Consider the following 89,388-nt stretch of genomic DNA (forward strand, 5'->3'; position numbering starts at 1 on the left):
ATCAAGACGGATACTCACTTCATCTTGCCCCAAATACTCTCACTGAGTGGCCACGGGCCGCGAGGCCCGTCCCCCCGTGGGCAGCGCCTGCGGCGCAGCGGTCGAAATGCCCTCCAGCGCGCTCAGAACCCGAACATCGCCTCCGGCGAAATCGCCCGCGCAACAAAACGCGCTTTATCCGCCTCGGGCTGCCAGCCCAGCCCCTCGCAGGCCGCGCGGTTGGAAAACTGCGCCAGATGCGCCCGCGACCGCCAGTCGCGCAGCGAGCCGCGCGTGGCCCCCTTGCGCCCCATCACATAGCGTTTCAGCGCGTATTTCACCTGATCCCCGGCCCAGAACACGGTCAGATTGCCCCCCGCAACTTCAATCCGCGTCCCGGTCTGCGCCGCGATCGCGTCAAACCAGCCCCGCGCGCTCAAGAGCGGCGGCCCGACCAGATTGAAGGAGCGCCCCTCAACCCCCTCCGCCCCCGCCATCAGCACGAGCGCGCGCGCCACATCCTCGTTCAGCACGAAAGGCAGCATATTCTGCCCATTGCCCCAGATCCGCACCGCGCCCGCCCCATGCCAGCGCCCGATCCCCCAATGCTGCAACGGCCCGCCGGGACCAACCACAATACCGGGCCGCGCGATCACCAGCGGCAGCCCCTCAGACCGATGCAACGCCAGCAGCCGCTCCTCACAGAGCGCTTTTGACCGCGCATAAAGATTGCGCGCCGCCATATCGCCAAAGGGCGTCTCCTCGGTGATCACCTGCGCCGGGTTCGAGGCATCATAGGAGGCAATCGTTCCCGAATAGATGAACCGCCCCACGCCCGCGCCCAGCGCCGCCCGCGCCAGCCGCTCGGTCACGGCAACATCGTTTTTCAGATAGCCGTCCCAACTCGATTCCTCGGCCTTGGCCAGATGATAGACGCAGCCCATCCCCGCCATGGCATCACGCAGCGCCGCCTCATCCTGCAAGCCCGCTGTCACCAGCGTGACGCGATCTTCCAGCCCGGCAAAGGGATTGCTCTTGGCGCGGCTCAACACGCCCACGCGCTGCCCTTCCGCCACCAGTTGCCGCACCAGTTCGCGGCCCAGAAACCCGGTGCCGCCGATCACCAGACAATCGGGCTTGCCACTGGCCATGGCAGGCGCTGCCGGTTGCGGGCGATAGCGCTCAGGAATACGCAAGCGCAGCCCCTCGATCCCGCGCATCACCGCGCAGGCCGCCGCCCCCGAACAGGCATCCGGCAGTTCGCCCCCCTCGCGCAGCGCCCCGTAAAACCCGCCAAACAGCCCCTCGAACCCCAGCGCATAGGGCTGACGACGGTTGAGCGAGCGCGCCTGCACCAACGCATTGCGCAGCCCCTCGCGCAGATGCGCGCCCGCTGCCGCCAGTTCCACCCGCAGCGGGTTGACGATGATATCCGAGGCATTGCCGCGCGCGATGATCAATCGGTCCTTGGCGAAATCCAGCTCCGCCGACCCGGCCACCCCGCGCAGCCGCAGCGCGCGATCATCCGCGCCTTCGGTCAGCGACACCGAGAGCGTGACCTCGGTCACCCCCGCGCGGCCCTGAACCCGCCAGCCCTGCGGCAGCACCCGCCCGGTGGGGAGCGTCACAGGCCGCATCAGCCGCAGATCGACATCCTCCATCGGGCCGAACAGATCATGGGCGAAAGCATGCAGATGCGGCCCAAGCTCCAGCATCAGGTTTTCGGCACTTTGCAGCATCCACATCCCGAACGGCCCGGTGCGCAAGGGCTGCAGCGGGTAATGCCAATGGACGGATGCCTGATCCACCCGCCCGATCAGCCCCGCCTGCAGTGCCTGCCGCAGCCGCTGATAGGCAGGCAGGCCCAGAAAATTATGGTTCACCCCGACCCTGCGCCCGGCCTTGTCCGCCGCCGCGCAAATCGCCTCGGCCTCGGCCAGCGTGGTGGCAAAGGGCTTTTCGACCAGCACATGCGCGCCCGCTTCCAGCGCCTCGATCGCCAGCAGCGCATGCAGATGCGGCGGCGTCAGGATATGCACCGCGTCGCATTGCACCGCCGCCATCATCTCGGACAGGCTGCTGAACGCGCGCGCGCCATGGCTGGCGGCCAGCGCCTCGGCCCCGCTCAGCGCCGGGTCGCAAATCCCCACCAGACGCACCCCCGGCACCCGGTGCAGGCTGCTTGCATGCCAATCCGCAATATAGCCCGCGCCGACCAGCCCGACGCGCAATTCCTTATCTGTCATGAAAACACTTGTCCCTGATTCGCCGATTTTGCGGCTATTTGTATTCAATGATCTGGGCATCACTGCGGCGCAGCCGCCGCAGCCAATACCAGCCCATGCCGTAAAGATTGGCAAATTTGCTCAGCATGACCAGCCCCGCCGCCGCACCCGCCCGCGCAGGCGCAGCCCCCATACGCGCGAATCGCAAACCCTGCCGCGCCATCGCCGCCAGGTAAAGCGCTACGACCCCCACGACCAAAGGCCACCACAGCACCGCCCCCGCAAGCCCCGCAAGCGGCAGCAGCCCCCCCCAGAGCAGCGCCCGCCTCTGCGCCGCCGCCGCTGTGCCGGGATGCAAAGCCCCCAGTTCCGCGAAACTATGGCCCGCGCGGATCATCCGCCGCCACCACGGACGGAACCTGTGCAGCCCCGCATCATGGCTGCACATCGGCGCGGCAATGCTCCAGGTCTGCCAGCCAAGCCCGCGCATCCGCAGGAACATCTCGTCATCTTCCGCCGCGATCATGCTGTCACGAAACCCGCCAGTCTGCGCGAAAGCCCCGGCGCGGGCCATGAAGGTGCCGATCCCGGCGGCCTCCGGCCCCTCGGGCTTGTCCCATTCCCAATCGGTCAGCCAGTTATAGACGGATGCTTCGGGCGCTTCCTCGCGGTAGCGCCCGATCACCAGCCCGGCCTGCGGATGGGCCTCAAGGAAGCCAAGCGCGCGCTCCAGCCAGCCCGGCACCAGCAGGCAATCAGCATCAATGAATTGCACGAAGGCGGCGCGATCTTCGCCCAGCGCCGCGAACCCCTCATTGCGCGCCCGCGCCGCAGAAAAAGGCCGCGCCGGGTCCAGTTCCAGCACCTCGACGCCGTTCGCCCGCGCCAAACCCACCGACCCGTCGCGCGATCCGCTATCGACATAGATCACCCGCCGCGCCAGCCCGAGAACCGCGCCCAGCGCAGCCCCCAGCCGCGCCGCCTCATTCCGGCCGATCACCACCGCATCATATTCCACACGCACTCAGACCGGCCCCTCGTGAAAACACTCTTTCACAAGGCCATAGCAGATTTTGCGCCCGGCGACAGGCTCAGGTGGTCCGCCCGCGCGCGATCCTTGCATAGGCGGCCAGCCGGTCACCGGCCCGTTTCTGCATCCGCGCCACCAGCGCCTTGGTGCTCTGATGCGGGCGCATCGCCCGCTCGATCTGCACGAAGCGCGGCAAGGCCTGCGGTGCAGCCGGTTTCGACTGGTCGATGACATGTTTCGCCATTCTGCGCTCCTCCGTTTTCCCAATGCGCCCAGTCTATCACAGAACCCCGCAACCGCCAAAGCGCGACCTCATGACCTTGACGGGATTTCGCCCAGCGTCTAGCGAATGGCGCGACCCAAACCAGAGGACATGCCATGACCAACCCTTCCCTGCTCATCCTGCCCGGCGACGGTATCGGCCCCGAAGTCATGGCCGAGGTCCGCAAGATCATCGACTGGTACGGCGCCAAACGCGGGCTGGTCTTTGATGTCAGCGAAGATCTGGTCGGCGGCTGCGCCTATGACAAGCACGGCACGCCGCTGCATGATGACACGATGGCCAAGGCGCAGGAAGTGGACGCGGTGCTGCTGGGCGCGGTCGGCGGCCCGCAATATGACAATCTCGACTTCTCGGTAAAGCCCGAGCGCGGGTTGCTGCGCCTGCGCAAGGAAATGGATCTCTTCTCCAACCTGCGCCCGGCGCAATGTTTCGACGCGCTCGCGGATTTCTCCTCGCTCAAGAAAGATGTGGTCGCCGGGCTCGATATCATGATCGTGCGCGAACTGACCTCGGGCGTCTATTTCGGCGAGCCGCGCGGCATCTTCAAGGAAGGCAATGAGCGCGTCGGCATCAACACCCAGCGCTATACCGAATCGGAAATCGCCCGCGTCGCGCGCTCGGCCTTTGATCTGGCCATGAAACGCGGCAAGAAACTGTGTTCGATGGAAAAGGCCAATGTCATGGAATCGGGCATTCTCTGGCGCGAGGTCGTGACCGAAGTGTCCAAAGAATACCCCGAGGTCGAACTCAGCCATATGTATGCCGATGCGGGCGCGATGCAGCTGACCCGCTGGCCCAAGCAATTCGACGTCATCGTGACCGACAACCTCTTTGGCGATCTGCTCTCGGATCTCGCCGCCATGCTGACCGGCTCGCTGGGCATGCTGCCCTCGGCCAGCCTTGGTGCGCCCATGGCCAATGGCCGCCCGAAAGCGCTCTATGAGCCTGTCCATGGCTCCGCGCCCGATATCGCGGGTCAAGGCAAGGCCAATCCCATCGCCTGTATCCTCAGCTTCGCCATGGCGCTGCGCTACAGCTTCGATCAGGGCGATGAGGCCGCACGTCTGGAAGCGGCGATTGAAAAAGTACTGGCCGACGGGCTGCGCACCGCCGATCTGATGGGGCCGGAAGGCGGCACGCCGGTTTCGACCTCGGGCATGGGCGACGCGATCATCGCCGCACTGGACGCGAGCCTCTGAGGCTTGTCGCGCGGCGTCCGCAGGCGCCGCGCGAATGCAGGTTGCGACAGCGGCATTCGCGGCCTATCCTCCGCGAATGCCCGCCAGTATCTCGCCAAGGATTGCCGCCTTCGTGAACGCCCTTCCCCTGCAAGAGGGGTTTCGTGTGCTGGAAATCGGCTGCGGTCCGGGCGTTGCCGCGAGAGAGGTCAGCCGACGCATCGGAACCGGCTTCGTGCTCGCCATAGACCGGTCCGAAAAGGCGATAGCTCTGGCCCGCGCAGGATCGGCTTCCGAGATTGCATCGGGTCGTCTTGCATTCCTGCAGGCGTCAATCGAACAGTTCCAGCTTCCCGAAGGCCTTGACCGCTTTGACTGCGCCTTCGCAATGCGCGTCGGGGCGCTGGATGGTCGTTATCCTGATGCGGAAAAACTTGCGATCACAAGGATCATGGCGGCGCTGAAACCGACGGGCCGCCTTTTCATCGACGGGGGCAATCCGCTGCGGGAAATCGCCCTGCATGGCGCCTGATCGACGTTGAACATTCAGTTGGTCGCAAGACCATGCTATATCTGTCCCCATGAAACCGACCACGATCGCTGAATTTCACGACGCCCAGACCCCGCAGGACAGGGCCATCTGCGAGCTTTTGCGCCATGCCATTGACCAAGCCCTGCCGGAGGCGCAAAGCAAGCTGTGGCACGCCCACCCGGTCTGGTTCCTCGACGAGAATCCCATCGTCGGCTACAGCAAACTCAAGCACTGTATCCGCCTGATGTTCTGGAGCGGCGCCGATTTCGACGAACCAGCCCTCACGCCCGGAACCGACAAGTTCAAGGATGCCTCGATCCGCTACACCGATGCCGCCCAGATCGACCTGGACAATCTGCAGCGCTGGCTGAGCAAGAGCCGCGCCATCCAATGGGATTACAAGACTGTCGTCAAACGCAAGGGACGGCTGGAGCGCTTGACCTGAGACAACGCCCCCGTCACATCTGACCCCGCACCGCCACCCCTCACTCACCAATAATTTTTCATTGTATACCATTGTGCACTGTTTACGCGGGCGCAGAATCCCCCTATGGTGCGCCCAAATTCACCAAGGGGTCTTGCGCCATGACAGACAAAACCATTCCCGATATCATCTATACCAAGGTTGACGAGGCCCCCGAGCTGGCCTCGGCCTCGCTCCTGCCGATCATCCGCAGCTTCGCGCAGGCCGCCGGGATCAGCATCGGCACCCGTGATATCTCGCTTGCAGGCCGCATCATCTCGGCCTTCCCCGAATATCTGTCGGAAGATCAGCGCATCAGCGACGATCTCGCGGAACTGGGCGAATTGGTGAAAACGCCTCAGGCCAATGTCATCAAACTGCCGAATATCTCGGCCTCGGTCCCGCAGCTTGTGGCGGCGGTGAAGGAATTGCAGGCCCAAGGCTACAATCTGCCCGATTACCCGGAGACCCCCAATACCGAGGAAGAAAAGAAAGTCCGCGCGCGTTATGACGCGATCAAGGGCTCTGCCGTGAACCCGGTGCTGCGCGAAGGCAATTCCGACCGCCGCGCCGCCACGGCGGTGAAGAAATTCGCGCAATCCAACCCGCATCGCATGGGCAAATGGACCGCCGACAGCCAGACCGAAGTCTCTTCCATGTCCGGCGGCGATTTCTTCTCGAATGAGAAATCGGTGACGCTGACGGACGCGGCCAAGGCGAAAATCCTGCTCATCAGCGAGGCAGGCAATGAGACCGTGCTGAAAGACGGCCTCAGCTACCCAGCAGGCACAGTGGTCGATGCCACTTTCATGTCGGCGCGCGCGCTGTCCGAGTTTCTGGACGCGGAAATCGCCCGCACCAAGGAGAAAGGCACGCTGTTTTCGCTGCATATGAAAGCCACGATGATGAAGGTCTCGGACCCGATCATCTTCGGCCATGCGGTCAAGGCCTGGCTCAAACCCGTTTTCGAGAAACATGCCGATGAACTGGCCGCGATGGGGGTGAACCCCAATTCCGGCCTTGGCGACCTTCTGGCCCGCGCCAAGGGGGATGCCGAGATCATGGCCGAGATCGAGGCCGTGACCGCAAGCCGTCCGCCGATGTATATGGTGAATTCGGACAAGGGCATCACCAACCTGCATGTGCCCTCGGATGTGATCATCGACGCCTCCATGCCCGCGCTGATCCGCGCCGGCGGCAAGGGCTGGGGACCGGACGGTCAGGAACATGACACCAATTGCGTCATCCCCGACAATTCCTATGCGCCGGTCTATGACGAGGCGATCCGTTTCTTCAAAGCCAATGGCGCGCTTGATCCCGCAACCGCCGGGACGGTGCAGAATATCGGCCTGATGGCGCAGAAAGCCGAAGAATATGGCAGCCACCCGACCACATTCGAAATTCCCCATGACGGCACTGTGCGCATGGTGCTCGAAGATGGCACGGTGATCCACGAGCACAAGGTGGAAGCGGGCGATATCTGGCGCTCCGCCTCGGCCCGCAAGGCCCCGATTGAAGACTGGGTGCAACTCGCCATCGACCGTCAGGCCGCGACCGGCTACCGCGCGATCTTCTGGCTGGATGCGAACCGCGCCCATGACGCGGAACTCATCGCCTATGTGACGCCCATTCTCGAAGCCAAGGGCGTGGCGGACCGTTTCGAGATCATGGCCCCGCGCGAGGCTACCCGCGCCAGCCTTGAGACGATCACCAAGGGCGAGAACACGATTGCGATCACCGGCAATGTGCTGCGCGACTACCTGACGGATCTGTTCCCGATTCTGGAACTCGCGACCTCGGCCAAGATGCTCTCCATCGTCAAGCTGATGAATGGCGGTGGACTGTTCGAGACCGGCGCGGGCGGCTCTGCGCCCAAACATGTGCAGGCGCTGATGGAAGAAAACCACCTGCGCTGGGATTCCTTGGGCGAATTCTGCGCGCTGGGCGAAAGCTTCCGCTTCCTCGCCGATACGCGCGACAACCCCAAGGCGCGCCTGCTCGGTGCCGCCATCGATGCGGCAACGCAAGGCTATCTCGACAATGACCGCTCCCCCCAGCGCAAGCCGGGCCAGCCCGACAACCGCGACAGCCATTACTGGTTCGCCCGCTACTGGGCCGAAGCGCTGGCCGCACAGAGCGAAGACGCGGATCTGGCCGCCCATTTCGCGCCCATCGCGCAGGCCCTGGCTGAGAAGGAAGGTGAGATCCTCGCGGAACTGCACGCGGATCGTGGCAAACCCGTCGATCTGGGCGGCTATTACCACGGCGATGCGGCAAAAACCGCCGCTGTCATGCGCCCGTCCGCCACGCTGAACGCAATCATCGGCTGAGGCGCCACAGTTCCCGTAGGGTGCGTGCTACAGCACGCACCCTACAGCAGGTCACGCTTCCGACAGCGCGACTTTCATATCCTTGACGATATAGATCACCTCGCCATCGGCCTCGACGATCCCGTCAGCCACCCCCATGGTCAGCCGCCGCGTCTGCACCGCCTTGGTGAAATCCACCTTATAGGTCAGCATCTTGCGGTCCGGCCGCACCATCCCCGTCAGCTTCACCTCGCCCACGCCCAGCGCATAGCCGCGCCCTTTCCAGCCGCGCCAGCCCAGATTGAACCCGGTCAGCTGCCACAGACCATCGAGCCCCAGACAGCCCGGCATGATCGGATTGCCCGGAAAATGGCACTCGAAAAACCACAGATCCGGCGTGATATCAAACTCGGCCACCACATGCCCCTTGCCATGCAGCCCCCCATCCCCCGAGATATCGGTGATCCGGTCCATCATCAGCATCGGCGGCGCGGGCAGTTGCGCATTGCCGGGGCCAAAGAGTTCGCCGCGCGCACAGGCCAGAAGGCCCTCTTTGTCAAAGGATGTGGGAAAGTCAGTCATGCCATGCTCCATCAGGGGTTTTCCCCCTCTAGCACTGTGACAAACTTGCTGACAAGCCGCACGCGCCCCCGGCCCGCAACCGCAGTTGCAAGCAATTCTCATTGAAAACTGTTACAATCGCGCTTTATATATGCCCTATGGACCAGTTTTTCGCCTCAGTTGATGATACCGCCCAGAGCCGGGCCGCCGCCTGGCTCGCCCGCGCCCAGTTGCGCCCGACCCGGCAGCGCCTCTCGCTCGCCTCGCTTCTCGTGGGCGACGGGCAGAACCGCCATGTCACTGCCGAAGGGCTGTTCATGGCCGCGAAAGCCAGCGGCGAATCCGTCTCGCTCGCAACCGTCTACAACACGCTGCGCGCCTTTTGCGATGCCGGGCTGATGAACGAGATCACAGTGGACGCGACGCGCTCCTATTTCGACACCTGTGTCGAGGATCACCCGCATTACTTCTGGGAAGACACGCAGGATCTGACCGATGCGCCTGCCGGGGCCGTCGCCTTCTCGCGCCTGCCCGACCCGCCTGCCGGGGCCGAGATCAGCCGTGTCGATGTGGTCATCCGCCTGCGCCGGACCTGACCCGCCTGCGCCGCAGCGCCACGATATTCGACACCACCAGCGCGGAAATCATGATCGCACCGCCCAGCAGCGTCCAGCGGCCGGGATCTTCCCCCATCACCGCCCAGACCAGCAGCGGCGCGAGTGTGGTTTCCAACAGCAAGAGCAGCGCCACTTCCGCCGAACTCAGATAGCGCGGCCCCAGCACCAGCAGGCCAGAGGCGAAGGCAATGAAAAACCCGTGCCCCAGAAACAGCGGCCAGAATTCCGCAAACGGGGCCAGCACATCGACAAAGGGCAGGATCACCACTGCCCCCCCGATCAGCGCCACCGGCACCGCAGGCAGCATCGAGCGCGCCCGCACCTGCCGCACACAGGTCAGGGCGGCGGCGAAGAAAAACGCCACCATCAGCGCCACCAGATCGCCGGTCCAATGCGCGCCCGCCTGCTCTTTCGACCCCGACAGGATCACCCCCAGCCCGAGAAACACCCCCGCCATGGTCCAGACCATGCGCGGCGCAATCGGCTCGCCCAGCCAGATTCGGCTGAAAATCGTCGCGAAAACCGGCATCGCGGCCAAAATGAACACCACATTGGCGACACTGGTCAGCGACACGGCGAGCACGAAACCCGGCGCCGACATGCCATAGAGCAGCATATAGCCCCAGGCAGGCGGTCCCGCGCGCAGCACCTCTGGCACCGCGCCGCGCCCGATCTGCCAGGTCACGAAGCCAAGGATCATCAGCCCTGCAAACAGCCCCCGCCAAAAGGCGATCACCAGCGCATCGGCCTCGATCAGCCGCACGAACAGGGCATCGGGCACGATGAACAGAACGCCCAGCGCCGTGATCATCAACCCTTTGAGATGGTCATTCATGCGCAACTCCTGAGCGCAGCCGCGCGCCCTGTCAAGCGCCCGCAACATGGTTGCGGGGAAATCACCAACACCCCTGCCCCGCCACAGTTTTCCAAGGGGGGCGAAGCCAGCGTCGCGCCGTCAGCTTCAGCCCGGAAAACCGCCACCGCAGCGATATTGCCCGCCCGGCAACGCCGGGCAGCGCCCGCGAATGGCAAGGGCGGGCGGGAGGGCCATGAGCGGGCGCTCCTGACCTTGCGGAAACGCCCGGCGCTGCGGAACATCCCCACCGCCCCGGACGGGCAGCGGTCCTCGCCGGATGCAATTCCCCTGTTCCCTTTCCCGCGCCAATCTGGGCCTATGGGACGGAATGAACCGAGGGGAGACACATGATCCACGCCCTGACCCTGATCCTGGCCTGCCAGCTTGCTGGCGAAACCCTGACCCGCCTCATGGGCTGGCCCGTTCCCGGCCCGGTGCTTGGCATGGCGCTTCTCTTCGCGCTGATGCTCGCCAGCCCGCGCATCGCGGCACTGGTCATTCCCACAGGCGAAGGCATCCTGCGCCATCTGTCGCTTCTGTTTGTCCCCGCAGGTGTGGGCGTGGTCGGCCATGTCCAGATGCTCGGCGCGCAGGGCGCGGTACTGATGCTGGCGCTGGTCCTCTCCACTATTCTCGCGCTCGCGGTCGGCGCAGGCGTCTTTGTGGCGGTCGCCCGCCTGACGAAAGGGCGCAAAGATGCGTGATTTCACCGAAATCTGGTCCTATCTTGCGGGCGATCCGCTGATCTGGCTCGCGGCCACGCTCCTCGCCTATGTGATCGGCGATGCGGCGTCCTCCCGCATGGGGCGCGCGCCCTGGGTCAATCCGGTGCTGATCGCCGTGGTGCTGCTCGGCGCGCTGCTCTATCTCTCGGATACCCGCTACGACACTTATTTCGAGGGCGCGCAATTCGTCCATTTCCTGCTTGGCCCGGCCACGGTCGCGCTTGCGATCCCGCTCTGGCACCAGCGCGCCGCCTTTCGCCGCGCGCTCCTGCCGGTGCTGGCCGCGCTGATCGCCGGATCGCTCACCGCTGTGCTGTCAGCACTGGCCATCGGCCATGCGCTCGGCCTCTCGCCGCAGCTTCTCGCGACCCTCGCCCCCAAAGGCACCACGGCGCCCGTCGCCATCGGCATCTCTCAGGCGCTCGGCGGTTCGCCCACCCTCACCGCCGTTCTGGTCCTGCTGACCGGGATCGTCGGCGCAATCGTCGTCACGCCGCTGATGAATCTCTTGCGCATTCGTGACTGGCGCGCACGCGGCCTCGCGGTGGGGGTCGCGGCGCATGGCATCGGCACGGCCCGCGCGCTGCAGGTCAACCCGCAGGCCGGGGCCTTCGCGGGCATCGGCATGGCGCTGAACGCGCTTCTGACTGCGCTGCTCGCCCCCTGGGCGCTGGGGCTGTATTTCTGAAAGCGTTTTTCGTCTGGTGAAAAAAGCGGGGGCGAGTCAGGCCAAAAACATGAAATGGTTTTTCATGCTTGAAGATCCTATCCCATCTCTTTGAGAAGCCTGCGTTTTTGCTTGTCCCAATCGCGTTTGGCCTCTGTCGCGCGTTTGTCGGCCAGTTTCTTGCCTTTGGCGACCCCGATCTTCAGCTTCACCAATCCACGATGGTTAAAATACATCACCATGGGCACCAGAGTCATGCCGTCCTTGGCCGTTGCCGCCCAGAGCCGGGCCATTTCCCGCTTGGAAACCAACAGTTTGCGGCGGCGGCGCTCGTCATGGCCAAAGGTCTTGGCCTGCGCATAGGGAGCGATATAGCTGTTAACCAGCCACAATTCGCCATCCTCGACCGTGGCATAGCTTTCCGCGATCTGTGACTGCCCCGCCCGCAGCGACTTAACCTCTGATCCCATAAGCATAATTCCGCATTCGAGATCACTCTCGATTGCATAATCATACCGCGCCCGGCGGTTCTCGGCGATGATACGGTAATTGGGGTCAGATTTCTGTGCCATCGCAACCAGATAAGGGCCCTTTCGCCCTCTGTCTAGGGTTTCAGCCGCACCTGCATCGCATTGCCCGAGGATTTGCGCAGCTCGAACACCCCGGCTTTGGCGATCAGTTCGCTCAGTTTCGCGCAGCCATAATTGCGCGCGTCGAAATCCGGGTTGGCCGCGACGATGAACTGCCCAAGCTGCCCCAGCGAGAACCATTCTTCATCTTTATCAATGGCTTGCATGGCCGCCTTGACCAGAGGCACCGCCTTGGACGCGGGCGCTTTGCGCCCCTTGGCGGCGGTTTCGGGCTCGGTTTCGGGCAGGATATTCTCGACGAAGATGAATCGTTTGCAGGCCTTGCGAAACGCCTCGGGCGTCTTTTGCTGGCCGATTCCATAGACATCCAGCCCCTGTTCGCGGATCCGCGACGCCAGCCGGGTGAAATCGCTGTCGGAACTGATCAGCACAAACCCGTCGAACCGGCCCGAATGCAGCAGGTCCATCGCGTCGATCACAAGGGCTATGTCACTGGAATTCTTGCCAATTGTGTTCGCGGGTTGGTGATGCGGGACCAGTGCCAGCGTCGGCAATTTGTCCTGCCAGCCCGACATCTGGGACCGCGAGAAATCCCCGTAAATGCGGCGCACGCTGGCTTCACCAAGCGACGCAATCTCCTCGAAAATCGCCTCGGCCCATTTCGGCGAGGAATTATCCGCATCAATCAGGACAGCCAGCAGCGGTATCCCTGCGCGCGCCATGGTAACTCTCCGTTTTTCAAGAGCTTGTCACAGATGGCGGTACATGACCAGAGCATCGACAAAGCCTTGATCCGGATGACGAAATGCGCCGGGCAGTCGCCCGACGATGTCGAACCCATTGGCCTGCCAGAGCGCCACAGCACGGGTATTGGTCGCGACCACGAAATTGAACTGCATCGCCCGAAACCCCCGGCTGCGGGCTTCAGTCAAGGCATGATCCAGCAACAAACGCGCCACCCCCCGCCCCCGCGCATCGGGCGCGGTGACAAAACCGCAATTGCAGACATGCGCGCCGCCGCCCTGCTGGTTGGGGCAGATATAGTAGCTGCCCAGGGATTGCACCCCATCATCCAGCATAAACGCGCGATGCGTGCCGCCCCGCCACCAGTTCAGCGCATCCGCGCGGCTGATGGCAGGGTCCAGCGCATAACTGTCGCCCGCGCGAAAAACCGGCTCCAGCATCGCCCAGAGCCGGTCGTCATCCGCCGCTGTCACAGGGCGGATCAGCAGGTTCGGGTCGTTCAAAATTCGACCACCGCCCGGATCGATTTACCTTCATGCATCAGGTCAAACCCCTCGTTGATCTGATCGAGGCTCAGTTTATGCGTGATCATCGAATCGATCTCGATCTTGCCATTCATGTACCAGTCCACGAATTTCGGCACATCCGTCCGCCCCTTCGCGCCGCCGAACGCCGTGCCTTTCCAGACCCGGCCGGTCACAAGCTGGAACGGCCGCGTCGAGATTTCAGCCCCGGCAGGCGCCACACCGATGATCACCGAAACGCCCCAGCCGCGATGCGAACATTCCAGCGCGTCACGCATGACTTTCACATTCCCGGTGGCGTCAAAGGAATAATCCACGCCCCCGATCTGATCATCGCCGCGCTTGGTCAGATTGACGATTTCCTGCACCGTATTCTCGACCTTCGAGGGGTTCACGAAATGCGTCATCCCGAATTTGCGCGCCATTTCGGCCTTCGAGTCATTCAGATCGACCCCGATGATCATATCCGCCCCGGCCATGCGCAGGCCCTGAATGACATTGAGGCCAATCCCGCCGAGGCCAAAGACCGCCGCAGTCGATCCGATCTCGACGCCTGCGGTATTGATGACCGCACCGATCCCCGTGGTAACACCGCAGCCGATATAGCAGATCTTGTCGAAAGGCGCGTCCTCGCGCACCTTGGCCAGCGCGATCTCGGGCATGACCGTGTGATTGGCGAAGGTCGAGCAACCCATATAGTGATAGATCGGCGTCCCATCGAGCATGGAAAACCGCGTGGTGCCATCGGGCATCAGCCCCTGGCCTTGGGTGTTGCGGATCGCGGTGCAGAGATTGGTTTTCCCTGACCGGCAGGAATAGCATTCGCGGCATTCGGGCGTATAGAGCGGGATCACATGATCGCCGGGTTTCAGGGTGGTCACGCCTTCGCCCACCTCGATCACCACGCCCGCGCCTTCATGCCCGAGGATGCAGGGAAACAGCCCCTCCGGGTCCGCACCCGAGCGGGTGAATTCATCCGTATGGCAGATGCCGGTGGCCTTGATCTCGACCAGAACCTCGCCCGCTTTCGGGCCTTCAAGGTTCACTTCCATGATCTCAAGGGGTTTTCCAGCCTCTAAGGCGACGGCGGCACGGGTGCGCATGAGTTTGTCCTTCCTGTTATGCTTTGGCCCAAGATTGCGCAGCGCCCTAGGAATGTGCAAGTGCAACTGCGACCTGCCAGACCAGAAAAGCGCCCCGGCGTCGCGGCTTGATTTTCTGCGCGAAGCATCTCACACTTGGCCGATGAACATGCAAAGCCCTCCGCGCAGCATCGAGAGCCGGATCAGTTTCGACCGGCGCGAGCTGGGTGTGATCCTGTCGCTTTACGGGCGCATGGTGGCCGCAGGCGAGTGGCGCGATTACGGAATTTCCTGTCTGCGCGATGCCGCCATCTTCTCGGTCTTCCGGCGCACGGCGGAGAACCCGCTTTACCGCATCGAGAAGCACCCGCATCTGCGGAACCGGCAGGGCATGTATGTGGTGATCGGCATGGACGGGCAGATCCTCAAGCGCGGCCATGATCTGGCACAGGTGCTGAAAGTCCTCGAACGCAGGCTTTTGCGCGTCATCACACCATAAGGGATTTACAGGCGCCTGCAGAGTTGCTACGCGGCGCGCATGACTGGTCTGAGCACCCTTTTCTCTGCCCTGCGACGCCGCACCCGACGCGGCTGATCGCGCCTGCGCGCCAGTCCTGCCTGCCCCCTCACACAGCAATCTTGCGTTGACTTGGCCGCATCGCTTTGGCAGGTCAGTGCTTTCCGCAAACGGGATGATCCTGATGACAGTGCCTTTTCCTGCCCTTCTGCCCACCTATAACCGCACGCCCCTGCGTTTCGCACGCGGCGAAGGGTCATGGCTGATCGAAGAGAACGGCACGCGCTATCTCGACCTGACTTCGGGGATCGCGGTGAATGCGCTGGGCCATGCTCATCCCGCGCTGATCGAGACCCTGACCGAACAGGCGCAGGCGCTGTGGCATGTCTCGAACCTTTATCAGATCCCCGCGCAGGAGAAGCTGGCCGAGGCGCTGGTCGCCGAGACCTTTGCCGATACGGCGTTTTTCACCAATTCCGGGACGGAAGCGGCGGAACTCGCGCTCAAGATGGTGCGCAAGTACTGGTATGAGAAGGGCGCGGACCGCCCCACCATCCTGAGTTTCGAGGGCGCGTTTCATGGCCGCTCGACCGGCGCGATTGCCGCCGCCGGGTCCGAGAAGATGACCAAGGGCTTCGGCCCGCTGATGCCGGGCTTCAAGCTGCTGCCCTGGGGCGATCACGACGCGCTGCGCGCGGCGCTGGATGAAACGGTCGCGGCAGTGATGATCGAACCCATACAGGGCGAGGGCGGGATCCGGCCCGTGCCGGATCAGTGCCTGAAGGGGCTGCGCGATCTCTGCGATCAGACCGGCGCGCTCCTGGTCCTTGATGAAGTGCAATGCGGCATGGGGCGCACGGGGCGGCTGTTCGCGCATGAATGGGCGGGGATCACGCCCGATATCATGATGGTCGCCAAGGGCATCGGCGGGGGCTTTCCGCTGGGGGCTGTGCTGGCGACCGCCGCTGCCGCCTCGGCCATGACCCTGGGCACGCATGGCTCGACCTATGGCGGCAACCCGCTGGGCTGCGCGATCGGGGCCAAGGTGCTGGAGATCGTCACGGCGGACGGCTTCCTCGATGAGGTCAACCGCAAATCCGCTTTCCTACGCCAGAAGCTGGAAGGGCTGGTCGCCAGCCATCCCGATATTCTGGAAGAGGTGCGCGGCGCGGGCCTGCTGATGGGGCTGAAATGCCGCGTGACCAATACCGATCTGGTGCGGGCCGCGCAGGAGGCGCATCTGCTGACCGTGCCTGCAGCCGATAATGTCATCCGCCTGTTGCCGCCCCTGACCATCTCGGAAGACGAGATCGCCGAGGCCGTCGACCGCCTCGACCGGGCAGCCAAAACCCTCTCCTGATTTTCTTGCTCCAAATACTCCGGGAGCGCGAGGGCAGCGCCCTCGCACCCCTCGCCAAAGAAAGCCACCAGCCATGCCGCATTTTCTGGATATCCACACCACTGACAAGCCTGCGCTGCGCGGGATGATCGATCAGGCCCGCGCCATGAAAGAGGCGCGCAATGGTCTGCCCAAGGCCACGCCGGATGCCGACCAGCCCTTGCGCAACCACATGGTCGCGCTGATCTTCGAGAAACCCTCGACCCGCACCCGCGTCAGTTTCGATGTCGGCGTGCGCCAGATGGGCGGGCAGACCATGGTGCTCTCGGGCAAGGAAATGCAGCTTGGCCATGGCGAGACCATTGCCGACACCGCCCGCGTGCTGTCGCGCTATGTCGATCTGATCATGATCCGCACATTCGAGGAAACCGTGCTGCAGGAACTGGCCGAATATGCATCCGTGCCGGTCATCAACGGGCTGACGAACCGCACCCATCCCTGTCAGATCATGGCCGATATCCTGACCTATGAGGAGCATCGCGGCCCGATCAAAGGGCGCAAGGTGGTCTGGTCGGGCGATGGCAATAATGTCTGCGCCTCTTTCCTGCATGCGGCGGGGCAGTTCGGGTTCGATCTGACCTTCACCGGCCCCGAGGCTTTGGACCCTGACCCGGAATTCGTGGCGCTGGCCCGCGCCGAGGGGGCGAAGATCGAGATCATCCGCGACCCGGTCGAGGCGGTCGCGGGGGCTGATCTGGTGGTGACCGATACCTGGGTCAGCATGCATGACAGCCAGTCCAATCGCGAGCGCCGCCACAACCTGTTGCGCGCCTATCAGGTCAATGACGCGCTGATGGCGCAGGCCAAGCCTGACGCGCTGTTCATGCATTGCCTGCCCGCGCATCGCGAGGAGGAAGTCACCAATGCAGTGATGGACGGCCCGCAATCGGTGGTGTTCGACGAGGCCGAGAACCGGCTTCACGCGCAGAAAGCGGTGATGCGCTACTGTCTGGGGCTGTAAGACAGCAAAGGCCGCGCGGATTGCGCGGCCTTTGTGCTCTTTTGTGGCGGGGTTACTCTGCCGGAACCGCCTCGGGGGTTTTGGCAGCGCCGAAATGGCGGCGGTTCAGCTGCCAGACCAGCCAGATCATTGCGGCCTGTGACAGGAGCGCCACGGCCGTCAGCGCCCAGTAGGTAGCGCCGAATTTCGCGATCAGACCGGCATCGACCAGCCCCTTGTTGACGAAGAAATGCATCAGCACCGCGAAACCGACACCGGGGCAGACCAGCGCGTAGGAGCCGGGCGAGGTCTCGCGACCGAAGATGAAGCGTCTGGCATAGCCCTGACGGATCAGCACCAGCCCGGCGAAGATCAGGAAGATCACCTGCACCGACAGGAATTTGGTCAGCAAGACCAGCGTTTCCCCGGCGACGGCGCTGCCGCCGAAATGCTCGTGCAGACCATGGTTCTGGCGCAGGCTCAGGATGCCCAGAACCGCGAGCAGCGGCACGATGATCGAGAGCGTCGGCGCGGTTTCGGGGTTGGCGCCGTTTTCCATCATCGAGCGGATGCCGAGGATCATGGCGACGACCGCGATCAGGCTCGATACCATCAGGAAGAAGGTCGAGAAGACCAGCCCGAGGCCCGAAAGCGCGGGCATAGTACTGAGGGCTGCAGGGGCAGCGAGGCCGACCCCCACCATGGCGAAGGCGAAGGCGGGCAGGATCTGGCCGAAATTGTTATTGGCCGCGCAGTTGAAACCGCCCTCCGTCAGCACCCGGCCCAGAAAGCCACCATAGAGCCTGAAACCATAGGCGCCGATCGCAAGGAAGGTGATCATGGCCAGCGGGAACAGGTATTCGACGATGGACCACAGCCCCGGCACAAAGACCATGCCAAGGATGAAAAGCACATTCACCGACATGGCCAGCGCCAGCGGCATGGCCATGACCTGACTCTGGGCATTGGTTTTCGAGAAGGCGGCGAAGCTTTCGGTTTTCGCCCAGACTGAGAAGCGGCGCAGGTTCCAGACCAGAAGTTTCAGGTTCAGGAAGGAGAAGATGGCAATCCCCGCCATCGCGACGAGAATCATGCCCTGGGTGAGTGTGCCGCCGGTGGCGAAGGCGGCGGTGATATCCTCGAAAACCGGGACGGTCTTGCCGGGATGCGGGATCCAGTGCATCAGCCACATGAAGAATGTAACCGCAAGCCCCCCTGCCCCGAGCGAGGCGAGGAAGTAGAGCGGCGAATAGCTGTCCGATGGGCGCTTAACGTGATCTGTCATGGCGCGGGCTCCTTTCATATTTATGTTTTTGAATATGTCTATGTGAGTTCACATTACACTGTGGCAGGGTGTCGCATGGCGCGAGGCGCAATGCTAAATCTGGTAGGATACCGCGCACAGCCCGCAATATGGGCCAAATGCGCTTGACTTGGCCCCGGAATGCACAGACACTCCTGCCCCAGTATCCACTCGGGTTTTCTCGCGCGTGCAATTCAATCGTCTGCGTCTCAATGGCTTCAAGAGCTTCACGGACCCCACGGATCTGGTGATCCATGCGGGTCTGACCGGCGTTGTCGGCCCCAATGGCTGCGGCAAGTCCAACCTGCTGGAAGCGCTGCGCTGGGTGATGGGCGAGAATCGCCCGACCGCGATGCGCGGCGACGGCATGGAAGATGTGATCTTCGCGGGCACCGATTCGCGTGGGGCGCGGCATTTTGCCGAAGTCAGCCTGCAGATCGACAATCGCGAGCGGCTGGCCCCAGCGGGTTTCAACGATGCCGATACGCTGGATATCACCCGCCGCATCACCCGCGACGCGGGCAGCGCCTATAAGATCAATGGCAAGGAAGTCCGCGCGCGGGATGTGCAGATGCTGTTTGCCGACGCCTCGACCGGCGCGCATAGTCCGGCGCTGGTGCGGCAGGGACAAATCTCGGAGCTGATCAACGCCAAGCCCAAGGCGCGGCGGCGGATTCTGGAGGAAGCGGCGGGAATCTCGGGCCTCTATCAGCGCCGCCATGAGGCGGAATTGCGGCTGCGCGCGACCGAGACCAATCTGGAGCGCATCAGCGATGTGATCGAGCAGATGGCGGCGCAACTGGCGCAGCTTGCCCGGCAGGCGCGGCAGGCGGCGCGCTACCGCGAGATCGGCGAGAAGCTGCGCCGGATCGAGGGGCTGTTATTCTATCGCCGCTGGCGCGAAGCGGATCTGGCCCGCGCAGAGGCCGAAGAGGCGCTGCAGGCCGCGCTTCGCGACAATGCGGCGCTGGAACGTGCGGCGCGCGACGCGAGTGCGGCGCGTCTGGCGGCGGAGGATCAACTGCCCGGCCTGCGCGAGGAAGAAGCGGTCGCGGGCGCGGTAATGCAGCGGCTGGAAGTGCAGCGCGACACGCTGGCCAATGAGGAAGCCCGCGCCGCCGAGATCTTGCGCAACCTGCAGGCCCGCATTGTGCAGCTTGGCCGCGATATCGAGCGCGAGACCAGCCTGAACACCGATGCGCAGGAGATGATCACGCAACTGGGCTGGGAGCAGGAGCAGATCGCCAAGGCCAGCGAAGGTCAGGATGCGCTTGTGGCGGAAGCGGCGGCGCTGGCCTCGGACGCGGCGCATGCCTTGCAGGAGCATGAATCGGCGCTGGGGACGGCGACGGAAGATGTGGCGCGGCTGGCGGCGCAGCACCAGTCGCTTGAGCGCCAGATCCGTGATCTGCAAGCTGCGCTGACCAAGGCAGAGGACGCGCGCGGCGCGGCGCAGCGCGCGAAATCCGAGGCCGAGGCGGCCTTGGCGGCGCTGGATGGGGATGTGTCGCAGGCCGTGGCGGAACTGGAGGCGATACGCGATCTGACCGAGGATGCCGAGGCCACGCTGGGCACGCTGGAACAGACCCGCAGCGCCGCGCAGAGCGAAGAGGCCGAGGCGCGCAGCGCGCTGGCCGAGGCCGAAGGCGCGGCGAGCACTCTGCGCGCCGAACTTGCGGCGCTGACCCGGCTGCTGGAGCGTGACCGCAGCGATGGCGCGCGGTTGCTGGACCAGTTGCGGGTGGCGCCGGGGTTTGAGCAGGCTTTGGGCGCGGCGCTGGGCGATGATCTGCAGGCGCCGCTGGCCAAGGGCGGATCGGGCTGGGTCGCGCTGGAGCCCTACCCCGAGCCACAACCCCTGCCCGAGGGGATTGCGCCCCTCGCCCCGCATGTGACCGGCCCGGAGGCGCTGCTGCGGCGGCTGAGCCAGATCGGGATTGTCGAGGGGCCGGAGGGGGCTGCGCATCAGGCGGCGTTGCGCCCCGGTCAGCGTCTGGTCTCGCGCACGGGCGATCTGTGGCGCTGGGACGGGCTACATCTGGCCGCCAAGGACGCGCCCAGTGCCGCCGCCCTGCGCCTGCAGCAGATGAACCGGCGCGATGCGCTGCGCCGCGACATGGACGCGCAAGAGGCGCGGCTTGACGCGCTGCGCGGCGCGCATCAGGCGCAGAAAGCGCGGCTGGAGGAATTGAACCATGCCGAGCAGCAGGCGCGCGATGCGCGGCGGGCAGCGGATCAGCGGCTGATGGAGGCCACGCGCGCGCTGTCGCGGGCGGAATCCTCGCAATCCAGCGCGCAAAGCCGGGTCGAGACGGCGACGGCGCAGATGGAGCGGCTGGCGCTGGAGACGACCGAACTGCGCCAGACCGAGCAGGGCTTGCAGGCACAGATGGCCGATCTGGACGATCTGGAGGTCGCGCGCCGCGAGATCGAGATGCTGCGTATGGCGGTGGAAAGCGCGCGGATCGCGATGATGTCGCGGCGCGCGCAGGCCGATGAGGCGCGGCGCGAGGCCACTGCCCGCGTGAGCCGCGCGCAGGAGATCACGAAATCTCTGAGCGGCTGGCGGCACCGGCTGGAAACGGCGGATGGCCGGATCGCGGACCTTTCTGCGCGCAAGGCCGGGGCCGAGGCTGAGTTGAAAGAGGCCAGCGCCGCGCCGGAAGAGATGGCATTGCGCCGCGCGGCCCTTGGCGATGAGCTTGCCCGCGCCGCGACGCGGCTGGCGGCTGCGCGCGACGCGCTCTCTGCCGGGGACAGCGCCTTGCGGGCGGCGACCGAGGCGGAACGGGCGGCGGAACGCGCGGCCTCTGACGGGCGCGAGGGGCGCGCGCGGGCTGAGGCCCGGCGCGACGCGGCGCGCGAAAGCGTGGCGGTGGCTGCGGCCCGGATCGAGGAAGAACTTGACTGCACGCCCGAGGTGCTGCTGGCGCAATTGCAGGCCGACCCCGAAGAGATGCCCGAAGCGCGCGTCATGGAGGAAGAACTGAGCCGGTTGCGCCGGGCGCGCGATGCGCTGGGGGCGGTGAATCTGCGCGCCGAGGAAGATGCGCGCGAAGTGCAGGGCGAGCATGATCTTCTGGTGCAGGAAAAGGCCGATCTGGAAGCGGCGATCAGCAAGCTGCGCGCAGGCATTACCGCGCTGAACCGGGAAGGGCGCGAGCGGTTGCTGGCGGCCTTCGACAAGGTGAATGCAAATTTCACCACGCTTTTCACCCATCTTTTTGCAGGCGGTGAGGCGCGGCTGGTGCTGGTGGAAAGCGATGATCCGCTGGAAGCCGGGCTTGAGATCATGTGCCAGCCACCGGGCAAGAAACTCTCGACGCTCTCGCTGCTGTCGGGGGGCGAGCAGACGCTGACGGCACTGGCGCTGATCTTCGGGGTGTTTCTGGCCAATCCCGCGCCGATCTGCGTGCTCGACGAGGTGGATGCACCGCTGGATGATGCCAATGTGGCGCGGTTCTGTGATCTCTTGGACGAGATGACGCGCCGGGCCGACACGCGCTATCTGATCATCACCCATAACGCGCTGACCATGGCGCGGATGGACCGGCTGTTCGGTGTGACCATGGCCGAGCGCGGGGTCAGCCAGCTGGTCAGTGTCGATCTGAAAGCCGCAGAGACATTGGTGGCGTGATTTCCGCTCGACAAGGGCAGTGCTTCGCGGTTAGCTGAACGTGTGAAGCAAATTTGCGGTCCTGCCATGTCCCCTGCTGCGCGCGCGCCCCTGATGACACCTGTTCTGATCGGGGGCTGTATCATCATCATGATCAGCTTCGCGATCCGCGCGAGTTTCGGGGTGTTCCAGATCCCGATTGCCGAGGAATTCGGCTGGCTGCGGGCCGAATTCTCGCTTGCAATCGCGATCCAGAATCTGGCCTGGGGGATCGGCCAGCCGATTTTCGGTGCGATTGCGGAACGTTTCGGGGACCGGCGGGCGATCATCCTTGGCGCGCTGGTCTATGCGGCGGGGCTGGTGCTGTCATCCTTCGCAGTCACGCCCGGCGCGCATCAGGTGTTGGAAATCCTTGTGGGCTTCGGGGTCGCGGGCACCGGCTTCGGGGTGATCCTCGCGGTGGTCGGGCGGGCGGCATCCGATGAAAACCGATCGCTGGCGCTGGGTATTGCGACAGCGGCAGGCAGTGCGGGGCAGGTTTTCGGCGCACCGGTCGCGGAGATCCTGCTGAGTTTCTATTCGTGGCAGATGGTGTTTGTGATCTTTGCCGCTGCCGTCCTGCTGACGCTGCTGGCGCTGCCGATGATGCGCAGCCCGGCCCCGGCCAGCCGGGGCGAGCTGGAACAGAGCATGGGGCAGGCGCTGACGCAGGCCTTTCGTGACCCGAGCTTCACGCTGATTTTCCTTGGCTTCTTTTCCTGCGGCTATCAGCTGGCCTTTGTCACCGCGCATTTCCCGGCGATGGTGACCGAGATGTGCGGACCGATTGCCCCGGACGGGATGCTGGCAGCATTCGGGATCACGACCACATCGGCGCTGGGGGCTGTGGCGATTTCGCTGATCGGTCTGGCCAATATCGGCGGCACGATTGCGGCGGCCTGGCTCGGCAAGCGCTATTCCAAGAAATACCTGCTGGCCTCGATCTATATGGCGCGGACCGTGGTGGCGGCGGCCTTCATCCTGTCGCCGATCACACCGGGATCGGTGCTGCTGTTTTCTCTGCTGATGGGGGGATTGTGGCTGGCCACGGTGCCGCTGACCTCGGGGCTGATCGCGCATATCTACGGGCTGCGCTATATGGGCACGCTCTATGGCATCGTGTTTTTCAGCCATCAGCTGGGCAGTTTTCTGGGGGTCTGGCTGGGGGGCAGGCTCTATGATCTGCATGGCGATTACACGCTGGTCTGGTGGGTGGGGGTCGCGGTCGGGCTGTTTTCGGCGATTGTGCATCTGCCGGTGAAGGAACGGGCGCTGAACCTGCGGCCTGCCTGAACGCCGCTGTTCTATTTGAGTATTTTTGGCAAGAAAATGTCAGAACCGGGCGGCATGGGAGCCGGCCCAATGGCCCGTGGCAAGGCAGGCGGTCAAGAGATAGCCGCCGGTGGGCGCTTCCCAGTCGAGCATTTCGCCTGCGGCGAAGGTGCCGGGCCAGCCCTGCAGCATCAGCCCATCGGTGAGCGCCGCGCGGGGGATGCCGCCTGCGGTCGAGATCGCCTCGTCCAGCGGGCGGGGGCCGCGAAGCGGGAGCGCGAGCGTCTTGAGTTGCGCGGGGGCGGCGGGGATATCGCGGGCCAGTTCGAGCGCGAGGGCGAGCCGCGCGCCATCGAGCTTCAGCGCGCGGCGCAGCCGGTTCTTGGTGGAAAGTCTGGCGGGCTGGCGCGCGAGGCGCTCTGTGATCTGCCCTTGGGTCAGGTCGGGGAAAAGGTCGATGCTGAGCGGCGCCCCTTCGCGCAGCTTGCGCGACAGGGCATAGATCGCGCCGCCCTCGACCCCCTTGGCAGAGAGGACAAATTCGGCGCGGATGGACTGGTTACCCGCGCTGAGCCGCGCACCCTTGATCGGCTGGCCGAAATGCGCGGTCATATGCGACGACCATGTGACGCAAAAGCCCATATTGGCGGGCTGGAACGGCGCCAGCGGGATGCCACGCGCCGCAAGATAGCCGGTCCATGCCCCGTCAGAGCCCAGCCGCGCCCAGCTTGCGCCGCCAAGCGCAAGCACTGTGACCTGCGGCACGAGACTGCGGGGGCCGTCGGGGGTGGCGAAATCGAACGCGCCGCCCTGCCAGGACCAGCCGCGCCGCAACTCCACGCCGATCCGGTCGAGCCGCGCCAGCCAGGTCCGCAGCAGTGGCGAGGCCTTCATCGCCCTGGGAAAGACGCGGCCGGATGAGCCGGTGAAGAGATCTTGGCCGAGCGCTTCGGCCCAGGCGCGGATCTGATCGGGGCCGAACTGGCGCAGCATGGGGGCGAGCCAGTCGCGGGCTTCGGCATATTGCGCGATCTGGGCGTCGAGCGGGGCTGCGTTCATCAGGTTCAGCCCGGATTTTCCGGCCATCAGGAACTTGCGCGCGGGCGAGGGTTTTGCCTCGCAGATCACGACCCGCCGCCCGGCCTGCGCCATGCGCTCCGCCGCCATCAGCCCGGCAGGACCGGCGCCGATTACAAGGGCATCTATGGGTTCGGACAGGGGCATGGCGGGCTTTAACAGAGTTTTGAGGAATGAGTCTTATTGTGAAATAGCGCGCGAGACCACATAGTTGTGAGGAGCAGATATAGACAAAGTCCGCAAATGTCCGAACTGATCGTAAGTTCCTATAACATCCACAAGGCGGTTGGCACCGACATGCGCCGTGACCCGGCACGCACGGTACAGGTGATCCGGGAGATCGGCGCGGATATCGTCGCCTTGCAGGAGGTTGACCGGCGTTTCGGCGACCGCAGGGGCGTGCTGGACCCGGACCTCTTGCAAAGCGAAACCGGCCTGACACCGCTTGCGCTGACCGACCGGCTGGGGACGCGCGCGCATGGCTGGCATGGCAATCTGCTGCTGCTGCGCGGCGCGGAAGTCGAGCAGGCGCAGGCTGTGACCCTGCCCGGACTGGAGCCGCGTGGGGCGATCATCGCGGATATCCGGATGAACGGTCAGCCCTTGCGGGTGATCGCGGCGCATCTGGGGCTGCTGCATCAGTCGCGCCTGTTGCAGGCGCAGTTCCTGACCAAGGAGATTGACAGCGGGGATGGGCGGCCGACATTGGTAATGGGGGATTTCAACGAGTGGCGGCTCGGAGCGGGTTGCTCGCTGATGCCCTTGCGCCGGGGCTTGCGGGCGGTGAAGCGTTCGGCGGATACGATCGCGAGTTTTCCCGCGCAGATGCCCATGCTGCCCCTGGACCGGATCATCGGCTGCAGGCGCGCGGAGGTTTTTGATCTGCGCGTACATGACAGTGCCCTGGCGCGCAGGGCGTCGGATCACCTGCCGATCCGCGCGGCGCTGAGGCTGTCAGAGGCGCAGAGCGCGGTGGTTTGACTGGGCGCGCTGCAGGCCAGTGCTGCGGTTGCGGGAGAACCAGTGTGCGGTGACTGGTCCGGAGAGGCGCCGCGACCGTGGGCCGGGGTTGCCGGGGTTGCCGGGAGAGGCTGATGTCCCTGCGCCGGAGGTGCAAGCAGTGACGTGCTCGGTGGATGTAATCGCGCGTTTCCCCTCCCGCCGCAGATGGCCATGCGGCCGCTGGATCAGTTCATCGGCTGCGGGCCTGCGGAGGTCATGGGGTGGTGCGCTCGTTGTGGTGCACAGGCAGATGGGCGGCATGACGGCACCGTAGTGGTACTGCGCGTCTGACGGTATTCTGGCGCGCAGGGCGTCGGATCACCTGCCGATCCGCGCGGCGCTGAGGCTGTCAGAGGCGCAGAGCGCCGTGGTCTGACTGGGCGCGCTGCGGGCCGGAGTTGCGGTTGCGGGAGAAGCGGTGTGCGGTGATTTGCCGGAAAGGCGCCCTGGCGAGGTTGCCGGGTTGCCGGGACGGGGTGATGCGCTTGCGCCGGAGGCGCAAGCAGTGACGCGCTCGGCGAATGCGATCGCGCATGTGCTGCCGCAGATGCCCGTGCTGCCCTTGGGCCGGATCATCGGCTGGAGGCGCGCGGAGGTCATGGGGTGCTGGGCCATCTGCGGCGCAGTAGCCGATCTGCGCGGGCATGACGGCGCCTTCGCGGTGCGTCGCGAATGACGGCATTCTGGCGCGAAAGGCGTCGGACCATCTGCCGATCCGTGCGGCGAAACCCGGCGCGGGTAAAACGCGCAGTGCGGAATCTGTCTCGGGCATGGAATGCGGCAGTCGGTGCCGCATTCGGCAAAAAGCGGATCAGGCCGCAGCACATGCGTGACCGGCAAGGCGGGGTGACTCCGCCCCGGAGGCCCGGGATGACCATCTGTTGCACAGGTTTCAGGGCGCACTGCTTGCTCAATCGCCCTTGCAGGGCTATGTGTGCGCGGTCCGACACGAAGCGCAAGAGAGCCCCGATGGCCGATCCGAAGAAGCTGTTCATCAAGACCTATGGCTGCCAGATGAATGTCTATGACAGCGAACGCATGGCCGAAGCGCTGGGCGCGTCGGGCTATGTCACGACGGAACGGGTGGAAGACGCGGATATGATCCTGCTCAATACCTGCCATATCCGCGAGAAGGCCGCCGAGAAGGTCTATTCGGAACTGGGGCGGTTCAAGCCGCTGAAAACCGCCAATCCTGATCTGAAAATCGGGGTTGCGGGCTGTGTGGCGCAGGCCGAGGGCGAGGAGATCATGCGCCGCCAGCCGCTGGTCGATCTGGTGGTCGGGCCGCAGACCTATCACCGGCTGCCTGCGATGGAAGCGGCAGTGCGGGCGGGCGCGCGCGCGGTGGATACGGATTTCCCTGAAGAGGACAAGTTCGAGCATCTGCCCAAAGCCCCGCGCGCCAAACGCGCCCCGGCGGCCTTTCTGACCGTGCAGGAGGGCTGCGACAAGTTCTGCGCCTTTTGCGTGGTGCCCTATACGCGCGGCGCCGAGGTCTCGCGACCCGTGGAGCGCGTGCTGCGCGAGGCGCGGGATCTGGTGGAACGCGGGGTGCGCGAGATCACATTGCTGGGCCAGAATGTGAACGCCTATCACGGCGAGGGGGCGGGCGGCACCTGGGGGCTGGCGCGGCTGATTCGGGAGCTTGCGAAGATCGAGGGACTGGCGCGGATCCGGTTCACGACCTCGCACCCCAATGACATGGAGGATGACCTGATCGCCGCGCATGGGGATGAGCCGAAGCTGATGCCCTATCTGCATCTGCCGGTGCAATCGGGCAGCGACCGGATATTGAAAGCTATGGCGCGCAAGCACACGGCGGAACAATACCTGCGGTTGATCGACCGGCTGCGCGCGGCGCGGCCTGACCTGCTGCTCTCGGGCGATTTCATCGTGGGTTTTCCCGGCGAGACTGATCAGGATTTCGAGGACACGCTCGCGCTGGTGCGCGAGGTGGGATATGGACAGGCTTATAGTTTCAAATACTCCGCCCGGCCCGGCACCCCGGCGGCTGAAAAGACGCCGGTGCCCGATGATGTGGCCAGCGACCGGCTCCATCGCCTGCAGGCGCTGCTGAGCGACCAGCAACGCGCGGCGCAGGAGGCGATGGTGGGGCGCGAGGTCTCGGTGCTGTTCGAGAAACCGGGGCGTATGGCCGGGCAGATGGTGGGCAAGTCGGATTATCTGCATGCGGTCCATGTCACCGATCCGTGCGCGCAAACGGGGCAGATCGCGCGGGTGCGCATTACCCGATCGGGGCCGAATTCGCTGGCGGGGGAACTGGTCTGATCCGGCCTGACCCGCAATATATTGTGTCACTTTAGCGAAATTTCTCCGAATCTGCGCTGCGGCGCAAATGAATGCTTGCGCGAGTCCGGGTCCGTTGGCAGCATGAAACTATCGACTCGCGGTCCATCCAACCACCACCTGAGGGAGATCTGCTTGGGCATCAGCGCACTGACCCCGCCCACCGCCGCGACCGCCGCCATGCCGTCGCATGTTGAATTCGCCGATAACCGCCTGCTGGTGGAACTCTGTGGTGAATATGACCGGAATCTGACCCATCTGGAAAGCCATCTGGGCGTTCAGATCATCCGGCGCGGCAACCAACTGGATGTTCTGGGGCCCGAGGATGCACGCGCGCATACCGTCAAGATCCTTGAGACGCTGTATCAGCGGCTGGAAGAAGGGCGCAGTGTCGAGCCGGGCGATGTGGCGGCCCTGATCCGCATTTCCCGCGCGCCCGAGACCGAGGAGGGCCCGGAAGAACAGCTGGAGATGTTCCGCACCGGGCGGCTGGAGATTCGCACGCGCAAGAAGATCATCTCGCCGCGCACCAAGGCGCAGCAGGATTATACCCGCGCGCTGATGGCTGATGTGCTGAATTTCGGGATTGGCCCTGCGGGAACCGGCAAGACCTATCTGGCGGTCGCGGTGGGCGTGCAGATGATCTCGGACGGGTTGGTGGAAAAGATCATCCTGTCGCGCCCGGCGGTCGAGGCGGGCGAGCGGCTGGGCTTTCTGCCCGGCGACATGAAGGAGAAGGTCGATCCCTATATGCAGCCGCTCTATGATGCGCTGAATGATTTTCTGCCGTCGAAACAGCTGCAAAAGCTGATGGAGGAGCGCAAGATCGAGATCGCGCCGCTGGCCTTCATGCGCGGGCGCACGCTCTCGAATGCCTTTGTGGTGCTGGACGAGGCGCAGAATGCGACCGAGATGCAGATGAAGATGTTTCTGACCCGTCTGGGCGAAGGCTCGCGCATGGTGATCACCGGCGACCGGTCGCAGGTCGATCTGCCGCGCGGGGTGCAGTCGGGGTTGCGGGCGGCGGAGCGGATTCTGGACGGGGTCGAGGGGATCAGCTTCAGCTATTTCACCTCTGCCGATGTGGTGCGTCACCCGCTGGTGGCGCGGATCATCCAGGCCTATGAGCGCGACGAGGAACAGGGTGGCTGAGGCGGCGCTAGTCGATGTGGTGATCGAGGATGCGCGCTGGGACGAGGATCATCTGACCGGACTGGCCGAGCGGGCGGCGCGGGCCACACTGGCGCATCTGGGCCTGCCCGCAGAAGGTTTTGAGATTGCGTGTCTGGCCTGCGATGACACGCGGATCGCGGCGCTGAATACCGAGTTTCGCGGCAAGGCGCAGGCGACCAATGTTCTCAGCTGGCCGACATGGGATCTCAGCGCGGAAGAAGATGGCGGCGCCCCTGATCTGCCCGAGCAGGGCGATGCGGATGACCCGGAAGCCTTGGGCGATATTGCGCTGTCCTATGACACCTGTGCGCGAGAGGCCGCCGAGCAGGGCAAGGCGTTTGACGCGCATCTGACGCATCTGATTGTCCATTCGGTGCTGCATCTGCTAGGATATGACCATATCCGTGACAAAGATGCCGCGTTGATGGAAGAAACCGAAGTGGCGATACTTGCGCGACTCGGGGTGGCGGACCCATATGAAACCGGGGCCGAGATGCCCTTGTAACACCGGAAAGGACCGATGGGCGATACGACAGACGGATCTAGAGCAGCGCAGCGCGCGCTGGAGGATCCAAGAGAGAGTGAAACGCGTGGCCTGTTTGGCCGGTTGTTTGATGCCCTGACCCCCGATGACGAGGACGCCCGCGAAAAGGCGGATGCGCTGGGACAGACCCTGCCGGGCCTGCCCAATCTGCAGCGTCTGCGTGTGGCGGATGTGGCGATTCCCAAAGCCGAGATCATCGCAGTGGAACAGGGCGCATCGCTGAGCGATATCGTCGCGAGTTTCCGCGAATCCGGCTATTCGCGTATTCCGGTCTATGAGGATACGCTCGACAAGCCGCTGGGCCTGCTGCTGCTGAAAGACCTTGCCCTGCGCTACGGGTTCAACGGCCATCACGAGATTGATCTGCGCGCCTTGTTGCGCCCGATCCTCTATGTGCCACCCTCGATGCCGCTCTCGGTGCTGTTGCGCAAGATGCAGGCGGAGCGGACGCATTTTGCGCTGGTGATCGACGAATATGGCGGCGTGGACGGGCTGGTGACGATCGAGGATCTGCTGGAGCAGGTCGTGGGCGAGATCGAGGATGAGCACGACACGGATGAAGACGCGATGATCATGCAGGAAAGCGCGGCCAGTCTGCTGGTGGATGCCCGCGCGGCACTGGATGAGCTGGAGGAAGAGCTGGGCTTTGCCCTGACCGGCGAGGATGACGAAGAAGAGATCGACACGCTGGGCGGGCTTCTGTTCCTGCTGGCGGGGCGCGTGCCGGTGCGGGGCGAGGTGATCGCGCATCCCTCGGGGGTCGAGTTCGAGGTGATCGAGGCCGATCTGCGCCGCATCAAGCGTTTGCGCGTGCATCTGCCACAGGCGCTGCGCGACGCGGCGCAGTGAGGGGTTTTCCGGTTTGACACGCTGGGCCAGAGCACGGCCACGGCTGCAACTGGCGGTGGGCTATGGCGCGCTTGGCGCGCTGGCGGTGGCCGGGCAGGCGCCGCTGGGCTGGTGGCCGGTCTCGATACTGGCGCTGGCGGTGCTGTTTCATGCGCTGCCGCTGGCGCGGGGCTGGCGGGCGCTGTCGGGCCGGATGTGGCTGGCGGGGACAGGCTATTTCGGCGCGGCGCTGTTCTGGATCGTCGAGCCGTTTTTCATTGAACCCGAAGTGCATGGCTGGATGGCCCCTTTCGCGCTGGTGGCGATGGCGGGCGGCATGGCGCTGTTCTGGGCCGGTGCGGGGGCTTTGGCGGGGCTCGCACAGGGCCGGGCGCGGCTGGTTGTGCTGGGCGCAGGGCTGGTCGTGCTGGAACTGCTGCGCGGCTGGGTCTTCACGGGGTTTCCCTGGGCGATGCTGGGGCATGGGGTGATCGGCACGCCCCTGATGCACCTGGCGGCGATCACAGGCGCGGGCGGGTTGTCGCTGCTGATCGTCGGCGCGGCGGTGCTGCCGGTGCTGGGCAGGGGCTGGATTGCGCGGGGTTTCGGGGCCGCTTCTGCGCTCGCGCTGCTAGCGCTGATCTGGCTCTGGGGGGCGGGGCAGACGGCGCTGCCGCCGGATCGCGCGGGGGTGATCCGGCTCGCGCAACCCAATGCGCCGCAGGATGAGAAATGGCTGCAGGGCAATATGTATCTGTTCTTCAGCCGCTTGCTGGATCAGACCGCCGCCCCGGCTGTTCCTGCGCCTGATCTGGTGCTCTGGCCGGAAACCTCGGTCCCGTTCCTGCTGGAATATCCGGGCGACGCGCTGGAGATGATGGCCGATGCGGCCGCCCTGCACGGGCCGGGCACAGGGATCGGTTTTGGCGTGCAGCGGGTCGAGGGGGAGCGGTATTTCAACTCGCTGGCGGTGCTGACCACCGATGCCGCGATCACCCATATCTATGACAAACATCATCTGGTCCCCTTTGGTGAATATATCCCGTTTTCGGAATGGCTGATGGGCACGCCGCTCGGCGGCCTCGCCGGTCAGGCTTTGATGGGCTACAGCCCCGGCCCCGGCCCTGAACTGCTGGATCTGGGGCCCTTGGGCGTGGCGCTGCCGCTGATCTGCTACGAGTCGATCTTTCCCCGCCATTTGCGGACGGAAACCCGGCCTGACTGGATTTTGCAGGTTACGAATGATGCGTGGTTCGGCGAAGTGACCGGGCCGTTTCAGCATCTGGCGCAGGCGCGGCTGCGCGCGGTCGAGCAGGGGCTGCCGGTGCTGCGGGTCGCCAATACCGGCGTGTCGGCCTTTATCGACGCGCGGGGCGGGATCGCGGCAGAGTTGGGGCTGGGGGTGACCGGGTTCATCGATGGCCCCCTGCCCGGTGCGCTGCCGCACACATTCTACAGCCGTCACGGCGATTGGCCGGTCTGGCTGGCGCTGGCGCTGCTGATGGCAGGCGCTTGCGCGGGCCGGGTTATCCGGCGCTGATCCGGTCGAGGATCAGAGGGCGGTCCGGGGCCGCGTCGCCGATCTGACAGGTGGCGAGGAAGGCCGCGGTCGCGCGCTCGGCCTGTGCCTCATCTGCGGCATGCACGAAGGCGAGCGGGTCGCCTTGGTTGACGGACGCGCCCTCGGGGGCGATCTGCGCGAAGCCCACGCGCGGGTCGATCCGGTCGCTGGGTTGCCTGCGCCCGCCGCCCATCTCGATCACGGCAAGCCCGATTTCGCGGGTGGTGTAGCCTGTGACAATCCCTGCACGCGGCGCGGGGATGGGGCGGATGACCGGGGCTTGGGGAAGATGGGTTTGCGCCTGTTCGATGAAATCCGCTGGCCCGCCCAAGGCGGCGACCATCTGGCCGAAGCGTTCCGCCGCGCGGCCCGAATGGAACGCCTCTTCCATCATCGCGCGGCCCTGATCCGTGTCGGGGGCAAGCCCGGCGATCACCAGCGCCTCTGCCCCCAAGGCGCAGGTCACATCCCACAGGCGCGGGAAGCGGCGCGCGCCGGTCAGGAAATCAACGGCATCCAGCACCTCGATGGCATTGCCCGCACTGGGCGCAAGCGGGGCGTTCATATCGGTGATCAGCGCCACAGTGCGACAGCCCGCACCATTCGCGACCTCGACCAGCGCGCGCGCCAACCCTTCCGCCTCGGTCCGCGTGGCCATGAAGGCGCCATTGCCGCATTTGACGTCCAGCACCAGCCCTTCCAGCCCGGAGGCGAGTTTCTTGGACAGGATCGAGGCGGTGATCAGATCCATCGATTCCACCGTCCCTGTCACATCGCGCACCGCATAGAAGCGCTTGTCGGCGGGCGCGAGGCTGCCGGTCTGGCCGATGATCGCGCAGCCGATCCTGCGCGTGACATCTTGCAGGGTCGCACCATCGGGGGCGGTGTTATAGCCGGGGATCGCGTCGAGCTTGTCGAGCGTGCCGCCGGTATGGCCCAGACCCCGGCCAGAGATCATCGGCACCACCGCCCCGCAGGCGGCGAGCGCAGGCGCGAGCATCAGCGAGACGTTATCGCCAATGCCGCCGGTCGAGTGCTTGTCGATCACCGGGCCACGGTCCCAGTCCAGCACCTCGCCCGAATCGCGCATGGATGTGGTCAGGGCGACGCGCTCGGGCAGGGACATGCCCTTGAGCAGCACGGCCATGGCGAAAGCGCCAAGCTGTGCATCACCCAGATCGCCGGTGGTGATGCCGGAGACCAATGCGCGGATCTCCGGTGCGGTCAGCGTTCCGCCATCGCGTTTGCGGCGGATGAGTTCCTGATAGAGCATGTTGCGGCCTCCGGGTCTTTGGCATGAGCCTTGCCTTTTGTGCGGGCAAAGGCAAGGTTCGGATGCAAGGGGGAGTGACGATGATCGACGCGCGCGTGGCCGCAAGTTTCGGCAAGCAGAGCATGATGGCAAGCCTTGGCGCGGAACTCATGGCGGCGGGGGATGGGCGCTGCGTGATCCGCGCGCCGCGACTGGCGCAATTCGGCCAGCAGCATGGCGCGGCGCATGCGGCGGTGGCCTTTGCGCTGGGCGATTCGGCGGCGGGCTATGCGGCCCTGACCCGGATGCCCGAGGGGCAGGAGGTGATGACCGCCGAAATGAAGATCAACCTGCTTGCGCCCGCGATGGGCGAGGCGTTCGAGGCCGTGGGCGAAGTGGTCCGCGCGGGGCGCAGGCTGACCGTGGTGCGCGCCGAGGTCTTTGCGCTGAGTGGCGGGACACGCAAATCCGTCGCGCTGTTGCAGGGCACGATGATCGGGGTCTGAGGGCGGGGCTGGACAGGGGCGTTGCGCGGGTATAGTGCACAAGTTCACTACTCTCACGAGCCGGACCATGCCCAAGCAACCGACATTCGGAAACTGGATCGGCCTGATCGCGCTCGGGCTGATCTGGGGCGCGTCCTTTCTGGGGGTGGCGGTGGCGCTGGAAGGGGTCTCGCCGGTCTGGATCGCCACGGCGCGGATCGTCATCGGGGCGCTTACCCTGAGCGTGATCGCATGGGCGATGGGGGTGCGGCTGACGCTCTCGCGGCCCGTGCTGGCCTTCGCGGCGGGGATGGCGCTTCTGTCCAATGCCCTGCCCTTCTACATGCTCAGTTGGTCGCAGCAGCATGTCACCTCGGGCTTTGCGGGCATCACCATGGCGGCGATTCCGCTCTTCGTGCTGGGTCTGGCGCATGTTTTTGTGCCGGGAGAAGGGCTGACGCGGCCCAAGGCGCTGGGCTTTGCCCTGGGGCTCCTCGGCGTCGCGGTCCTGATCGGTCCGGGGGTGCTGGCGCGCAGCGGGTCGGAGTTTGAGACGCTGGCGCGATTCGGCTGTCTGGCGGCGGCGCTGTGCTATGCGCTGGGCAGTATTGTCACACGCCGCTGCCCGGAAGTGCATCCGGTGGCCTTTGGCATGATGGCGCTCTGGATCGCGGGCGCGGTCATGATACCTGTCGCACTGCTGAGCGACGGCGTGCCGACCCTGCCCGAATTGCGCCCGCTGCTGGCGGTGCTCTATCTGGGGCTGTTGCCCACGGGCTACGCGACGTTTCTGCTGGTCGGCATTATTCGTTCGGCAGGGCCAAGTTTCCTGTCACAGGTGAATTACCATGTGCCGGTCTGGTCGGTCCTGCTGGGGGCGGTGGTTCTGGGCGAGGAGGTACCGGGCCGCTTCGTGCTGGCGCTGGCGATCATCCTTGCGGGGCTGATGCTGGCGCGGCGCAAGGGGCTGCGCGCGGAACCTGCGGTCTGAGCGGCTTTCGCCCGCGCCCGGCCATGGGCTGATGCGTTCGCCGCGACAGGCTGTTCCATCCGCCACGCCTGACATTTTCTTGCCCCAAATACTCAAAGCGGGCGGGCGCCCCCCTTGCCGTAGGGTGCGTGCTGCAGCACGCACCTTACATCAGCGCGCGCCAGCCGATATCGCGGCGGCAGAACCCTTCCGGCCAGTCGATCTGATCGACCATCTGATAGGCGCGCGCCTGTGCCTCTGTCAGGCTCGCCCCCCGCGCCGTGACATTCAGCACGCGCCCGCCACTCGCCAGAATGCGGCCCGCTTCTGCCTTAGTGCCCGCGTGAAAGACCATATGCGCGCTGTCCTCGGGGCAGGTTTCCAGCCCTTTGATCTCGCTGCCCTTGGCATAGTCGCCCGGATAGCCCTGCGCCGCCATCACCACGGTCATGGCATGGTCATCCGCCCAGTTCACCGCGACCCGATCCAGCCGCCCTTCGGCGCAGGCCAGCATCAGATCCAGCGTCTGCGCGCCCAGCCGCATCATCAGCACCTGACATTCCGGATCGCCAAAGCGGACATTATATTCCACCAGTCGCGGCTGGCCGTCCCGGATCATCAGCCCGGCATAGAGCACGCCCTGATAGGGCATTCCGCGCCGCGCCATCTCGGCCATTGTCGGCCGCACGATCTGATCCAGCGCGATCTGCGCGATGGCATCGGTCAGCACAGGTGCGGGCGAATAGGCCCCCATGCCGCCGGTATTCGGGCCGGTATCGCCATCGCCCACGCGCTTGTGGTCCTGCGCCGTACCGATGGGCAGGCAGGTCTCGCCGTCGACCAGCACGAAAAAGGACGCTTCTTCGCCCTCCATGAATTCCTCGATCACCACTTCGGCCCCGGCAGCACCGAATTCGCCGCCGAACATGGTGTCGATGGCCGCAAGCGCCTCGGCCTCGGTCATGGCCACGATCACGCCCTTGCCTGCGGCCAGACCATCCGCCTTGACCACAATCGGCGCGCCTTGCGCACGGATATAGGCGCGGGCGGCTTCTGCATCGGTGAAATGAGCGTAGCCTGCGGTCGGGGCATCGACGGCGGCACAGATTTCCTTGGTAAAGGCTTTCGACGCCTCCAGCCGCGCCGCCGCCGCCGAGGGGCCGAAGCAGGAAATTCCGAGATCGCGCAGCCGGTCCGCGACACCTGCGGCCAGGGGGGCTTCCGGGCCGATCACCACGAAATCAATGGCATTCTCCTCGCAGAACCGCGCCACGGCCCCGCCATTGCAGATATCGAACGCGGCGCATTCCGCGATTGCGGCCATGCCCGCATTTCCGGGCGCGCAGATCAGCCGGTCGCATTTGGGGTTCTGCAGAATCGCCCAGGCCAGCGCATGTTCGCGCCCGCCGCTGCCCAGCACCAGAATATTCATCATCCGCCCTCTCTTGGCCTTCTTGCCCGCGCGTTCTAGGGTGCGCGCGCGCCCATGACAAGCCGGAGCACTGCCTTGGACCTGATCGACGAGCCCGCCAGCAACACGCCCGAATTTTCGGTCTCGGAGATCTCGGGCGCGGTGAAACGCGTGCTGGAAGGCGAGTTTGGCCGTGTGCGGGTGCGCGGCGAGGTCGGGCGCGTGGTGTTGGCGCGCACGGGTCATATGTATTTCGACCTGAAGGATGACCGCGCAGTGATCGCCTCGGTCAGCTGGAAAGGTCAGGTCGCGAAAATGGCGGTCAGGCCCGAAGAGGGGATGGAGGTCATCGCCACGGGCCGCCTGACCACATTCGCGCCGCAGTCGAAATACCAGTTGCAGGTCGAGAGCGTGGAGCCTGCGGGCGCGGGCGCGCTGATGGCGATGCTGGAGCGGCGCAAGGCGGCACTCGCCGCCGAAGGGCTGTTCGCGGCAGAGCGCAAGCGCCCGCTGCCCTATCTGCCGCGCGTGATCGGGGTCGTGACCTCGCCGCAAGGCGCGGTGATCCGCGATATCCTGCACCGCCTTCAGGACCGGTTCGGGGTGCATGTGCTGCTCTGGCCGGTGGCGGTGCAGGGGCAGTCCTGCGCGGCGGAGGTGGCGCGCGCCATAGCGGGTTTCAATGCTTTGCCTGCAGGCGGTGCGATCCCCCGGCCCGATGTGCTGATCGTCGCGCGCGGCGGCGGGTCGATCGAGGATCTCTGGGGGTTCAATGAGGAAATCGTGGTGCGGGCAGCGGCGGCCAGCGTGATCCCGCTGATTTCCGCTGTGGGGCATGAGACGGATACCACGCTGATCGATTTCGCCTCTGACCGGCGCGCGCCCACCCCCACGGCGGCGGCGGAAATCGCGGTGCCGGTCCATGCCGATCTGATGGCCCATGTCACGACGCTTGACGCGCGCCTGACCCGTGCTGCGGCGGTTTCGGTCAGCCAGCGCCGCCAGCGCCTGTCGGATCTCTCGCGCGCCCTGCCGCGCGCCGAGAGCCTGCTCGCGCCTGCGATGCAGCGGCTGGACCAATGGGCCGAACGCTTCCCCGGCAGTCTGCGTGCGCTGCTGGTGGCGAAGCGGCAGGATTTGCGCTCGACCGCTGCGGGGCTGCGCCCCGCGACCATCACCAGCGAAATCGCCAAGGCCCGCGAACGCCTGAGCGAGCGCGGCACACGCGCCGCGCGGGCCATGGCCAGCCAGATCGACCGCCACCAGACGCGGCTTGCGGCGCTGGAGCGGCTGCGCCAGTCGCTGGGCTATCCGGCAACATTGGCGCGCGGCTATGCGGTGGTGCGGGATGGCGAGGGCACGCCCCTGACCAGCGCGAAATCCGCAGGCGCGGCACCGGCTCTGAGTATCGAATTTGCCGATGGCGAGATCCGCGCAGTGCCGCAAAAGTCACCCAGGCCCGCGAAACCAAAGCCGCAAAAACCCGATCAGGGCAGCCTGTTCTGACCTCTACCTCATTTTCTTGCGGCAAATACTCCGGGGTCCGGGGCAGCGCCCCGGCGCTCTCGTCTATCGCGTCACGCTGGCAATCGCGCGCGCGCAGGCCGCGATGTTGCGCGCCGACAGCCCCGCCATATTCGCCCGCCCATCATCCAGCACATAAACCCCATGCTCGGCGCGCAGGCGCTGCACCTCGTCATGCGAGAGCGGCAGCAGCGAGAACATGCCCTGTTCGGCCGCGACCCCGGCGAAGCGGTCCGATCCGGTCTCGGCGCGCAGGGCCTCGGCCAGCGCGCGGCGATTGGCCTGCACACGCGCGCGCATCGCGTCCAGCTCGGTCAGCCATTGGTGACGCAGCGCCACATCGCCCAGGATCGTGCTGACCACCCGCGCGCCGTGATCGGGCGGGAAGGCGAAATTCTGGCGGTTGAGCCCGGCCAGAACCGCCGCCAGCGTGTCGCGCTGCGCCGCGCTGACAATCGCCATCGCGATCCCCACCCGCTCGCGATAGAGGCCGAAATTCTTCGAGCAACTCGCGGCGACCAGCACTTCGGGCAGGCGCGCGGCCAGATGGCGCAGCCCGCCTGCATCGGCGTCAAGCCCCGCGCCAAAACCCTGATAGGCCATATCGACGAAAGGCACCGCGCCGCGCCGTGCGAGAAGCGCGCCAAGCTCGGCCCAGTCCTGCGGGGCCAGATCCACGCCGCTCGGGTTGTGGCAGCAGCCATGCAACAGCACCACATCGCCCGCCGCCGCCTGTTCGAGATCGGCAAACAGCCCCGGCTGGTCCAGCCCGCCCTCGGGCGCCAGATAGCGATAGGGCCGTGCCTGCAGCCCCGCCGCCGTGATCAGCGGCAGATGGTTGGGCCAGGTCTGGGCGCTGACCCAGATCACACTCTCGGGCCGGGTCTTGCGGATCAGCTCGCAAATCTGGCGCACCGCCGCAGAGCCGCCCGGAGTGCCGACCGCGGCCACCCGCGCAGAGGGCGCCGCGCCGCCCAGAAGCAGGGTTTCCATCGCTTGCAGGAAACCTGCATCGCCCGCCAGCGAGAGGTAGCTCTTGCTGTCCTGCTCGGCCAGGATCCGCGCCTCGGCGGCCTTGACGGCGGCCATGACCGGAGTACGCCCCTCCTCATCGCGGTAGACACCCACACCGAGGTCGATCTTCCCGGCGCGGGTATCTGCGGCAAAAGCCTGCATCAATGCGATGATCGCGTCGGGTTTCGGCGCGGTGAGGGTCTCGAACATCTGCGGGATCAGCTTTCTGCAAGGGTCCAGTCGCGGGACAGAAGGCGCTTGCGCGCCTCTTGCCGGACGGGGGTGAAACCCTGTTTCTGATACTGGATCAGCGCGCGCGGGTGATCGAGCGTGCAGGTATTCACGCTCAGACAACTCACGCCCTCGCGCGCCCAGCCGGTCAGGATCGCAGTGCGCAGCATCCATGTGCCAAGCCCGCGCCCGACCGCTTGCGGGACCAGCCCGAAATAGGCCAGATCACAGGTCGCGCCCGCGCGCCAGTCCAGCAGGAAAAACCCCTGCGGCCAGCCGTGATCGATCAGCGTGTAAAGCGCCACATCGGGACTTGCGAGCCAATCCGCGATTTCCGCATCCTCGGAGGCATGCAGATCGGTCCAGGCATAATCGCGCCCGACCGCATCATAGAGCGCGCGGAAATACCACACCGGCGGGGTTTCGGCCCTAAGCAGCGCGCCGGTCATGCCTGCAGGTGTCGCGGGCCAGTCATAGCCTGGCCGCGCGGCCATTTCGAGATATGTCACCGTGTAATCGACGGTTTCGCCTGCGCGGTAGGTGGTCATCCGATCTCGACCTTCAAATCGGGGAACTGGCCCCATTCCGACCATGATCCGTCATAAAGCGCATGCGCCCGGTGGCCGAGGATTTCCAACCCGAGGCTGAGCACAGCGGCGGTGATGCCCGACCCGCAGGTGGTTATGATCTGGCGCTCCAGATCGACGCCCGCAGCCTCGAAAGCCGCGCGCAGATCATCGCCGCGCTTCATCGTGCCATCCGCGTTCAGAAGCTGGGTGAAGGGCAGGTTCAGCGCGCCGGGCATATGGCCTGCGCGCAATCCCTCGCGCGGCTCTGGCGCATCGCCGCGAAAGCGCTCGGCGGAGCGCGCATCGAGGATCTGCCAGTCGCGCAGTTTCACCGCGGCGGCGACCTGGCTTACATCCTTGACCAGATGATTCTGGCGCTGGACCGTGATATGGCGCTCGCGCAGGACCGGGGGCATATCCTCGACCGCGCGCCCCTCGGCCTGCCATTTCGGGAAGCCGCCATCGAGTACCGCCACATCCGTCTTGCCCATCAGCCGGAACAGCCACCAGACGCGGGCGGCGGAAAACAGGCCCATCCCGTCATAGACCACCACCTGATGCCCGTCGCCCACGCCCATGGCGCGCATGCGGGACATGAATTTCTCGACCGGCGGCGCCATATGCGGCAGGTTCGAGCGCGTGTCGCTGATCTCGTCGATATCGAAGAAGCGCGCGCCCGGAATATGGGCGTTCTGATATTCAGCCCGACCGTCGCGGCCCATTTGCGGCAGGTAATAGCTTGCATCAAGGACACGCAGATCCGGGTCGTGCAGATGCTTTTCCAGCCAGTCTGTCGACACAAGTGTTTTCGGATCGTCCATCAGACACCCCCAGTCCTGAATCCTGTCCCTACCCCTAAAGGTGCGAAAGCGGGCTGACAAGACGACAGCGGGGCTTTCGCGCCTGCGCGCTTTGGCCTAGTCAGGGGGCCATGAGTCTGATTGCGCAATATGATGCCCTTGTCGAGGCGGGCAAGCTACGCCCCGATGCCGCCCAGCGCGGAGCCATGGCGCTGTTCGACCCGATCCTTGACTATCTGGCGAAGCCCGCCGCGAAAGCCAGTGGGCTGCGCGGGCTTTGGGGGCGCAGGGCGGTCGAGCCGCCGCCGGGCCTGTATCTGTGGGGCGGTGTCGGGCGCGGAAAATCCATGCTGATGGATCTGTTTGTGGCCCATGCGGGCGATGTGCCAAAGCGCCGGGTGCATTTTCACGCCTTCATGCAGGAAATCCATGCCGGGCTGCACGAGGCGCGCCAACGCGGCGTCGAGGATGCGCTGGCCCCGGTGGCCGACAAGGTGGCGGGCGAAGTGCGGCTGCTGGCCTTTGACGAAATGCAGATCACCGATATCACTGATGCGATGCTGGTGGGGCGGCTTTTCGAGCGGCTGATCGCGGCGGGCGTGGCGATTGTCACCACCTCGAACCGGGTGCCGGATGATCTGTACAAGAACGGGCTGAACCGCGCCTTGTTCCTGCCCTTCATCGAGATGATCAAGTCCCGGATGGTGGTGCATGAGCTGGTTGCGGAAACCGATTACCGCCAGCAACGTCTGGCGGGCGCGCAGGTGTTTTTCACGCCTGCGGGCGCTGCTGCGCGTGCAGAGATGGCGCGGATCTGGGATGAACTGACGGGGCATGATCCGGGCACACCCCTGCGTCTGCAGATGAAAGGGCGCGAGATCGTGGTGCCGAAGGTGCATAACGGGGTCGGGCGGGCCACATTCTGGGATCTGTGCGGGCAGCCGCTGGGACCGGGGGATTATCTGGCCATCGCACAGGCGCTGCGGGTGCTGATGCTGGATGACATCCCCTATCTCTCGGCCTCGAATTACAACGAGGCCAAACGTTTCGTGACCATGATCGATGCGCTTTACGAGGGCCGGGTGCGGCTGATCGCCTCTGCGGCGGCGGAACCGGAGCGGCTCTATACCGAGGGCGAAGGCACCTTTGAATTCGAGCGCACGGCCAGCCGGTTGCGCGAGATGCAGGGCGCCGACTGGGCCGAGGGCTGAGGGGCTGCCGCGCGGTTGCTGCGTTGCGAGGGTTCGGGTGCGTCCCGCAGGCGGGTCTGCACGGGTTGCCGGGTCAGGGCGCGCGTCTTTGCGCGATGCCGTGCAACGCTTCACGCAGGCCCGAGACCGGCATGGGGGCTTCGGACAGGCGCAGCGCGGTTTCCAGATGCTCCAGATGATGGGTCATCTCATGGCTGGCGCGCGATTCGTCGCGCGCCTCGATTGCGGCGAGAATACGGTCATGTTCATCCGGGCCACAGGTCTGGGTGGCCTGTGTCTGATACATCGCCGTGATCAGCGATGTGCGGATTGTCAGCGTTCGCAGGATTTTCAGAAGCAACTCGGCTTCGGCCAGCCGCGCGATCAGCATGTGAAATTCGCCGGACAGGCGAATCACGGCTTCGCTGTCGCCGCGCGCATGGGCGGCGCGTTCCTGTGCGATATGGTCGCGCAGGATGGCGATATCTTCCGGTTTGGCACTGCGACACAGGCGCGTGACCAGTCGCTGCTCGATCGCCAGTCGGGCAGAAAAGGCGTCCTGCGCGTCATCGACGCTGGGTTCGGCAATGCAGGCCCCGCGATTGGGATAGATCGTCACCAGCCCGTCCTGTTCCAGAATCGCAAGTGCCTGACGCACGCGCGCGCGGGTGGTGCCGAAAATCTCGGTCAGTTCCTCTTCCTTCAGCCGCGCGCCGGGGCGCAGCGTGCGCTGCACGACAGCAAGCCAGATCCGGTCACAGATCTGGTTGATGACCTCATTCGTCGTGCTGTGCGAAATCCAAGGCATATCGGATCCTCATTCGACAAACGTCATATCGGTATAACGTGCGGATGACAAAGGCTTTGCACTGGCACCCAAGGTCATATAATATTGTTGACAATATCGTTGACAATATTGCCTCGTGGGATTTGCCACGCTACACTGATAGGATGCTCACTTCTGACTGAAGGGACAGTCATGCAGCTTTTTGTTTATAATCCGAATTCCAGTCGTGAAATGACCGCCCTGATCGCGCGGTCGGCCGAAGCTGCTGCGAGCCCCGGTAGCCATATCGTAACCGACTGTGCCCGCCCACCGGTGCCGCCCAGCATCGAAGGGTATCATGACGAAGCCGTCGCGGTTCCGGCGATGCTGGATGCGCTGCGCCGGGCCGAGGCAGAGGGCGCGCAGGCTCATGTCATCGCCTGTTTCGACGATCCCGGCATTGGCGCTGCGCGCGAGGTGGTGGCCGGGCCGGTCATCGGCATCGCACAGGCGGCGATGCAGGTGGCGAGCGTTCTGGCGGCGCGGTTTTCGGTCGTCACCACCCTGCCCCGCGCCATTCCCATCATCGAGGATCTGGCCCTGCGCTATGGCGTGTCGCATGGATTGCGGCGCGTGCGGTCGGTCGATCTGCCTGTTCTGGGGATTGAGGCCGACCCGGAGCGCGCGAAATCCCTGCTGCGCGGCCAGATCATTGCGGCGCGCGATGAGGATGGGGCCGAGGCGGTGATCCTGGGTTGTGCGGGCATGTCGGATATGTGCCATGCACTCTCTGCCGAAACCGGCCTGCCGGTCATCGACGGGGTGCATGCCGCCGTCCGGCTGGCCGAGGCGATGGCGGGGGGCGGCTACCGGACCTCGAAGGTAGGCGCCTATAGCTGGCCGCGTGACAAGTCGGGGGATCTTGTGCACACAACGCCCCTGCGCCGCCCTGCCGAGTGACAGGGCGGCACCGGAAGCACTAACCGGCATCTTGCAAGGCAGTCTGATCGAGCCTGCGGCAGCGCGCATGATGGCCTGCGGTGATCTGCTCCATCCCGATCTGACCGGCGCGACAGCCCGCATCCGCGAGAAAGCAGCGCGGCGCGAAGGGGCAGCCATCGGGCAGATTGGCCAGATCCGGCGGCGCACCGGGGATGGCGTCGAGTTTCGTACCCTTCACCATCGCATCATGGGCGCGGCTTTTCAGCAGACCCAGCGTATAGGGGTGGCGCGGGTTGCGGATCAGGTCGCGGGCCGTGGCCTGCTCGACGATCTGGCCTGCATACATCACCGCGATCCGGTCCGCGACCTCGACCGCCGCGCCGATATCATGGGTGACGAAGATGATCGACAGGCCCAGATCGCGCTGCAACTCGCGCAAGAGCAGCAGAACCTGAATCTGCACGGTGGCATCCAGCGCGGTGGTGGGTTCATCGGCCAGCAGCAGTTTCGGGCGGCACGAGAGCGCGAGCGCGATCATCGCACGCTGGCGCATGCCGCCGGACATTTCATGCGGGTAATTGTCGAGCCGCGATTTCGCGGAAGGAATGCGCACGCGGTCGAACAGTTCCAGCGCACGGGCGCGGGCGTCGTCGCGGCTGATCGGCTCATGGCGGCGGATGGTCTCCACGATCTGATCGCCCAAGGTATAGACCGGATCGAGCGCCAGAAGCGGTTCCTGAAAGATCATCGCCGCCTCGCCACCGCGAAAGGCCGATAGCTGGCGCGTGTTCATTGCCATCACATCGCGCCCGCCGACAAGGATCTGCCCCTGCAGTTTCGAGCGTTTCTCGGGGTTCAGGCGCATCACCGCGCGCATGGTCACGGATTTTCCGGAGCCGGACTCGCCGATCAGCGCCACGGCTTCGCCCTGCGCCACGTCCAGCGAGACGTCATTGACTGCACGCACAGGGCGGGTGCCGCCGGTGAAAGTCACGCCCAGATTGCGGATAGACAGGAACGGGGCAGTCATTCGGCGGCCTCCTTGGTTGTGGGCGCGACATAGCCTGAGGCCGGATCATGCGCGTGGCAGGCGACCAGGTGCTTTTCGCCGCGTTGGGTCAGCGCCGGGTCGCGCTGCGCACAGACCGAGGCCACGATCGGGCAGCGCGTATGGAAGCGGCAGCCGGATGGCGGGTCGATCGGATTGGGGGGATCGCCGGTCAGGGCCGGTTCCATCGTACGATTATCAGGGTCCATCGAGGGCATGGAGGACAGAAGCGCGCGCGAATAGGGATGCAGCGGATCGTCATAGAGCGCCTCTGCATCGCCGATTTCCGCGACCTGCCCCAGATACATGACCATCACCCGGTCGGAGACAAAGCGCACCACATTCAGATCATGGCTGATGAAGATATAGGTCAGCCCGAATTCGGCCTTCAGATCCGCGAGCAGGTTCAGCACCTGCGCTTCCACGGATTTGTCGAGCGCCGAGACCGCCTCGTCAAGGATGATGATCTTGGGCCGCAAGGCCAGCGCGCGGGCGATGTTGACCCGCTGTCGCTGCCCGCCCGAAAGCTCATGCGGATAGCGGCCCGCGAAACGCGCAGGATCCAGCCCGACGCGGGTCAAGAGGTCATGGGTGCGCGACAGGGCTTCGCCCGAGGGGGTGCCATGGACACGGGCACCGAAGGCGATATTGTCCTCGATGGTCAGGCGCGGGTTCAGGGATGAATAGCTGTCCTGAAACACCATCTGCACCTGCCGCCGAAAGGCTTTGAGCGGCAGGTCCGAGCTGCCCACAAGCTTGCCCTCGAAATAGAGCGCGCCCTCGTCCGGGGTAATGAGCTGCATCAGAAGCCGCGCGGTGGTGGATTTGCCGCAGCCGGATTCGCCCACCACGCCGAGGGTTTCCCCGGCAAAGACTTCGAGATCCACCCCATCGACCGCATGGACGTTCTTCACGGTCCGGCCCAGAATACCCCCCTTGATCGGGAAGTATTTGCGCAGGCCGCGCACGGTCAGGATTGGGTTTTCCGTACTCATTGGCGCACCTCCATGGCAGAGCGTAGCCCGTCGGACAGCATGTTGAAGGAAATCGAGACCAGGAAGATCATCGCACCCGGCAGGGCCGCGACCCAGGGCTGGGCATAGATCGCCGTGCGCAGCGTGTTCAGCATCAGCCCCCATTCCGGGTTGGGCGGGCGCACGCCAAGGCCAAGGAACGAAAGCCCTGAGGCCAGGATCATGCTGACCGCGATCAGCGAGGTCGCATAGACGAAGATCGGCCCCAGCACATTGCCCAGCACATGCACGCGCACGATGGTCAGCGCCCCTGCCCCCGAGGCGCGCGCGGCCTCGATGAAATCTGACGAACGCAGACGGGTCGTGACCGATTCGGCCACGCGCGCGATGGGCGGGATGAACACCACGGTCAGCGAGAAGAGCGCATTGCCCAGCCCTGCCCCCAGCGCGCCGGACAGCGCCACCGCAAGCAGGACCGAGGGGAAGGCATAGAAGACATCGACCGTGCGCATGATCAGCGTGTTGGTCCAGCCGCCCGCATAGCCCGCGATGATGCCGATGGCAGAGCCGAGGAAGAAGGCCAGCACAACCGGCGTCACCCCCATCAGCAACGACAGTCGCCCGCCCCAGATCAGGCGCGAGAGCATGTCGCGGCCCAACTCATCCGTGCCGAGCAGATGGCCTTCGGTTCCGATGGGTTTCAGCCGGTTGATCAGCCGCCCGTCCAGCGGATCCATTGGGGCGATCAGCGGCGCGAAGATGGCGGCCAAAGCGATCAGCGCGAGCACAGCGGCCGCGGCCATCGCGGTTTTGTCGCGCATCAGGCGCTTGCCTACATTTTGCCAATACCCGGCACTGCGCACCGGATTGAGTATCGGTTGGCTCAGGGTTGCATCGACCATGGGCTTACCTCTTGATGCGCGGATCAAGCGCGCTTTGCATGATATCGACCACCATATTCAGCACCACGAAAAACAGCGCCAGCACGAGGATCGTGCCTTGAAGCAGCGGCAGATCGCGCTGGAAGATGGCGGAATTCAGCAGCATTCCGGTGCCGGGCCAGCTGAACACGGTCTCGATCAGGATCGAGCCGCCCAGCAGATAGCCAAGCTGCACGCCCATGACGGCCAGCGCGGTCGGTGCGGCGTTTTTCACGACATGCATGAAGACGCCGAATTCGGACAGGCCGCGCGCACGCAGCCCGATGACGAATTCCTGCGCAAGGATTTCCGCCACCAGCGCGCGCACGGTGCGGGCGATGATCCCCATGGGGATCACGCTCATGGTGATCGCGGGCAGCACCATATAGCTGAGATGCACCATATCGAATCTCCACTGGCTGGATCCCCCCGGCCCCGCGCCTGCGGCGGGCAACCAGCCAAGCTGCGCCGAGAAGATGATCACCAGCACCATGCCCAGCCAGTAATGCGGCACCGACACGCCAAAGACCGCTGCGGCAGAGGCGGCCTTGTCCAGCGGCGAATTGCTGAAATACCCGGCCACGAAGCCGAAGAAGCAGCCCAGCACAAAGCCGATCGCGGTTGCGACCGCCGCCAGCATCAGCGTATTGCCGACCGCGCGCATGACTTCGGTGGTCACCGGGCGCCCGGTCGCGATGGATGTACCCAGATCGCCCTGCAGCGCGCGTCCCAGCCAGAGGATGAATTGTTCAGGATAGCTGCGGTCAAACCCGTAGAGTGTCCGCAACCGGTTCTGCAACTCGACCGAGGCATCTGCAGGCAGGATCGAGATCAGCGGATCACCGGGCGAGATATGGACAAGTGCAAAACAGACCACGGAGACACCGAACAGCACGGGGGCCGTGTAGATGATCCGTCGCAAGCTATAGCCAAGCATTGGGCGTTCCTTTCGGCTGGGCGGAAAAGCAAGAGGCCCCGGACAGGATCCGGGGCCAACTGTTCAGATCATTCGATATCCATCGGCGCGATGTCAATGAACCAGCTTTTCGGCTGCACCACCCCGGTGACGCGGCTGGACATGGCGCGCGGGCCGGCATCATGCGCCACCCAGACGAAGGGCGCCTCTTCGACGATACGCGCATGCAACCGGGCCAATGCCGCGTCGCGGGCATCATCCTCGAAGGTGGTCCGCGCGTCCTCGATCAGCGCGTCAAACTCGTCATTGCCGAAATGCCCCCAGTTGTTGGAAACCGGCGGGAAGGTTTGGGTGGAGGTGAAGCGCACCATGGCAAAGAACGGGTCCATCGTGGCAAAGGTCACATTGATGGCATGCGCGCCATTCGCGCTTTCGTCATAGGCCCCGCGACGCCAGTTGGTGAAGAGCGTGTTCCACTCCAGCACATCAAGCTCGACATCGAAATAGCACTCGCGCAGGGCCTGTTGCAGATACTCGTTCATCGGGATCGGCTGCATCTGCCCCGAGCCGGAGGCCGAGGTCTGCACTTTCACTTTCAGCGGATTGTCCGCTGAAAAACCCGCTTCCGACATCAGGCGCTGCGCTTCGTCCAGATCGTAGCGGATATCGAAGGAAGGGTTGCCCCACCAGGGATGGGTCGGATCCACAGTTCCTTTGGGCGACCCCATGAATCCACCCAGCAGGATCGAGAGTTCATCCCGGTCAAAGCAGAGGTTGGCGGCATGACGCACACGCTTGTCCAGCCAGGGGGAACCTTCGGCAAAAGAGAGCTGCCATGGCCAGACATGCGGCTGCGGATTGGCGTAGATCGTGAAACCACGCGCTTCGATCTGGGCAATCGCGTCAGGGGCCGGTGCTTCGATCCAGTCTACCTGACCCGACAACAAGGCCGCCGTGCGCGCATTCGCCTCGGGCAGTGGGACCAGAACGACACCATCGAGCTTGGGCGTGCGGTCGGGGTTCCAGTAATCTTTGTTTGCAGCCAGTTCCAGCCGCTCGCGCGCGGCGAAATTGGTCACGCGGAACGGGCCGGACCCGGAAGGATCAGCAGCAAAGGCGGCCCACGCGGCCTCGGAATCGCCTGTTTCGTCAAATTTCGCCTGCCAATGCGCGGGCGAGGCAATGAAGAGGTTGGTCAGGTTGATAGGCAGGAAGCTGTCGGGCTGCGATGTGGTCAGTTCCACGGTGAATTCGTCGATGGCGCGCGCAGAACGCAATGTTGGCATGCGCGAGGCGGTGACGCCCACCTGGCTGGCGTCAAAATGCGGGGCATCTTCATCCAGCACTTTCTGGACGTTCCAGACGATGGCCTCGGCATTCAACGGGCTGCCATCATGGAAGGTGACATCATCGCGCAGATTGAAGATCCATTTGGTGGTATCGTCGGGGTTGACGGCCCAGCTTGTCGCCAGGGAGGGGATCACGACCGAGGCTTCGTCTTCCTTGGTCAGATCCCATGCCGTGAGACTGTCATAGATTGTCATACCCGTGAAGCGATTGCCTTCGAATCCCTGATCGGGCTGTCCCAGCGTGCGTGGAATATCGGCAGCGGTCATGCCGATGCGCAAAATCTTGTCTTGTGCCAGCGCACTGACAGGGATGGTGAAGAAGGAGGTCGCAAGCAGCGCTGCGATGGTCATATGTTTGGATTGTCCCATGTCTGGTCTCCCTGATGGACGTGCCGTTTATTATTCAGAAGCGACGGCTCATTTTTTGACAACAAGATTGTTGACAATCTTAAGCTGGCCCAATTTTCGGATTCAGTCAAAGACTTTTATTGGGTCATTCGGCGCGCCAGGCGGTCAGTCTTGCACGCGCACAAGGTCGGGTCACCTCTCAGCCTTTGCGCACAGAGTTTGGGCAGAGTGAAAACAATTACCGGTGAGGAATACCGTTTGTGACCAGTTTTGCGCGGAAATTTGTCCGGATCGCGGATGGCCCGGCCCGGTCCTTCGCGCTCAGGGCTCGGCCCGGTATTGCCCTCAATCCTCCCGCTGCTGCATCCGGTCCGGCGCCATATGCGGATCAACTGCGCTTGCGGTCGCACCACAGCAATGCAAATGCGAACACGACGCCCAGCGCAGTCAACCCCCATGCCAGGGCGAAGCCGCCGCCCAGATCCAGCACCATCCCAAAGGCAGGCGGCGCAACGACGCCGCCAATATTGGTCACCAGCATGTTGTAGCCGATCGCGCCGCCCGCTTGCTCTGGTCGCGCGCTTTGCAAGGTCAAGGCGAGCTGCACACCTGTGGCCGAGCAGATCGTGAGCCCCAGTGCAACCGCCAGCAGCGGCACAACCAGAAGCGCATTCTGCGGCGTGACCAAAGCCATACCAAGCAAGCCCGCAATCGCAATCGCGGTCAGCACCAGCAAGGTTGCGCGCGAGTCGCGGCGCATCACCCGATCCGTCAGCCAGCCCCAGAGCACGCGGCCTGCGACACTGCCGAGATGCAGGATCGTCAGGCAGGCATTCGCCAGAGGCAGGCCGAACCCCGCGCCAAGGCGCAGGAACTCGGTCAGATAGCTCCACAGGATGAACTGCCCGCCATTGGTAAGTCCGCTGGCCAGATTGTTGCGCCCCAGCACAGGGTCGCGGAACAACTGGCCGATGGCGTCAAACTCTTCGCGCAGGGTTTTGCGCCGAACCGGGGCAGTGGTCTGATCGCGCGGCAAGGTGAGAAACATCACGCCCAGAAGCGCGGTCACGACCCCAAGCCCGCCGATGACCGCGTGCCAGCCGACTGCCGGGGCCAGAACAGCGCTGGTGGTTCCGATGGCCCCGCCAATCGGGACGCCGGTCTGCTTGATCCCCATCAGGGTGCCGCGCCATTCAGCCGGATACCATTGCAACACCGCGCGCCCGGCAGCAGGATTGACCAGACTATAGCCAGCCCCGCACAGAACGATACCGGCCAGAAGAGCGCCAAAACCGGCACTGGCGGCGATGATCAACGCCCCTGTCGCGATAAGCATTGCGGCCAGAAACAGCGAGAGGCGCACGCCCAGACTATCTGTCAGCCGCCCCGCCGGAATGGACAACCCGCCCAGAGCCGCGGAATAGGCGCTTGCGATCAGTCCGATATCGACGGCGGTGAGGTCGAGTTCAACCGCGATCAGGGGCGAACAGGCCAGCACGGCCAGCAGGTTCATCACGCCAAGGCAATGTGCGGCGACGACAAGACCAAATCCCGGCCAGACCGGATAAAAGCGGTCAGGCGTTGTCATCAACACCCCCGACGCGCGAGAACCCGGAAGGATAGGCGCCGGGAATGTCGGAGAGCAGTCGGCACGAATGAAGAACATTCATCAAGTGGATTCGCCCAACTTCGGACGATATGACTGTCATCCTCGGAAATCTCGGTCGAAATCATTGCCATTACCGGTAGAACCGTCACTTTTCCTGATGGTGACATGTTACCCTTCTCTGGAATGGAAACAGCCGGACGTCGTAAGTGCGCAACCTTCTTGCACCTTAGCGCCTGATCGGCCCCAAGAACAATGGATTTTGTATCCAAAATACAATCGGGATGAAACCTGAGATCCACCCCTGTTGCCGCAGCGGCGGCACCTGTCTTATCAACAAGGGAGACCCTAATGTTCCACAAAATGACCAACAGCAACAAAGTCGCGGTCACAGTCGTCGCGTCGATGATGGCCTTTGCGCCCGGTGTCGCGGCTGCAAGCCCCCTGAGCAATGATCCGATCCGGCTGGTCATTCCCTTTGGCCCCGGCGGCGGCAGCGACATCACCGCGCGCGTGCTTTCGGCAACTGCACCGGAATTCTGCGGCCCGCGCATTGATGTCGTCAGCATGTCAGGCGCCGCAGGGCTGGAGGCCGTGAATTTCGTGCGCAATGCCGAACCCAACGGTCACACACTTCTCGTCACCGATTACGGCCCCATCGTGACCTCGGGCTTTGTCGATGACGTGGACTGGAGTCATGATGACTGGCAGCCGGTGATGAATTTCACCGAATGGCTGCCGACCGTCTATACCCGCCCCGATCACCCGATTCAAACCATTGACGACTGGGTCACTGCCGCAACGGAAGAGCCTGCTACGATCACCTTCGGCCATGCCTCGCCGCTGGGGCTGGTGCATCTGCCGCTGATCCTGTTCGAATCCGTCACCGGGCTGGAGAATATCCATGTTCCGACCTCGGGCGGCGGCGAAACCCGCAGCCTGATCATGGGCGGGCATATCGATCTGGGCATGACGCTGCCCCCGAGCATCGCCAGCGAAGTCGCCGCCGGGGAATTGACCGCGCTAGGCATATTCTCGGAAGAGCGCTCGCCGGTCCTGCCGGACACGCCGACCTTCCGGGAAGCGGGCTATGACGTGGTGCTGCCCGCATGGCTGATGATCTTCGCCACCAGCGATGTCCCGTCGGAAACCGTCGAACATCTGCAGGATTGCTTCATGGAAGCGCTGGCCTCGCCCACGGCTGTGGCCATGAGCGACCGCGTGAATGCCGGGATCGAGCCGCTGAACGCTGCTGACTCGACGCGGCTCTATCAGAATACGGTCGAGAATATCGGCAATATTCTGCGCGACATTGGCGAAATCGACTGATCCCTCGCCGACTGGCCCCGCCATGCCGCCAATGGCATCGGCGGGGCCATTTCACGGCGCCGCGCGCAGATATGCCGTGCCGCCTTTTCCCGGATATTGCAGTTTTGGGCGGCCACCATGTTGGAGTCTTTCATCCCCGCGCTGATGCTCGCCTTCAGCCCGGAAGTTATCCTTTATGTCGCCATCGGCGTGTTCATGGGTGTCACGCTGGGGGCTATTCCGGGCTTGAGCGGGGATATGGCCATCGCCATTCTGCTGCCCATTGTGTTTTTTCTGGAACCGGCTGCGGCACTGGGCCTGCTGACCGGCATCTACAAGGGCGGGATGTTCGGCGGCTCGATCTCGGCCATCTCCTTCGGGGTGCCGGGGACGCCCGGTTCTGCCGCGACAGCGATTGACGGGTATCAGGCCAAGCTGAAAGGCACCCCCAACAAGGCGTTGATGACGGCTTTGTATTCATCGGTGATCGGCGATTCGACCAGCGATCTGGTTCTGATCTTTCTGGCCTTGCCGCTGGCCATTGTCGCCCTGACCTTCGGCCCGGTCGAGTTTTTCGCGCTCTATGCGTTCTCGCTTCTGCTGATCTCGGCGCTGACCAAGGGCAAGGTCGCCAAAGGCGTCGCGATGGCGGCTCTGGGCGTGCTTCTGGCGATGATCGGGCGCGACCCGATGGGCGGAACCTTGCGTCTGACCTTCGGCATCCCTGAACTGGCGGGGGGGCTTGCGCTGATCCCGGTGCTGGTGGGCATTTTTGCTGTGTCCGAACTGATCATTCAGTTGTCCAAGGCATGGATGGAACGCGCCGAGCGCATCATGGACGACACGCGCCAGAGGGCCCAATCGCTGCTGGGCGATTATGATGCCAGCAAGGACAAGCTCACCTTCAGCGAATTCCGCTTCACGCTGAAAGCGACATGGATCGGCACCACCATGGGCACGCTGATCGGCGCACTGCCCGGTGCGGGATCGTCGCTGGCGGCTTTCATCAGTTACGGGCTGGCGCAACGCTTCTCGCGCAAAGGCGACGAGTTCGGCAAAGGCTCGCTGGAAGGGGTCGCCGCCGCCGAGGCAGGCAACAGCGCGACATCCGGCTCGACCCTGATCCCGCTCTTTGCCTTCGGGATTCCGGGCAGTGCCACGGCGGCCCTGTTCGGCGCCGCCTTCATCCTGATGGGCATGACGCCCGGACCAAGGCTGATCTATGATCATACCGAAGTGATCTATGCGCTGTTTCTGATCCTGATCTATGCCAATTTCATCAATCTGTTCCTGTCCCAATTCCTGCTGCCCTTCTATTCCAAGATCGCCATGATCCAGTCGCGCATCCTGCTGCCGATTGTCTGTGTGCTGGCGATTCTGGGCACATTCGCGGCGGGAAATTCGGTCATTGATGTCTGGGTGCTGTTGTTTGCAGGGTTTCTGGGGGTGGTGCTGCGGATGTTCAACTTCCCGCTGGCACCGCTGATCCTGGGGTTCATCGTCGCACCGGGGGCCGAGCGCGCGCTGCGCCAGTCGCTGCTGATCGGGCGCGGAGACTGGATGCATCTGCTCTCCAGCCCTATCGCAATCGGGCTCTATACGGTGGCGGCGATCATGATCCTGACATTCACCCTTGTCCTGCGCGACAAGAAATAAGAACGGGGGCAAAGCGATGCTGAAACCGCAATTTTTCGGGCTTCTGACGCGGCAGGATTTCTACACTGGGCTGGTCACGATTGCTGTGGGGGCTATCGGACTGTTCGATATTGCCTATGGCGACTGGCGTCCGGGGCCCGGACTCGGGCCGCATGCCTTTCCGCAACTGGCCTATATCACATTGGTCTGTGCGGGTGTCGTGATCATGATCGAAGCCGTGTTTGGCAAATCTGACCAGTTTCCCGAAAACCTGCGCGCGGTTGTCAGCACGGGCGTGGCGCTTCTGGCCATCGGGATGGGGATGTTCTGGGCGATTGGCAAGCTGGGCTTCATGGTCAGCGTCTGCATCACCCTGATCGGGGCCAGCTTTGTGCTGACCCGCGATCCGTTGCGCCACTGGCCCAGCACGATTGTGGTGCCGGTGGTGGCGACAGCGGTGATCTGGCTGTTATTCGTCAAGCTGATCAATGTGCCGCTGCCGCGCGGGCTGTTGTTCTAGCCCCGGTCCCGCAATGGCCAGGTGTCATTGACGCGGTAGCCACGCGGCCAGGGGTCTGCAGGGTCGAGCAGCAACTGGCGCGTGTCGGTGATCCATGCGCGGCCCGAAATCTCGGGCACGATCGCGGGCTTGCCGCCAAGCGTGAGGGTCTCGACAATCTGCCCCTGAAACTCCGACCCGATCAGCGAGCGCGCCGTCAGCATCCTGCCTTTGCCAATCTGTCCGCGCCGGTGCATCAGCGCCAGCCGCGCCGAAACTGCCGTGCCCGTGGGCGAGCGGTCGATCTTGCCCGGCTCGATCACCACGGCATGATGCGTCACCAGCCCTTGCGGGCTGTCCGCGGGCGGGGTGGCGAACAGGCAAAACGAGATATGCCGCCAGTCGGGATTTTGCGGATGGGTGAAGCCAAGCTGCGCATTGGCCGCCGCTGTGATCCTCCTGCCCAGCGCGGCAATCTCGCGGGCCTCATGCGCGGCCATCTCAAGCCCCAGATCCCGCGCATTGACCACCACGAAACTGTCGCCGCCATAGGCGGTATCGACCTGCAGGCGTCCCAGCCCTTCGACCTCCAGCCCCGCGTCAAGCTGGCTCGCAAAAGATGGCACATTGCGCAGGAAAATCCGCTGCGCCTTGCCCTCCGCGCAGTCCGCGCGCACATGGATCAGCCCGCCGGGCGCTTCCAGAACCATATGGGTTTCAGGTTCCTGCATCCCGATAATGCCGGTATCGAGCAGCACGGTCGATACACAGATCGCGTTCGAGCCTGACATCGGTGGGGTATGTTCCGGCTCCATGATGATGAACCCCAACTGCGCGCGCGGGTCTTTGGGCGGCACCAGCAGATTGACATGGCGAAACACACCGCCGCGCGGCTCGTTCAGCACGAAATCCCGCAAGGCACCGTCCTGATGGATCCAACGCGCCTGCTCCCAGAGCGTGTCACCGGGCGGAGGGGCAACGCCGCCCACGATCACATCGCCCACTTCGCCCTCGGCATGGCAGCCGACAATCTGGATCGCACGGGTCGAGCGCATCAGCCGACGCCCCGCAGAGTGCCCGGAGCGGTGCTGTCAGCGATCATTGTCATGGCATTCTCCTGAACTGGTCATCTGTGCTGCAAACTGAAACGGGCGCTGCCGGGCAGATCAGGCCGCCTGTCAAACTCGCGGCGCTGAGTTGCCCCGCCCTCTGGCGCAGATCATGCGGCGGGGATGCCCGCCACATAGGGATCACCGGGCGCAAAATGCAGATCGGCTTCCGCCGTGACCCATGCGCGCCCGCGGATCGTGGGGATGATCCCGCCATGCCTGCCCGCGACATGGCTGAGATGATATCTGCTGCCGATGATGCTCTGCTGCACCCAGGGATCGCCCGGCTGAAGCTGCCCATCCGCCGCAAGGCAGGCCAGTAGCGCGGATGTGCCGGTCCCGCAGGGCGAGCGGTCATAGCTGCCGCTCGGACACAGAACGAAATTGCGCGCATCGGCCCCGTCGCAGGGGGCGAGCAGGACCACATGATCAATCCACGCCCCGCCCGCGCCAGTCCAGCCCTGATCGTGCAGCGTCCGGCGAATGCGCAGGGTCGCGTCGGTCAGTTGGCGGATATTCGTGATATCCAGCGCACAGGGCAGATCACGGGTGATGAAGAACCAGTTCCCACCCCATGCAATATCCCCCGTGACCGGCCCAAGCCCCGCCACATCTACGGTGACCGCCTTGTGCAACCGGTAGCTTTCGACATTGGTGACGCTGGCCTCGTGACCGGAATGCAACTCCAGCGTCACCACGCCGACGGGGGTTTCCAGCCGGTGCTGTCCGGGTCCGATCCGGCCCAGATGCGCCAATGTGATCGCCGTGCCGATGGCGGCATGGCCGCACATTCCCAGCATCCCGACCGCATTGAAATAGATCACGCCTGCCACAGAGTCAGGATGCGCGGGCGGCACCAGCAGCGCGCCCACCATGGCCTCGGTCCCGCGCGGCTCGCGCGTTACCGAGTTGCAGAACGCATCATGCGCGCGCGCCAGCCGCGCCGCGCGCTCCGCCACGCTGCCCGCGCCCAGATCCGGCCCGCCCGAGAGGATGACGCGGGTCGGTTCGCCCTCGGTATGGCTGTCGATCACGCGCATTTCAGATGCGGCTCCAGCCCCTGCGCCCAATCCGCATACCAGTTGCGGAACAGATCAAGCTGCGCCTGCGCGAAGCCGCGCTGGCTTGGGCTGAGCTGATCGGTGGGGTTGATGTGGAGCGCGTATTCCTGCTCGCCGAGACAGGTCAGAAGGTATTTGTAATAGAGCACCAGATCCACACCTTCGTCGAAGGAGGACAGCACCGCCATCGCCTGATCAAGCTCCTGCGCACGAACCCGCGCGCGCGCATCCCCGGCTGCGGCCTTGCGCGACAGATCGACCAGATGCAGCACTTCGCACGGCAGCACATTGCCGATACCGGTAATCGCCCCGCGCGCGCCGTAATTCACGAAGCCTTCGACCACCATCGTATCGACACCCACCATCAGCGAGATCTCCGCATCCTGACTGGTGATGAATTCCGCCGCTTGGCGCAGCGCCGCGCTGCCCCCGAATTCCTTGAACCCCACAAGGTTCGGATGCTCAGTACGCAGGGCAAAGAACAGCTCTGCCCCGGTGGCATAGCCGTAATAGGGGCTGTTATAGATCACCGCAGGGATATCGGGCGCAGCCGCCAGAATGGCCTTGAAATGGTGGCGCTGCGCTTCGACTGAACTGCCCCGCGAGAGGACGCGCGGAATGACCATCAACGCCTGCGCCCCCAGCTTCGCGGCATGGGCGGCATGGGCGACCGCTTGGGCGGTGTTCACAGCCCCCGTACCCACCATGACCGGCACCCCCGCGCCGACAAGCCGGGCAACCCCGTCCATCCGGTCGGCATCGCTGATCAGCGGCCAGTCGCCCATGGACCCGCAATACACGACCCCGGACATGCCCGCCGCGACCATCGCCTCCCCCTTGCGCACCAACGCATCAAGGTCCGGGCTGTGATCGGGTTTGCAGGGCGTCATCAGGGCAGGGATACAGCCATTCAGCATCTCTGTATTCATGGGGATCTCGCTTCGATGAGGTTTCGCTTGCGGGCAAATATACAGCTTCCCATTTTGGATACAATATACAATCAGACTCACTTCCCCTCTCTCGTGGCACTGTGTAAGAAACCAGCAGGAGCACATGACGATGAAGATCCAGGCATATGACATTTCCAAGACCGCCTCGGCCGCAACGCTGATCTTCGACGCGATTCGTCAGGCGATCATCACCGGGGATCTGGCGCAGGGCGAGCCATTGCGGCAGGAAGACATCGCGCGGGCCTTCAATGTCAGCCGCATCCCGGTCCGCGAGGCGCTGCAGAAACTGGAACAGCACGGGCTGATCGTGTCACAGCGCTACAAGGGGGCCGTGGTCGCCGGGCTGTCGCTGGAAGAGGCCACCGAAATCTTCGAATTCCGCGCCTTGCTGGAGCCAGAAGTCATCCGCCGCGCCGTGCCGCATATGTCGCCACAGGTTCTGCAAGAGGCGGCACGCTGCTGCGCGGCCTTTGGCAATGCGGAAGACCCGATGCAATGGGGCGATCTGAACCGGCGTTTCCACACGACGCTCTATGCGGCCAGCGGTCTGGCCTATCATCTGGAGATGCTGAACAAGGCGATGGACCGGATCGACCCCTATCTCCGGGCGCAGCTCTTGCTCAGCGACGGGATGCAGCGCGCCAATCGCGAGCATCTGATGATCGTCGATGCCTGCAAATCCGGGCAGGCCGACAAGGCCGCAGATCTGACCCGCCAGCATATCCTCGGCGCACAGGAATCACTGTCGCGTCATTGGCAGAAGTGACGTCGCGCAGCGCATAAGCGGCCGTTTCGGCGGGCATATTGGTGTGTCTGGTTTGGCTTCGGGCCGGGCGCGAAGCGGGGCGAAGTCATTCAACGGACAGCCCACGCGACAATCCGGTGACGCAGAAGGCAATCTTGCCCGGTGTTCACAGGTAAGAAATGGCGCGCCCGAAAGGATTCGAACCTCTGACCCCCAGATTCGTAGTCTGGTGCTCTATCCAGCTGAGCTACGGGCGCGTTGGGGGCGACATATCGCCCTGTTCCGGGCAATGCAAGGGGGGTTTCGCATGGAAACGAAGTTATTGCGCAAAACCTGCTACTCTGCCACCGGAAGCCAGATACGAAACTCTGTCCCGTCCTGATCGCTGCGGATCAGTTCCAGTTTGCCGCCATGCCCGCGCACCAGTTCCGCCGCAATCGCCAGCCCCAGACCGATCCCGCCCTTGCGCGCGCCGCCCTGAAATGCCTCGAACAAATGCTCGCGCGCCTTTGGGGGCAGGCCGGGGCCGGAATCGCCGATCCGGATGGCGACGCCTTTCTGCGCGTCCTGCAGCGTGGGTTTGGCAAGGATCTCGATCACGCCGGGTTGTTTCGTGGCCTCGATCGCCTGCCTTGCGTTGCGCACCAGATTGCTGAGCACGCGGAAAATCTGCTCGCCATCCGCGCGCACCACCAGATCCCTGGCCATGTCAATCAGGAAGGTGATCTCCGCCCCCTCGGCCAGCGCCAGTTTCTCGCTTTCGACAACATCTTCCAGGAGGGTCGCAAGGCGCAGCGGGGCAAGTTTCGGCGGCGGTTCTTCGGCCTTGCCGAAAGCGAGGGTCGATTCGCACAGATTGATGGCGCGCGACAGCGAGCCCACCAGTTTGGGCGCGGCGCGTTTCACGCTCGGATCGTCGCTCATTTCCATCCGGTCCGCCAGCATCGAGGCGGTTGTCAGCATGTTGCGCAGATCATGGCTGATCCGCGCGACCGAACCGCCAAGCTGCGCCAGCCGGTCTTTCTGGCGCAAGAGCCCGGTCAGATCGGTCTGCATCCGGGTCAGGGCTTCCTCGGCCTCGCGCAATTCGCGGATCCGCGAACTGGGTGTGAGGATCCGTGTCGCGTCCTGTGGGGCTTCGGCATAATCCTGCATGGAGCGGATCACCCGTCGCATCGGCGCCACGACAAAAGCCTGGATCGACAGATAGAGAAGCAGCGCCGTGATGCCGGAGATCAGCAGGGACAAGAGCAGGATGCGTTTGCCATATTCCCAGAGCTCTTCCTGCAGCCGCGCCGTGTCGAGCGTGATCTCGATCAGCAACCCCGCCTGCCGCACCGGATCGCCGATCACCCGGATGATACGCGGCTCTGACCGGCGCATCTCGTCCAGCGCATCGCGCATCAGTTCCAAAGCCGTGGCGGTGCGCAGATCATAGGTTGCATCGATCTGCGCGGGGATTGGCGAGGAGAGGATCAGCTCGCGCACCGCGTCACGCCGCAACACGACGTTGAACACGCCTGCATTCTCCAGCAGTTCGCTGGCCAGTTCCCCGGCGATGGATCCGTCGGATGCCAGCAGCGCCAGCGAGGCGATCTGTGCGCGCTCCAGCCGGGCGAGAAGATACTCTTCGCGGAAGCGCGACACCGAGGGCACGAAGATCAGCACTTCAGCCAGCATCACGAAGATGACGACAAGCCAGAGAAACCGCGCTGAAAGACTGCTCGAAATCATGCCCTAACCTAACCTGTGCCGGTCAGGGGAGCCACCTCTGAACCAGCCTCACCACACGCTTCACATTCATGTTATCAAACAGTCTGGGCGAGAAATAGGCCCCCGCTGCGCGTTTGCCGATTTCCGCCAATGTCGGATAGGGCAGCACCGTTCCGGCAACGGCGCTGAGCTTGAGCCTGTTCGCGAGCGCAAGCGCATAGGGCGCGATCACCTCGCCTGCCTGCGCGCCGACAACGGTCACACCGACAGCGCGCCCGCGCACGGCGATCAATTGCAAAAAGCCTTGCGTGCGCCCCTCGGCCTGCGCCCGGTCGATCTGGTCATAGCCGATCCTGTGCACCGAAACCCCGCCACCGTATTTCTTGCGTGCCTCGGCCTCGGTCAATCCGATCTGCGCGAGTTCGGGATCGGTATAGGTGACATGCGGGATATGGTCATGGCGTGCCCGGGCGGGCAGGCCGAAGAGGATGGCCCGGATCACCACTCCTGCGTGATAGCCCGCAAGATGGGTGAACTGCCCCTGCCCAGCCGCATCGCCAATCGCATAGACGCGCTTGTTGGTGCTGCGCAGGCCCGCATCGACCGTGATCCCGGCGCGGTCGGATTTCACCCCGGCCTTGTCCAGATCGAGCTTGTCCAGATTGGGCACGCGCCCGACCGCGACCAGAAGATGCGTGCCGGTGAAGATCGTGCCGCCCTTGACCTGCACTTCCAGCGCTCCGGGACGACCGCCGACGCGCTCGACCTGCGCGTCCTCGATGATCTCGATCCCCTCGCGGCGCAACTGCGCCAGCACCACAGCGGCGGCATCGGGATCGTCGCGGCCCAGCGCCTTCGCGCCCTCGATCACGGTCACGCGCGAGCCGAGCCGCCGATGCGCCTGCGCCATTTCCAGCCCGATGGGGCCCGCGCCGATGATCAGCAGATGGGCGGGGCGCTCGGACTGGTCGAACAGGGTTTCATTGGTCATGTAGGGCACATCCGCCAGCCCCGGAATCGGCGGAACAGCCGCGCGCGAGCCGGTGGCGATCACGAAGCGGCGGGCGGTGATGGTCTGGCCCGCGACCTCGATCTCGCTGGGCGAGGTGAAGCGCGCGAAGCCCTTGATCACCTGCACCCCGAGCCCCTCGAAACGTTCGACCGAATCATGCGGTTCAATCGCGGCGATGGTCGCTTTCACATGCGCCATGGCGGCCCTGAAATCCTCTGGCACCGGATCCGCCGCGCGTGCGGCGACCTGTCTGGCCTGCGCGAGCAGCGCTTTTGAGGGCACGCAGCCATAGTTCAGGCAATCGCCGCCCATCTTGTGCCCCTCGATCAGTACGACGCGCGCGCCCATCTGCACGGCCCCTGCCGCGACCGACAACCCGCCGGAACCGCCGCCGATCACGCAGATATCTGTCTTGATGCGAGTCATGGCTGTCCCTCCTTGCGGCGCAACTGTTTCACGATCACCGGCAGCAGCGACAGGGCGGCCAGTCCGATGAGCGGGCCGATAATATGCGGCTCGAAAATAATACCCAGATCCGGGGACTCGTCGCGGGCAAAGACCTCGCCCAGCCCCGCGCCGACCCATGTGTAGATCGCACCGCCGGGCATGATCCCGAAAAATGTGGTCACGACAAAGACGCGCAATCGCACGCCGATCAGCGCGGGGACCACGTTCATCACGAAGAAGGGCAGCACTGGCATGAGCCGCAGCGAGAACAGCACCGGGGCTTCATTGGCGCGGATCGCATCGGTGATCTGCTTGATGCGCCCGTCACTGGCGTCGATTCTCGCGGACAAGGCCCGACCGAAACCCGCGCGCACCGCAAGGAAGATCGCGGCGGCGCCGATGGTGGCCGCCACGATGTTGAACAGCGCGCCGGGAAAGACCCCGAACAGAAATCCCCCGGTCAGCGTAGCGGCTGTGGCACCGGGCAGCGAGAAGGCGACGATGGCGATATAGGCCAGCACGAAGATCAGCGCTGTCAGCAGGTAATGCGAGTCGCGAAAGGCGATCAATGCTGCACGATTGTCGCGCAGCGCCTCGAAGGACAGGTAGTCGCGCAAAGCGACGGCGCCGAGGATAGCCACCAGCGCGATCACAAGGACGGGCAGGCGGCGGCGCCAGACCGCTTTGCTGTTGATTGTCTCATGCTGGTCCACGAGAAACTCCGCTTTGTCACGTTCATGGGGAATTACGCGCGGAATGGCCAGTTGTTTCGGCTGTTTCACCACGATCACATGGGCTTGAACAGCCCCGATCCCCCGAGAGGCATTTTTTATGCGCCTCACCCGGCGCAGTCGCGCGAAACTCTGGAATTGCGAATTGACTTGCGGGCAGGAGGCAGGTAATCGGCGGGTTCGAGATGACAAGGCGGCCGAATCCGGCAGGATATGCGCACGCCAGAATGTAAGGAAACGGAGCGATGAAACGCACCTATCAGCCCAGCAACCTGGTCCGCAAGCGCCGCCACGGTTTCCGCGCACGCATGGCCACCAAGGCAGGCCGCAAGATTCTGAACGCGCGTCGTCGCATCGGCCGCAAGAATCTGTCGGCTTGAACGCGATGGCCTGCGCAAGCGGGCCAGAGGTTAGCGAGATGACACCGCCGGGGGCAGATGTGGCAAGGCAAGGTGCCGAGGCCGCAGACGCCCCGGCGGTTTTGTCATGCGCGATGCCTGCAACGCTTCTGAAACGCGCCGATTTCCTGCGCGCGGCGAAAGCGCGGCGGCTGCCCTGCCCGGCCTTTCTGGTGCAGGCGCGGGTGCGCGATGCGGCGGAAGCGGTCAGTGGCGCGCGGATCGGCTATACCTGTTCGAAGAAGCTCGGCAATGCCGTCACCCGCAACCGTGCCAAGCGTCGCCTGCGCGCCGTGGCGCGGGCTGTCTTGCCGCAACACGCGCGGGATGGCTGGGATTATGTGCTGATCGGGCGGCCCGGTGCGACGGTCAGCCATGATTTCGCAGCCATGTGTGCCGATCTGGAGCGGGCCTTGCGCAAACTGCATGGGGATGGGCGATGAAACCCGGCGCATGGCTGCTTTCGCTGCCCGTCCGGTTCTACCGGATCGTGTTCAGCCCCTGGGTGGGGTTCAACTGCCGCTATCAGCCCACCTGTTCGGCCTATGCGCTGGAAGCGCTGGAGCGCCACGGGGCGATCAGGGGCGGCTGGCTGGCCCTGCGCCGGATCGGGCGCTGCCACCCCTGGGGCCATTCGGGCTATGATCCGGTGCCGGGGGCAGACCCGGAGCATGACCATGATGGACATATCTGCAGGAAAGGCCCGCATGATGCTTGATGACACTGCCGATCTGCCGCTGATCCTGCAAGGCGCGCCGGACACGACCGAGTTTCGCAAGCTGCGCAAACGGATCATCCGAGAAACCCGCGCGGTGCTCGATCAATACGGCATGGTGGAACCCGGCGCGCGCTGGCTGGTGTGCCTGTCGGGCGGCAAGGACAGCTATACGCTGCTGGCGGCGCTGATCGAGCTGAAATGGCGCGGGCTGTTGCCGGTCGAGCTGCTGGCCTGCAATCTGGATCAGGGACAGCCGGGCTTTCCCGCGACCGTGCTGCCGGATTTCTTGACACGCATGCAGGTGCCGCACCGGATCGAGTATCAGGACACCTATTCCATCGTCATGGACAAGGTGCCGCAGGGCCGGACCTATTGCGCGCTGTGTTCGCGGCTGCGGCGCGGCAATCTGTACCGGATCGCGCGGGAAGAAGGCTGCTCTGCGGTGGTGCTGGGCCATCATCGCGACGATCTGCTGGAAACCTTCTTCATGAACCTCTTTCATGGCGGGCGGCTGGCCACCATGCCGCCGAAACTGGTCAATGAAGAGGGCGACCTGTTCGTCTACCGCCCCCTGGCCTTTGTCGCGGAAGAGGATTGTGACCGCTTCGCCCGCGCGATGAATTACCCGATCATCCCTTGCGACCTCTGTGGCTCTCAGGATGGGTTGCAGCGGATGCAGGTCAAGGCGCTGCTGAATGAGTGGGAAAAGCGCACACCGGGGCGGCGCAATGTCATGTTCCGGGCGCTGATGAATGTGCGCCCCTCGCATCTGCCGGACCCCGCGCTGTTCGACTTCATGGGCTTGAATACCAGCGCATCGGCGCGTCCGTCCGGGTCTGTGCCGGATTTGAAGGGGATGTGAGCCGCTGCACCCCCGATTCGGGGGAAAACCGCTTGACCTTTGGGCGGGGCTTTAGTTGAACCGGGCGCGACGCCCGAACTCTCGGGCCCGAGTGACAGGATACCTCTGATCCATGCAAGAACAGAACCGCAATCTGCTATTGGCCTTTGGCCTGAGCCTGATGGTGCTCGTCGTCTGGATGTGGATGTTCCCGCCCCCCGAGCCCACGCCGCGCGAGGCTGCCGATGTCGCGGAACTGCCGGTTGCCGGCAGCGGCGAGGCGCAGAGCATGGCCGAAGCCGAGCAGGTTGCTGCGGATGAGGAACTGCCGCGCGTCGCGATCCAGACTCCGCGCCTGTCGGGCACAATCAATCTGCGCGGCGGCCGGATCGATGATCTGGTGCTACTGGATTACCGCCAGACGACCGAGCCGGGATCGGACAATGTGCATCTGCTGAACCCGGAAGGGGAGCGCAATGCCTTCTATGCGCTTTATGGCTGGCGGCCCGGTCCGAATATGGACTGGGACATGGTGCCCGGTGCCAATACTCCCTGGGAGGTGATCGAAGGCAGCACGCTGGGCGTCGGTGCACCGGTCACGCTGGGCTGGACGAATGCGAACGGCCTGCAATTCACCCAGCGCTTTGTCATTGATGACAATTACATGCTGACGGTGACGCAGGGTGTCGAGAATGCGGGTTCGGAAACGGCGCGGATGGCGCCCTATGGGCTGATCTCGCGCCACGGCGAGCCGGATGATTTGGAGAATTTCTTCATCAGCCATGAAGGGTTCATTCAGGTCACGGATGGCAAGCTGTCCGAGGACAAATACAAGGCGATCCGTGATTTCCGTGTCCATGAGCGCGAAAACACCAATGCGCGCGTGACCGAAGTGGCCGCGAATGGCTGGCTCGCGATTGCCGACAAATACTGGATGGCGGCTATCGTGCCGATGCCGGGGCAGAATTTCTCGGCGGTGCAGCGCTATATCCCTGCGCGCGACGTCTATCAGGCGCGTGCCGATCTGCCCACGCTGGTGGTAGGGCCGGGCGAATCGGGTTCGGTCGAGACCATGCTTTTTGCCGGGGCGAAGGAATGGTCCGTGCTGCGCGCCTATGAGCGCGAGCTGGGGATCGAGCGGTTTCTGGATGCGATCGACTGGGGCTGGTTCTTCTTCCTGACCAAGCCCATCTTCGCGACGCTCTATTTCATCGAGGGCGTGATCGGCAATATGGGTTGGTCGATCATCGTTCTGACGCTGCTGATCAAGGCGATCCTGCTGCCGCTGGCGTGGAAATCCTATGTGAGCATGGCCAAGATGAAAGAGCTTCAGCCCGAGATGCTGGCGCTCAAGGAGCGCGCGGGCGACGACAAGCAGAAGCTTCAGCAGGAGATGATGAAGCTTTACAAGGAGAAGAAGGTCAATCCGGCGGCGGGCTGTCTGCCGATCCTGTTGCAGATCCCGATCTTCTTCTCGCTCTACAAGGTGATCTTCGTCACCATCGACCTGCGGCACGCGCCCTGGTTCGGGGTGTTCAATGACCTGTCCGCGCCCGATCCGACCTCGATCATGAACCTGTTCGGCCTGCTGCCTTGGGCGGCACCGCATCCTGACAGCTTCCTGTCGCTGATCTTCATCGGGATCCTGCCGATCCTGCTGGGCGTGTCGATGTGGCTGCAGATGAAGCTGAACCCCACGCCCACCGAGCCGATCCAGCAAGCGGTCATGACCTGGATGCCCTGGATCTTCATGTTCATGCTGGGCTGGTTTGCCTCGGGTCTGGTGCTCTACTGGATCGCGAACAACGTGATCACCTTTACCCAGCAATATTCGATCATGGCGATGAATGGCAGCAGGCCCGACCTGCTGGGCAATATCGGCGTGAAGAAAAAGAAGAAGACCTGAACCGATGGGGTGGCGGCTGGCGCATATCTTCCGCCATCCCATAAAGGCGCATGGGCGGGAGCGGCTGGCCGCGGTCGGCCTGCGCGAAGGGCATTGCCTGCCCTTCGACCGGCATTGGGCAGTAGCGCATGAGGCGGCGACACTCATGCCGGGCTGGAATGCCTGCATGAATTTCACGCGCGGGGCCAAGTCGCCCGCGCTTCAGGCCATCAATGCCCGGTTTGACGAAGAGGCAGGCCAGATCACCCTGACCCATCCGATGCGGGACGATCTGACCTTTGCCCCCGACACGCTGCAAGGGCAGGCGGAGTTTCTGAACTGGGTCGCGCCGCTGATGGCGGGGGGGCGCGCGCTGCCTGCGCGGCTGGTCACGGCGGGTCGGGGCATGACGGATACGGATTTCGAGAGTGTCTCGATCCTGAACCTGTCCTCGAACCGTGCGCTAGGGCAGCGGCTGGGCACTGATCTGGGTCTGGATCGCTGGCGCGGCAATCTGTGGCTGGAGGGGCTTGCGCCCTGGGAAGAATTCGATCTGGTGGGCCGCGAGATCGCGATAGGCGAGGCAAGGTTGAAAGTCGTCGAGCCGATTGGCCGCTGCCGCGCCACGATGGTTGATTGCGCGACCGGGCGGATCGACGTGAACACGCTCGACGCGCTGGAAGAGGGCTACGGGCATACGAATTTCGGCGTCTATGCCGTGGTCACGCAAGCCGGGACCGTGGCCGAGGGCGATCAAGCAAAGGTACTGTCATGACCGCCCTGCCCTTTCCCCTGGCCGAGACGCCCGACCCGCTGGCCGAAGAAGCGGGCCGCAAGCTGCTGACCGGCGAGGTCGAGTTCCTGAAAGGCGTGGTCGCCATGGACGGGCTGCCGCCTGCAGACCGGCTGGAGGTCTGTTTCGCGGGGCGCTCGAATGTGGGCAAGTCCAGCCTGATCAATGCGCTGACCGGCAGGCGCGCGATTGCGCGCACCTCGAACACGCCCGGTCGCACGCAGGAGATCAACTATTTCACAGTGGGCGACAGTCATTATCTGGTCGATCTGCCGGGCTATGGCTTTGCCAAAGCTCCGATCCCGATTGTCGAGAAATGGCAGCGTCTGCTGAAAGCCTATCTTTCGGGCCGCGCGACGCTGCGCCGCGCGTTCCTGCTGGTCGATATGCGCCATGGGGTGAAGGATGTCGATGCCGAGATCATGCGCCTTCTGAACCAATCCGCCGTGACCTTTCAGGTTGTGCTGACCAAGGCCGACAAGCTGAGCCGCGCTGATCAGGACAAGACGCTGGCTCAGGTCCGGGCCGCACTGGCAAAACACCCGGCGGCCTATCCTGAACTGGTTGTCACCTCGTCCGAGAAAGGTCTCGGGATTCCCACCCTCCGCGCGATTATTGCGGGACTCACCTGATGAAGAAGCAAAAGCCCATGAGCCAGGACTGGTTTGCCACCGCCCGGACATTATCCGAGGCGCTCCCTTATCTGCAACGCTATGCCGGTGCGATTGTCGTCATCAAATTCGGCGGGCACGCCATGGGCGATGCCGAGGAAATGGCGTCTTTCGCGCGCGATGTGGTGCTGATGCGACAAGTGGGCGTGAATCCCGTGATCGTGCATGGCGGCGGGCCGATGATCAACGAGATGCTGAAGAAGCTGGAGATCAAATCCGATTTCGTGCGTGGCAAGCGCGTGACCGATGCGGCCACGATGGAAGTGGTCGAGATGGTCCTGTCGGGGTCGGTCAACAAGCGCATCGTGCAGGCGATTCAGGATGAGGGCGGGCGGGCGGTCGGCCTGTCGGGCAAGGATGGCGGCATGGTCGCCTGCGAACCGGATGATCCCGAGCTTGGCCTTGTGGGCCGCCCGGTCGCGGTGAACCCGGATCTGCTGCATCATCTTTTCACCGGTGGCTTCATTCCGGTGATCGCGCCTTTGGGCATGGGCCGCGCGGGCGAGACCTATAATATCAACGGTGACACCGCGGCGGGCGCGATTGCGGCGGCGCTGAAGGCGGATCGCCTGCTGCTCTTGACCGATGTCTCTGGCGTGAAGGATGCCAATGGCGATGTGGTCACGCAGCTTTCGCCCGCTCATGTGCGCGAACTGACCGAGGCGGGGGTGATTGCGGGCGGGATGATCCCCAAGACCGAAACCGCGCTCGCAGCGATCGAGGGCGGCGTGCGGGCGGTGGTGATCCTTGACGGGCGCGCGCCCAATGCCTGCCTGCTTGAGCTGTTTACCGATCACGGCGCGGGCAGCATCATCCGCGACAGCGCGCCCCAGATTGCGCCGCGTGGCTAGGTCATGCCGGGGCTGGCGCAGATCGAACGACAGGTTCAGCGTCATGCCCTGACAATCGCAGGGGGTGTGCAGAAGACCACACGTCCCTTGCCCGACGGGTTGGAAACCCTGCTGATGATCGCGCCGGATGGCCCGCGTTTCTGGGCGCATTTCACCCAAAGCCCGGAATATCGCGATGGCCAGCCCGATCCGATGGATCGCTGGTCAGTGCGGGTCATTGATGCGCTGGCGCATGAGCTTGGCGCGCGGGCATTCTATCCGTTCGGAGCGCGCCCCCCGCATCCGTTTTTCACATGGGCCTTGGCCAGCGGACAGGCGCGGTCCTCGCCGGTGCAATGGCTGATCCATGACCGGCAGGGGTTATGGCTGTCCTTTCGCGGCGCATTGGGCTTCGCGGTGGCGATAGACCTGCCAGCTGCCACCCCCGCGCCCTGCGATCCCTGCACGCGGCCCTGTGTCAGCGCCTGCCCCGTCGGCGCATTGACAGACCAAGGCTATGACATTCCCGCCTGCCATGCTTTCCTTGACACGCCCGCAGGGGCTGACTGCATGAACAACGGCTGCGCTGTGCGCCGTGCCTGCCCGGTCTCGCAAGCCTTTGGCCGCGATCCGGAACAATCCGCTTTCCATATGAGGCATTTTCACCCATGACCCTGCGCCTGATCCTGAGCCGCCATGCCAAATCCGAATGGGACAATCCGCTGGATACGGACCACGAGCGCCCGCTAAACAAGCGCGGCAAACGCGCGGCACCGCTGATCGGGCGTTGGCTGGTCGGGAAAGGCCATATCCCGCAGGAAGCGCTGGTCTCGGATGCCAGCCGCACGCGCGAGACCTGGGCGCTGCTGTCCGGGGAGTTTCCCGCGCCGGTGCCAGTCCGGTTTGAACCTGCGCTCTATCTGGCGGGACCGGATGTGATGCAGCGTTGCCTTGCCACTGCGAAAGCCCCCTGCGTGATGATGATCGGCCACAATCCGGGTATCGCGGCTTTTGCTGAAATGCTGCTGGAGACGCCGGTCGCGCATCCGGGATTCGCGCGCTACCCGACCTGCGCCACGCTGGTGGCCGAGTTCGAGGCAGAGAGCTGGACTGAGCTGCGCCCTGGCAGCGGGCGCGCGCTGGATTTCATTGTCCCGCGCGAACTGGATCAGTCCTGAAGCGCGAAATAGAAACGCGCGGCCTGCAAAAAGCTCGCCTTGCGCGCCAAGGTCAGTTTCTCGGCCTCTTCATCGCTGCCCCATTGCTCGATCTGGTACTCCTCATCCACGCGCGAGGCGTCCCAGAGCGCCTCTGGTGGGGCAAAACGGTCCAGAGTTGCCAGCCCGATGATCAGCGAACCACTCATCGCCACCAGATCATGAAAGGCGGTCAGCTCGAAATTCGTCAGCCGCTCGACATCGGCTTGCAGGCTGGAAAGCAGCGCCTGCGGCTGCGGCGCATGGATCACCCCGATGCGCACGAGCGGGCGCATCGTGTAGCGATGCGCGCACCAGTCGATCAGCGGATCCCAGGCTGCGGCCTCGCGCGCGACCAGCGCCTCGGGGCTTTCGGCACGATAGCAGACCAGATCGCTGTCGCCATAGGCGGTGATGATCCCGGTCACTTCGGATTTCTGCCCGCGCACCTTGTCGATGGCGGAATTGGCCGCGCGGGTCGCAGGCATGCTCTCGGGGTCGATCACCTCGCGCTGCGCGCGCCATTCCTCTGCGATCAATTCAGCCAGCGCGGCCGTGGGAACGATCAGCGCGGATTTCGCAGGGGTCTTCAGCGCCCTGCCGTCGAGTGTGACCGTGAAACCGCCCTCGCAAGGCGTGACCTCTGCATCTTTCCAGAACCGCTTTTTCACCCAGCCGCTCATGTCATCTCCCAAAGTTCTGCAAGCGCACGCGGCAGTTCCGCGAAATCCGCGATCACCGGGCCGCCAAGCGTTTCCGCCGCATGGTAGCCCCAGGCAACACCCAGACCGCGCACGCCTGCGGCGCGCGCCATCTCCATGTCAAAGCGCGTGTCCCCCACCATCAGCGCCTGATCCGCCGCAAGACCCGTATCGCGCAGGCAGGCCGCGATCATGGACGGGTGCGGTTTCGACGGGTGGTCATCGGCGACCTGCACCGTGGCGAAGCGCCCGGCCCAGCCATGCGCCGCCATGATGTGATCCATGCCCCGGCGTGATTTGCCCGTGGCGATGCCCAGCACGATCTGCGGATCGGCGGCCAGTTGCTCCAGAGCCTCGGCAGCACCGGGATAGAGCGGCGAGAGCGTCTCTGCACGCAGGGTCATGTAGGCGCCCTTATACCGCTCGACCAGTTCCGCATGGGCTGTGGCGGGCAATTCCGGGGTCAATCTTGCCATCGCCACAGGCAAGGACAGGCCGACAATCCCGAGCACGGCCTCGCGCGCGGGCAAGGCGTGTCCGATCCCCTCGAAGGCCACGCTCATAGCACCGAGGATATGCGCCTGACTGTCGACCAGCGTGCCATCGACGTCGAAGATCACCAGCCGCTGCGTCACGCCTCATCCTCGAACGGATCTTCGGGCACATCGCCGGGTTGCCAGCCAAAGAGTTTCCAGCTTTGCGCCATATGCTCGGGCAAGGGGGCCGTGAAACTCAGCATCGCGCCCGTCACCGGATGTTCCAGCCGCAGCGACCGGGCATGCAGATGCAGCTTGCGGCTGACCTCGCCGCCGATCCCCGCGCCCCAGCCATCGCCCAGATTTTCCTGCGCCGATCCGCCATACTTTCCATCACCGATGATCGGATGGCCGATCTCGGCCATATGCGCGCGCAACTGATGCGTCCGTCCGGTGATGGGCGAGAGCGCCATCCAGGCTGCGCGCCCGCCCAGACGTTCCAGCACGGCAAAATCGGTGACGGCGCGCTTCGCGCCTTCGGTCTGGTCCACTTCCGCAGGGTGGATGCAGCGCATCTTCTCGCCTGCCCCGCGCCCGCCGGCCTTCACCAGCCCGTATTTGATCGTGCCCTTGGCCGGTGTCGGCACGCCCGCGACCAGTGCCCAGTAAATCTTGCGTGTGGCGCGATGGCGGAACGCCTCGGCCAGCCTGCGCGCCACGCGCGGCGTGCGCGCCAGAAGCAGGACGCCCGAGGTGTCCTTGTCGAGCCTGTGCACCAGCACCGGGCGTTCCTTGTAGTCGAACATCAGCGCCGGGCTCAGCCCGTCCACATGCCGCGCGCCCTGCCCGCTGCCGCCCTGACTGGGCAGGCCGGGGGGTTTGTTGAGCGCGATAATATGCTGATCCTTCCAGATCACGGCGGCGCGGATCATCTCGGCATCGCTCTCGGCCAGTCGCGGGGTGCGCGCGACCGGCGCGGCCTCGCTCTCGGGCAGGGGCGGAATGCGCACGCTCTGGCCCCCCTGCACCCGTGTAGAGGCCTGCACCCGCGCGCCATCCACCCGGATCTCGCCCTTGCGGCAGGCTTTCTCGATCAGCCCTTGCGTGATCTGCGGAAACTGGCGCTTCAGCCAGCGGTCCAGCCGCTGCTCGCCCTCATCCACGCCGACCTGTCGTATCTGCACCTTGCTCATGGCTACCCTCGTATCTCCGGTCTTCCTTTCCTCGCATGGCACAGGATGTCAACGGCTGGCCTTCGCCCGGTTGCCGGAATAGACTGGTTGTACCGGACAGGAGACCATGATGGGCACCAGCTTTCCCACAATCGACGCCGATCATGCCGCCTTCATTGCGGCGCAGCCCATGTTCTTTGTCGCGACCGCCCCGCGCAAGGGGCGGGTCAATCTCTCGCCCAAAGGGCTGGATGCGCTGCGCGTGCTCGGCCCGGATCGCGTGATCTGGCTCAATGTGACCGGAAGCGGCAATGAAACCGCGGCCCATATCCTCGACAACCCGCGCATGACGCTGATGTTCTGCGCCTTCAACGGGCCGCCCCGGACGCTGCGCCTCTATGGTCAGGCACGGCTCCTGCATCCCGCCTCTGACGAAGGTGCCGCACTTTCCGCCCATTTCCCACACTATGCCGGGGCGCGGCAGATTTTCGATCTGGCCGTCGATCTGGTCCATATCTCCTGCGGCATGGGCGTGCCGGAAATGACACTTGTCTCGCCGCGCGCCGAAAGCCAGCTTGTGCCCTATTTCGAGCGCCTTGGTCCCGAAAAGACCGTCAAATACCAGCAGGTCAAGAATCGCCGCAGCCTTGACGGGCTGCCCACCGATATCGCCTGACAGCACCCTGTTTCATCTTGCCCCAAATACTCATAAAAACGGGGCTTCAGCCCCGTCACCCGCCCCGCTTCTCGCGCAGCTTGGCAAAGAAAGCGACCCGCTTGCCCAGTTCCCGCTCGAACCCGCGCTCGACCGGCTGATAGAGCACCGGGCGCTTCACCCCATCGGGGAAATAATTCTGCCCTGAGAACCCGTCCTCTGCATCATGGTCATAGGCATAGCCTGCGCCATAGCCCTCGGATTTCATCAGCTTCGTCGGCGCGTTCAGGATATGCTTGGGCGGCGGCTTTGATCCGGTCTCTTTCGCCAGCCGGAGCGCGGCTTTCCACGCCATATAGCCCGCATTCGATTTCGGGGCGAGGGCGAGATAGATCACCGCCTGCGCCAGCGCCAACTCGCCTTCGGGCGAGCCCATGCGCTCATAGCTCTGCCAGGCATCCAGACAGACTGCTTGCGCCTGCGGGTCGGCATTGCCGATATCCTCGATGGCCATGCGCGTCAGGCGGCGGGCCAGATAGCGCGGGTCTTCGCCGCCCTCTATCATCCGCGCGAACCAGTAAAGGGCCGCGTCCGGGTCTGATCCGCGCACCGATTTGTGCAGCGCCGAGATCAGGTTGTAATGCGCATCGCCCGATTTGTCATATTGCGCTGCGCGCCGCATCAGACGGCTCGACAGGGCCGCAGGGTCCAGCTTGCCCGTGACCTGCCAGCCCATGACCTGCGCGACAAGGTTCAGAAGCGCGCGCCCGTCGCCATCGGCCATTTCCAGCAGCGCCTCGCGCGCGGGGCCGGTCAGCGGCAGGCTGCGATCCAGCTCGCGTTCCGCCCGCTGCGCCAGCAACTCCAGATCGGCGAGCGACAGGCGGTCGAGAAGGATCACCTGCGCGCGCGACAGAAGGGCGGCGTTCAGTTCAAAGGACGGATTCTCGGTGGTGGCACCGACCAGCGTGATCGTGCCATCTTCCATATGCGGCAGGAAACTGTCCTGCTGCGACTTGTTGAAGCGGTGGATCTCATCCACGAACAGGAGCGTCCCCTGCCCTGATTTCCGGCGCAGCTTGGCCTGCTCGAAGACCTTGCGCAATTCCGGCACGCCCGAGAAAATCGCGCTGATCTGGGTGAATTGCTGGTCCGTCTGATCCGCGAGCAGCCGCGCGATGGTGGTCTTGCCGACGCCGGGCGGCCCCCAGAGGATGAGCGAGGCCAGTTCCCCGCCCGCGAGCATCGCGCCCAGCGGGCCGTCGGGGCCAAGTGCCTTGTCCTGCCCGATCACCTCGGAGAGCGCGCGCGGGCGCAGCCGGTCCGCAAGCGGGCGGGGCGCGTCAATGGGCGCATCGGGGGGCGCAGGGTCGGTGCGGTCGAAGAGGTCTGCCATGAAATCACCTTAGCCGGGGCCTGCGCGCTCGGAAAGCTCAGAGGCGAAACCGCAGGGTCATGCGCCGCCCGTCGCGCAGCACCTCGATCTGCCAGTTGCGCAGGGGTTCCGCCGCGAGTGTCATAACATCATCCGTGGATGTGACCGGCATTCCGTTGATCGAGATCAGGATATCGCCCTCGCGCAACCCGGTGCGCGCGGCGATATCGCGCAGCTCTATGACCAGAATCCCCTGTGCATCGGGCGAGAGGTTATATTCGGCGCTGACCGCCGGGTTGATCCGGGCGACCGAGAGGCCCCGCAACGCCGATCTCTGGATGATCGTTCGCTCGGCACGGTCGGGTATGTCCGGAGGCGCGATCAGCGCGATTGTCGCGTCCTGCACCCTTTCCCTGCGGCGGAAGGTCAGATCGGCCTCTGCCCCCAGCCCGCGCGCAGCGAGCCGGAACATCATTTCAGGGCCGGAATTGACCGCAGCCCCATCAACGCTGAGCACCACATCCCCGCGTTGGAGACCAGCCTGCGCGAGCGGGCTGTCAGGATGGATGTCGAGGAGGATCACCCCTTCGGGGACCGGCTGGTCAAAGGCCTCGGCGATAGAGGCATCCACAGCCTGCGCGGTCACTCCGGCCCAGGGCCGCTGGAAGCGTGTGCGGCCCTCGCGTGCCTGTGTCACGACCTGGGCCACCAGATTGGCCGGGATGGCGAAGCCGATCCCGTGCGAGGCCCCCGAACGCGAGATGATGGCGGTATTCACGCCGACCAGCCGTCCCTGCATGTCGACCAGAGCGCCGCCCGAATTGCCGGGATTGATCGGGGCATCGGTCTGGATGAAATAGCCGCGACCAGACCCCACGGCGATGCCCGAGCGTGCGAGACCCGAAATGATCCCGCTGGAAACGGTCTGGCCCACACCGAAGGGGTTACCGATGGCCAGCACAAGTTCGCCGACTTCCACGGCATCCGAATCGGCAAATTCCAGCACGGGCAGATCGCGCGCATCGCGCAGTTTCAGCACCGCAAGGTCGCTTTCCTCATCGGTCAGGATGATCTCTGCATCAAATTCACGCCGGTCATTCAGGATGACCCGGATTTCCGTCGCATTCCCGACCACATGAAAATTCGACACGACAATACCATCCTCGGACAGGATCACACCGGAACCGAGCGAATTCTGCACGCGTGGCGTGACCTGCCCGAAATTGCGGAACAGATCGCCGAAAAACGGGTCATCCGCGAAAGGACTGCTGCGTTGTTCCACAACACGCTGGGCGTAGATGTTGACGACAGCAGGCGCGGTCTCGCGCACGACCGGGGCGAAGCTGAGCTGGATCTGGGCCTGCGATGCCGGGACGGTCTCGGATGTCGCTGCGGGGGCCGCGAGAATTGCGGCGCAGAACAGGGCAAGGGACAGGAAACGCATGGGATCGAACTCCGCTGATCGCTGCGCAGGATATAGGGGCACGCGGGGCGTGGTTTCAATGCAAAAGGCCCGCACGCTGCGCGTGCGGGCCTCGTTGTCTCGGGTCGACCGAGATCAATCCTCGGAAGCCTCTTCGGCTTCCAGACGCGCCAGATCGGCAGCGCCTTTGGCATTCACATCGCGCTCGACGAATTCGATGATCGCCATCGGGGCCATGTCGCCATAGCGGAAGCCTGCTTTCAGAACGCGCACATAGCCGCCCTGACGATCCTTGTAGCGCGGACCCAGCACTTCGAAGAGCTTGGCCACATCCTTGTCTTCTTTCAGCTGCGCGGCGGCCTGACGGCGCGCATGCAGATCACCGCGCTTGGCCAGCGTGATCAGCTTTTCGATGATCGGGCGCAGTTCCTTGGCCTTGGGCAGGGTGGTCTTGATCTGCTCATGTTCGATGAGCGAGCCGCACATATTCGCAAACAGCGCCTTGCGGTGCTCATGGGTGCGGTTCAGGCGGCGGTATCCTCTGGCGTGACGCATGGTGTCTCTCCTTCAACGTCTTGTTTTGCTTTGTCCGGCCCCGGCTGCGTGACCGGGACTCTCCTTGGGGCATTGTGCCCGGGTGTCGTTGGGTGCGTGCTGAGCACGCACCCTACAGGTTCAGAACTGATCCTCGAACCGCTTGGCGAGGTCATCGATATTCTCAGGCGGCCATTCCTCGACATCCATGCCCAGATGCAGCCCCATGCCCGAAAGCACTTCCTTGATCTCGTTCAGCGACTTGCGCCCGAAATTCGGCGTGCGCAGCATCTCGGCTTCGGTTTTCTGGATCAGATCGCCGATATAGACGATATTGTCGTTCTTCAGGCAGTTGGCAGACCGCACCGACAGTTCCAGCTCATCCACCTTCTTCAGCAGAAGCGGGTTGAATTCCAGACCGTCATCATCATCCTTCGAGCTTGCCGATTCAGGCTCGTCGAAATTCACGAAGATCTGCAACTGGTCCTGCAGAATCCGCGCGGCATAAGCGACCGCATCTTCCGCGCTGACAGACCCATCGGTCTCGACCTTCATCGTCAGCTTGTCATAATCGAGTACCTGTCCCTCACGGGTCGGCTGAACCTCGTAGCTGGCTTTCTTCACCGGCGAGAAGATCGCGTCGATCGGGATCAGACCGATCGGTGCATCCTCGGGGCGGTTCTTGTCGGCAGAGACATAGCCCTTCCCGGTATTCACCGTCAGCTCCATATAGACCGAAGCGCCGTCATCGAGATGGCAGATCACCTGATCCTTGTTCAGGACTTCAATCCCGGCGCTGGTCTGAATGTCACCCGCAGTCACGACGCCCGGGCCATTGGCCGAAATCGACAGCCGCTTCGGGCCTTCGACATCCATGCGCAGCGACACGGTTTTCAGGTTGAGTACGATATCGGTCACATCCTCGCGCACACCCGGCACGGAGGAGAATTCATGCAGCACATTGTCGATCTGCACCGAGGTGATCGCGGCACCCTGCAGCGACGACATCAGCACGCGACGCAGCGCATTGCCCAGCGTCAGACCAAAGCCACGCTCCAGAGGCTCGGCGACCACAGTCGCCTGACGCATCGGGTCGGCACCGGGCTTGACCTCAAGCTGCGAGGGTTTGATCAATTCTTGCCAATTCTTGTGGATCATGCGGTCGCCTCCATACTTGTTGCAGCGCCATGTCCGATACGTTGCAACGCCCGAGGGTCAAAATGACGAAAGCAGGCCGCATGAACCATGCGACCCGCCAAAGGTTACGGAAGTGTCAGACGCGACGACGCTTCGGGGGGCGGCAGCCGTTATGCGCCATCGGCGTGACATCACGGATCGAGGTGATGTTGAAGCCGACAGCGGCCAGCGCGCGCAGCGCGGATTCGCGACCCGAGCCGGGGCCCTGAACTTCGACTTCCAGCGTCTTGACGCCATGTTCCTGCGCTTTCTTGCCAGCATCTTCCGCGGCAAGCTGCGCAGCATAGGGGGTCGATTTACGCGAGCCCTTGAAGCCCATGGTGCCGGCAGAGGACCATGCAATTGCATTGCCCTGCACATCCGAGATCAGAACCTTGGTGTTGTTGAAGCTGGAATTCACATGCGCGACGCCAGCAGCGATATTCTTGCGGACCTTCCGCTTGACGCGGGTTTTATCACGAGCCATCGTTCTGCCCTTCCCTTACTTCTTCTTGCCAGCAATGGCTTTTGCGGGGCCTTTGCGCGTGCGCGCATTGGTATGGGTGCGCTGACCGCGCACAGGCAGGTTGCGACGATGACGCAGGCCGCGATAGGAACCGAGATCCATCATGCCCTTGATATTCATCTGCACTTCACGGCGCAGGTCGCCCTCGACCGTGAAATTCGCGTCGATATGCTCGCGCACGGCAAGCACTTCGGCATCAGAGAGTTCGTTCACACGGCGCGTCAGGTCGATCCCGACTGCGGTGCAGATATCGACGGCGGATTTCGGGCCGATACCGTGGATATAAGTGAGAGCGATGGGGACACGTTTCCCCGTCGGAATATTGACGCCAGCAATACGAGCCACGCGGTTTCATCCTTTTTTCTGTTGCGGTTCCGTAATCCCAGAACCTTTTTTCACAACACGAGGGCCAGTCTCCCGCGTGCCTTCCAAACGAAAGGCGCCCCGTATCCGAGGCGCGATTCGACGTTCGAGCGTTTCGCCTATGTCGTTTTGCCAGCGAGGTCAAGTGGCCGCTGCTCACAGTGGCGTGGACCTGCCTGCGCCGGGGTTTCAGCTGTCCAGAATCGCCGAAATCCCGCTGGCAACAGCATCCATCTCGCCCATACCATCGAGCGACCGCAGCAGCCCTTTGGCGTGGTAATAGCCCAGCAGCGGAGATGTCTGCTTGTAATAGGACATCAGGCGCACGCGCAGCGAGTCTTCCGAATCATCGGCGCGGCGCAGGAACTCGGTTCCGCCGCAGATATCGCAGCGCCCTTTGACCTTGGGCTGCCGGGTCACATCGTGATAGACCTCGCCGCAAGAGGCACAGGAAAAGCGCCCGGTGATGCGCGCGACCAGCGCCTCGTCATCGACGGCCATTTCGATCACATGCGCGATCTGCGTGCCGCGGGCCTGCAGCAACGCGCCAAGCGCATCCGCCTGTGCCAGAGTCCGCGGGAAACCGTCAAAGATCACATCAGCACCTGCAACCGAATCGAGCTTCTCGGCGATCAGGCCGATCACGATCTCGTCGGTGACAAGTTCCCCGCGCGCCATCACCTCGGCGACGCGTTGGCCCATTTCGGTCCCCGAGCTTTTCGCCTCGCGCAGCATGTCCCCGGTCGAGAGCTGAACAAAGCCGCGCTCGCTGACAAGACGCTTGGCCTGCGTGCCTTTCCCCGCGCCGGGCGGGCCAATGAGAATGATATTCATCATCGACGCGCCGGCGGTTTGGAGCGGCCATTCGCGCCGCTCTTGCGTCCACGACTGCGCAGCTGGGATTTCTCCAGCAGACCCTCATATTGATGCGCGACGAGATGCGACTGAACCCGGTTGATCGTATCCATCGTCACCGAGACGACAATCAGCACCGAGGTTCCGCCGAAATAGAACGGAATGGCAAGCTGACCGCGCAGGATTTCGGGCATGAGACAGACGGCCGCGAGATAGATCGCCCCGACCGTCACGATCCGCGTCACCACATAGTCGAGATATTCCTCGGTGCGCTTGCCGGGACGGATGCCGGGAATGAACCCGTTCTGGTTCTTCAGATTCTCTGCGACATCCTCGGTCTTGAAGGACACATTCTGCGTGTAGAAGAAGGTGAAGAAGATGATCATCGCGGTGAAGAACACCAGATAGGCGGGCTGGCCCGGGCCGAAATAGGCCAGCAGGGTCGCCATGATCTCGCTTTGCGCGTTGCCCGAAAACGTCGCGATGGTCGTCGGCAGCAGCAGCAGCGACGAGGCGAAGATGGCCGGGATCACATTGGCGGGGTTGACCTTGATCGGCAGATGCGAGGCGCCGCCATCAAAGACCTTCATGCCGACCTGACGCCGCGGATACTGGATGGTGATCTTGCGGATCGCGCGTTCCATGAACACCACGAAGGCGATCAGCACCACCATCATCACCATCACCCCGATGATCACCGCAGGCGAGATATCACCGGACCGGCCCTGGCTGAGGAAGGTGGCAAGGGCTGCCGGAATCTCGGCAATGATGCCCACGAAGATGATCAGCGAAATGCCGTTGCCGATGCCGCGCTCGGTGATCTGCTCGCCCAGCCACATCAGGAACATGGTGCCGCCCACAAGGGTAATCACGACTGCCGCACGGAAGAACCAGCCCGGATCGGTCGCCAGATCCCCGGCCTCCAGCGACACGGCCAGACCATAGGATTGCCCGGTTGCAAGGATCACGGTCAGGTAGCGTGTATACTGGTTCAGCTTGCGCCGCCCCAACTCGCCCTCTTTCTTCAGCGCTTTCCACGGCTCATACATGGCGCCGACCAGCTGCACGATGATCGCGGCGGAAATATAGGGCATGATTCCGAGGGCAAAGATCCCCATCCGGCTGATCGCCCCGCCCGTGAACATGTTGAGCATGCCGCCGATTCCGGAAGCCGCCTCATCCATGAAATCACGCAGCGCATTTCCATCAATCCCTGGAACGGGAATATAGGTGCCGATGCGATAGACGATCAGAAGGCCAAGCGCGAAGAAGATGCGGCGACGCAAATCAGTGGCTTTGGCCAGCGCCCCCCAGCTTGTATTCGCGGCGAGTTGATCAGCAGCAGATGCCATGCGCGTCTCTCTTTGTCATGTCAGCGCCGCCAGACCGGGGTCCGGTCGGCGGCGCGAAAACCCTGTATGTGGATGTAAGCGCCCTGTCGGGCACTCACAACCATTATTCGGCAGCAGCCGCCTCGTTTTTCGTCGCGGGCGCGATGATTTCCAGCTTGCCCCCGGCTTTCTCGACCGCTTCAACCGCCGATTTCGACGCGCCGCTGACCTGCAGCGTCACCTTGGACGAAATCTCGCCCTTGGCCAGAACGCGGATGCCATCGAGCTTGCGGCGCACCAGACCCGAGGCGACCAGCGCGTCCTCGGTGATCGCATTGGCGGCGTCAAGCTTGCCCTCGGCGAGGAACTTCTCGATCAGGCCAAGATTGACCACAGCGAAGCTCTTGCGGTTGGGCTTGTTGAAGCCACGCTTCGGCAGGCGCATGTACAGCGGCATCTGGCCGCCTTCATAGGAATTGATCGCCACACCAGAACGGGATTTCTGACCCTTGATACCACGGCCAGCCATCTTGCCCTTGCCCGAACCGGGGCCACGCGCAACGCGCTTCTTGGTCTTGGTTGCGCCGGGATTGTCGCGCAGTTCATTCAGTTTCATGTCGCTTCTCCTTAGGCCGGAAAGCCCTGCCAGCGACGGATCAGGGCCACACGGCGAAAATGTGAGTAGGGTGCGTGCTCAGCACGCACCCTACGGGAAGTTTCAGCCGCGCTCTTCGATGATTGCGACCAGATGCGGGATCGAATTCACCATGCCGCGCACGGAAGGCGTATCTTCCAGCTCGCGCGTGCGGTGCATCTTGTTCAGGCCCAGACCTTTCAGCGTTGCACGCTGGATGGCGGGGCGGCGGATCGGCGAGCCGATCTGCTTGACGACGATGGTTTTTGCCATAGTTCTCGCTCCTTACGCCTCAGCCGTCTCGGCTTCGGGCTTGCGGAGGATATCCGCCACCTTCTTGCCGCGACGCTGTGCCACCTGACGGGGGCTGGCGGAATTGCGCAGCGCGTCAAAGGTTGCCCGAACCATGTTATAGGGGTTCTGGCTGCCCTGCGACTTTGCCACAACATCCTGCAGACCCAGCATCTCGAACACGGCGCGCATCGGACCACCGGCAATGATACCGGTCCCCGGCACGGCCTGACGCATGATGACCTTGCCAGCCCCATGGCGCCCTTCGATGTCATGATGCAGCGTGCGGCCATCTTTCAGCGGCACGCGGATCATCTGGCGCTTGGCCTGTTCGGTTGCCTTGCGGATCGCCTCGGGCACTTCTTTCGCCTTGCCCTTGCCGAAGCCCACGCGGCCGCGCTGATCGCCGACCACCACGAGAGCTGCAAAGCCGAAGCGCTTACCCCCCTTCACGGTTTTCGACACGCGGTTGATCGCAACCAGACGATCGGCGAATTCCGGGGTTTCCTCGGCGCGATCGCGACGGTCCCGGCGGTTTTCTCTTTCTGCCATAATCGTCTCCTCAGAACTTCAGGCCGCCTTCACGGGCAGCATCGGCAAGCGCCTTGACTTTCCCGTGAAAGATGAAACCACCGCGGTCGAAATAGCACTCCTCGACGCCAGCGGCTTTCGCGCGCTCGGCAATCGCGGCGCCGACCTTGGCAGCAGCGTCCTTGTTGTTGGTGCCTGCCAACCCGAAATCCTTTTCGAGCGTCGAGGCCGAGGCCAGGGTCACACCGTTGATATCGTCGATCAACTGAACGCTGATGTTCTTGTTCGACCGGTGCACCGACAGGCGCGGACGCCCATTGGCCGTTTTCTTGATCTTGTTCCGCACGCGCAAGCGGCGTTTCTGGAACAGCTTTTGCTTCGTGTTCGCCATTTGTCGCGCCCTTACTTCTTCTTGCCTTCCTTGCGGAAGATATACTCATCCTTGTAGCGGATCCCCTTGCCCTTATAGGGCTCGGGCGAACGCCACTTGCGGATATTCGCAGCCGTCTCGCCGACGAGTTGCTGGTCAATACCTTCCACAACGATTTCAGTCTGCTTCGGAACCGTGATCGTGATGCCCTCGGGCACGTTGAACACGACCTCGTGGCTGTAGCCCAGCGACAGCTTAAGATCCTTGCCGGCCATGGCGGCGCGGTAACCCACACCCACCAGTTCCAACTCTTTCTTGAAGCCACCGGTGACGCCCTGTGCCAGATTCGCAACCATCGAGCGGGTCATGCCCCACTGCTGGCGCGCGCGCTTGGACAGGCCACGCGGCTTGATCGTGACGACGTTGCCGTCAAGGATCACATCCACATCATCCCCGGCCGTGAAGCTGCGGGTGCCCTTGGGGCCCTTGACCTCGATGGTCTGGCCCTTGACCTGAGCCGAAACACCCGAAGGCAGTTCGACAGGCTTTTTGCCAATACGTGACATCTCAGCCCTCCTCAGAATACACGGCAGAGCACTTCGCCGCCAACATTGGCAGCCCGTGCGCTTGCATCGGACATCACGCCTTTCGGCGTGGAGACAACCGAGATACCGAGGCCATTGCGGACCTGCGGGATCTCCTGAACACCGGAATAGACGCGGCGACCGGGCTTCGAGATGCGCTTGAGTTCGCGGATCACGGGCTGGCCATCGGCATATTTCAGCGAGATTTCCAGTTCCGGGTGGCCGCTTGCCGCCGTCACATGCTCATAGCCACGGATGTAGCCTTCGTCTTTCAGCACATCCAGAACCCAGGCGCGCAGCTTGGAGGCAGGCGTGCGGACAGTGGATTTGCCGCGCATCTGCGCATTGCGGATACGGGTCAGCATATCGCCGAGAGGATCGTTCATCGACATCTTGCGATCTCCTTACCAGCTCGACTTGACCATGCCGGGAATTTGGCCCTTCGAGGCCAGATCCCGCAGCGCGATCCGCGACAGTTTCAGTTTCCGGTAGTAGGCTTTCGGACGGCCCGTCAGCTGGCAGCGGTTGTGCAGGCGCGTCTCGGAGGAGTTGCGCGGCAGTTGTGCCAGTTTCAGATTCGCCTTGAAACGCTCTTCCATCGGGCGTTCGGCATCGGCAGCGATTGCTTTCAGCTCAGCGCGCTTGGCAGCATATTTCGCCACAAGCTGTTGACGCTTCTTCTCGCGCTCGACCATTGCTTTTTTAGCCATTGGTTCTCTCCCTCTCGCGTCAGCTGTTGAAGGGCATGTTGAAATTCTTCAACAGCGCCTTGGCTTCTGCGTCGGTTTTCGCGGTGGTGCAGATGATGATGTCCATACCCCACATCTCGTCGATCTGATCGAAATTGATCTCGGGGAAGACGATATGTTCCTTGATGCCCATGGCGTAGTTGCCACGGCCGTCAAAGGACGTGCCTTTCACGCCGCGGAAGTCGCGCACGCGCGGCAGCGCCACGGTGATCAGACGGTCAAGGAATTCATACATCCGGTCACCGCGCAGAGTGACCTTGACACCGAGCGGCATCTCTTCGCGGACCCGGAAGCCAGCAATCGAGTTACGCGCCTTGGTGATCACGGCTTTCTGGCCAGCAATCGCAGTCAGATCGGCCTGGGCCGACTTGATCTTCTTGCTGTCCTTGACGGCTTCGCCGATGCCCATGTTCAGCACGATCTTGTCGAGCTTCGGGATCATCATGTCGTTCTTGTAGCCGAATTCTTCTTTCATCGCCGCGCGGATGCTGTCTTTGTAGACAGCCTTCAGGCGGGGCGTGTAGGTGGCTGCGTCAAGCATCAGATCGCCTCCCCGGTTGTCTTGGCAAACCGCACTTTCTGCTCGCCTTCCATGCGGAAGCCGACGCGCGTTGCCTTGCCATTGCCATCGACCAGAGCGAGGTTCGACAGATCGATCGGCATCGCCTGCGGCAAACGGCCGCCCTGCGTGGTCTGGCTTTGCTTGGTGTGGCGGATCGCGATGTTCAGACCATCGACAACAGCCTTGTTGTCGGCAGGCATCACGCGGCTGATCTGACCGGTCTTGCCTTTGTCCTTGCCAGCAAGAACGACAACCTTGTCACCTTTTTTCAGTTTCGCAGCCATCACAACACCTCCGGCGCGAGCGAGATGATCTTCATGAAGTTCTTCGCGCGCAATTCACGAACAACCGGCCCGAAGATACGGGTGCCGACAGGCTCGCCTGCATTGTTCAGAATGACTGCGGCATTGCGGTCGAAACGGATGGCGGTGCCATCTTCACGACGAACTTCCTTGGCGGTGCGCACGACGACAGCCTTGCGGACATCGCCTTTCTTCACGCGGCCTTTCGGAATGGCTTCCTTGACCGATACCACGATGATGTCGCCCACGGACGCATAGCGCCGCTTGGACCCACCGAGGACCTTGATGCACTGAACCCGGCGAGCGCCAGAGTTATCAGCAACATCCAGATTGGTCTGCATCTGGATCATTTGGTGTCTCCCGACCTTTGGGCCTCATTGCCCAGGGTTTCGATAAGACTGAAAGGTCTGGTTACGCGGTGGCGTCGACCAGAACCTCCCAGCGTTTGGTTTTCGAGATCGGCGCGCATTCGATGATGCGCACGGTGTCGCCGACCTTGAACTGGTTCTCCGGATCATGGGCACGGTACTTCTTCGTGCTGCGAACCGTTTTCTTCATGACGGGGTGCGTGAAGCGGCGCTCGACCAGAACCGTGACGGTCTGATCGTTCTTGTCGCTCGTCACTTTGCCTTGCAGGATGCGTTTGGGCATGGTCGGAGCTCCTTAATTCGCCGCCGCAGCGCGGGCTTTTTCGTTGAGGATGGTCGAAACGCGGGCAGCGTCGCGACGCACCTGACGGATGCGGGCTGTGTTGTCCAGCTGGTTGGTCGCTTTCTGGAAACGCAGGTTGAACGCTTCCTTTTTCAACGACACCAGCTGATCGCGCAGCTGATCCGGAGTCTTGTTACGCAGATCTTCGGCTTTCATGGCCATTCCTTCAGTCAACAATCACCGGAGGGCCCCCGAAAGGGTCACCCTGATTCCCGGCGGAGGTGGATGAGCGCGTGCTATAGGCGGGATACGCCCGTTTGGCAAGGGCCCTTGCTGGGAAGAAAACATCCCGGCCCATCAGAGCCGGGATATCAATGTGTGGAGTAGGGTGCGTGCTGAGCACGCACCCTACGGATCACCAGTCTTCGCGTGCGACGACGCGGGTCTTGATCGGCAGTTTCATCGCCGCCAGACGCAGTGCTTCGCGGGCGGTGGCGTCATTCACGCCATCGATCTCGAACATCACGCGACCGGGCTTGACTTTCGCGGCCCAGAAATCAACCGAGCCCTTACCTTTACCCATCCGCACTTCGGTGGGTTTCGAGGTGACAGGCACATCCGGGAAGATACGGATCCAGACGCGACCCTGACGCTTCATGTGGCGCGTCATGGCCCGGCGGGCAGCTTCGATCTGGCGCGCGGTGATGCGCTCGGGCTCGACAGCTTTCAGGCCATAGCTGCCGAAGTTCAGGTCAAACCCGCCCTTCGCCTCGCCATGAATACGGCCCTTGTGCTGCTTGCGGAACTTGGTCCGTTTCGGTTGCAACATTGTGTTTCTCCTTCAAACGGATCAGCGACGCGGGCGCTGGGCGCCGCCGCTGTCCTGAAGTTCCTGATGCCGGCGGTCACGGGCCTGCGGATCATGTTCCATGATCTCGCCCTTGAAGATCCAGACCTTCACACCGATGATCCCGTAGGCCGTCAGCGCTTCGGAATGCGCGTGATCGATATCGGCGCGCAGCGTGTGCAGCGGCACGCGACCTTCGCGATACCATTCGGTCCGTGCGATCTCGGCGCCGCCCAGACGACCCGCCAGGTTCACGCGGATCCCGAGGGCGCCCATGCGCATGGCGTTCTGAACCGCACGCTTCATCGCACGACGGAAGCTCACACGACGCTCAAGCTGCTGACAGATGCTCTCGGCCACCAGTTGCGCATCGAGTTCCGGCTTGCGGACTTCCACGATGTTCAGGTGCAGATCGCTGTCCGTCAGATTCGCCAGCTTCTTGCGCAGCGTCTCGATATCCGCGCCTTTCTTGCCGATGATCACACCCGGACGGGCCGTGTGGATCGTCACGCGGCATTTCTTGTGCGGGCGCTCGATGATCACGCGGCTGACGCCAGCCTGCTTGCATTCTTCATTGATGAACTCGCGGATCTTCAGATCCTCAAGCAGAAGATTGCCGTAATCCTTGCTGTCAGCGAACCAGCGGCTGTCCCAGGTGCGGTTCACCTGAAGGCGCATGCCAATCGGATTGACCTTCTGACCCATTATGCTTGCTCCTCGACCTGGCGAACCTTGATGGTCAGTTCTGAAAACGGCTTCATGATCTTGCCGAAGCGGCCCCGTGCACGCGGACGGCCGCGCTTCATCACAAGGTTCTTGCCAACCCAGGCTTCTGCGACGACGAGTTCATCGACGTCCAGACCGTGGTTGTTCTCCGCATTGGCAATCGCCGATTGCAGGCATTTCTTCACATCGCCCGCGATCCGCTTCTTGGAGAAGGTCAGATCGGCCAGCGCCTTGTCCACCTTCTTGCCGCGGATCATGGCAGCGACCAGGTTCAGCTTCTGCGGCGAGGTGCGCAGCATGCGCGACTTCGCCATCGCTTCGTTCTCGGCCACGCGGCGCGGATTTGTCTCTTTACCCATGGCTTATTTCCGTTTCGCTTTCTTGTCGGCGGCGTGCCCGTAATAGGTGCGCGTCGGCGAGTATTCGCCAAACTTCTGGCCGATCATGTCCTCGGTCACATTCACCGGAATATGCTTCTTGCCGTTGTAGACGCCGAAAGTCAGGCCCACGAATTGCGGCAGGATGGTCGAGCGACGCGACCAGATCTTGATGACTTCATTGCGACCCGAATCGCGTGCTTTCTCGGCCTTTTTCAGGACGTAAGCATCGACGAAAGGGCCCTTCCAAACTGAACGTGCCATGGATTAGCGACCCTTCTTCTTCGCGTGGCGAGACCGCAGGATGTATTTGTCGGTCTGCTTGTTCGAGCGCGTCTTGCGGCCCTTGGTGTCCTTGCCCCAGGGCGTGACCGGCGTGCGCCCCCCCGAGGTCCGGCCCTCACCACCACCATGCGGGTGATCGATCGGGTTCATGGCGACACCGCGCACCGACGGGCGCTTGCCCTGATGACGGGTGCGGCCAGCCTTGCCGAAATTCTGGTTCGAGTTGTCGGGGTTCGACACCGCGCCAACCGTCGCCATGCATTCCTGACGCACCAGACGCAGCTCGCCCGAGGAGAGACGGATCTGGGCATAGCCACCATCGCGACCAACGAACTGGGCATAGGTGCCTGCTGCACGCGCGATCTGGCCGCCCTTGCCGGGCTTCATCTCGATATTGTGCACGATCGTCCCGATGGGCATGCCGGAGAAGGGCATCGCGTTGCCGGGTTTGATATCGGCCTTGGCCGAGGCCACAACCTTGTCGCCGACAGCCAGACGCTGCGGTGCAAGGATATAGGCCTGCTCGCCGGTCTCGTACTTGATCAGCGCGATGAAGGCCGTGCGGTTGGGATCATATTCGATCCGCTCAACCGTTGCCGGAACGTCAAGCTTGTTGCGCTTGAAATCCACGATACGATAGAGACGCTTTGCGCCACCACCAATGCGGCGTGCCGTGATACGTCCGGTATTGTTCCGACCGCCCGATTTGGTCAGACCCTCGGTGAGGGCCTTGACAGGGCGACCTTTCCAAAGCTCCGAACGGTCGATCAGCACCAGCCCGCGCTGGCCCGGCGTCGTTGGTTTATACGACTTGAGTGCCATGCTTTCTGTCTTCCGTGTGCTCTGGACCAAAAGGTCCGGTTGTCGTGATGCGGCCCCGGAGGTCCGCGCCAAATAACCAGCGGCCCCGAGAGCGTCGGGGCCGCTGAGTCGTGGTGCCTATATCAAAGGCCCGTGGTCACGTCGATAGCATTTCCCTCTTCGAGGGTGACATATGCTTTCTTCACGTCCTTGCGGCGGCCGCGCATCCCGCGGAACACTTTGGCCTTGCCTTTGGTGATCGTCGTGTTGACCGCTTTCACCTTCACACCAAAGATCGCTTCAACCGCGTCCTTGATCTGGGGTTTGTTCGCGTCGATCGCCACTTCGAACACAACCGCATTGGCCTCTGACGCCATGGTTGCCTTTTCGGTGATGATCGGCTTGCGGATCACGTCATAATGCTGTGCGTTCGCGCTCATGCCAGTCGAGCCTCCAATGCTTCAAGCCCGGCGCGCGTGATCACCAGCGTGTCACGGCGCAGGATGTCATAGACATTGGCCCCGATGGAGGGCAGCACATCGATGCCGTCCAGATTGCGCGCGGCGCGGGCGAAATTCTCGTTCACCTCGGCCCCGTCAATGACCAGTGCCTTTTTCCAGCCCAGTTCCTTGGCGGCCTTGGCCAGCACTGCGGTCTTGGCTTCCGCCATATCCGTCGTGTCCAGCACCACCAGCTTGCCGCTGCCAGCCTTGGCCGAAAGCGCAAGCTTCAGACCAAGTGCGCGGACCTTCTTGGGAAGGTCAAACGCATGGCTGCGGGGCGTGGGGCCCTTGTAGACACCACCCTTGCGGAAGATCGGCGCATTGCGATCGCCGTGGCGTGCGCCACCGGTGCCCTTCTGGCGGTAGATCTTCTTGGTGGAATAGCTGGTTTCCGAGCGGGTCTTGACCTTGTGGGTACCAGCCTGGGCTTTCGCCCGCTGCCAGCGCACCACACGGTGCAGGATATCGGCGCGCGGCTCGAGGCCAAAAATGGCCTCATTGAGCTCGACTTCACCGGCATTGCCTGCCTGCAGATTGACAACGTCGAGTTTCATCTCACTCGCCTTCCTTCTTCTCGGCTTCAACCTGAGCCTCGGCCTCTGCCAGCGCAGCATCCTGCGCCGCGGCTTCAGCTTCCAGCGCAGCCAGACGTGCGGCTTCTTCCTCGGCAGCAGCCGCAGCGGCAGCTTCCTCAGCAGCCTTGCGTGCGGCATCAGCAGCGGATTTCAGCGCGGCAGGCAGGATCGCATTCTCGGGGAAGGGTTTCTTCACCGCATCCTTGATCGTGACCCAGCCACCTTTCGAGCCCGGCACAGCACCCTTGACCATGATCAGGCCGCGATCGCTGTCGGTCTTGACGACCTGCAGGTTCTGCGTGGTGACACGGGCAGCGCCCATGTGACCGGCCATCTTCTTGCCTTTGAACACCTTGCCAGGATCCTGACACTGCCCGGTCGAGCCGTGCGAGCGGTGGCTGATCGACACACCATGCGAGGCGCGAAGACCACCGAAGTTGTGGCGCTTCATCGCACCAGCAAACCCCTTACCGATCGAGGTGCCTGCAATATCGACGAACTGACCCGCGAAATAGTGGTCAGCCGTGATCTCTTCACCGACTTCGATCAGGTTCTCGGGGCTCACGCGGAATTCGGCCAGCTTGCGCTTGGGCGCAACATTGGCGCGCGCGAAATGGCCACGCATCGGCGCGGAGACGCGCTTTGCCTTGGCCGTACCGGCGCCAAGCTGAACAGCCGTGTAGCCATCCTTGTCAGCGGTGCGGGTCGAGACGACCTGCAGCCCGTCCAGTTGCAGGACAGTCACGGGAACTTGCCGCCCGTCCTCCAGAAACAGCCGGGTCATCCCCAGCTTCTTTGCAATCACTCCAGAGCGCATTGTCCTGGTTCCTTAAACTTTGATCTCGACATCAACCCCGGCGGCGAGGTCGAGCTTCATCAGCGCGTCCACGGTCTGGGGGGTCGGGTCGACGATGTCGAGCAGACGCTTATGCGTCCGGATTTCCCACTGGTCGCGCGACTTCTTGTCGATATGCGGGCCGCGCAGAACGGTGAATTTCTCGATCTTGTTGGGCAGCGGGATCGGACCGCGCACAGTTGCCCCCGTGCGCTTGGCCGTGTTGACGATTTCCTGCGTGCTGGCATCAAGCACGCGGTAATCGAAGGCCTTGAGCCGGATGCGGATATTCTGACCTTGCATCTTCTTTTCCTTCGGAAGGAGCGGTGCGTGGAAACCACGCACCCTACTCACAGCCTTGATTACTTGATGATTTTC

Annotated in this window: 100 protein-coding genes and 1 tRNA gene; 39 read left to right on the forward strand and 62 right to left on the reverse strand. The window is 63.8% G+C overall.

Annotated features, from left to right (window positions below; genetic code table 11):
• Positions 1–122: 122 nt before the first annotated feature.
• From BG457_RS11600 to BG457_RS11610, 3 genes are all read right to left on the reverse strand, one after another.
• The gene (locus BG457_RS11600) at positions 123–2,225 is read right to left on the reverse strand and encodes an NAD-dependent epimerase/dehydratase family protein (protein ID WP_071797321.1); all 2,103 of its coding nucleotides are present in this window, start codon (positions 2,223–2,225) and stop codon (positions 123–125) included.
• Between the two features lie 34 nt (positions 2,226–2,259).
• Complete coding sequence (locus tag BG457_RS11605) at positions 2,260–3,228, reverse strand: glycosyltransferase family 2 protein (RefSeq protein WP_245770995.1); 969 nt, start codon at positions 3,226–3,228, stop codon at positions 2,260–2,262.
• A 67-nt stretch (positions 3,229–3,295) separates the two neighbouring features.
• Entirely contained in the window at positions 3,296–3,478 is a 183-nt protein-coding gene (locus tag BG457_RS11610; RefSeq protein ID WP_071797323.1) for a hypothetical protein, read from the reverse strand.
• Between the two features lie 134 nt (positions 3,479–3,612).
• Here BG457_RS11610 and leuB point away from each other — a divergent pair, with 134 nt between their 5' ends.
• From leuB to BG457_RS11630, 4 genes are all read left to right on the forward strand, one after another.
• Complete coding sequence (gene leuB / locus BG457_RS11615; RefSeq protein ID WP_071797324.1) at positions 3,613–4,716, forward strand: 3-isopropylmalate dehydrogenase; 1,104 nt, start codon at positions 3,613–3,615, stop codon at positions 4,714–4,716.
• A 34-nt stretch (positions 4,717–4,750) separates the two neighbouring features.
• A complete protein-coding gene (locus BG457_RS11620; RefSeq protein ID WP_245770996.1) occupies positions 4,751–5,227 on the forward strand; it encodes a class I SAM-dependent methyltransferase in 477 nt (158 codons plus the stop codon).
• Positions 5,228–5,276: 49 nt separating this feature from the next.
• Positions 5,277–5,672: a DUF1801 domain-containing protein gene (locus BG457_RS11625; protein ID WP_071797325.1), complete on the forward strand. Its 396-nt coding sequence runs from the start codon at positions 5,277–5,279 to the stop codon at positions 5,670–5,672.
• Positions 5,673–5,812: 140 nt separating this feature from the next.
• Positions 5,813–8,020 (forward strand): NADP-dependent isocitrate dehydrogenase, encoded by a 2,208-nt coding sequence (locus BG457_RS11630; protein WP_071797326.1) that lies wholly within the window; start codon positions 5,813–5,815, stop codon positions 8,018–8,020.
• A 51-nt stretch (positions 8,021–8,071) separates the two neighbouring features.
• Here the strand turns inward: BG457_RS11630 and fabA are convergent, their stop codons facing one another.
• A complete protein-coding gene (fabA, locus tag BG457_RS11635; protein ID WP_071797402.1) occupies positions 8,072–8,581 on the reverse strand; it encodes a bifunctional 3-hydroxydecanoyl-ACP dehydratase/trans-2-decenoyl-ACP isomerase in 510 nt (169 codons plus the stop codon).
• 137 nt (positions 8,582–8,718) lie between these two features.
• Between fabA and irr the strand changes: the two genes are divergently transcribed.
• On the forward strand, positions 8,719–9,156 hold the full coding sequence (irr, locus tag BG457_RS11640) for a Fur family transcriptional regulator Irr (RefSeq protein ID WP_071797327.1): 438 nt from the start codon (positions 8,719–8,721) through the stop codon (positions 9,154–9,156).
• Here irr and BG457_RS11645 read toward each other — a convergent pair.
• Entirely contained in the window at positions 9,134–10,012 is an 879-nt protein-coding gene (locus tag BG457_RS11645) for a DMT family transporter (protein WP_071797403.1), read from the reverse strand. The genes irr and BG457_RS11645 overlap by 23 nt on opposite strands.
• A gap of 368 nt (positions 10,013–10,380) precedes the next feature.
• Between BG457_RS11645 and BG457_RS11650 the strand changes: the two genes are divergently transcribed.
• Positions 10,381–10,737, forward strand: a complete 357-nt coding sequence (locus tag BG457_RS11650) for a CidA/LrgA family protein (protein ID WP_071797328.1) — start codon at positions 10,381–10,383, stop codon at positions 10,735–10,737.
• Positions 10,730–11,446, forward strand: a complete 717-nt coding sequence (locus BG457_RS11655; RefSeq protein WP_071797329.1) for an LrgB family protein — start codon at positions 10,730–10,732, stop codon at positions 11,444–11,446. Before BG457_RS11650 ends, BG457_RS11655 begins: the two co-directional genes overlap by 8 nt.
• Before the next feature lie 77 nt (positions 11,447–11,523).
• Here BG457_RS11655 and smpB read toward each other — a convergent pair whose 3' ends face one another.
• Genes smpB through BG457_RS11675 form a run of 4 tightly spaced genes read right to left on the reverse strand, consistent with a single transcriptional unit; the run spans position 11,524 to position 14,386 of the window.
• Positions 11,524–11,997, reverse strand: coding sequence for an SsrA-binding protein SmpB (gene smpB, locus BG457_RS11660; protein ID WP_071797330.1), 474 nt, complete (start codon positions 11,995–11,997; stop codon positions 11,524–11,526).
• A gap of 32 nt (positions 11,998–12,029) precedes the next feature.
• Positions 12,030–12,737, reverse strand: a complete 708-nt coding sequence (locus BG457_RS11665; protein ID WP_071797331.1) for an NYN domain-containing protein — start codon at positions 12,735–12,737, stop codon at positions 12,030–12,032.
• Between the two features lie 27 nt (positions 12,738–12,764).
• Positions 12,765–13,262, reverse strand: a complete 498-nt coding sequence (locus BG457_RS11670; RefSeq protein ID WP_342715486.1) for a GNAT family N-acetyltransferase — start codon at positions 13,260–13,262, stop codon at positions 12,765–12,767.
• The gene (locus BG457_RS11675; protein WP_071797332.1) at positions 13,259–14,386 is read right to left on the reverse strand and encodes an S-(hydroxymethyl)glutathione dehydrogenase/class III alcohol dehydrogenase; all 1,128 of its coding nucleotides are present in this window, start codon (positions 14,384–14,386) and stop codon (positions 13,259–13,261) included. The genes BG457_RS11670 and BG457_RS11675 overlap by 4 nt, the downstream gene beginning before the upstream one ends.
• A 142-nt stretch (positions 14,387–14,528) precedes the next feature.
• On the opposite strand from BG457_RS11675, the gene BG457_RS11680 reads away from it, so the two are divergent.
• The 3 genes from BG457_RS11680 to argF all read left to right on the forward strand — a co-directional run bounded on the left by BG457_RS11680 (position 14,529) and on the right by argF (position 17,242).
• Positions 14,529–14,864 (forward strand): DUF2794 domain-containing protein, encoded by a 336-nt coding sequence (locus BG457_RS11680; protein ID WP_071797405.1) that lies wholly within the window; start codon positions 14,529–14,531, stop codon positions 14,862–14,864.
• A 202-nt stretch (positions 14,865–15,066) separates the two neighbouring features.
• Positions 15,067–16,242: an aspartate aminotransferase family protein gene (locus BG457_RS11685; protein ID WP_071797406.1), complete on the forward strand. Its 1,176-nt coding sequence runs from the start codon at positions 15,067–15,069 to the stop codon at positions 16,240–16,242.
• 73 nt (positions 16,243–16,315) lie between these two features.
• Positions 16,316–17,242 carry an ornithine carbamoyltransferase gene (gene argF / locus BG457_RS11690; protein ID WP_071797333.1) on the forward strand — a complete coding sequence of 309 codons (927 nt, stop codon included), beginning with the start codon at positions 16,316–16,318 and terminating at the stop codon, positions 17,240–17,242.
• 52 nt (positions 17,243–17,294) lie between these two features.
• Here the strand turns inward: argF and BG457_RS11695 are convergent, their stop codons facing one another.
• Complete coding sequence (locus BG457_RS11695; protein ID WP_071797407.1) at positions 17,295–18,506, reverse strand: TsoY family (seleno)protein; 1,212 nt, start codon at positions 18,504–18,506, stop codon at positions 17,295–17,297.
• Between the two features lie 205 nt (positions 18,507–18,711).
• Here BG457_RS11695 and BG457_RS11700 point away from each other — a divergent pair, with 205 nt between their 5' ends.
• Both BG457_RS11700 and BG457_RS11705 read left to right on the forward strand, forming a co-directional pair.
• Entirely contained in the window at positions 18,712–22,161 is a 3,450-nt protein-coding gene (locus BG457_RS11700; RefSeq protein ID WP_071797334.1) for a chromosome segregation SMC family protein, read from the forward strand.
• A gap of 93 nt (positions 22,162–22,254) precedes the next feature.
• The gene (locus BG457_RS11705; protein ID WP_425434926.1) at positions 22,255–23,472 is read left to right on the forward strand and encodes an MFS transporter; all 1,218 of its coding nucleotides are present in this window, start codon (positions 22,255–22,257) and stop codon (positions 23,470–23,472) included.
• A gap of 39 nt (positions 23,473–23,511) precedes the next feature.
• Here BG457_RS11705 and BG457_RS11710 read toward each other — a convergent pair whose 3' ends face one another.
• On the reverse strand, positions 23,512–24,675 hold the full coding sequence (locus BG457_RS11710) for a BaiN/RdsA family NAD(P)/FAD-dependent oxidoreductase (protein ID WP_425434927.1): 1,164 nt from the start codon (positions 24,673–24,675) through the stop codon (positions 23,512–23,514).
• Positions 24,676–24,771: 96 nt separating this feature from the next.
• Here BG457_RS11710 and BG457_RS11715 point away from each other — a divergent pair, with 96 nt between their 5' ends.
• The 7 genes from BG457_RS11715 to lnt all read left to right on the forward strand — a co-directional run bounded on the left by BG457_RS11715 (position 24,772) and on the right by lnt (position 31,922).
• Complete coding sequence (locus tag BG457_RS11715; protein WP_071797336.1) at positions 24,772–25,509, forward strand: endonuclease/exonuclease/phosphatase family protein; 738 nt, start codon at positions 24,772–24,774, stop codon at positions 25,507–25,509.
• A gap of 526 nt (positions 25,510–26,035) precedes the next feature.
• The gene (locus BG457_RS20290) at positions 26,036–26,206 is read left to right on the forward strand and encodes a hypothetical protein (protein WP_175546785.1); all 171 of its coding nucleotides are present in this window, start codon (positions 26,036–26,038) and stop codon (positions 26,204–26,206) included.
• Between the two features lie 293 nt (positions 26,207–26,499).
• A complete protein-coding gene (gene miaB / locus BG457_RS11725; protein WP_071797338.1) occupies positions 26,500–27,819 on the forward strand; it encodes a tRNA (N6-isopentenyl adenosine(37)-C2)-methylthiotransferase MiaB in 1,320 nt (439 codons plus the stop codon).
• Positions 27,820–27,972: 153 nt separating this feature from the next.
• A complete protein-coding gene (locus tag BG457_RS11730; protein WP_425434928.1) occupies positions 27,973–28,989 on the forward strand; it encodes a PhoH family protein in 1,017 nt (338 codons plus the stop codon).
• Positions 28,982–29,515, forward strand: a complete 534-nt coding sequence (gene ybeY / locus BG457_RS11735; protein ID WP_245770997.1) for an rRNA maturation RNase YbeY — start codon at positions 28,982–28,984, stop codon at positions 29,513–29,515. The genes BG457_RS11730 and ybeY overlap by 8 nt, the downstream gene beginning before the upstream one ends.
• Positions 29,516–29,530: 15 nt before the next feature.
• Positions 29,531–30,403 (forward strand): transporter associated domain-containing protein, encoded by an 873-nt coding sequence (locus BG457_RS11740; protein WP_071797340.1) that lies wholly within the window; start codon positions 29,531–29,533, stop codon positions 30,401–30,403.
• A 13-nt stretch (positions 30,404–30,416) separates the two neighbouring features.
• Complete coding sequence (gene lnt / locus BG457_RS11745; RefSeq protein ID WP_071797341.1) at positions 30,417–31,922, forward strand: apolipoprotein N-acyltransferase; 1,506 nt, start codon at positions 30,417–30,419, stop codon at positions 31,920–31,922.
• Here lnt and deoA read toward each other — a convergent pair.
• Positions 31,909–33,216: a thymidine phosphorylase gene (deoA, locus tag BG457_RS11750; protein ID WP_071797342.1), complete on the reverse strand. Its 1,308-nt coding sequence runs from the start codon at positions 33,214–33,216 to the stop codon at positions 31,909–31,911. The genes lnt and deoA overlap by 14 nt on opposite strands.
• A gap of 80 nt (positions 33,217–33,296) precedes the next feature.
• Here deoA and BG457_RS11755 point away from each other — a divergent pair, with 80 nt between their 5' ends.
• A complete protein-coding gene (locus tag BG457_RS11755) occupies positions 33,297–33,701 on the forward strand; it encodes a PaaI family thioesterase (protein ID WP_071797410.1) in 405 nt (134 codons plus the stop codon).
• A 67-nt stretch (positions 33,702–33,768) separates the two neighbouring features.
• Positions 33,769–34,671: a DMT family transporter gene (locus tag BG457_RS11760; RefSeq protein WP_071797343.1), complete on the forward strand. Its 903-nt coding sequence runs from the start codon at positions 33,769–33,771 to the stop codon at positions 34,669–34,671.
• Positions 34,672–34,816: 145 nt separating this feature from the next.
• On the opposite strand, the gene purD is transcribed toward BG457_RS11760, so the two are convergent.
• Entirely contained in the window at positions 34,817–36,082 is a 1,266-nt protein-coding gene (purD, locus tag BG457_RS11765; RefSeq protein WP_071797411.1) for a phosphoribosylamine--glycine ligase, read from the reverse strand.
• 54 nt (positions 36,083–36,136) lie between these two features.
• Between purD and xseA the strand changes: the two genes are divergently transcribed.
• Positions 36,137–37,567 (forward strand): exodeoxyribonuclease VII large subunit, encoded by a 1,431-nt coding sequence (xseA, locus tag BG457_RS11770; protein ID WP_071797344.1) that lies wholly within the window; start codon positions 36,137–36,139, stop codon positions 37,565–37,567.
• 63 nt (positions 37,568–37,630) lie between these two features.
• Here xseA and BG457_RS11775 read toward each other — a convergent pair whose 3' ends face one another.
• The 3 genes from BG457_RS11775 to sseA are packed head-to-tail and all read right to left on the reverse strand — an operon-like array spanning position 37,631 to position 40,220.
• Positions 37,631–38,809, reverse strand: a complete 1,179-nt coding sequence (locus tag BG457_RS11775; protein WP_071797345.1) for an amino acid aminotransferase — start codon at positions 38,807–38,809, stop codon at positions 37,631–37,633.
• A gap of 8 nt (positions 38,810–38,817) precedes the next feature.
• Positions 38,818–39,378 carry a GNAT family N-acetyltransferase gene (locus tag BG457_RS11780; protein ID WP_071797346.1) on the reverse strand — a complete coding sequence of 187 codons (561 nt, stop codon included), beginning with the start codon at positions 39,376–39,378 and terminating at the stop codon, positions 38,818–38,820.
• Complete coding sequence (gene sseA / locus BG457_RS11785; protein ID WP_175546786.1) at positions 39,375–40,220, reverse strand: 3-mercaptopyruvate sulfurtransferase; 846 nt, start codon at positions 40,218–40,220, stop codon at positions 39,375–39,377. Before sseA ends, BG457_RS11780 begins: the two co-directional genes overlap by 4 nt.
• A 110-nt stretch (positions 40,221–40,330) precedes the next feature.
• Here sseA and zapE point away from each other — a divergent pair, with 110 nt between their 5' ends.
• Positions 40,331–41,410, forward strand: a complete 1,080-nt coding sequence (gene zapE, locus BG457_RS11790) for a cell division protein ZapE (RefSeq protein WP_071797347.1) — start codon at positions 40,331–40,333, stop codon at positions 41,408–41,410.
• A gap of 73 nt (positions 41,411–41,483) precedes the next feature.
• Here zapE and BG457_RS11795 read toward each other — a convergent pair whose 3' ends face one another.
• Complete coding sequence (locus BG457_RS11795; protein ID WP_071797348.1) at positions 41,484–42,197, reverse strand: GntR family transcriptional regulator; 714 nt, start codon at positions 42,195–42,197, stop codon at positions 41,484–41,486.
• A 171-nt stretch (positions 42,198–42,368) separates the two neighbouring features.
• Between BG457_RS11795 and BG457_RS11800 the strand changes: the two genes are divergently transcribed.
• Positions 42,369–43,115 carry an aspartate/glutamate racemase family protein gene (locus tag BG457_RS11800; RefSeq protein WP_071797349.1) on the forward strand — a complete coding sequence of 249 codons (747 nt, stop codon included), beginning with the start codon at positions 42,369–42,371 and terminating at the stop codon, positions 43,113–43,115.
• A 19-nt stretch (positions 43,116–43,134) separates the two neighbouring features.
• Here the strand turns inward: BG457_RS11800 and BG457_RS11805 are convergent, their stop codons facing one another.
• The 6 genes from BG457_RS11805 to BG457_RS11830 all read right to left on the reverse strand — a co-directional run bounded on the left by BG457_RS11805 (position 43,135) and on the right by BG457_RS11830 (position 50,240).
• Positions 43,135–44,127, reverse strand: a complete 993-nt coding sequence (locus tag BG457_RS11805) for an ABC transporter ATP-binding protein (protein WP_071797350.1) — start codon at positions 44,125–44,127, stop codon at positions 43,135–43,137.
• Complete coding sequence (locus tag BG457_RS11810) at positions 44,124–45,140, reverse strand: ABC transporter ATP-binding protein (protein ID WP_071797351.1); 1,017 nt, start codon at positions 45,138–45,140, stop codon at positions 44,124–44,126. Before BG457_RS11810 ends, BG457_RS11805 begins: the two co-directional genes overlap by 4 nt.
• Complete coding sequence (locus BG457_RS11815; protein ID WP_071797352.1) at positions 45,137–46,021, reverse strand: ABC transporter permease; 885 nt, start codon at positions 46,019–46,021, stop codon at positions 45,137–45,139. Before BG457_RS11815 ends, BG457_RS11810 begins: the two co-directional genes overlap by 4 nt.
• Before the next feature lie 4 nt (positions 46,022–46,025).
• Positions 46,026–46,976 carry an ABC transporter permease gene (locus tag BG457_RS11820; protein WP_071797353.1) on the reverse strand — a complete coding sequence of 317 codons (951 nt, stop codon included), beginning with the start codon at positions 46,974–46,976 and terminating at the stop codon, positions 46,026–46,028.
• A gap of 68 nt (positions 46,977–47,044) precedes the next feature.
• Complete coding sequence (locus BG457_RS11825; protein WP_071797354.1) at positions 47,045–48,673, reverse strand: ABC transporter substrate-binding protein; 1,629 nt, start codon at positions 48,671–48,673, stop codon at positions 47,045–47,047.
• A 367-nt stretch (positions 48,674–49,040) separates the two neighbouring features.
• A complete protein-coding gene (locus BG457_RS11830; protein WP_071797355.1) occupies positions 49,041–50,240 on the reverse strand; it encodes an MFS transporter in 1,200 nt (399 codons plus the stop codon).
• Between the two features lie 369 nt (positions 50,241–50,609).
• Between BG457_RS11830 and BG457_RS11835 the strand changes: the two genes are divergently transcribed.
• The 3 genes from BG457_RS11835 to BG457_RS11845 all read left to right on the forward strand — a co-directional run bounded on the left by BG457_RS11835 (position 50,610) and on the right by BG457_RS11845 (position 53,721).
• Positions 50,610–51,587, forward strand: a complete 978-nt coding sequence (locus BG457_RS11835; protein ID WP_071797356.1) for a Bug family tripartite tricarboxylate transporter substrate binding protein — start codon at positions 50,610–50,612, stop codon at positions 51,585–51,587.
• Positions 51,588–51,704: 117 nt separating this feature from the next.
• Complete coding sequence (locus BG457_RS11840) at positions 51,705–53,222, forward strand: tripartite tricarboxylate transporter permease (protein ID WP_071797357.1); 1,518 nt, start codon at positions 51,705–51,707, stop codon at positions 53,220–53,222.
• A 16-nt stretch (positions 53,223–53,238) separates the two neighbouring features.
• The gene (locus BG457_RS11845) at positions 53,239–53,721 is read left to right on the forward strand and encodes a tripartite tricarboxylate transporter TctB family protein (protein WP_071797358.1); all 483 of its coding nucleotides are present in this window, start codon (positions 53,239–53,241) and stop codon (positions 53,719–53,721) included.
• On the opposite strand, the gene BG457_RS11850 is transcribed toward BG457_RS11845, so the two are convergent.
• The 3 genes from BG457_RS11850 to BG457_RS11860 form a co-directional block, all read right to left on the reverse strand.
• A complete protein-coding gene (locus BG457_RS11850) occupies positions 53,718–54,755 on the reverse strand; it encodes a trans-3-hydroxy-L-proline dehydratase (protein ID WP_071797359.1) in 1,038 nt (345 codons plus the stop codon). The genes BG457_RS11845 and BG457_RS11850 overlap by 4 nt on opposite strands.
• A 164-nt stretch (positions 54,756–54,919) precedes the next feature.
• The gene (locus BG457_RS11855; RefSeq protein WP_071797360.1) at positions 54,920–55,849 is read right to left on the reverse strand and encodes a 4-hydroxyproline epimerase; all 930 of its coding nucleotides are present in this window, start codon (positions 55,847–55,849) and stop codon (positions 54,920–54,922) included.
• Entirely contained in the window at positions 55,840–56,799 is a 960-nt protein-coding gene (locus tag BG457_RS11860) for a dihydrodipicolinate synthase family protein (protein WP_071797361.1), read from the reverse strand. The genes BG457_RS11855 and BG457_RS11860 overlap by 10 nt, the downstream gene beginning before the upstream one ends.
• A 124-nt stretch (positions 56,800–56,923) precedes the next feature.
• Here BG457_RS11860 and BG457_RS11865 point away from each other — a divergent pair, with 124 nt between their 5' ends.
• Positions 56,924–57,586: a GntR family transcriptional regulator gene (locus BG457_RS11865; protein ID WP_342715489.1), complete on the forward strand. Its 663-nt coding sequence runs from the start codon at positions 56,924–56,926 to the stop codon at positions 57,584–57,586.
• Positions 57,587–57,745: 159 nt separating this feature from the next.
• Here the strand turns inward: BG457_RS11865 and BG457_RS11870 are convergent.
• From BG457_RS11870 to BG457_RS11885, 4 genes are all read right to left on the reverse strand, one after another.
• Positions 57,746–57,822, reverse strand: a tRNA-Arg gene (locus BG457_RS11870).
• Between the two features lie 79 nt (positions 57,823–57,901).
• On the reverse strand, positions 57,902–59,299 hold the full coding sequence (locus BG457_RS11875) for a sensor histidine kinase (protein ID WP_071797362.1): 1,398 nt from the start codon (positions 59,297–59,299) through the stop codon (positions 57,902–57,904).
• Positions 59,300–59,321: 22 nt separating this feature from the next.
• The gene (locus BG457_RS11880; protein ID WP_071797363.1) at positions 59,322–60,716 is read right to left on the reverse strand and encodes a dihydrolipoyl dehydrogenase family protein; all 1,395 of its coding nucleotides are present in this window, start codon (positions 60,714–60,716) and stop codon (positions 59,322–59,324) included.
• Positions 60,713–61,519, reverse strand: a complete 807-nt coding sequence (locus BG457_RS11885; protein WP_342715490.1) for a TVP38/TMEM64 family protein — start codon at positions 61,517–61,519, stop codon at positions 60,713–60,715. Before BG457_RS11885 ends, BG457_RS11880 begins: the two co-directional genes overlap by 4 nt.
• A gap of 194 nt (positions 61,520–61,713) precedes the next feature.
• Between BG457_RS11885 and rpmH the strand changes: the two genes are divergently transcribed.
• The 10 genes from rpmH (at position 61,714) to BG457_RS11935 (ending at position 68,782) form a co-directional block, all read left to right on the forward strand.
• On the forward strand, positions 61,714–61,848 hold the full coding sequence (gene rpmH / locus BG457_RS11890; RefSeq protein WP_071797364.1) for a 50S ribosomal protein L34: 135 nt from the start codon (positions 61,714–61,716) through the stop codon (positions 61,846–61,848).
• Positions 61,849–61,886: 38 nt separating this feature from the next.
• Complete coding sequence (gene rnpA / locus BG457_RS11895; protein ID WP_071797365.1) at positions 61,887–62,309, forward strand: ribonuclease P protein component; 423 nt, start codon at positions 61,887–61,889, stop codon at positions 62,307–62,309.
• Positions 62,306–62,584 carry a membrane protein insertion efficiency factor YidD gene (gene yidD / locus BG457_RS11900; RefSeq protein ID WP_071797366.1) on the forward strand — a complete coding sequence of 93 codons (279 nt, stop codon included), beginning with the start codon at positions 62,306–62,308 and terminating at the stop codon, positions 62,582–62,584. The genes rnpA and yidD overlap by 4 nt, the downstream gene beginning before the upstream one ends.
• Positions 62,577–63,446 carry a tRNA 2-thiocytidine(32) synthetase TtcA gene (gene ttcA, locus BG457_RS11905; RefSeq protein WP_071797415.1) on the forward strand — a complete coding sequence of 290 codons (870 nt, stop codon included), beginning with the start codon at positions 62,577–62,579 and terminating at the stop codon, positions 63,444–63,446. The genes yidD and ttcA overlap by 8 nt, the downstream gene beginning before the upstream one ends.
• Positions 63,447–63,558: 112 nt before the next feature.
• Positions 63,559–65,331: a membrane protein insertase YidC gene (gene yidC, locus BG457_RS11910; protein WP_071797367.1), complete on the forward strand. Its 1,773-nt coding sequence runs from the start codon at positions 63,559–63,561 to the stop codon at positions 65,329–65,331.
• A gap of 4 nt (positions 65,332–65,335) precedes the next feature.
• Positions 65,336–66,085: an MOSC domain-containing protein gene (locus tag BG457_RS11915; protein WP_071797368.1), complete on the forward strand. Its 750-nt coding sequence runs from the start codon at positions 65,336–65,338 to the stop codon at positions 66,083–66,085.
• On the forward strand, positions 66,082–66,735 hold the full coding sequence (yihA, locus tag BG457_RS11920; RefSeq protein ID WP_071797369.1) for a ribosome biogenesis GTP-binding protein YihA/YsxC: 654 nt from the start codon (positions 66,082–66,084) through the stop codon (positions 66,733–66,735). The genes BG457_RS11915 and yihA overlap by 4 nt, the downstream gene beginning before the upstream one ends.
• A gap of 17 nt (positions 66,736–66,752) precedes the next feature.
• Positions 66,753–67,625 (forward strand): acetylglutamate kinase, encoded by an 873-nt coding sequence (gene argB, locus BG457_RS11925; protein WP_245770998.1) that lies wholly within the window; start codon positions 66,753–66,755, stop codon positions 67,623–67,625.
• Positions 67,626–67,628: 3 nt separating this feature from the next.
• Positions 67,629–68,276, forward strand: coding sequence for a ferredoxin (locus tag BG457_RS11930; protein WP_071797371.1), 648 nt, complete (start codon positions 67,629–67,631; stop codon positions 68,274–68,276).
• Entirely contained in the window at positions 68,273–68,782 is a 510-nt protein-coding gene (locus BG457_RS11935; RefSeq protein ID WP_071797372.1) for a SixA phosphatase family protein, read from the forward strand. The genes BG457_RS11930 and BG457_RS11935 overlap by 4 nt, the downstream gene beginning before the upstream one ends.
• Here the strand turns inward: BG457_RS11935 and BG457_RS11940 are convergent.
• From BG457_RS11940 to BG457_RS11950, 3 genes are read right to left on the reverse strand one after another with little or no spacing between them, the layout of a single operon-like run.
• Positions 68,773–69,483: an ATP12 family chaperone protein gene (locus BG457_RS11940; RefSeq protein ID WP_071797373.1), complete on the reverse strand. Its 711-nt coding sequence runs from the start codon at positions 69,481–69,483 to the stop codon at positions 68,773–68,775. The genes BG457_RS11935 and BG457_RS11940 overlap by 10 nt on opposite strands.
• Positions 69,480–70,136: an HAD-IA family hydrolase gene (locus BG457_RS11945; RefSeq protein WP_071797374.1), complete on the reverse strand. Its 657-nt coding sequence runs from the start codon at positions 70,134–70,136 to the stop codon at positions 69,480–69,482. Before BG457_RS11945 ends, BG457_RS11940 begins: the two co-directional genes overlap by 4 nt.
• Positions 70,133–71,170 carry an RluA family pseudouridine synthase gene (locus BG457_RS11950; protein WP_071797375.1) on the reverse strand — a complete coding sequence of 346 codons (1,038 nt, stop codon included), beginning with the start codon at positions 71,168–71,170 and terminating at the stop codon, positions 70,133–70,135. The genes BG457_RS11945 and BG457_RS11950 overlap by 4 nt, the downstream gene beginning before the upstream one ends.
• A 109-nt stretch (positions 71,171–71,279) precedes the next feature.
• Here BG457_RS11950 and BG457_RS11955 point away from each other — a divergent pair, with 109 nt between their 5' ends.
• The gene (locus BG457_RS11955; RefSeq protein ID WP_071797416.1) at positions 71,280–71,825 is read left to right on the forward strand and encodes a pyridoxamine 5'-phosphate oxidase family protein; all 546 of its coding nucleotides are present in this window, start codon (positions 71,280–71,282) and stop codon (positions 71,823–71,825) included.
• A gap of 55 nt (positions 71,826–71,880) precedes the next feature.
• On the opposite strand, the gene BG457_RS11960 is transcribed toward BG457_RS11955, so the two are convergent.
• The 29 genes from BG457_RS11960 to rpsJ form a co-directional block, all read right to left on the reverse strand.
• Entirely contained in the window at positions 71,881–73,200 is a 1,320-nt protein-coding gene (locus tag BG457_RS11960; RefSeq protein WP_071797376.1) for a replication-associated recombination protein A, read from the reverse strand.
• 37 nt (positions 73,201–73,237) lie between these two features.
• On the reverse strand, positions 73,238–74,623 hold the full coding sequence (locus BG457_RS11965; protein WP_071797377.1) for a trypsin-like peptidase domain-containing protein: 1,386 nt from the start codon (positions 74,621–74,623) through the stop codon (positions 73,238–73,240).
• Positions 74,624–74,737: 114 nt separating this feature from the next.
• Complete coding sequence (rplQ, locus tag BG457_RS11970; protein WP_071797378.1) at positions 74,738–75,157, reverse strand: 50S ribosomal protein L17; 420 nt, start codon at positions 75,155–75,157, stop codon at positions 74,738–74,740.
• Between the two features lie 120 nt (positions 75,158–75,277).
• Positions 75,278–76,294, reverse strand: coding sequence for a DNA-directed RNA polymerase subunit alpha (locus BG457_RS11975; protein ID WP_071797379.1), 1,017 nt, complete (start codon positions 76,292–76,294; stop codon positions 75,278–75,280).
• Positions 76,295–76,409: 115 nt separating this feature from the next.
• Positions 76,410–76,799 (reverse strand): 30S ribosomal protein S11, encoded by a 390-nt coding sequence (rpsK, locus tag BG457_RS11980; protein WP_071797380.1) that lies wholly within the window; start codon positions 76,797–76,799, stop codon positions 76,410–76,412.
• Positions 76,800–76,814: 15 nt separating this feature from the next.
• Positions 76,815–77,183 (reverse strand): 30S ribosomal protein S13, encoded by a 369-nt coding sequence (gene rpsM, locus BG457_RS11985; protein WP_071797381.1) that lies wholly within the window; start codon positions 77,181–77,183, stop codon positions 76,815–76,817.
• A gap of 207 nt (positions 77,184–77,390) precedes the next feature.
• On the reverse strand, positions 77,391–78,038 hold the full coding sequence (locus BG457_RS11990; RefSeq protein WP_071797382.1) for an adenylate kinase: 648 nt from the start codon (positions 78,036–78,038) through the stop codon (positions 77,391–77,393).
• Positions 78,035–79,408 carry a preprotein translocase subunit SecY gene (gene secY / locus BG457_RS11995; RefSeq protein WP_071797383.1) on the reverse strand — a complete coding sequence of 458 codons (1,374 nt, stop codon included), beginning with the start codon at positions 79,406–79,408 and terminating at the stop codon, positions 78,035–78,037. Before secY ends, BG457_RS11990 begins: the two co-directional genes overlap by 4 nt.
• Before the next feature lie 103 nt (positions 79,409–79,511).
• A complete protein-coding gene (gene rplO / locus BG457_RS12000) occupies positions 79,512–80,003 on the reverse strand; it encodes a 50S ribosomal protein L15 (protein ID WP_071797384.1) in 492 nt (163 codons plus the stop codon).
• Positions 80,004–80,105: 102 nt separating this feature from the next.
• Complete coding sequence (rpmD, locus tag BG457_RS12005) at positions 80,106–80,294, reverse strand: 50S ribosomal protein L30 (protein ID WP_071797385.1); 189 nt, start codon at positions 80,292–80,294, stop codon at positions 80,106–80,108.
• A 12-nt stretch (positions 80,295–80,306) separates the two neighbouring features.
• Complete coding sequence (gene rpsE, locus BG457_RS12010; protein WP_071797386.1) at positions 80,307–80,864, reverse strand: 30S ribosomal protein S5; 558 nt, start codon at positions 80,862–80,864, stop codon at positions 80,307–80,309.
• A gap of 10 nt (positions 80,865–80,874) precedes the next feature.
• Positions 80,875–81,234 carry a 50S ribosomal protein L18 gene (rplR, locus tag BG457_RS12015; RefSeq protein WP_071797387.1) on the reverse strand — a complete coding sequence of 120 codons (360 nt, stop codon included), beginning with the start codon at positions 81,232–81,234 and terminating at the stop codon, positions 80,875–80,877.
• An 11-nt stretch (positions 81,235–81,245) separates the two neighbouring features.
• Positions 81,246–81,779: a 50S ribosomal protein L6 gene (gene rplF, locus BG457_RS12020; protein WP_071797388.1), complete on the reverse strand. Its 534-nt coding sequence runs from the start codon at positions 81,777–81,779 to the stop codon at positions 81,246–81,248.
• Between the two features lie 11 nt (positions 81,780–81,790).
• A complete protein-coding gene (gene rpsH, locus BG457_RS19710) occupies positions 81,791–82,189 on the reverse strand; it encodes a 30S ribosomal protein S8 (RefSeq protein WP_175546787.1) in 399 nt (132 codons plus the stop codon).
• Between the two features lie 12 nt (positions 82,190–82,201).
• Complete coding sequence (rpsN, locus tag BG457_RS19715; protein WP_084657610.1) at positions 82,202–82,507, reverse strand: 30S ribosomal protein S14; 306 nt, start codon at positions 82,505–82,507, stop codon at positions 82,202–82,204.
• A 19-nt stretch (positions 82,508–82,526) separates the two neighbouring features.
• Positions 82,527–83,087 carry a 50S ribosomal protein L5 gene (gene rplE / locus BG457_RS12030; RefSeq protein WP_071797390.1) on the reverse strand — a complete coding sequence of 187 codons (561 nt, stop codon included), beginning with the start codon at positions 83,085–83,087 and terminating at the stop codon, positions 82,527–82,529.
• Complete coding sequence (rplX, locus tag BG457_RS12035; RefSeq protein ID WP_071797391.1) at positions 83,087–83,392, reverse strand: 50S ribosomal protein L24; 306 nt, start codon at positions 83,390–83,392, stop codon at positions 83,087–83,089. Before rplX ends, rplE begins: the two co-directional genes overlap by 1 nt.
• The gene (gene rplN, locus BG457_RS12040; RefSeq protein WP_071469567.1) at positions 83,392–83,760 is read right to left on the reverse strand and encodes a 50S ribosomal protein L14; all 369 of its coding nucleotides are present in this window, start codon (positions 83,758–83,760) and stop codon (positions 83,392–83,394) included. The genes rplX and rplN overlap by 1 nt, the downstream gene beginning before the upstream one ends.
• A 61-nt stretch (positions 83,761–83,821) precedes the next feature.
• Positions 83,822–84,061, reverse strand: coding sequence for a 30S ribosomal protein S17 (gene rpsQ / locus BG457_RS19720; protein WP_084657611.1), 240 nt, complete (start codon positions 84,059–84,061; stop codon positions 83,822–83,824).
• A 12-nt stretch (positions 84,062–84,073) separates the two neighbouring features.
• Entirely contained in the window at positions 84,074–84,277 is a 204-nt protein-coding gene (gene rpmC, locus BG457_RS19725; RefSeq protein WP_084657613.1) for a 50S ribosomal protein L29, read from the reverse strand.
• 199 nt (positions 84,278–84,476) lie between these two features.
• Positions 84,477–84,890: a 50S ribosomal protein L16 gene (gene rplP / locus BG457_RS12050; protein ID WP_071797392.1), complete on the reverse strand. Its 414-nt coding sequence runs from the start codon at positions 84,888–84,890 to the stop codon at positions 84,477–84,479.
• A 21-nt stretch (positions 84,891–84,911) separates the two neighbouring features.
• Complete coding sequence (gene rpsC / locus BG457_RS12055) at positions 84,912–85,613, reverse strand: 30S ribosomal protein S3 (protein WP_071797393.1); 702 nt, start codon at positions 85,611–85,613, stop codon at positions 84,912–84,914.
• Positions 85,613–85,993, reverse strand: coding sequence for a 50S ribosomal protein L22 (gene rplV, locus BG457_RS12060; RefSeq protein WP_071797394.1), 381 nt, complete (start codon positions 85,991–85,993; stop codon positions 85,613–85,615). Before rplV ends, rpsC begins: the two co-directional genes overlap by 1 nt.
• A 3-nt stretch (positions 85,994–85,996) precedes the next feature.
• Positions 85,997–86,275: a 30S ribosomal protein S19 gene (rpsS, locus tag BG457_RS12065; RefSeq protein WP_071797395.1), complete on the reverse strand. Its 279-nt coding sequence runs from the start codon at positions 86,273–86,275 to the stop codon at positions 85,997–85,999.
• A 3-nt stretch (positions 86,276–86,278) separates the two neighbouring features.
• Positions 86,279–87,118, reverse strand: a complete 840-nt coding sequence (rplB, locus tag BG457_RS12070) for a 50S ribosomal protein L2 (protein ID WP_071797396.1) — start codon at positions 87,116–87,118, stop codon at positions 86,279–86,281.
• A gap of 122 nt (positions 87,119–87,240) precedes the next feature.
• Complete coding sequence (locus BG457_RS12075) at positions 87,241–87,537, reverse strand: 50S ribosomal protein L23 (protein ID WP_071797397.1); 297 nt, start codon at positions 87,535–87,537, stop codon at positions 87,241–87,243.
• Complete coding sequence (rplD, locus tag BG457_RS12080) at positions 87,534–88,154, reverse strand: 50S ribosomal protein L4 (RefSeq protein ID WP_071797398.1); 621 nt, start codon at positions 88,152–88,154, stop codon at positions 87,534–87,536. The genes BG457_RS12075 and rplD overlap by 4 nt, the downstream gene beginning before the upstream one ends.
• A 1-nt stretch (position 88,155) precedes the next feature.
• A complete protein-coding gene (rplC, locus tag BG457_RS12085; protein ID WP_071797399.1) occupies positions 88,156–88,992 on the reverse strand; it encodes a 50S ribosomal protein L3 in 837 nt (278 codons plus the stop codon).
• A 12-nt stretch (positions 88,993–89,004) separates the two neighbouring features.
• A complete protein-coding gene (rpsJ, locus tag BG457_RS12090) occupies positions 89,005–89,313 on the reverse strand; it encodes a 30S ribosomal protein S10 (protein WP_071797400.1) in 309 nt (102 codons plus the stop codon).
• Between the last annotated feature and the right edge of the window lie 75 nt (positions 89,314–89,388).

It is taken from the genome of Natronohydrobacter thiooxidans, from assembly GCF_001884735.1.
GTDB lineage: Bacteria > Pseudomonadota > Alphaproteobacteria > Rhodobacterales > Rhodobacteraceae > Roseinatronobacter > Roseinatronobacter thiooxidans_A.

Coding starts and splice junctions, on each gene's coding strand:
- BG457_RS11600 (WP_071797321.1), bottom strand. CDS start 2,225: ATGACAGATAAGGAATTGCGCGTCGGGCTGGTCGGCGCGGGCTATATT.
- BG457_RS11610 (WP_071797323.1), bottom strand. CDS start 3,478: ATGGCGAAACATGTCATCGACCAGTCGAAACCGGCTGCACCGCAGGCC.
- leuB (WP_071797324.1), top strand. CDS start 3,613: ATGACCAACCCTTCCCTGCTCATCCTGCCCGGCGACGGTATCGGCCCC.
- BG457_RS11620 (WP_245770996.1), top strand. CDS start 4,751: ATGCAGGTTGCGACAGCGGCATTCGCGGCCTATCCTCCGCGAATGCCC.
- BG457_RS11625 (WP_071797325.1), top strand. CDS start 5,277: ATGAAACCGACCACGATCGCTGAATTTCACGACGCCCAGACCCCGCAG.
- BG457_RS11630 (WP_071797326.1), top strand. CDS start 5,813: ATGACAGACAAAACCATTCCCGATATCATCTATACCAAGGTTGACGAG.
- fabA (WP_071797402.1), bottom strand. CDS start 8,581: ATGACTGACTTTCCCACATCCTTTGACAAAGAGGGCCTTCTGGCCTGT.
- irr (WP_071797327.1), top strand. CDS start 8,719: ATGGACCAGTTTTTCGCCTCAGTTGATGATACCGCCCAGAGCCGGGCC.
- BG457_RS11645 (WP_071797403.1), bottom strand. CDS start 10,012: ATGAATGACCATCTCAAAGGGTTGATGATCACGGCGCTGGGCGTTCTG.
- BG457_RS11650 (WP_071797328.1), top strand. CDS start 10,381: ATGATCCACGCCCTGACCCTGATCCTGGCCTGCCAGCTTGCTGGCGAA.
- BG457_RS11655 (WP_071797329.1), top strand. CDS start 10,730: ATGCGTGATTTCACCGAAATCTGGTCCTATCTTGCGGGCGATCCGCTG.
- smpB (WP_071797330.1), bottom strand. CDS start 11,997: ATGGCACAGAAATCTGACCCCAATTACCGTATCATCGCCGAGAACCGC.
- BG457_RS11665 (WP_071797331.1), bottom strand. CDS start 12,737: ATGGCGCGCGCAGGGATACCGCTGCTGGCTGTCCTGATTGATGCGGAT.
- BG457_RS11675 (WP_071797332.1), bottom strand. CDS start 14,386: ATGCGCACCCGTGCCGCCGTCGCCTTAGAGGCTGGAAAACCCCTTGAG.
- BG457_RS11680 (WP_071797405.1), top strand. CDS start 14,529: ATGAACATGCAAAGCCCTCCGCGCAGCATCGAGAGCCGGATCAGTTTC.
- BG457_RS11685 (WP_071797406.1), top strand. CDS start 15,067: ATGACAGTGCCTTTTCCTGCCCTTCTGCCCACCTATAACCGCACGCCC.
- argF (WP_071797333.1), top strand. CDS start 16,316: ATGCCGCATTTTCTGGATATCCACACCACTGACAAGCCTGCGCTGCGC.
- BG457_RS11695 (WP_071797407.1), bottom strand. CDS start 18,506: ATGACAGATCACGTTAAGCGCCCATCGGACAGCTATTCGCCGCTCTAC.
- BG457_RS11705 (WP_425434926.1), top strand. CDS start 22,255: ATGACACCTGTTCTGATCGGGGGCTGTATCATCATCATGATCAGCTTC.
- BG457_RS11710 (WP_425434927.1), bottom strand. CDS start 24,675: ATGCCCCTGTCCGAACCCATAGATGCCCTTGTAATCGGCGCCGGTCCT.
- BG457_RS11715 (WP_071797336.1), top strand. CDS start 24,772: ATGTCCGAACTGATCGTAAGTTCCTATAACATCCACAAGGCGGTTGGC.
- miaB (WP_071797338.1), top strand. CDS start 26,500: ATGGCCGATCCGAAGAAGCTGTTCATCAAGACCTATGGCTGCCAGATG.
- BG457_RS11740 (WP_071797340.1), top strand. CDS start 29,531: ATGGGCGATACGACAGACGGATCTAGAGCAGCGCAGCGCGCGCTGGAG.
- deoA (WP_071797342.1), bottom strand. CDS start 33,216: ATGCTCTATCAGGAACTCATCCGCCGCAAACGCGATGGCGGAACGCTG.
- BG457_RS11755 (WP_071797410.1), top strand. CDS start 33,297: ATGATCGACGCGCGCGTGGCCGCAAGTTTCGGCAAGCAGAGCATGATG.
- BG457_RS11760 (WP_071797343.1), top strand. CDS start 33,769: ATGCCCAAGCAACCGACATTCGGAAACTGGATCGGCCTGATCGCGCTC.
- purD (WP_071797411.1), bottom strand. CDS start 36,082: ATGAATATTCTGGTGCTGGGCAGCGGCGGGCGCGAACATGCGCTGGCC.
- xseA (WP_071797344.1), top strand. CDS start 36,137: ATGACAAGCCGGAGCACTGCCTTGGACCTGATCGACGAGCCCGCCAGC.
- BG457_RS11775 (WP_071797345.1), bottom strand. CDS start 38,809: ATGTTCGAGACCCTCACCGCGCCGAAACCCGACGCGATCATCGCATTG.
- BG457_RS11780 (WP_071797346.1), bottom strand. CDS start 39,378: ATGACCACCTACCGCGCAGGCGAAACCGTCGATTACACGGTGACATAT.
- sseA (WP_175546786.1), bottom strand. CDS start 40,220: ATGGACGATCCGAAAACACTTGTGTCGACAGACTGGCTGGAAAAGCAT.
- zapE (WP_071797347.1), top strand. CDS start 40,331: ATGAGTCTGATTGCGCAATATGATGCCCTTGTCGAGGCGGGCAAGCTA.
- BG457_RS11795 (WP_071797348.1), bottom strand. CDS start 42,197: ATGCCTTGGATTTCGCACAGCACGACGAATGAGGTCATCAACCAGATC.
- BG457_RS11800 (WP_071797349.1), top strand. CDS start 42,369: ATGCAGCTTTTTGTTTATAATCCGAATTCCAGTCGTGAAATGACCGCC.
- BG457_RS11805 (WP_071797350.1), bottom strand. CDS start 44,127: ATGACTGCCCCGTTCCTGTCTATCCGCAATCTGGGCGTGACTTTCACC.
- BG457_RS11810 (WP_071797351.1), bottom strand. CDS start 45,140: ATGAGTACGGAAAACCCAATCCTGACCGTGCGCGGCCTGCGCAAATAC.
- BG457_RS11815 (WP_071797352.1), bottom strand. CDS start 46,021: ATGGTCGATGCAACCCTGAGCCAACCGATACTCAATCCGGTGCGCAGT.
- BG457_RS11820 (WP_071797353.1), bottom strand. CDS start 46,976: ATGCTTGGCTATAGCTTGCGACGGATCATCTACACGGCCCCCGTGCTG.
- BG457_RS11825 (WP_071797354.1), bottom strand. CDS start 48,673: ATGGGACAATCCAAACATATGACCATCGCAGCGCTGCTTGCGACCTCC.
- BG457_RS11830 (WP_071797355.1), bottom strand. CDS start 50,240: ATGACAACGCCTGACCGCTTTTATCCGGTCTGGCCGGGATTTGGTCTT.
- BG457_RS11835 (WP_071797356.1), top strand. CDS start 50,610: ATGTTCCACAAAATGACCAACAGCAACAAAGTCGCGGTCACAGTCGTC.
- BG457_RS11840 (WP_071797357.1), top strand. CDS start 51,705: ATGTTGGAGTCTTTCATCCCCGCGCTGATGCTCGCCTTCAGCCCGGAA.
- BG457_RS11845 (WP_071797358.1), top strand. CDS start 53,239: ATGCTGAAACCGCAATTTTTCGGGCTTCTGACGCGGCAGGATTTCTAC.
- BG457_RS11850 (WP_071797359.1), bottom strand. CDS start 54,755: ATGCGCTCGACCCGTGCGATCCAGATTGTCGGCTGCCATGCCGAGGGC.
- BG457_RS11855 (WP_071797360.1), bottom strand. CDS start 55,849: ATGCGCGTGATCGACAGCCATACCGAGGGCGAACCGACCCGCGTCATC.
- BG457_RS11860 (WP_071797361.1), bottom strand. CDS start 56,799: ATGAATACAGAGATGCTGAATGGCTGTATCCCTGCCCTGATGACGCCC.
- BG457_RS11865 (WP_342715489.1), top strand. CDS start 56,924: ATGACGATGAAGATCCAGGCATATGACATTTCCAAGACCGCCTCGGCC.
- BG457_RS11875 (WP_071797362.1), bottom strand. CDS start 59,299: ATGATTTCGAGCAGTCTTTCAGCGCGGTTTCTCTGGCTTGTCGTCATC.
- BG457_RS11880 (WP_071797363.1), bottom strand. CDS start 60,716: ATGACTCGCATCAAGACAGATATCTGCGTGATCGGCGGCGGTTCCGGC.
- rpmH (WP_071797364.1), top strand. CDS start 61,714: ATGAAACGCACCTATCAGCCCAGCAACCTGGTCCGCAAGCGCCGCCAC.
- rnpA (WP_071797365.1), top strand. CDS start 61,887: ATGACACCGCCGGGGGCAGATGTGGCAAGGCAAGGTGCCGAGGCCGCA.
- yidD (WP_071797366.1), top strand. CDS start 62,306: ATGAAACCCGGCGCATGGCTGCTTTCGCTGCCCGTCCGGTTCTACCGG.
- ttcA (WP_071797415.1), top strand. CDS start 62,577: ATGCTTGATGACACTGCCGATCTGCCGCTGATCCTGCAAGGCGCGCCG.
- yidC (WP_071797367.1), top strand. CDS start 63,559: ATGCAAGAACAGAACCGCAATCTGCTATTGGCCTTTGGCCTGAGCCTG.
- BG457_RS11915 (WP_071797368.1), top strand. CDS start 65,336: ATGGGGTGGCGGCTGGCGCATATCTTCCGCCATCCCATAAAGGCGCAT.
- yihA (WP_071797369.1), top strand. CDS start 66,082: ATGACCGCCCTGCCCTTTCCCCTGGCCGAGACGCCCGACCCGCTGGCC.
- argB (WP_245770998.1), top strand. CDS start 66,753: ATGAGCCAGGACTGGTTTGCCACCGCCCGGACATTATCCGAGGCGCTC.
- BG457_RS11930 (WP_071797371.1), top strand. CDS start 67,629: ATGCCGGGGCTGGCGCAGATCGAACGACAGGTTCAGCGTCATGCCCTG.
- BG457_RS11935 (WP_071797372.1), top strand. CDS start 68,273: ATGACCCTGCGCCTGATCCTGAGCCGCCATGCCAAATCCGAATGGGAC.
- BG457_RS11940 (WP_071797373.1), bottom strand. CDS start 69,483: ATGAGCGGCTGGGTGAAAAAGCGGTTCTGGAAAGATGCAGAGGTCACG.
- BG457_RS11950 (WP_071797375.1), bottom strand. CDS start 71,170: ATGAGCAAGGTGCAGATACGACAGGTCGGCGTGGATGAGGGCGAGCAG.
- BG457_RS11955 (WP_071797416.1), top strand. CDS start 71,280: ATGGGCACCAGCTTTCCCACAATCGACGCCGATCATGCCGCCTTCATT.
- BG457_RS11960 (WP_071797376.1), bottom strand. CDS start 73,200: ATGGCAGACCTCTTCGACCGCACCGACCCTGCGCCCCCCGATGCGCCC.
- BG457_RS11965 (WP_071797377.1), bottom strand. CDS start 74,623: ATGCGTTTCCTGTCCCTTGCCCTGTTCTGCGCCGCAATTCTCGCGGCC.
- rplQ (WP_071797378.1), bottom strand. CDS start 75,157: ATGCGTCACGCCAGAGGATACCGCCGCCTGAACCGCACCCATGAGCAC.
- BG457_RS11975 (WP_071797379.1), bottom strand. CDS start 76,294: ATGATCCACAAGAATTGGCAAGAATTGATCAAACCCTCGCAGCTTGAG.
- rpsK (WP_071797380.1), bottom strand. CDS start 76,799: ATGGCTCGTGATAAAACCCGCGTCAAGCGGAAGGTCCGCAAGAATATC.
- BG457_RS11990 (WP_071797382.1), bottom strand. CDS start 78,038: ATGATGAATATCATTCTCATTGGCCCGCCCGGCGCGGGGAAAGGCACG.
- secY (WP_071797383.1), bottom strand. CDS start 79,408: ATGGCATCTGCTGCTGATCAACTCGCCGCGAATACAAGCTGGGGGGCG.
- rplO (WP_071797384.1), bottom strand. CDS start 80,003: ATGAAACTGAATGAACTGCGCGACAATCCCGGCGCAACCAAGACCAAG.
- rpmD (WP_071797385.1), bottom strand. CDS start 80,294: ATGGCAAAAACCATCGTCGTCAAGCAGATCGGCTCGCCGATCCGCCGC.
- rpsE (WP_071797386.1), bottom strand. CDS start 80,864: ATGGCAGAAAGAGAAAACCGCCGGGACCGTCGCGATCGCGCCGAGGAA.
- rplR (WP_071797387.1), bottom strand. CDS start 81,234: ATGGCGAACACGAAGCAAAAGCTGTTCCAGAAACGCCGCTTGCGCGTG.
- rplF (WP_071797388.1), bottom strand. CDS start 81,779: ATGTCACGTATTGGCAAAAAGCCTGTCGAACTGCCTTCGGGTGTTTCG.
- rpsH (WP_175546787.1), bottom strand. CDS start 82,189: ATGTCGATGAACGATCCTCTCGGCGATATGCTGACCCGTATCCGCAAT.
- rpsN (WP_084657610.1), bottom strand. CDS start 82,507: ATGGCTAAAAAAGCAATGGTCGAGCGCGAGAAGAAGCGTCAACAGCTT.
- rplE (WP_071797390.1), bottom strand. CDS start 83,087: ATGCTTGACGCAGCCACCTACACGCCCCGCCTGAAGGCTGTCTACAAA.
- rplX (WP_071797391.1), bottom strand. CDS start 83,392: ATGGCTGCGAAACTGAAAAAAGGTGACAAGGTTGTCGTTCTTGCTGGC.
- rplN (WP_071469567.1), bottom strand. CDS start 83,760: ATGATCCAGATGCAGACCAATCTGGATGTTGCTGATAACTCTGGCGCT.
- rpsQ (WP_084657611.1), bottom strand. CDS start 84,061: ATGCCCAAACGCATCCTGCAAGGCAAAGTGACGAGCGACAAGAACGAT.
- rpmC (WP_084657613.1), bottom strand. CDS start 84,277: ATGAAAGCCGAAGATCTGCGTAACAAGACTCCGGATCAGCTGCGCGAT.
- rplP (WP_071797392.1), bottom strand. CDS start 84,890: ATGTTGCAACCGAAACGGACCAAGTTCCGCAAGCAGCACAAGGGCCGT.
- rpsC (WP_071797393.1), bottom strand. CDS start 85,613: ATGGGTCAGAAGGTCAATCCGATTGGCATGCGCCTTCAGGTGAACCGC.
- rplV (WP_071797394.1), bottom strand. CDS start 85,993: ATGGGTAAAGAGACAAATCCGCGCCGCGTGGCCGAGAACGAAGCGATG.
- rpsS (WP_071797395.1), bottom strand. CDS start 86,275: ATGGCACGTTCAGTTTGGAAGGGCCCTTTCGTCGATGCTTACGTCCTG.
- rplB (WP_071797396.1), bottom strand. CDS start 87,118: ATGGCACTCAAGTCGTATAAACCAACGACGCCGGGCCAGCGCGGGCTG.
- BG457_RS12075 (WP_071797397.1), bottom strand. CDS start 87,537: ATGAGCGCGAACGCACAGCATTATGACGTGATCCGCAAGCCGATCATC.
- rplD (WP_071797398.1), bottom strand. CDS start 88,154: ATGAAACTCGACGTTGTCAATCTGCAGGCAGGCAATGCCGGTGAAGTC.
- rplC (WP_071797399.1), bottom strand. CDS start 88,992: ATGCGCTCTGGAGTGATTGCAAAGAAGCTGGGGATGACCCGGCTGTTT.
- rpsJ (WP_071797400.1), bottom strand. CDS start 89,313: ATGCAAGGTCAGAATATCCGCATCCGGCTCAAGGCCTTCGATTACCGC.